The sequence below is a fragment of the Achromobacter sp. 77 genome, from assembly GCF_020541125.1.
Classification (GTDB): domain Bacteria; phylum Pseudomonadota; class Gammaproteobacteria; order Burkholderiales; family Burkholderiaceae_B; genus Achromobacter; species Achromobacter mucicolens.
Window position 1 is genome coordinate 3,560,061 of record NZ_CP059848.1, and the last position, 112,486, is coordinate 3,672,546.

General features: G+C 64.5%; 107 protein-coding genes and 1 pseudogene (2 of these 108 only partly in view). 47 read left to right on the forward strand and 61 right to left on the reverse strand.

Annotated features, from left to right (window positions below; all coding sequences use genetic code 11):
* Window positions 1-607 carry the 5' portion of a phosphoenolpyruvate hydrolase family protein gene (locus tag H4P35_RS16425; protein WP_056324151.1) on the reverse strand. It extends 224 nt beyond the left edge of the window, so 607 of the gene's 831 nt are visible here — the first part of the coding sequence; its start codon is at window positions 605-607; its stop codon lies beyond the left edge, outside the window.
* A gap of 11 nt (window positions 608-618) precedes the next feature.
* The gene (locus H4P35_RS16430) at window positions 619-1,830 is read right to left on the reverse strand and encodes a Tm-1-like ATP-binding domain-containing protein (RefSeq protein ID WP_226846245.1); all 1,212 of its coding nucleotides are present in this window, start codon (window positions 1,828-1,830) and stop codon (window positions 619-621) included.
* Between the two features lie 161 nt (window positions 1,831-1,991).
* On the opposite strand from H4P35_RS16430, the gene H4P35_RS16435 reads away from it, so the two are divergent.
* Both H4P35_RS16435 and H4P35_RS16440 read left to right on the forward strand, forming a co-directional pair.
* A complete protein-coding gene (locus H4P35_RS16435; protein ID WP_226849483.1) occupies window positions 1,992-2,639 on the forward strand; it encodes a TetR/AcrR family transcriptional regulator in 648 nt (215 codons plus the stop codon).
* A gap of 131 nt (window positions 2,640-2,770) precedes the next feature.
* Complete coding sequence (locus tag H4P35_RS16440; RefSeq protein WP_175155822.1) at window positions 2,771-4,432, forward strand: S-layer protein; 1,662 nt, start codon at window positions 2,771-2,773, stop codon at window positions 4,430-4,432.
* 94 nt (window positions 4,433-4,526) lie between these two features.
* On the opposite strand, the gene clpB is transcribed toward H4P35_RS16440, so the two are convergent.
* Window positions 4,527-7,133, reverse strand: a complete 2,607-nt coding sequence (gene clpB, locus H4P35_RS16445; protein ID WP_226846246.1) for an ATP-dependent chaperone ClpB — start codon at window positions 7,131-7,133, stop codon at window positions 4,527-4,529.
* A 138-nt stretch (window positions 7,134-7,271) separates the two neighbouring features.
* Between clpB and H4P35_RS16450 the strand changes: the two genes are divergently transcribed.
* The 7 genes from H4P35_RS16450 to H4P35_RS16480 all read left to right on the forward strand — a co-directional run bounded on the left by H4P35_RS16450 (window position 7,272) and on the right by H4P35_RS16480 (window position 11,759).
* Entirely contained in the window at window positions 7,272-7,718 is a 447-nt protein-coding gene (locus H4P35_RS16450) for a gamma-glutamylcyclotransferase (protein ID WP_226846247.1), read from the forward strand.
* A gap of 97 nt (window positions 7,719-7,815) precedes the next feature.
* On the forward strand, window positions 7,816-8,544 hold the full coding sequence (gene fnr, locus H4P35_RS16455; protein WP_056324138.1) for a fumarate/nitrate reduction transcriptional regulator Fnr: 729 nt from the start codon (window positions 7,816-7,818) through the stop codon (window positions 8,542-8,544).
* A 14-nt stretch (window positions 8,545-8,558) separates the two neighbouring features.
* The gene (locus tag H4P35_RS16460) at window positions 8,559-9,710 is read left to right on the forward strand and encodes a hypothetical protein (RefSeq protein WP_226846248.1); all 1,152 of its coding nucleotides are present in this window, start codon (window positions 8,559-8,561) and stop codon (window positions 9,708-9,710) included.
* 72 nt (window positions 9,711-9,782) lie between these two features.
* Window positions 9,783-10,220 (forward strand): helix-turn-helix transcriptional regulator, encoded by a 438-nt coding sequence (locus tag H4P35_RS16465; RefSeq protein ID WP_226846249.1) that lies wholly within the window; start codon window positions 9,783-9,785, stop codon window positions 10,218-10,220.
* Window positions 10,121-10,570 (forward strand): SRPBCC domain-containing protein, encoded by a 450-nt coding sequence (locus H4P35_RS16470; protein WP_180098401.1) that lies wholly within the window; start codon window positions 10,121-10,123, stop codon window positions 10,568-10,570. The genes H4P35_RS16465 and H4P35_RS16470 overlap by 100 nt, the downstream gene beginning before the upstream one ends.
* 51 nt (window positions 10,571-10,621) lie before the next feature.
* The gene (locus H4P35_RS16475; protein ID WP_226846250.1) at window positions 10,622-11,323 is read left to right on the forward strand and encodes a thioredoxin family protein; all 702 of its coding nucleotides are present in this window, start codon (window positions 10,622-10,624) and stop codon (window positions 11,321-11,323) included.
* Window positions 11,274-11,759, forward strand: a complete 486-nt coding sequence (locus H4P35_RS16480; RefSeq protein ID WP_226846251.1) for a hypothetical protein — start codon at window positions 11,274-11,276, stop codon at window positions 11,757-11,759. Before H4P35_RS16475 ends, H4P35_RS16480 begins: the two co-directional genes overlap by 50 nt.
* Here the strand turns inward: H4P35_RS16480 and H4P35_RS16485 are convergent.
* The 7 genes from H4P35_RS16485 to H4P35_RS16515 form a co-directional block, all read right to left on the reverse strand.
* The gene (locus H4P35_RS16485) at window positions 11,740-12,072 is read right to left on the reverse strand and encodes a 2Fe-2S iron-sulfur cluster-binding protein (RefSeq protein ID WP_217617490.1); all 333 of its coding nucleotides are present in this window, start codon (window positions 12,070-12,072) and stop codon (window positions 11,740-11,742) included. The two genes, H4P35_RS16480 and H4P35_RS16485, sit on opposite strands and share 20 nt — an antisense overlap.
* 24 nt (window positions 12,073-12,096) lie before the next feature.
* Window positions 12,097-12,684, reverse strand: coding sequence for an NUDIX domain-containing protein (locus H4P35_RS16490; RefSeq protein ID WP_062840630.1), 588 nt, complete (start codon window positions 12,682-12,684; stop codon window positions 12,097-12,099).
* A gap of 92 nt (window positions 12,685-12,776) precedes the next feature.
* Window positions 12,777-14,030, reverse strand: coding sequence for an Hsp70 family protein (locus H4P35_RS16495; RefSeq protein WP_226846252.1), 1,254 nt, complete (start codon window positions 14,028-14,030; stop codon window positions 12,777-12,779).
* 76 nt (window positions 14,031-14,106) lie between these two features.
* Window positions 14,107-14,427: a hypothetical protein gene (locus H4P35_RS16500; RefSeq protein WP_056324115.1), complete on the reverse strand. Its 321-nt coding sequence runs from the start codon at window positions 14,425-14,427 to the stop codon at window positions 14,107-14,109.
* Window positions 14,428-14,580: 153 nt separating this feature from the next.
* Window positions 14,581-14,805 carry a DUF3820 family protein gene (locus H4P35_RS16505; protein WP_056324642.1) on the reverse strand — a complete coding sequence of 75 codons (225 nt, stop codon included), beginning with the start codon at window positions 14,803-14,805 and terminating at the stop codon, window positions 14,581-14,583.
* Window positions 14,806-14,810: 5 nt separating this feature from the next.
* On the reverse strand, window positions 14,811-15,359 hold the full coding sequence (locus H4P35_RS16510) for a cysteine hydrolase family protein (protein WP_226846253.1): 549 nt from the start codon (window positions 15,357-15,359) through the stop codon (window positions 14,811-14,813).
* Window positions 15,360-15,368: 9 nt separating this feature from the next.
* Entirely contained in the window at window positions 15,369-15,848 is a 480-nt protein-coding gene (locus H4P35_RS16515; protein ID WP_226846254.1) for an OsmC family protein, read from the reverse strand.
* Between the two features lie 200 nt (window positions 15,849-16,048).
* On the opposite strand from H4P35_RS16515, the gene H4P35_RS16520 reads away from it, so the two are divergent.
* Both H4P35_RS16520 and H4P35_RS16525 read left to right on the forward strand, forming a co-directional pair.
* Window positions 16,049-16,474, forward strand: coding sequence for a copper resistance protein NlpE (locus H4P35_RS16520; protein ID WP_226846255.1), 426 nt, complete (start codon window positions 16,049-16,051; stop codon window positions 16,472-16,474).
* A gap of 81 nt (window positions 16,475-16,555) precedes the next feature.
* Window positions 16,556-17,305: an ABC transporter substrate-binding protein gene (locus tag H4P35_RS16525; RefSeq protein WP_226846256.1), complete on the forward strand. Its 750-nt coding sequence runs from the start codon at window positions 16,556-16,558 to the stop codon at window positions 17,303-17,305.
* A gap of 71 nt (window positions 17,306-17,376) precedes the next feature.
* On the opposite strand, the gene H4P35_RS16530 is transcribed toward H4P35_RS16525, so the two are convergent.
* Both H4P35_RS16530 and fmdA read right to left on the reverse strand, forming a co-directional pair.
* Window positions 17,377-17,709 carry a zinc ribbon domain-containing protein gene (locus H4P35_RS16530; RefSeq protein WP_226846257.1) on the reverse strand — a complete coding sequence of 111 codons (333 nt, stop codon included), beginning with the start codon at window positions 17,707-17,709 and terminating at the stop codon, window positions 17,377-17,379.
* 9 nt (window positions 17,710-17,718) lie between these two features.
* Window positions 17,719-18,948 (reverse strand): formamidase, encoded by a 1,230-nt coding sequence (gene fmdA, locus H4P35_RS16535; protein ID WP_223576108.1) that lies wholly within the window; start codon window positions 18,946-18,948, stop codon window positions 17,719-17,721.
* A gap of 190 nt (window positions 18,949-19,138) precedes the next feature.
* Between fmdA and H4P35_RS16540 the strand changes: the two genes are divergently transcribed.
* The 3 genes from H4P35_RS16540 to H4P35_RS16550 all read left to right on the forward strand — a co-directional run bounded on the left by H4P35_RS16540 (window position 19,139) and on the right by H4P35_RS16550 (window position 21,555).
* A complete protein-coding gene (locus H4P35_RS16540) occupies window positions 19,139-19,303 on the forward strand; it encodes a hypothetical protein (RefSeq protein WP_226846258.1) in 165 nt (54 codons plus the stop codon).
* A gap of 287 nt (window positions 19,304-19,590) precedes the next feature.
* Window positions 19,591-20,355: an SOS response-associated peptidase family protein gene (locus H4P35_RS16545; RefSeq protein ID WP_226846259.1), complete on the forward strand. Its 765-nt coding sequence runs from the start codon at window positions 19,591-19,593 to the stop codon at window positions 20,353-20,355.
* Between the two features lie 126 nt (window positions 20,356-20,481).
* A complete protein-coding gene (locus tag H4P35_RS16550; RefSeq protein WP_226846260.1) occupies window positions 20,482-21,555 on the forward strand; it encodes an acyltransferase in 1,074 nt (357 codons plus the stop codon).
* Window positions 21,556-21,577: 22 nt separating this feature from the next.
* Here H4P35_RS16550 and H4P35_RS16555 read toward each other — a convergent pair whose 3' ends face one another.
* The gene (locus H4P35_RS16555; RefSeq protein ID WP_179689449.1) at window positions 21,578-22,009 is read right to left on the reverse strand and encodes a hypothetical protein; all 432 of its coding nucleotides are present in this window, start codon (window positions 22,007-22,009) and stop codon (window positions 21,578-21,580) included.
* A gap of 470 nt (window positions 22,010-22,479) precedes the next feature.
* Between H4P35_RS16555 and H4P35_RS16560 the strand changes: the two genes are divergently transcribed.
* Window positions 22,480-22,848, forward strand: a complete 369-nt coding sequence (locus tag H4P35_RS16560; protein ID WP_226846261.1) for a hypothetical protein — start codon at window positions 22,480-22,482, stop codon at window positions 22,846-22,848.
* 60 nt (window positions 22,849-22,908) lie between these two features.
* Here H4P35_RS16560 and H4P35_RS16565 read toward each other — a convergent pair whose 3' ends face one another.
* The gene (locus H4P35_RS16565; protein ID WP_226846262.1) at window positions 22,909-24,399 is read right to left on the reverse strand and encodes an aminotransferase class V-fold PLP-dependent enzyme; all 1,491 of its coding nucleotides are present in this window, start codon (window positions 24,397-24,399) and stop codon (window positions 22,909-22,911) included.
* 108 nt (window positions 24,400-24,507) lie between these two features.
* On the opposite strand from H4P35_RS16565, the gene H4P35_RS16570 reads away from it, so the two are divergent.
* Window positions 24,508-24,981, forward strand: coding sequence for an Lrp/AsnC family transcriptional regulator (locus H4P35_RS16570; protein WP_056324093.1), 474 nt, complete (start codon window positions 24,508-24,510; stop codon window positions 24,979-24,981).
* Between the two features lie 233 nt (window positions 24,982-25,214).
* Here the strand turns inward: H4P35_RS16570 and H4P35_RS16575 are convergent.
* Window positions 25,215-26,332, reverse strand: a protein-coding gene (locus H4P35_RS16575) for an IS3 family transposase (RefSeq protein WP_226846263.1) whose coding sequence is annotated in 2 segments (ribosomal slippage) — window positions 25,215-26,071 and window positions 26,071-26,332 — 1,119 coding nt in all. Because the reading frame shifts where the segments join, the coding sequence is not laid out codon by codon here.
* 129 nt (window positions 26,333-26,461) lie between these two features.
* Between H4P35_RS16575 and H4P35_RS16580 the strand changes: the two genes are divergently transcribed.
* The gene (locus H4P35_RS16580) at window positions 26,462-26,998 is read left to right on the forward strand and encodes an ATP-binding cassette domain-containing protein (RefSeq protein ID WP_226846264.1); all 537 of its coding nucleotides are present in this window, start codon (window positions 26,462-26,464) and stop codon (window positions 26,996-26,998) included.
* A gap of 842 nt (window positions 26,999-27,840) precedes the next feature.
* Here the strand turns inward: H4P35_RS16580 and H4P35_RS16585 are convergent.
* The 3 genes from H4P35_RS16585 to H4P35_RS16595 form a co-directional block, all read right to left on the reverse strand.
* A complete protein-coding gene (locus tag H4P35_RS16585; RefSeq protein ID WP_226846265.1) occupies window positions 27,841-28,026 on the reverse strand; it encodes a hypothetical protein in 186 nt (61 codons plus the stop codon).
* A 1,744-nt stretch (window positions 28,027-29,770) separates the two neighbouring features.
* Entirely contained in the window at window positions 29,771-30,169 is a 399-nt protein-coding gene (locus tag H4P35_RS16590) for a hypothetical protein (protein WP_226846266.1), read from the reverse strand.
* A 2-nt stretch (window positions 30,170-30,171) separates the two neighbouring features.
* Window positions 30,172-34,740, reverse strand: a complete 4,569-nt coding sequence (locus tag H4P35_RS16595; protein WP_226846267.1) for a hemagglutinin repeat-containing protein — start codon at window positions 34,738-34,740, stop codon at window positions 30,172-30,174.
* Between the two features lie 166 nt (window positions 34,741-34,906).
* On the opposite strand from H4P35_RS16595, the gene H4P35_RS16600 reads away from it, so the two are divergent.
* A complete protein-coding gene (locus tag H4P35_RS16600; protein ID WP_226846268.1) occupies window positions 34,907-36,157 on the forward strand; it encodes an IS256 family transposase in 1,251 nt (416 codons plus the stop codon).
* A 355-nt stretch (window positions 36,158-36,512) separates the two neighbouring features.
* Here the strand turns inward: H4P35_RS16600 and H4P35_RS16605 are convergent, their stop codons facing one another.
* The 6 genes from H4P35_RS16605 to H4P35_RS16630 form a co-directional block, all read right to left on the reverse strand.
* On the reverse strand, window positions 36,513-37,286 hold the full coding sequence (locus tag H4P35_RS16605; RefSeq protein ID WP_226846269.1) for a hypothetical protein: 774 nt from the start codon (window positions 37,284-37,286) through the stop codon (window positions 36,513-36,515).
* Between the two features lie 269 nt (window positions 37,287-37,555).
* The gene (locus H4P35_RS16610) at window positions 37,556-38,137 is read right to left on the reverse strand and encodes a hypothetical protein (protein ID WP_226846270.1); all 582 of its coding nucleotides are present in this window, start codon (window positions 38,135-38,137) and stop codon (window positions 37,556-37,558) included.
* 69 nt (window positions 38,138-38,206) lie between these two features.
* On the reverse strand, window positions 38,207-38,887 hold the full coding sequence (locus H4P35_RS16615) for a hypothetical protein (RefSeq protein WP_226846271.1): 681 nt from the start codon (window positions 38,885-38,887) through the stop codon (window positions 38,207-38,209).
* 140 nt (window positions 38,888-39,027) lie between these two features.
* Window positions 39,028-39,468: a hypothetical protein gene (locus tag H4P35_RS16620; protein WP_226846272.1), complete on the reverse strand. Its 441-nt coding sequence runs from the start codon at window positions 39,466-39,468 to the stop codon at window positions 39,028-39,030.
* Window positions 39,465-49,796 (reverse strand): hemagglutinin repeat-containing protein, encoded by a 10,332-nt coding sequence (locus H4P35_RS16625; RefSeq protein ID WP_226846273.1) that lies wholly within the window; start codon window positions 49,794-49,796, stop codon window positions 39,465-39,467. Before H4P35_RS16625 ends, H4P35_RS16620 begins: the two co-directional genes overlap by 4 nt.
* A gap of 25 nt (window positions 49,797-49,821) precedes the next feature.
* Complete coding sequence (locus H4P35_RS16630; RefSeq protein ID WP_226846274.1) at window positions 49,822-51,540, reverse strand: ShlB/FhaC/HecB family hemolysin secretion/activation protein; 1,719 nt, start codon at window positions 51,538-51,540, stop codon at window positions 49,822-49,824.
* Between the two features lie 389 nt (window positions 51,541-51,929).
* Here H4P35_RS16630 and H4P35_RS16635 point away from each other — a divergent pair, with 389 nt between their 5' ends.
* From H4P35_RS16635 to H4P35_RS16665, 7 genes are all read left to right on the forward strand, one after another.
* A complete protein-coding gene (locus tag H4P35_RS16635; RefSeq protein WP_056324071.1) occupies window positions 51,930-52,442 on the forward strand; it encodes a winged helix DNA-binding protein in 513 nt (170 codons plus the stop codon).
* Window positions 52,443-52,450: 8 nt separating this feature from the next.
* Window positions 52,451-54,304, forward strand: a complete 1,854-nt coding sequence (locus H4P35_RS16640; protein WP_226846275.1) for a dipeptide ABC transporter ATP-binding protein — start codon at window positions 52,451-52,453, stop codon at window positions 54,302-54,304.
* Window positions 54,305-54,355: 51 nt separating this feature from the next.
* Complete coding sequence (locus H4P35_RS16645; RefSeq protein WP_226846276.1) at window positions 54,356-55,882, forward strand: ABC transporter substrate-binding protein; 1,527 nt, start codon at window positions 54,356-54,358, stop codon at window positions 55,880-55,882.
* Window positions 55,883-56,045: 163 nt separating this feature from the next.
* A complete protein-coding gene (locus H4P35_RS16650; protein ID WP_056324064.1) occupies window positions 56,046-56,969 on the forward strand; it encodes an ABC transporter permease in 924 nt (307 codons plus the stop codon).
* A gap of 5 nt (window positions 56,970-56,974) precedes the next feature.
* Window positions 56,975-57,841: an ABC transporter permease gene (locus H4P35_RS16655; protein ID WP_142054549.1), complete on the forward strand. Its 867-nt coding sequence runs from the start codon at window positions 56,975-56,977 to the stop codon at window positions 57,839-57,841.
* 40 nt (window positions 57,842-57,881) lie between these two features.
* Complete coding sequence (locus H4P35_RS16660; protein WP_226846277.1) at window positions 57,882-59,621, forward strand: peptidase M14; 1,740 nt, start codon at window positions 57,882-57,884, stop codon at window positions 59,619-59,621.
* A 37-nt stretch (window positions 59,622-59,658) separates the two neighbouring features.
* On the forward strand, window positions 59,659-60,096 hold the full coding sequence (locus H4P35_RS16665; protein WP_056324056.1) for an acetyltransferase: 438 nt from the start codon (window positions 59,659-59,661) through the stop codon (window positions 60,094-60,096).
* 10 nt (window positions 60,097-60,106) lie between these two features.
* On the opposite strand, the gene H4P35_RS16670 is transcribed toward H4P35_RS16665, so the two are convergent.
* From H4P35_RS16670 to H4P35_RS16690, 5 genes are all read right to left on the reverse strand, one after another.
* Window positions 60,107-60,289 carry an oxidoreductase-like domain-containing protein gene (locus H4P35_RS16670; protein ID WP_056324053.1) on the reverse strand — a complete coding sequence of 61 codons (183 nt, stop codon included), beginning with the start codon at window positions 60,287-60,289 and terminating at the stop codon, window positions 60,107-60,109.
* Between the two features lie 47 nt (window positions 60,290-60,336).
* Complete coding sequence (locus H4P35_RS16675) at window positions 60,337-60,882, reverse strand: GNAT family N-acetyltransferase (RefSeq protein ID WP_226846278.1); 546 nt, start codon at window positions 60,880-60,882, stop codon at window positions 60,337-60,339.
* A gap of 14 nt (window positions 60,883-60,896) precedes the next feature.
* The gene (locus tag H4P35_RS16680; RefSeq protein ID WP_175155845.1) at window positions 60,897-62,429 is read right to left on the reverse strand and encodes a lytic murein transglycosylase; all 1,533 of its coding nucleotides are present in this window, start codon (window positions 62,427-62,429) and stop codon (window positions 60,897-60,899) included.
* Between the two features lie 94 nt (window positions 62,430-62,523).
* Window positions 62,524-62,889 (reverse strand): hypothetical protein, encoded by a 366-nt coding sequence (locus tag H4P35_RS16685; protein ID WP_062839058.1) that lies wholly within the window; start codon window positions 62,887-62,889, stop codon window positions 62,524-62,526.
* Between the two features lie 39 nt (window positions 62,890-62,928).
* On the reverse strand, window positions 62,929-63,603 hold the full coding sequence (locus H4P35_RS16690; RefSeq protein ID WP_226846279.1) for a hypothetical protein: 675 nt from the start codon (window positions 63,601-63,603) through the stop codon (window positions 62,929-62,931).
* A gap of 257 nt (window positions 63,604-63,860) precedes the next feature.
* Here H4P35_RS16690 and H4P35_RS16695 point away from each other — a divergent pair, with 257 nt between their 5' ends.
* The 5 genes from H4P35_RS16695 to H4P35_RS16715 all read left to right on the forward strand — a co-directional run bounded on the left by H4P35_RS16695 (window position 63,861) and on the right by H4P35_RS16715 (window position 69,220).
* A complete protein-coding gene (locus H4P35_RS16695) occupies window positions 63,861-64,796 on the forward strand; it encodes a LysR family transcriptional regulator (protein ID WP_056324042.1) in 936 nt (311 codons plus the stop codon).
* Window positions 64,797-64,843: 47 nt separating this feature from the next.
* Window positions 64,844-65,794, forward strand: coding sequence for an adenosine deaminase (locus H4P35_RS16700; protein ID WP_226846280.1), 951 nt, complete (start codon window positions 64,844-64,846; stop codon window positions 65,792-65,794).
* Window positions 65,795-65,932: 138 nt separating this feature from the next.
* Window positions 65,933-67,201 (forward strand): carboxylesterase/lipase family protein, encoded by a 1,269-nt coding sequence (locus H4P35_RS16705; protein ID WP_226846281.1) that lies wholly within the window; start codon window positions 65,933-65,935, stop codon window positions 67,199-67,201.
* An 82-nt stretch (window positions 67,202-67,283) separates the two neighbouring features.
* Window positions 67,284-68,231: a tripartite tricarboxylate transporter substrate binding protein gene (locus tag H4P35_RS16710; RefSeq protein WP_226846282.1), complete on the forward strand. Its 948-nt coding sequence runs from the start codon at window positions 67,284-67,286 to the stop codon at window positions 68,229-68,231.
* A 185-nt stretch (window positions 68,232-68,416) separates the two neighbouring features.
* Window positions 68,417-69,220, forward strand: a complete 804-nt coding sequence (locus tag H4P35_RS16715) for an aspartate dehydrogenase (protein WP_056324032.1) — start codon at window positions 68,417-68,419, stop codon at window positions 69,218-69,220.
* Between the two features lie 10 nt (window positions 69,221-69,230).
* Here the strand turns inward: H4P35_RS16715 and H4P35_RS16720 are convergent, their stop codons facing one another.
* Together H4P35_RS16720 and H4P35_RS16725 are read right to left on the reverse strand one after the other, a co-directional pair.
* The gene (locus H4P35_RS16720) at window positions 69,231-71,066 is read right to left on the reverse strand and encodes an ABC transporter ATP-binding protein/permease (RefSeq protein ID WP_226846283.1); all 1,836 of its coding nucleotides are present in this window, start codon (window positions 71,064-71,066) and stop codon (window positions 69,231-69,233) included.
* Window positions 71,067-71,203: 137 nt separating this feature from the next.
* Window positions 71,204-72,091, reverse strand: coding sequence for a LysR family transcriptional regulator (locus H4P35_RS16725; RefSeq protein ID WP_226846284.1), 888 nt, complete (start codon window positions 72,089-72,091; stop codon window positions 71,204-71,206).
* 112 nt (window positions 72,092-72,203) lie between these two features.
* On the opposite strand from H4P35_RS16725, the gene H4P35_RS16730 reads away from it, so the two are divergent.
* The 5 genes from H4P35_RS16730 (at window position 72,204) to H4P35_RS16750 (ending at window position 75,297) form a co-directional block, all read left to right on the forward strand.
* Window positions 72,204-73,061, forward strand: a complete 858-nt coding sequence (locus H4P35_RS16730) for an amidohydrolase (RefSeq protein ID WP_370638928.1) — start codon at window positions 72,204-72,206, stop codon at window positions 73,059-73,061.
* Window positions 73,058-74,047, forward strand: coding sequence for a tripartite tricarboxylate transporter substrate binding protein (locus H4P35_RS16735; protein WP_226846286.1), 990 nt, complete (start codon window positions 73,058-73,060; stop codon window positions 74,045-74,047). Before H4P35_RS16730 ends, H4P35_RS16735 begins: the two co-directional genes overlap by 4 nt.
* A 134-nt stretch (window positions 74,048-74,181) precedes the next feature.
* Window positions 74,182-74,565 carry an RNA-binding S4 domain-containing protein gene (locus H4P35_RS16740; protein WP_062839065.1) on the forward strand — a complete coding sequence of 128 codons (384 nt, stop codon included), beginning with the start codon at window positions 74,182-74,184 and terminating at the stop codon, window positions 74,563-74,565.
* The gene (locus H4P35_RS16745; protein ID WP_226849484.1) at window positions 74,565-74,927 is read left to right on the forward strand and encodes a translation initiation factor Sui1; all 363 of its coding nucleotides are present in this window, start codon (window positions 74,565-74,567) and stop codon (window positions 74,925-74,927) included. The genes H4P35_RS16740 and H4P35_RS16745 overlap by 1 nt, the downstream gene beginning before the upstream one ends.
* 19 nt (window positions 74,928-74,946) lie before the next feature.
* The gene (locus H4P35_RS16750) at window positions 74,947-75,297 is read left to right on the forward strand and encodes a DOPA 4,5-dioxygenase family protein (protein WP_226846287.1); all 351 of its coding nucleotides are present in this window, start codon (window positions 74,947-74,949) and stop codon (window positions 75,295-75,297) included.
* 4 nt (window positions 75,298-75,301) lie between these two features.
* Here H4P35_RS16750 and ppk2 read toward each other — a convergent pair whose 3' ends face one another.
* The gene (ppk2, locus tag H4P35_RS16755; protein WP_226846288.1) at window positions 75,302-76,459 is read right to left on the reverse strand and encodes a polyphosphate kinase 2; all 1,158 of its coding nucleotides are present in this window, start codon (window positions 76,457-76,459) and stop codon (window positions 75,302-75,304) included.
* A gap of 145 nt (window positions 76,460-76,604) precedes the next feature.
* Between ppk2 and H4P35_RS16760 the strand changes: the two genes are divergently transcribed.
* Complete coding sequence (locus tag H4P35_RS16760; RefSeq protein ID WP_226846289.1) at window positions 76,605-77,090, forward strand: hypothetical protein; 486 nt, start codon at window positions 76,605-76,607, stop codon at window positions 77,088-77,090.
* Here the strand turns inward: H4P35_RS16760 and H4P35_RS16765 are convergent.
* Window positions 77,065-78,255 carry a PLP-dependent aspartate aminotransferase family protein gene (locus H4P35_RS16765; protein WP_226846290.1) on the reverse strand — a complete coding sequence of 397 codons (1,191 nt, stop codon included), beginning with the start codon at window positions 78,253-78,255 and terminating at the stop codon, window positions 77,065-77,067. The genes H4P35_RS16760 and H4P35_RS16765 overlap by 26 nt on opposite strands.
* 140 nt (window positions 78,256-78,395) lie before the next feature.
* Between H4P35_RS16765 and H4P35_RS16770 the strand changes: the two genes are divergently transcribed.
* Window positions 78,396-79,418 carry a hypothetical protein gene (locus tag H4P35_RS16770; protein WP_226846291.1) on the forward strand — a complete coding sequence of 341 codons (1,023 nt, stop codon included), beginning with the start codon at window positions 78,396-78,398 and terminating at the stop codon, window positions 79,416-79,418.
* 33 nt (window positions 79,419-79,451) lie between these two features.
* Here H4P35_RS16770 and H4P35_RS16775 read toward each other — a convergent pair whose 3' ends face one another.
* The 9 genes from H4P35_RS16775 to H4P35_RS16815 form a co-directional block, all read right to left on the reverse strand.
* Window positions 79,452-80,108 carry a methionine ABC transporter permease gene (locus H4P35_RS16775; protein WP_226846292.1) on the reverse strand — a complete coding sequence of 219 codons (657 nt, stop codon included), beginning with the start codon at window positions 80,106-80,108 and terminating at the stop codon, window positions 79,452-79,454.
* Window positions 80,089-81,192 (reverse strand): methionine ABC transporter ATP-binding protein, encoded by a 1,104-nt coding sequence (locus H4P35_RS16780; protein ID WP_226846293.1) that lies wholly within the window; start codon window positions 81,190-81,192, stop codon window positions 80,089-80,091. The genes H4P35_RS16775 and H4P35_RS16780 overlap by 20 nt, the downstream gene beginning before the upstream one ends.
* Window positions 81,193-81,198: 6 nt before the next feature.
* Window positions 81,199-81,960 (reverse strand): MetQ/NlpA family ABC transporter substrate-binding protein, encoded by a 762-nt coding sequence (locus H4P35_RS16785; RefSeq protein WP_226849485.1) that lies wholly within the window; start codon window positions 81,958-81,960, stop codon window positions 81,199-81,201.
* Between the two features lie 314 nt (window positions 81,961-82,274).
* The gene (locus H4P35_RS16790) at window positions 82,275-82,700 is read right to left on the reverse strand and encodes a CopD family protein (protein WP_223576143.1); all 426 of its coding nucleotides are present in this window, start codon (window positions 82,698-82,700) and stop codon (window positions 82,275-82,277) included.
* Between the two features lie 105 nt (window positions 82,701-82,805).
* Complete coding sequence (locus H4P35_RS16795; protein ID WP_226846294.1) at window positions 82,806-83,687, reverse strand: DUF2242 domain-containing protein; 882 nt, start codon at window positions 83,685-83,687, stop codon at window positions 82,806-82,808.
* Window positions 83,688-83,951: 264 nt separating this feature from the next.
* The gene (gene blaAMZ, locus H4P35_RS16800) at window positions 83,952-85,142 is read right to left on the reverse strand and encodes an AMZ family class C beta-lactamase (RefSeq protein WP_226846295.1); all 1,191 of its coding nucleotides are present in this window, start codon (window positions 85,140-85,142) and stop codon (window positions 83,952-83,954) included.
* A 154-nt stretch (window positions 85,143-85,296) separates the two neighbouring features.
* Window positions 85,297-86,613 (reverse strand): amidohydrolase family protein, encoded by a 1,317-nt coding sequence (locus H4P35_RS16805; protein ID WP_056323992.1) that lies wholly within the window; start codon window positions 86,611-86,613, stop codon window positions 85,297-85,299.
* A 93-nt stretch (window positions 86,614-86,706) separates the two neighbouring features.
* Entirely contained in the window at window positions 86,707-87,492 is a 786-nt protein-coding gene (locus tag H4P35_RS16810) for an alpha/beta fold hydrolase (protein WP_226846296.1), read from the reverse strand.
* Window positions 87,489-88,367, reverse strand: a complete 879-nt coding sequence (locus H4P35_RS16815; RefSeq protein ID WP_226846297.1) for a fumarylacetoacetate hydrolase family protein — start codon at window positions 88,365-88,367, stop codon at window positions 87,489-87,491. The genes H4P35_RS16810 and H4P35_RS16815 overlap by 4 nt, the downstream gene beginning before the upstream one ends.
* A 264-nt stretch (window positions 88,368-88,631) precedes the next feature.
* Here H4P35_RS16815 and H4P35_RS16820 point away from each other — a divergent pair, with 264 nt between their 5' ends.
* On the forward strand, window positions 88,632-89,486 hold the full coding sequence (locus tag H4P35_RS16820) for a helix-turn-helix domain-containing protein (RefSeq protein ID WP_180098362.1): 855 nt from the start codon (window positions 88,632-88,634) through the stop codon (window positions 89,484-89,486).
* Window positions 89,487-89,512: 26 nt separating this feature from the next.
* Here the strand turns inward: H4P35_RS16820 and H4P35_RS16825 are convergent, their stop codons facing one another.
* Window positions 89,513-89,821: a hypothetical protein gene (locus tag H4P35_RS16825; protein ID WP_226846298.1), complete on the reverse strand. Its 309-nt coding sequence runs from the start codon at window positions 89,819-89,821 to the stop codon at window positions 89,513-89,515.
* Between the two features lie 120 nt (window positions 89,822-89,941).
* Window positions 89,942-90,529 carry a hypothetical protein gene (locus H4P35_RS16830; RefSeq protein ID WP_226846299.1) on the reverse strand — a complete coding sequence of 196 codons (588 nt, stop codon included), beginning with the start codon at window positions 90,527-90,529 and terminating at the stop codon, window positions 89,942-89,944.
* A 110-nt stretch (window positions 90,530-90,639) separates the two neighbouring features.
* Here H4P35_RS16830 and H4P35_RS16835 point away from each other — a divergent pair, with 110 nt between their 5' ends.
* The gene (locus H4P35_RS16835) at window positions 90,640-91,125 is read left to right on the forward strand and encodes a hypothetical protein (protein ID WP_226846300.1); all 486 of its coding nucleotides are present in this window, start codon (window positions 90,640-90,642) and stop codon (window positions 91,123-91,125) included.
* Window positions 91,126-91,129: 4 nt separating this feature from the next.
* On the opposite strand, the gene H4P35_RS16840 is transcribed toward H4P35_RS16835, so the two are convergent.
* Entirely contained in the window at window positions 91,130-92,761 is a 1,632-nt protein-coding gene (locus H4P35_RS16840; protein WP_226846301.1) for a methyl-accepting chemotaxis protein, read from the reverse strand.
* A gap of 271 nt (window positions 92,762-93,032) precedes the next feature.
* Here H4P35_RS16840 and H4P35_RS16845 point away from each other — a divergent pair, with 271 nt between their 5' ends.
* Window positions 93,033-93,485 (forward strand): GNAT family N-acetyltransferase, encoded by a 453-nt coding sequence (locus H4P35_RS16845; RefSeq protein WP_180098357.1) that lies wholly within the window; start codon window positions 93,033-93,035, stop codon window positions 93,483-93,485.
* A gap of 11 nt (window positions 93,486-93,496) precedes the next feature.
* On the opposite strand, the gene H4P35_RS16850 is transcribed toward H4P35_RS16845, so the two are convergent.
* The gene (locus H4P35_RS16850) at window positions 93,497-94,471 is read right to left on the reverse strand and encodes a GlxA family transcriptional regulator (protein ID WP_180098356.1); all 975 of its coding nucleotides are present in this window, start codon (window positions 94,469-94,471) and stop codon (window positions 93,497-93,499) included.
* A 169-nt stretch (window positions 94,472-94,640) separates the two neighbouring features.
* Here H4P35_RS16850 and H4P35_RS16855 point away from each other — a divergent pair, with 169 nt between their 5' ends.
* Both H4P35_RS16855 and H4P35_RS16860 read left to right on the forward strand, forming a co-directional pair.
* Window positions 94,641-94,997 (forward strand): DUF1428 domain-containing protein, encoded by a 357-nt coding sequence (locus H4P35_RS16855; RefSeq protein WP_056323968.1) that lies wholly within the window; start codon window positions 94,641-94,643, stop codon window positions 94,995-94,997.
* A 53-nt stretch (window positions 94,998-95,050) separates the two neighbouring features.
* Window positions 95,051-95,548: a VOC family protein gene (locus H4P35_RS16860; protein WP_175234106.1), complete on the forward strand. Its 498-nt coding sequence runs from the start codon at window positions 95,051-95,053 to the stop codon at window positions 95,546-95,548.
* Between the two features lie 43 nt (window positions 95,549-95,591).
* Here H4P35_RS16860 and H4P35_RS16865 read toward each other — a convergent pair whose 3' ends face one another.
* On the reverse strand, window positions 95,592-96,113 hold the full coding sequence (locus H4P35_RS16865) for a DUF1993 family protein (RefSeq protein ID WP_226846302.1): 522 nt from the start codon (window positions 96,111-96,113) through the stop codon (window positions 95,592-95,594).
* 143 nt (window positions 96,114-96,256) lie between these two features.
* Window positions 96,257-97,387 carry a PHB depolymerase family esterase gene (locus tag H4P35_RS16870; RefSeq protein WP_226846303.1) on the reverse strand — a complete coding sequence of 377 codons (1,131 nt, stop codon included), beginning with the start codon at window positions 97,385-97,387 and terminating at the stop codon, window positions 96,257-96,259.
* A gap of 474 nt (window positions 97,388-97,861) precedes the next feature.
* Here H4P35_RS16870 and H4P35_RS16875 point away from each other — a divergent pair, with 474 nt between their 5' ends.
* Window positions 97,862-98,506 carry a hemolysin III family protein gene (locus H4P35_RS16875; protein ID WP_108697030.1) on the forward strand — a complete coding sequence of 215 codons (645 nt, stop codon included), beginning with the start codon at window positions 97,862-97,864 and terminating at the stop codon, window positions 98,504-98,506.
* Here the strand turns inward: H4P35_RS16875 and H4P35_RS16880 are convergent.
* A complete protein-coding gene (locus H4P35_RS16880; protein ID WP_180098353.1) occupies window positions 98,503-99,300 on the reverse strand; it encodes a helix-turn-helix domain-containing protein in 798 nt (265 codons plus the stop codon). The two genes, H4P35_RS16875 and H4P35_RS16880, sit on opposite strands and share 4 nt — an antisense overlap.
* Before the next feature lie 149 nt (window positions 99,301-99,449).
* Here H4P35_RS16880 and H4P35_RS16885 point away from each other — a divergent pair, with 149 nt between their 5' ends.
* Both H4P35_RS16885 and H4P35_RS16890 read left to right on the forward strand, forming a co-directional pair.
* Window positions 99,450-100,265: a sulfite exporter TauE/SafE family protein gene (locus H4P35_RS16885; RefSeq protein WP_226846304.1), complete on the forward strand. Its 816-nt coding sequence runs from the start codon at window positions 99,450-99,452 to the stop codon at window positions 100,263-100,265.
* A gap of 210 nt (window positions 100,266-100,475) precedes the next feature.
* Window positions 100,476-100,877 (forward strand): DUF4168 domain-containing protein, encoded by a 402-nt coding sequence (locus H4P35_RS16890; protein ID WP_152384903.1) that lies wholly within the window; start codon window positions 100,476-100,478, stop codon window positions 100,875-100,877.
* 119 nt (window positions 100,878-100,996) lie between these two features.
* Here H4P35_RS16890 and H4P35_RS16895 read toward each other — a convergent pair whose 3' ends face one another.
* The 11 genes from H4P35_RS16895 to H4P35_RS16945 form a co-directional block, all read right to left on the reverse strand.
* Complete coding sequence (locus tag H4P35_RS16895; RefSeq protein ID WP_056323950.1) at window positions 100,997-101,758, reverse strand: ABC transporter permease; 762 nt, start codon at window positions 101,756-101,758, stop codon at window positions 100,997-100,999.
* Window positions 101,755-102,678 carry an ABC transporter ATP-binding protein gene (locus tag H4P35_RS16900; protein WP_226846305.1) on the reverse strand — a complete coding sequence of 308 codons (924 nt, stop codon included), beginning with the start codon at window positions 102,676-102,678 and terminating at the stop codon, window positions 101,755-101,757. Before H4P35_RS16900 ends, H4P35_RS16895 begins: the two co-directional genes overlap by 4 nt.
* Window positions 102,679-102,781: 103 nt before the next feature.
* A complete protein-coding gene (locus H4P35_RS16905; protein ID WP_056323947.1) occupies window positions 102,782-103,018 on the reverse strand; it encodes a hypothetical protein in 237 nt (78 codons plus the stop codon).
* Between the two features lie 16 nt (window positions 103,019-103,034).
* Complete coding sequence (locus H4P35_RS16910; RefSeq protein WP_062839085.1) at window positions 103,035-103,307, reverse strand: FixH family protein; 273 nt, start codon at window positions 103,305-103,307, stop codon at window positions 103,035-103,037.
* A gap of 36 nt (window positions 103,308-103,343) precedes the next feature.
* Window positions 103,344-104,834 (reverse strand): cytochrome c oxidase accessory protein CcoG, encoded by a 1,491-nt coding sequence (gene ccoG, locus H4P35_RS16915; protein WP_128828608.1) that lies wholly within the window; start codon window positions 104,832-104,834, stop codon window positions 103,344-103,346.
* A gap of 74 nt (window positions 104,835-104,908) precedes the next feature.
* Complete coding sequence (gene ccoP / locus H4P35_RS16920; RefSeq protein ID WP_226846306.1) at window positions 104,909-105,874, reverse strand: cytochrome-c oxidase, cbb3-type subunit III; 966 nt, start codon at window positions 105,872-105,874, stop codon at window positions 104,909-104,911.
* Window positions 105,871-106,047, reverse strand: a complete 177-nt coding sequence (locus H4P35_RS16925) for a cytochrome oxidase (protein ID WP_056323938.1) — start codon at window positions 106,045-106,047, stop codon at window positions 105,871-105,873. The genes ccoP and H4P35_RS16925 overlap by 4 nt, the downstream gene beginning before the upstream one ends.
* 2 nt (window positions 106,048-106,049) lie before the next feature.
* Window positions 106,050-106,778: a cytochrome-c oxidase, cbb3-type subunit II gene (ccoO, locus tag H4P35_RS16930; RefSeq protein WP_056323935.1), complete on the reverse strand. Its 729-nt coding sequence runs from the start codon at window positions 106,776-106,778 to the stop codon at window positions 106,050-106,052.
* A gap of 10 nt (window positions 106,779-106,788) precedes the next feature.
* Window positions 106,789-108,276 carry a cytochrome-c oxidase, cbb3-type subunit I gene (gene ccoN, locus H4P35_RS16935; RefSeq protein WP_056323933.1) on the reverse strand — a complete coding sequence of 496 codons (1,488 nt, stop codon included), beginning with the start codon at window positions 108,274-108,276 and terminating at the stop codon, window positions 106,789-106,791.
* A gap of 184 nt (window positions 108,277-108,460) precedes the next feature.
* Window positions 108,461-108,622: a cbb3-type cytochrome oxidase assembly protein CcoS gene (gene ccoS, locus H4P35_RS16940; RefSeq protein ID WP_062839088.1), complete on the reverse strand. Its 162-nt coding sequence runs from the start codon at window positions 108,620-108,622 to the stop codon at window positions 108,461-108,463.
* Window positions 108,619-109,596, reverse strand: a complete 978-nt coding sequence (locus H4P35_RS16945; protein WP_226846307.1) for a hypothetical protein — start codon at window positions 109,594-109,596, stop codon at window positions 108,619-108,621. The genes ccoS and H4P35_RS16945 overlap by 4 nt, the downstream gene beginning before the upstream one ends.
* 249 nt (window positions 109,597-109,845) lie before the next feature.
* Between H4P35_RS16945 and bioD the strand changes: the two are divergent.
* Window positions 109,846-110,763: pseudogene (gene bioD, locus H4P35_RS16950) on the forward strand (dethiobiotin synthase); the annotation flags it as partial.
* 28 nt (window positions 110,764-110,791) lie between these two features.
* Here the strand turns inward: bioD and H4P35_RS16955 are convergent.
* Entirely contained in the window at window positions 110,792-111,676 is an 885-nt protein-coding gene (locus tag H4P35_RS16955) for a LysR family transcriptional regulator (RefSeq protein ID WP_226846309.1), read from the reverse strand.
* A gap of 106 nt (window positions 111,677-111,782) precedes the next feature.
* Between H4P35_RS16955 and H4P35_RS16960 the strand changes: the two genes are divergently transcribed.
* Window positions 111,783-112,486, forward strand: partial view of an NAD(P)-dependent alcohol dehydrogenase gene (locus tag H4P35_RS16960; RefSeq protein WP_226846310.1) — the 5' portion only. 361 nt of this gene lie beyond the right edge of the window; 704 of the gene's 1,065 nt are visible here — the first part of the coding sequence; the start codon lies at window positions 111,783-111,785; its stop codon lies beyond the right edge, outside the window.

A 112,486-nucleotide genomic window follows, 5' to 3' on the forward strand; every position in this document is an offset into this window, starting at 1 on the left:
AATCGTCCAGGGTCAGGGCAGTTTCGGCGCCGATGGACCCGCCGGTGGTCAGGCCCATGTGCGCCACGATGATGTCCGCGCCCGCGCGGGCCATGGCCACCGCATCGTCCTCGTTAAAGACATACGGCGTCGTCAGCATTCCCTTCTGATGCGCCAGGCGGATCATGTCCACTTCCAGCGCGTACCCCATGCCCGTCTCTTCAAGATTGGCGCGGAAGTTGCCGTCGATGAGGCCGACGGTGGGAAAGTTCTGCACGCCGGCGAAGCCCTGGCGCTTCAGATCGTCCAGGAAGACATCGAAATCGCAGAAGGGGTCTGTGCCGTTCACGCCGGCCAGCACCGGCGTCTTCTTGACCACCGGCAGCACTTCGCGGCCCATGTCCACGACGATCTCGTTGGCGTTGCCGTAGGCCAGGAGGCCCGCGAGCGAGCCGCGGCCGGCCATGCGGTAGCGGCCCGAGTTGTAGATCACGATAAGGTCGATGCCGCCCGCTTCCTCGCATTTGGCCGACAGCCCGGTGCCCGCGCCCCCGCCCACGATGGGCGTGCGGGCGCGCACCATGGCGCGAAACTTGTCCAGCAGTTCGTGACGGTCAAAACGCGGCATGGCGGCAATCCTTAATGTGCGGCAATTTCAAGAAAGTGGTCGACCGCCGTTTTCGCGAACAGCGGATCGTTGATGTGGCAAGGCACGCGGATCAGCCGGCGGTCTGCCGTCTGCCGCAGATTGGCTTCAAGCGCGGCAAACAGCGCGGCATCGGCTTCGGGGTCCCAGAACGCCTGGCCCGGCGCGTCCAGCGCGGACACGCCGCCCTCGGGGATCAGGAAACGCACCGGCCCGTCGCAGCGGTTCAGCCGGTCGGCAATCCATTCGCCCTGCCGAGCGTTTTCCTCGGCGGTCGTGCGCATCAGCGTGACCTGCGGGTTGTGCGGGTAGAACAGCCGGCCGCGGTAGCGCTCGGGCACCGTGTCCATCGCGCCGAAATTGACCATGTCCAGCGCACCGCACGAGCCGACATACGGCGCGCCCGTGCGCGCCACCGCGCCGAAGCGGTCTTCAGTGCACGCCAGCACGCCGCCGAACAGCAGATCGCAGACCTCGGTGGTGGTCAGGTCCAGCACGCCTGCCAGCAGTCGGCTGTCCAGCAGCTTTTCCATCGACTGGCCGCCCGTGCCCGTGGCATGAAACACCAGGCAGTCGAACTGCGATTCCAGCAGCGGCGTGACCTGTTGCACGCAGGCGGTGGTGACGCCGAACATGGTGATGCCCACGGCGGGCCGGCCGTCGTCGGCGGCCGCATTCGCCGCCTGGCGGAACGCGCCGCCAATAGCCCCGGCCGCATTGGCCAGCACGCGGCGCGAGATGCGGTTCAGGCCCGCCACATCGGTCACGGAATACATCATCGCGATGTCGGACGGTCCCACATAGGGCGCGACATTGCCCGAGGCCATCGTGGACACCATCACTTTGGGCGTGCCGATGGGCAGCGCGCGCATCGCGGGCGTGATGAGCGCGGTGCCGCCCGATCCGCCCAGACCCAGCAGCGCGCCGATCTCGGCGTTGCCGGCGGCATAACGCTCGAACGCCAGCGCCATGGCCGCGATGGCAGAACCCCGGTCGCCGGTGAAGACCGCGCCGGCGCCCTCCGGATGGCTGCGCGCGATCTCCTGCGCCGAGACGTTGGCGGCGCTGGGCGCGCCCGAGGTCGAGACGTCCACCGACACCACGTCCAGGCCTTCGCGCCGGAGCAAATCCACCACGTACTCGGCCTCGTGGCCCTTGGTGTCGTAGGTCGCGGCCACAAACACCCGCTGCTTGGTATGCGTCATGACTCCTCCGCGGGCGGCTACACTCCGTGCGCGCCTCGATATGTGAGGCCAAAGGCCTGTAGAATCCAGAAATGAGACGAAAGAATCATACTGAGACACCTGTCTCACGTCAATCCGACTCCCCCGCCCGCAAAGGGTCCGCGCCCGCAGGCGGCGCCAAGCTGATCGCCCCGGCCAGCCCGCAGGCGGCCGCCAGCGGCGAACCGCCCCACGGGCCGCGCGCCCGGATGCGCAAGACGCTGCTCGAGGCCGCCCAGCAATTGATGGCACAAGGCGTCACGCCGTCCGTCGCCGAACTGGCCGAGCACGCCCGCGTCTCGCGCGCCACCGCCTACCGCTATTTCCCCAGCCAGAGCGCGCTGATCGCGGCCGTGGTCGACGAGAGCCTGGGCCCCATCCTCGCCTGGAGTTCCGACGCGCCCGACGCCGCGGCCCGTGTCGACGAGCTGCTGCGATTCGCCTATCCGCGGCTGGAGGCCCACGAAGCGCCCTTGCGCGCCGCCATCCTGGTGTCGCTGCAACAGCACGCGCAAGCCAGCGCCGGCAAGGCCGACGCCGAGCCCCGGCTGGTGCGCGGCCATCGGGTCGACATCCTGAAGCGCGCCATCGCCCCGCTTGCCGCCGACCTGACGCCGGCACAACAGGAGCGCGTCGCGCAGGCGCTGTCGCTGGTGTACGGCACCGAGGTGTTCCTGGTGCTCAAGGACATCTGGAAACTCGACCTGCCCGGCGTCACCGACGTCGTGCGCTGGACCGCCAACGCCATCATCACCCAGGCCCTGGCCGAAGCCAAAGCCGGCAAAAAATAGACCGGCCCGGACAGCGGACCAGATCCGCGTCCGCGCTCGCCGCTGTCATTCCCACGTCATTCCCCGCCCGCATAGTGGCGCGCTTCGCGGCAGTGCGTGTTGCACGCCGCCATGACGTTGGAGTGTTGTAGATGCAGTTCGAAGTATCCCGCCTGCGGCGAGCCCTCATGCCTTTGTCGCTGGCTTGCGTGACCCTGTTGAGCGCTTGCGGCGGCAGCGATGACGATGACGAAGTCACCCCCGAACCGGCGCCCCCCGTCGTGACGGATCCCACACCGCCCGCCGAGCAGCCCAAGCCGGTCGAGACCGGCGCGTGGTCCACGGGCGACCTGCACGTGCATACGTTCCAGTCGGACGACGCCCAGGTCAGCCTGGAAAGCGCGCTGGATCAGGCGTTCGACCGCTACAAGCTGGATTGGGCCGCGATCTCGAATCACCTGCGCCTGTCCGCGCGCGACCATACGGGCGTGAACCTGCCGGGCGGATCGATCCCGTTCTCGCAAGGCATGGCGCAATACGAGGTGCCCTTCATCAAGCAGGCGCAGGCCGCGGGGCGCTACGCCGGCAAGATCATCTTCTCGTCGTTCGAATGGGACATGCCCACGCACGACCACGTCAACATCGGCATCGGCTACAACGATCCGCAGTCGGCCAAGTCGCTGGAGGCGGTTGCCGAGTTCGAATACCTGTTCACCAACCGCGATCCGAACAAGTTCGACCCGCTGCTGGTCTCGCGCCTGTCCGGCCAGACGCGCGCCTACACCACGCACGCCGACGCGCTGGCCGCGCTGAAGTGGCTGCGCGACAAGCACCCCGACAGCTACATGCTGCTGAACCACCCCTCGCGTTACGCGGGCAAGTACACCATCGCCCAACTGCGCGAGATGAACGACCTGGCGCCGACCGTCTTCTTCGCCATCGAAGGCATGGTCGGCAACCAGATGGAACCGGACCGCGGCGGCTACGCCACCGCGTACACCACGCCCTTCCTGCCCAACCGCACTTTTGGCGGCACGGACTACCTGGTCGCGCACCTGGGCGGCACATGGGACGCGCTGCTGGGCGAAGGCCGGCGCATCTGGAACGTGGCGGATTCGGACTATCACTTCCGCACGGCCTCGGGCCTGTACAGCAGCGGCTACGCGCCCGGCGAATACAGCAAGACGCACGTCTGGAAAGACGGTGACGACATGGCGGCGGTGGTGGCCGGCCTGAAGAGCGGCCGCATGTTCGGCGTCTTCGGCGACCTGATCGACGCGCTGGACTTCCAGGCCAAGGGCTTGGCTGGCGCCGCGCACATGGGCGGCGAGCTGAAGGCGGCCAAGGGTGAAAAAGTGGAAGTCACCATCCGCTTTCGCAGCCCCGACAGCAACAACTACGAGTACCCGATCGAAAGCGGCAATCCGACCTACGTGAAGCCCACCGTGCATCACGTGGACCTCATCGTGGGCGACGTGACCGAACGCGCCCAGGCAGGCACGCCGGAATACGACGCCGACACCAATCCCACCACGCGCGTGCTGGCCCGCTTCACCAAGGCGGACTGGAAGGTGGACGACGAAGGCTACAACGTCATCACCACCACGATCACCGCCGACAAGAGCCAGTACCTGCGCCTGCGCGGCACCAATCTTGGCGTGGACGTGGCCGGCGAAACCGCTGCGGGCGAACCGCTGCCGGACGCCAAGATCGACCTGGCCGACAACGTGGCGCGCTTTAACGCGATCAACGCGCGCAACTACAACGACCTGTGGTTCTATTCGAACCCGGTGTTCGTGACCGTCGCGAACTGATCTGATCAACCCGCCTGCGCCGCCCTATTCGGCGGCGCGGCGCAGGCAAAAAAATGCCCGGCTCGCGCCGGGCATTTTTCTTGGTGCAGCAGGCTTACTGCAAGGTGCGGGTGAAGACGAACTTGCCGTCCTGCCAGTCGACCGGCACCACGTCGCGCGGGCCGAACCTGCCTTCCAGGATCAGGCGCGCCACCGGGTTCTCGATCTGCTGCTGGATCGCGCGCTTCAAGGGGCGCGCGCCAAACACCGGATCGAAGCCGGAGCGGGCCAGTTCCGCCAGCGCCGGTTCGGTCACTTCCAGCCGCATTTCCTGCTTTTCCAGGCGTTCGCCAAGGCGGCGAAGCTGGATGCGGGCGATGGACTCGATGTGCTGCGCTTCCAGGCCATGGAACACCACCACTTCGTCGATGCGGTTCAGGAATTCCGGACGCAGCGTCTGCTTCAGCTCGTCCCACACCACTTCCTTGACCACGTCGTACGGCTGGCCGGCCAGCGTCTGGATATGCTGCGAACCCAGGTTGGACGTCATCACGATGACGGTGTTGCGGAAGTCCACGGTGCGACCCTGCCCGTCGGTCAGGCGGCCGTCGTCCAGCACTTGCAGCAGCACGTTGAACACATCCGGATGCGCCTTTTCGACTTCGTCCAGCAGCACCACGCTATAGGGCTTGCGCCGCACGGCTTCGGTCAGGTAGCCGCCCTCTTCGTAACCCACGTATCCCGGCGGCGCGCCGATCAGCCGCGCCACCGAATGCTTCTCCATGAACTCGCTCATGTCGATGCGGATCATGTGCTCTTCGGAGTCGAACAGGAACTCGGCCAGCGCACGGGTCAGTTCGGTCTTGCCAACGCCGGTCGGCCCCAGGAAGAGGAACGACCCATACGGACGCGCCGGATCGGCCAGCCCCGCACGAGAGCGGCGGATGGCGTCGGACACCAGGCGCACGGCCTCGTCCTGGCCCACCACGCGCTTGTGCAGGAACTCTTCCATGTGCAGCAGCTTTTCGCGTTCGCCCTGCATCATCTTGGACACCGGAATGCCGGTGGCGCGCGAGACGACTTCGGCGATTTCCTCGGCGCCGACGCGGGTGCGCAAGAGGCGCGGACGGGTTTCGTCGCCTTCCGCGTTTTCAGCGGCCTCGGCGGCGCCTACTTCGGCGGCCTTCAGGCGCGCCTCAAGGTCCGGCAGCTTGCCATACTGCAGCTCAGCCAGCTTGTCGAACTGGCCCTTGCGCTGCAATTCCGCCATCTCGGCGCGGACGTTGTCGATCTCTTCCTTGATGGCCTGCGTGCCCTGCACGGCGGCCTTCTCGGCCTTCCAGATTTCCTCGAAGTCGTTGTATTCGCGCTGCAGCTTTTGCAGCTCGTCCTCGATGACGCCCAGGCGGCGCTTGGACGCGTCGTCCGTTTCCTTCTTGACGGCCTCGCGCTCGATCTTGAGCTGGATGATGCGGCGGTCCAGCTTGTCCATCACTTCCGGCTTGGAGTCGATCTCCATGCGGATGCGCGCGCCGGCCTCGTCGATGAGGTCGATGGCCTTGTCGGGCAGGAAGCGGTCGGTGATGTAGCGATGCGACAGCTCGGCGGCCGCCACGATCGCGGGGTCGGTGATCTCGACGCCGTGGTGGATTTCATAGCGTTCCTGCAGACCGCGCAGGATGGCGATGGTGGACTCCACGTCGGGCTCGTCGACCAGCACCTTCTGGAAGCGCCGCTCCAGCGCCGCATCCTTTTCGATGTACTTGCGGTATTCGTCGAGCGTGGTCGCGCCAATGCAGTGCAGTTCGCCCCGCGCCAGCGCCGGCTTGAGCATGTTGCCCGCGTCCATCGCGCCTTCGGCCTTGCCCGCGCCCACCATGGTGTGCAGTTCGTCGATGAAGACGATGTTGCGGCCGTCGTCCTGGCCCAGCTCTTTCAGCACGGCCTTCAGGCGTTCTTCGAACTCGCCGCGGAACTTGGCGCCCGCCAGCAGCGCAGCCAGGTCCAGCGACAACACGCGCTTGCCGCGCAGGGTCTCGGGCACCTCGTCGTTGACGATGCGCTGCGCCAGGCCTTCGACGATGGCGGTCTTGCCGACGCCGGGTTCGCCGATCAGCACGGGGTTGTTCTTGGTGCGGCGCTGCAGGATCTGGATGGTGCGGCGGATTTCGTCGTCGCGGCCGATGACCGGGTCGAGCTTGCCCTGGCGGGCGCGCTCGGTCAGATCAAGCGTGTATTTGGACAGGGCTTCGCGGTTGGCCTCGCCTTCCGCGCCGGAGACGTTTTCGCCGCCGCGCACGGCGTCGATCGCGGCTTCCAGGGCCTTTTTCTGCAGGCCCGCCTCGCGCAGGATGCGGCCGGCCTCACCCTTGTCGTCGGCCAGCGCAAGCAGGAACAGTTCGCTGGCGATGTAGGTGTCGCCGCGGCGGGCGGCTTCCTTGTCGGTGCGCGTCAGCACGCCTTGCAGGTCGCGGCCCACCTGGACGTTGTCATCGCCCTGCACTTGCGGCAGGGACTTGAGCGCCGTCTCCAGGGCGGGGCCCAGACGGTTTACCGCAACGCCCGCCCGCGCCAGCAGGCTGCCGGCGCCGCTGTCGGAATCCGACAACAGGGCGGACAGCACGTGGACGGGTTCGATATAGGGGTGATCGTTGCGGGAGGCCAGACTTTGCGCGTCGGCCAGCGCTTGTTGGAACTTGGTCGTAAGTTTGTCGAATCGCATAATGGTCGTATTGGCTTGTGGGGAGCCTGACCGATACGTGCCGGCTGGCTCGATAACCTGAATATGTGGCCGGATGAGACAATTTCAACACCCGGCGCCCCTCATGGTCGTTTTCGACGTGCAGCAGCAAACTTAGCGATGAGCATATACGTTTTTGTGTACGGAACCCTACGGGCAGGCGAAATCAACGACCTCGCCCGGGCCGCCGCACGGCGCGGCCTGCCCCCGGCCAGCCATGTCGGCGCCGCCAGCGTGCCCGGCATGCTGGTCGATTTTGGCGACTGGCCCGGACTCATCCCCGTGGACGACGGCAGGCGGGTCCGCGGCGACGTCTTCCGCGTCGGCACGGCTCTGCTCGCCCTGATGGACGAGATCGAGGAATACGAGCCCGGCAAGCCTTGCTGCTTCGTGCGCAGGACGGTCTGCGCCCGCCTTGAAGGCCCCGGCGAACCCCTATTGCTGCACTGCGAGTACTACCCGATCGATCCCGCGTGGCGGGCCACGGCGGTCGATATCGCCGGGGACGACTGGATCGTCCACCGGGTTTCCCGGACAACGCCGGACGACCGGAAGGGCCCCTCGTAAGACGTCCGTAGTAACAACGGACTACAATAGACGCCTGTCTCGTGCTTCACACCCGTTCCGGCGCCCGCCGCGCAATGGGCACTCTAAAGGTCATCGTATGCAAAAACGGGTCCCCATTGCCCCTGATGCCGCCCACTGTTCCACGTGCATGCTGGGCCATGTCTGCGTCCCCGTGGGCATGGCAGCCGCTGAAGTCGAAAAGCTGGACGAGCTGGTGAAAGAACGCGTCCGCGTCGAAAAAGGCAAGACGCTCTACTCGCTGGATCATCCGCTGGACGCCGTGTACGGCGTGCGCTTCGGCAGCCTCAAGACGCAACTTGAAGACGCCACCGGCCAGATCCAGATCACCGGCTTTCACCTGCCCGGCGAGATCGTCGGCATGGACGGCATGCTGGACGGCAAGCACGTGTCGGCCGCCGTGGCGCTCGAAGACTCCGAGGTCTGCGTCATCCGCCTGAACGAAGTCGATCGCGTGGCCTCGCACCTGCCCTCGCTGCAGCAGCAGTTCCGCCGCCTCATGAGCCGCGAAATCACGCGTTCGCACCAGATGCTCGCGTCGCTGGGCTCCATGCGTTCGGAACAGCGCCTGGCCGCTTTCCTCCTGAACCTGTCGCAGCGTTATGCCTCGCTGGGCTATTCCTCGACCGAGTTCGTGCTGCGCATGAGCCGCGAAGAAATCGGCAATTACCTGGGCCTGACGCTGGAAACGGTGAGCCGGCTGTTCTCGCGTTTTGCGCGCGACGGTCTCATCAAGATCAACCAGCGCGAAGTCCGCATCCTGGACCTGCCGGCGCTCAAGCAACTGCTGGGACACGAGAGCTGCTGAGCAGTCGCCGCGCCATGCGTCGGGCGCCTGCCCTCCTGCCTGCCGCGCTAGCGGTGGCCGCCGTGCTGGCATTTGCCAACGCGCACGCCCAGACACCGCTGCCGGACCCTTACGACTACGACGAAGCCACGCCCGCGCCCAAGCGCGCGGCGCCGCTGCGCTGGCAGACCGTTGAACTGGGTCGGCCCGGCCACCGGTACAAGATGCCGGTCTACGCCAACCGCGACCTGACCAAGGACGACCTGCGCGGCATCAAGCAGGTGCTCATCGTCATCCACGGCGTCAAGCGCGACGCCGACCAATACTTCGAAACCGCCGCGGCGCTGGTCGCCGCCGACCCGGCGCGCGCCGGCGACACGCTGGTGCTCGCTCCCCGGTTTTCCGGCTCCATCGACTCCGGGTTTGCCGGCATGGCCGCCTGGCGCAAGGCCAGCTGGGAAGACGGCCAGGAAAGTATTCAGGCCGCAGGCCGCCCCGCCCCCGTCGCCTCGTTCCAGGTCCTGGATGATTTGCTGCGCAGCCTGAACGACCGCAAACGGCTGCCGTCGCTGACCGGGCTGGTGCTGGCCGGCCATTCCGCCGGCGCGCAACTGGTGCACCGGTACGCGGTGCTGAACAATCTGGATGGCGCACTGCGCCGCGACGGCCTTACGCTGCGCTACGTGATTGCCAATCCGTCGTCCTACCTGTACCTGACCAACGAACGGCCCCGCGCCGACGGCAAGGGCTATGCGCCGTACGAGCGCGGCATCTGCCCGACCTACAACCAGTACAAGTACGGCACCGACAAGCTGCCCGCCTACGCCCGCGAAACCGACGACGCCACGCTATTCGTGCGCTACGCCGCGCGCGATGTGGTCTACCTGCTGGGCGGCGCCGACAACAACCCCGAACACCGCCTGCTGGACAAGGCCTGCGGCGCCGAAGCCCAGGGTGCCACCCGGCTGGCGCGCGGCACGGGCTATGTCCAGTACGAACACATACTGGCCGCGCGCGGCGGCAAGCCCGTCACCCTGCGCCACACCGCCTTCGAAGTCGGCGGCGTCGGCCACGACGGCAAGCGCATGTTCGGGTCGATCTGTGGCGTTCGGGCGCTGCTGGGCAGCGACGCCCAGGCTAGCCGCACCGCCGCGGCCTGCGACATCATCAAGCCTCGCGCCAGATAACCGCTCCCCCTAGGGAAATTCCGCAGCCTCCCGCCTTGACAGGCGTTCGTGGCAGGCCTAAAACTTAACCTTATGGTTAAGTTAAATGATGACGCGCTCGATGCCATCTTTTCCGCGCTGGCCGATGGCACGCGGCGCCGGGTGCTGGCCGACCTGGAAAACGGCACGGCCTCGGTCAGCACGCTGGCCCAGCCGCATGCCATGTCCCTGCCCGCTTTCATGAAACACCTGCGGGTGCTGGAAGACGCCGGACTCATCGCGCGCGCCAAGGACGGCCGGGTCGTGAGCTGCACGCTGTCGGCCAAGCCCCTGGGCGCCGCCGCCGGCTGGCTGGCGCGCTACGAGAAGTTCTGGACGGGCCAACTGGATTCGCTGGCGCGATACCTGTATCACGAAGAGGAAATCCATCCATGGAAAACCGACTCTCCCCCATCGAGTTGCGGCTCCAGCGACGCTTTGACGCCCCCGTCGAACGTGTCTGGCGAGCCTGGACGGACCCGCAAGCGCTGATGCGCTGGTTCGGCCCGGCAGGCACGCAGCGCGTGCTGCTGGCCGAAACCGACGTGCGCGCGGGTGGCGCCTATCAAGTGGGCTTCGTCACCGCCGACGGCACGGAGCACCACGCCAGCGGCCGCTATCAGGAAGTCGCGCCGCATCGCCGCCTGGTGTTCACCTGGGCGTGGCGCGACACCCCGCAGGAAGTCTCGTTGATCACCCTGGAATTCACGGCGGCGGGCGCCGGCACCGAACTTGCCTTCCTGCAGACGCCCTTCGTCGACGAAGCGACGCGCGACGGCCACGAAGACGGCTGGTCGGGCGCCCTGGACCGGCTGGCAAATCACCTGGCCGGCGCGGCCTGACGCTGAACCCGAGCCCGGGCCAACGCGCCCGGCACGAAGAGGAGACGCAAGATGCAAACCGATCATCCCGTCGTATCCCGCAACGAATGGCATATAGCGCGCGAGGCGCTCTTGCGGCGCGAAAAGGAACTGACCCGCGCCACCGACGCCGTGACCCGCGACCGCATGGCCTTGCCGTGGGTGCAGGTGGACAAGCCCTACCTGTTCGAAGGCGCGCAGGGAGCGCAGCGCCTGCAAACGCTCTTTCACGGCAGGCGCCAGCTCATCGTCTATCACTTCATGTTTGGTCCGGACTGGGAGGAAGGCTGCGTGGGTTGCTCGCTGCTGGCCGACCACCTGGACAGCGCGCTCATGCATCTGCGGCACCATGACGTGTCGGTGGTGGCCGTCTCGCGCGCGCCGTTTGCCCGGCTGGCCGCGTTCAAGGTCCGCATGGGCTGGGCATTTGACTGGTATTCCTCGGCGGACGGCGACTTCAACTTCGATTTCGGCGCGTCCGTGCCGCAGGCGGATGGCGCGGTCGAGGAACGTCCTGGAGCCAGCGCCTTCTTTCGTGATCCCGACGGCGAGATCTTCCACACCTACTCGGCCTTCGAACGCGGCGTGGAGCGGCTGGCGGGCGCGTACAACTATCTGGACATCGCGCCGCTGGGCCGCAACGAAAACGGCCCATATTTCGACGTACGCGACTGGGTGCGCCACCATGACCAATACGGCGACGCCCCCCGCCACGCCTGCCACGGCCAGCGCTAAGCCGCCGGCCACGGCCGGCATGGCGGGTCTCTGGCTGGCCTGCCTGGCGGCCATGGGCGCCGGAATGGTCGTGGACACATGGCGCACGCCCGCCGCGTTGCTGGCCAGCGAATGCGGTGCGCCGGGCACCCTGGCGCAACTGGCCTGGCGGCACGCGGCGCTGATGCCCGCCAGTTCCGCCGCGATGGCGCTGGCAGCGCTGCTGCCTTGGTCCCGGCTTCCCTGGTCCCGGCGTCCGGGGGCAAAAACGCCGCTGGCAAGCCGCCTGCTATGCCTGATCCTGATGGCGATCGGAATGGTGCTGGGCGCGCGCCTGGGCGTTCAAACGGCGCAGGCGCTGGGAACCGCGCCTTTTTGGGGAATGGTGTTGGGCATGACCGCCTGCATGGCCGCCGCGCTGCTGCCGGTGGCCGCGCTCAGCGCCTGGCGCCGGTAAGCGGACGGACCGCGGGCGGCTGCGCCTCGATTGGCGCCGCGCCAGGCGCCTGGATCTCCAGCGCGGACGTCGCCTGCGCCACGCACGGCAGGATCCAGCCCTCTTCCTTTTCGTCCCGCGACAGACCGGGCCATTCGATGCCATACACGACGGATCCCTCGACCAGCAGGCACATGCAGGCACGGCACGTGCCATTGCGGCACGAACTGGGCAGCTTGATGCCCGCCGCCTGCGCGGCCAGCAGCACGGACGTGCCGGCGGGCGCCTCAAAGCGCAGGCCTGCCGGCTGGACAAGAACGGGGTACGAGGACATGGGCGGTGGGACGGCAGCCGCCGTTCAGGCGGCGTTGTCCTGCCAGTCCAGCTTCCAGGCACCGGACAGCACGTTCTGCATCCACAGCACGCAGGTCAAGGTCTTGGCGTCCGTGACCTCGCCCTGGCTGCAGGCCGCTATCAGGTCTTCGGGGCGCGTGCTGATCACGTCCAGGAATTCATCCTGGTCGAGCTGGCGTTCCCCCGCCTGCAGGCCGCGTGCAAAGAAGATGTGAATGATCTCGGTGGAATAGGCGATCGCCAGATGCAAGGCGCCCGCATGGGCCCATTGGGCGGCCGTATAACCGGTTTCCTCGAGCAGTTCGCGCTTGGCGCACACCAGCGGGTCCTCGCCCGGATCCAGCTTGCCCGCCGGAAACTCCGTCATCACGCGCCCGATGGGATAACGGAACTGGCGCTCCAGCAGCACCCGGCCGTCGTCCAGCAGTGGAATCACCACCACCGCGCCCGGGTGCACCACGTATTCACGGATGCCGGTGTGGCCGTTGGGCAGACTGACGGTGTCGCGGCGGATCTTCAGGAAGCTGCCGTCGTACGGCGCCTCGCTCGCGAGCAGCGTTTCGACGAGATGGGTATCGGCGGGTCGGGTCATGAGGACATCTGGATCATGGACAGGAAGGGGCGGATGGCCGTGCGAGGCACGCCTGGCAGCTTACCATCGCCCCGCCGGCCGCCGCCCGCCGGTCAGCCGAACTTGCGCGCCGCGTCCAGCGCGAGGCCCGCCCCGATGCTGCCAAACAAATCGCCTTCCACGCTGCGCGCCTCGGGCACCAGCCGGGACACGCTTTCACGCAGGCGCGGCACGCGGCTGGAGCCCCCGGTGAAGAACACGGTGTCCACGTCCGCCGTGGACACGCCTGCATCGCGCAGCAGCTGGCCCACGGTGGTCTCGACCTTGTCGATCAACCGCCCCACGCATGCGTCGAACGACGGGCGCGTCACCTCGACGCCCAGGTCCGGCGCGATGCGCGACAGGTCGATACGCGTGGCGGGCGCATCCGACAGCGCGATCTTGGCTTCCTCGACCTGCACCGCCACCCAGTGGCCCGCACGCTCCTTGACCAGGTTCAGCAGCAGGTCGATCTTCTGGCGGTCGCCGGCCTCGGCGCGGATGTAGGCAAAGTGCTCGGCCGCCTTGCGCGTGTAGGCCTGGTTGATGGTGTGCCAGCAGGCCAGATTGCCGTACTGCGTCGACGGCACGTCCTTGCCGCTGCGCAGCTGGCTGCCCAGGCCCAGCAGCGGCATCACATGCGCCAGGCTCAATTGCTTGTCGAAATCGACCCCACCGATATGCACACCGCCATAGGCCAGGATATCGTCGCGGCGGTCGGGCTTGGCTGCACGGTCCGGCCCCAGCCGGATCAGCGAAAAGTCCGACGTACCGCCGCCAATGTCGATCACCAGCACCAGCTCTTCACGGCTGATCTGCGACTCGTAGTCGAACGCCGCCGCCAGCGGCTCGAACTGAAACTCGATGTCGGTAAAGCCCACGCTGCGCGCGATCTCTTCCAGCGTGTCCTGCGCCGTCTGGTCGGCGGCGGGATGGTCGTCCACGAAGAACACGGGACGGCCCAGCACGGCGCGGGTAAAGCCGCGCCCGGCGGCCGTTTCGGCGCGCGCCTTCAATTCGGCGATAAAGCGCGTCAACAGCACACGGAACGGGATGGAGCGGCCCTGCACTTCGGTCGAGCCGTCGATGAGCGAGCTGCCCAGCAGGCTCTTCATCGAGCGCATCAGGCGCCCGTCATAGCCGGCCAGGTAGTCGGAGATGGCCGCCCGGCCATAGCTGACCTCGGCATCCTCGTCATGAAAGAAGATGGCCGACGGCAAGGTGGTCTTGCCGTCTTCCAGCGTCAGGAGCGCATGTTGGTCGGGACGGCTCCAGCCGACGGTGGAATTGGAGGTGCCGAAGTCGACGCCGCAGGCGGTGGAAATCATGGGAATTCAGGCGCTTAGAGCAAAACGGCGCACAAGTGTACCCGCTCTGGCTCCGGCCCTGGATTCCCACCCGCTTCTATTGCTGCTGGCGGCGTTGCTCCAGTTCGCGCAGGCACTGCTCCAGGCCGGCCTGCATCTGCGTGCGCGACGTGGCGGCACGGTCGGACACCGTGCGGCAGCGCTGGAATTCGGCCTGGCTTTGCGGCGTATCGCGGATCACCACCGGCGGCGTCTCGGGCGTGACCGTCATGCGCAGCGTCGACGGCGGCGACAGGCTGCCCTGGCTGGACGGAAACTGCATTTCCTGCGTCGTGCCGGGCACGGCGTTCTGGGCTTGGGCGGCGCCCGCCGCGCACAGGGCAGCAAGCAGGAAGGCAGAGACGTGGTGTTTGTTCATGGAAACCTCTTCGATAAGTCAGCGCCCGGTCCGATGGCCGGCTGCGACCCTATCGTATTACGCGACGTGGCGCCCGCGTCGTGCCAAGACGCTACACGGAAGCCGCCAGTTGTTTCCTCGCATTTCCGGTCAGCCCCGCTTGCCGGATTGCCCTCAAGATGGGCGCCGCGATTGGCGCAACGGGTCCAGCAGCGACGACAGCCCGTTATGGTCCAGTTCGTGCATCAGCGCCAACAGGCGCCCCAGCTCTCCAGGCGGAAAGCCCTTGCGCGCGAACCACGCCAGATAAGGCCCCGGCAGATCGGCAATCAGCCGCCCCTTGTATTTGCCGAAGGGCATGTCGCGCGTGACCAGCAGCGACAGCAGCGCCGGATCCATCACGTTCATCGCGGCCCGCCGCCGGCAAAGAGTTCGGCGGACAGCACCGCGGCGATCTTCACGCCAAAGCTCGAAATGTCCGGCAGCGTCGCGTTGTGGTGCGCCCGGATCTGCGCGCCATCCGCGTGCGGCTTGTCGTGCGTGGTGTGCGCATCGGCCGCCAGCGTAACGGGCAATCCCAGCCCCGCCGCGCGCCGCACGGTGGTGTCCACGCAGAACTCCGTGGCGTAGCCGCACACGACCAGTTGCGTCACGCCCCGGTCCGCCAGCACCTGCGCCAGATCCGTGCGCAGAAACGAATCCGGCGTCGTCTTGCGGATGCGGATATCTTGCGCGGAAGTCGCCAGGCGCGTGTCCAGATCCCATCCCGGCGCGCCATGCGCAAGGTCCGAGCCAGGGCTTTCATGTTGAACATAGATGACCGGCACGCCGGCCGCGCGGGCGCGTCCGGCCAGCGCGTTGATGCGCGACAGCACCTGCGCGGCCTCGAACGGCGGCGGCGAGGTTTCGAACAACGCGCGCTGCACGTCGATCACGATAAGAGCGGTATTCATGGATTGTCGTCAGGAAGCAGACTGGATCACGATGCGTGGCTCGCACCGTACCGGAAAATTCACGGAATTGGCAATGAAGCAGAAATGGTGCGCGCGCTCGTGCAGCGCTTGCGCCAAGGCAGCGTCGCCGCCCGCCGCGATCGTGACCTGGGGTTTGAGCGTGACCGAGGCAAACGCGCCGCCGCGCTTCGGGTCTTCCACCATGACGCCTTCGGCCTCGTCCCGGTAGGCCTGCACGGTCACGCCTTCGACCGCGCACAAGTGCAGATACCAGAGCATGTGGCAGGCCGACAGCGAGGCCACCAGCATGTCCTCGGGATTCCAGCGCGCGGGGTAGCCGCGAAAGGCCGGGTCCGACGATCCCGGCACGTCAGGCTTGCCTGCGGCCCGGATCAGGTGGTCTCGAGAATAGGCCGCGTAGCCGGCCGTGCCGGCGCCGGTGTTGCCGGTCCATTCGACCGAAACTTTGTAATGGTGTTCGCCTTTCATGCCTGTCGCCCTATCGCCGCGCCGGCAGCCCGATGCCGCCTCCCGCGCAAGGAACGCCGAGCTTAGCGCACGCCTGCTTGTCCCAGTTGGCCAATTTGGCGGCGTTCGGGTCTTACATCCCGTTTCAGCATCGGACAGTTACTGTCCGTATCGTGAAAACGCGTCTGGCCCTCAGTCAGGCCGTCACACAGGAGCTCGCCATGATGAAAACCACCCTGACCTGCACCCTGAGTCTTGCGCTGCTTGCGGGCTGCGCCCCGCCCAAGCCGATCACCGCCCGCTCCGTGCCGGTGGACAACCACACCGCCCGCAATTCCCTGGATTGGCCGGGCAGCTATGAGGGCGTCCTGCCCTGCGCCGATTGCCCCGGTATCCGCACGCGCCTGACGCTGATGAAGGACGGCCGCTACGAAAAGCTGACCCAGTACCTGGACCGCCAGCCCCAACCCGAAGTCGTGTCGGGCACCTTCAGCTGGGAGTCCGACGGCAGCACGATCCGTCTGGACGCCGCGGGCGACAGCCAGCGTTACTTCGTCGGCGAGAACCAGGTAACGATGCTGTACCGCGACGGCACCCGTCCCACCGGCCCGCTCGCGGGTCATTACGTGCTGCGCCGCGCGCAATAAGGCATCGCGCCGCTGCGGGCTTTGGGGCTATCCTCTGGCATCGATCGCGCCCGGCGGCGCGTCCCCTCCCGCAAGGAAGCCATGAAGACCGATCACGAACTGCTGTCTGCCTTCGCCCCAACGGGCGTGCTGCGCGCGTCCATCAACCTGGGCAATCCCATTCTCGCCAACGCCGACCCCGCCACTGGCCAACCCGGCGGCGTGTCGGTGGATCTGGCGACCGAACTTGCGCGCCGGCTGGGCGTGACACTGGAACTCGTCGTCTTCAAATCGGCGGGCGAATCCGTCAGTGCGGTGGCCGCCGAACAGGCCGATGTCGGCTTTTTCGCGATCGACCCGCTGCGTGGCGAGCAGATCGCCTTCACGGCGCCGTATGTCGTCATCGAAGGCGCGTACCTCGTCCGCCAGGACTCGCCGATTGCCGCCATGGACGAAGTCGACCGCCCGGGCCAGCGCGTCGTCGTCGGCAAGGGCAGCGCCTATGACCTGTACCTGACGCGCGAACTCAAGCAGGCCGAGATCTTTCGCGCCCCCACCTCGCCCGCCGTCGTCGACACCTTCTTGAAGGAAAACATGGAAGTCGCCGCGGGCGTCAAACAGCAACTGGAAGCCGACGCGCAACGCCTGGGCGGCTTGCGCCTTCTGGACGGCCATTTCATGCTGATCCGCCAGGCCATGGGCGTACCCAAGCGCCGCGGCGACAAGGCCAGCGCCTACCTCTCGGCCTTCGTCGAAGCCATGAAGAAATCGGGCTTCGTCGCCGAGGCGCTGGCGCGCCACAAAATCCAGGGCGCCGCCGTGGCGCCGCTGGAACCGGCAGTGCAGTCGTAGACGTAGTCTTAGGCGCGGGAACGCCGCACGGCCGGGCGTCTTCAATCAGCGGCCCGGCCGGCAGCGATGGACTAATGGCTGATCATCCAGGGCCTCGCGCCCGCGAATGACTTGGCGCCATCGCCGGTCGTGCGCGTCCGGCCCCGCGAACGCCCGCCGCTGCAGCACCCGCAGTTCATGCCGTGCCCCGCCCGCGTGCTGCGCGGCTCATTGGCGCTGCGTTCATTGGCCGCGTGCGCCCGGTTCATCGCCGAGGACAGCGCAGACACCGCCGGCGCACCCGCCACGATGCGGCCCGACAGCGCCCCGCACTGCGGGCATGCGGCCGGATCCCGCCACTGCGCCAAGGGCCGCAACACGGCAAACTCGCCGCAATCCGCGCAGGCATAGTCATACATCGGCATCGTCGTCTCCTACAAATCGCGCGACAGCGGCATGTCGACGTCGCCCTTGATGTGCTTGACCGGTCCGCTGGCCGACGGCTGGATGTCGAAATCGAAAATCTCCGTCGGCAACCAGAGCGTCGCGCACGAATTGGGAATGTCGACCACGCCGCTGATGTGCCCCTGCACCGGCGCGCAACCCAGCAGCGAATAGGCCTGCGCCCCCGAATAGCCGAACTTCTTCAGGTATTCGATGGCGTTCAGGCACGCCTGCCGGTAGGCCACGTTCACGTCCAGGTAATGCTGCTTGCCAGCCTCATCGACCGAAATGCCTTCAAAAATCAGGAAGTCCTTGTAGGCCGGCGTTATCGGACTGGGCTTGAAGATCGGATTGCGGATCGCATACTTGTCCATGCCGCCCTTGATCAGCGACACGCGCATGTGCACCCAGCCGGCCATTTCGATCGCGCCGCAGAACGTGATCTCGCCGTCGCCCTGCGAAAAATGCAGATCGCCCACCGACAACCCGCCGCCCTTCACATACACAGGAAAAAACACCCGCGCCCCGCGCGACAGGTCCTTGATGTCGCAATTGCCGCCATGCTCGCGCGGTGGAACCGTGCGCGCGCCCTCGCCCGCCGCGCGATCGCGGTCCGCGCCCTGCAACGCGCCCATGTGCGCGGTCTTGGGCGCAGGCGGATTGGCCAACGGCGGCACGCGATTCGGATTGGTATCGATCAACGCCTGCTCACGCCGGTTCCATTCGTCCAGCAGCTTGCGGTCCGGCAGGCACCCGATCAGTCCCGGATGAATCAGACCCGCGAAGCTCACGCCCGGTATATGCCGCGACGACGTGAACATGCCGTGAAAATCCCAAATGGATTTCTGCGCATGCGGAAAATGATCCGTCAGAAACCCGCCGCCATTGTTGCGGCTGAAAAACCCATTGAACCCCCACAGGCTGTCGGGCTTGGCGCCGATATCCAGCAGGTCGACCACCAGCAGGTCCCCCGGCTCCGCGCCCTCCACGCCCACGGGCCCGGACAGAAAGTGCACGGTGGACAGATCCACATCCCGCACATCGTCGGCGCTGTCATCATTCTTGATCGCGCCGCCCGTCCAGTCATAGGTTTCCAGGATGAAATCGTCCCCGGGCTTTACCCACACCGCCATCGGAATATCCGGATGCCAGCGGTTATGGATCTGCTTGTTGTCGTAGGGGGACTGTTCCAGATCGACACTGATAAGCGTGTTGGTCATTCTCTTTCATCTCCGTCGTAAAGCGTTGATAAAACAGAAGGGTTGGCCGCTGGCTGTCTAAAATGAAGCCGCAACTTAGGGTTCGTAAGCCATTGATCTGTAAAGGACGGTAGGACAGTTTTAGACAGCGGTAAACTGGCTTTTTGAACAGTTGCCGTATCCCACGGCAGGCTATTGGAAGCGCATAATCATGACGCCGAAGTACGCGGTTGATACCCAGGTATTCAATTGGATTCGGGATTTCGGGTTTGAGCTTTCCGCTTACCTACCCGCACAATTCTTCATTTCGGCCGTGCAAGCGGCAGAACTGCAAGCGGCCAAAGACGCCGCACTCCTCAATCTCGTCGAGGTTTGAGTTGACGACACTCATCCCGCCGAGAGCTTCGTTTTTGGCGCGAAGGGACTGGGGTTTGGGCAGTGGAAGTGGTCAGACGGTGTGACATACGAACGAATACTGGAGGCATTGAACTCGGCCAATCGAAAGGCGGATAACGTCGAAGATGCCTTAATTGGAGAGCACGCGATCAAGAATGGCTTGATCCCTCTCACCGGGGACAAAATCCTAGCGGAGACGATGAGTAGCTTAGGAGCACAGGTCCGCTTTGTTGAACATCCGTCCAAGAGTGAACGCGGAGCGACTCCATGTGCAGCCACTACCAGACCCTGAAAGACGCCGAGCTGCTGCTGAAAAAGTTCGGAGTAACCCGGCCGGGCATCCTGGGCAGGTACGACATGTGGCCGCGCTACCAGGGCATCTTCGTCCGCCGCCCGCCCGAGCATGACGCCGGCGACGAGGCCGTGCCCAGCATCGAAGCCGTGACGGGCCGCTGGGGCATGATCTCAGGATCCACCCGAACGGACGCGCTGGCCGGCGCGGAAAAGCTGTCAACCTTCAACGCTCGCGACGACCGCGTCGCCAACGCTTTCACCTTCCGCAATGCCTGGCGTCGGGCTCAGCACTGCGTCATCCCGGCCGATGCGATCTTCCAACCAGACTGGCGTTCCGGCAAAGCAGTGGCCACCCGGTTCACCCGGGCAGACGGCGCGCCGCTGGGCATCGCCGGGCTTTGGGATCGCTACCGGGACGCCGCCGGTCAGTGGCACAAGAGCTTCACGATGCTCAGCGGCTTTGCCACCTTGCCCAGACCCTGCAGCACCTTGAACCCACCGGACAGCGCCTGGAACGTGTCAACGATGTCCTGCGTGTTCTGCCGGATCGTCTCGATTGACGACGTGTTCCGCGCCGTGGCCTCCGCGCTGCTCGCCATGTCCTGCTCCATCTGCACGACTCGCGCGTGCAGCGACTTTATGAAGGCGTCCGACAGATGTTCCTCAGCCATGGAATTTCCTTTGAAGCGACATCATCCCGTCCCCTATAGACGTAAAAAAACCCGCCGTGGCGGGTAAAATTCGAGGTTATGCACTGGCGCCGCCCTGAAGCGCCGCGCTCGGCCGCTCAAGTGACACTGCGGCTTCCCGATCAATTATCAGACGCACCAAAAAGTGCGGCGACACATCGCCCCAGAATGAGAAATGATTAAATCCGAGCGCTTCCCAGGAGCTGACGGAATACGCGGGTTGGCTTGCGTCGTCGTTTTGCTCACGCATGCGTTCGCTATGTTCTTCATGACCACCGCGGGCCTTTACCTCGCTGGTACGGGAAAAATTGGCGTTTGGCTGTTCTTCGTCCTCAGCGCATTCCTCCTGACTCACAAGTTTCAGACATCCGGTTTTTCAGCTTCCGTACTGGCCTCGTATGCTCTCGGCCGGGTGCTGCGAATTCTGCCGCTGTTCGCCATCGCTGTTGGCGTGTACTTCGTGCTGGGCACGGCCGGCATAGATTCCGCGCGAGACGTGTGGCTCGCTCTGACGTTTCAGAAAGGCTACGCGCATCTCTGGACCATCCCCGTCGAGTTCACCTTCTACGCATGGCTCCCCCTTGTTGCAGCCCTGCTCATAGCGGCGCGCAAGCACAGCATCCGAACCGTGACGGGTGCCGCCGTCGCTCTGATAGCGATCCAGCAAGCGCTGTGGCCCCACTGGCGCACAGAAATCAACGCCGTCGGGACACAGTGGTATCTGTCGAGCTTCACGATCGGCTGCTACCTTGCCACCATCATCAACGACGTGCGCGGCCGCATTTCCGATCGGACCTCGAATGTCATCTGCGCTCTGGTCACTGCAGGGTTGGTGATGGGAAGCCCCGGCGCACGCCACGCACTTTTCGGCGTTCCCTACGACACGGCGCTGGCTGACAAATTCGTATATATCAGCGCCGCCTGGGGATTGTTCATTGTCGCGACGATCGACCTTAAGGGCGTCTTCGGCCGCTTGGTCGATTCGGCGTTCATGCGCAAGATGGGCGCCTGGAGCTATTCCGTCTACCTGTTCCACTGGCTGGTGTTCATGCACCTGCAGACGAGATTCCAGGGCAGCCCGCTCGCCATGATCGCTGCCGTGGTCATCTCAATCTTCGTTGGTGCGGCTGCCTATCGTTACTTGGAAATGCCGCTTGAACGCTTCCGCCACCGACTGCAAGCGCGGTTCCTCGCGCGCGGCGAACAGCCCCAGGGAATCGGTGCCCTAAAGCGCACGCCGCGCGCGTAGCCCCTCGTGTAGCCGCCTGGAGTCAGGCAAGAATCTCCGCACCAGCCCGGAACAAGTCGTCGAGCTGCTCGCTCGTCCAACCCAACGCCTCGGCACCCGCATTCAACGCCGGGCTGGTGCGGGAAAACTCGGCAGCTGTTTCAAATGCGAGCCGATGCAGAGGATGGGTGTTCGGGTCAGCGGCCCACGCTTCCACGTCGTGCAGCAAACCCGCTTGCATTAACGCTGCCAATGCTTGGAAGCGAGAAATGATTCGCGGTGCGGTCGAAGCCGAAGGTGGATCAATCAAGACGGGTTGCCCATTCTCGTCCGCGGTTATCAACTTCCCGGACTCTTGTCCGGACAGAAGTTCGATGTACCTTTCTTCGCTGATCCCAACCGCATTTGCCGGGATGTCGGCGCCGTGGATGTCTTCTCGGTAGAACCCAACGGGACTCGCAGAGAAATAAATCATGTTCAATACCCCAAAGCAATCCAGCGAACCGTGCCGTTCTGTCCGACGCCGGAAGGGTTATGCAAGTAAATTTCGCACTGTGACTTGCTCACCGATCGGTAAGCAGTGCACATCGCGGCAGCATCCGTGTCCGTAACACCGGTAAAGTTCGCAGTGGGAAACGCGATGGGAAATGTCACGATCACAGATCCGTTGACCGCGTTGGCGTTGCCCCATTGCATAATCAAAGCGTTGATAAAACAGAAGGGTTGACCGCTGGCTGCTTACATGGAAGCGATAAGCGCACACCCGGGCTTCGTGAGCCAATGATCTGGAAACGACGGTAGGACAGTTTGAGACATCGGCAAGCTGGCTTTTTGCACAGTCCACGACGCATGTGCCGCAAGTGGCTGGGGCAGCGGACCAGGAATGCCGATCAAGCAACAGTTATGATGCAAGCCAATCATCGCGCTACATCAAGGTTTTCCAGCATGGCCGTACCGCATCACCCGTTCCTCGCCACCGTTCTACTCATCACCGCGTGCGCCAGCGCACCCGCCTTTGCCGACGACGGCTGCATCGCGCGTGTCGATGCGGAGCTGGCCCGCATCAAACAGGCGCAAGACGTGCAACGCACGCGCGAGGCCGCCAATAATCTGGAATTGAACCGGGAGCTTTGCCAGGGCCGGCTGGACCTGCTGGACGCGCGCTTTGCGCTCAGCGACGACTTTGAAGCATGCCGCCGCGACGGCGTGCAGTTTTCGGATCGGGTCACGCGCACGCTGACGGGCGCGTCCGACGATCTCACGGATATGAAGGCGTCGTGGATCCGGACCTGTGGCCTGCACATGAAGAATTGAACGCGGACCTGCGATTGCGGCCGTTCAAGCGCCGCAACCGCAGTCATCCGCTAGCGCACGTCAAGCCGCCTTCTTTTGGGCGTCGTGCGGAAAGAAAATGGCGCGGCTGGGATCAAAGCCATAAAGGTGCGCGTATTCCGTGGCGTCGGCCGCCAGCGCCAACACCGATTCCAGAATGAAATCCGCCTTCGCGTCCGACAGCAACGCACTGAAGTTCAAGCGCACAAAGCCGGGTTTTTCGATTTCCCGGCCATCCAGAATGGCCTGACGCATCTGCAAAGACTGCGCGTCATCGATTTCCAGCAGACGATGCACGTACGGACCCGCGCACGCACATCCGCCACGAGCCTGAATGCCAAAACGGTCGCTCAGCATCCGCGTCACCAACTGCTGATGCACGAACCCGCCCTTGCCGTCGCGCACCCGGAAAGAAAAGATCGGCAGGCGATGCGCCGTCAGCGACCCCAACAGTTCCAGGCGCTCGGCGCCCTTCCACGCCGTCAGCGCCCGCTGCACGAAATGCGCGTGGCGCTGCTGCATGAAATCCGCGCCCAATGCTTCCTTGACCAGCACCACCAACGCGGCGCGGATGTCCCCCACCACGTTCGGCGTACCCGCTTCCTCACGCGACTCCAGGCTGCCGCTGTAATCATGGCCCACCGGGGACACGAACTTCACCGTGCCGCCACCCGGCCACGTCGGCGTCGTATCCAGCACCGCATCGCGGCGCACAATCAGGACGCCCGAGGCACCCGGGCCACCAATGAACTTGTGCGGCGAAAACACGATGGCGTCGATCTGCGCATCAGGCGCCGGCGACATGCGGATCGGCAGGTACGGCGCGCCGCCTGCATAGTCCCATAGCATTTTCGCGCCGGCTGCCTTCACCCGCCGCGTGATGCCTTCGACGTCCGCGACGATACCCGTCACATTCGACGCCGCCGACAGCGCGCACACGACCAGCGCGCCCGCCGGCGCGTCCAGTGCTTGCGCCAGTTGCGCCAGATCCGGCCCGCCTTCGGGGCTTTCTTCCAGTTCGACGATGTCAGCGCCGCATTCGCGCCACGGCAGGATGTTCGAATGATGCTCGTAGGGTCCGATAATGACCCGGACCTTCCGGCCAGCCGCCACCGCCGCCTTCACGCCAAACAGATTCACCAGCCGGTTGATGCCGGCCGTAGCGCCCGAGCCCGAGAAAATCACCGCGTGTTCGTCGCCCGCCCCGCAACCGCGGCCAATCGCCGCACGCGCCTCGCGCCGCAGACGCGTAATGAAGCCGCCGCAGAACGAGGCTTCCGTGTGCGAATTGGCGTAATAAGGAAGCACCTGTTCCAGCACAAAGCGCTCGACCTGCATCAGCGCACGGCCCGACGCCACGTAATCGGCGTAGACGAGCGGCTTGGAACCAAAAGGTCCATCAATGCTGGCGTCCTTTCCGATAAGCCCGTCGGCAAGCGCGGCGGCTATATCGGAAGTCTTCAAGCTGTCCTGAAACTGCTGCAAAGGCGAAGCCGGGGCGCCTGCGGGCGCACCGGCGAGGGTCGTATTCATGAGGCGATAGATCCGAAAAGTTCGGAAATATCATACGATGGATGCCCAGATGAAACATCACCGTTTTTTTGCTGTTTTTTCGCACAAACGGGTCATATGATCGAATCTATGGAAAAAATAGACAAGCTTGATCTAAGCATCATCAACTGCCTGCAAAAAGACGGTTCCTTGTCGCAGCGCGAACTAGCCGATCGGGTCGGCCTGTCCCAGAACGCATGCTGGCGCAGGCTTCAACGCTTGAACGCATGCGGCATCATCCGCGGCACGCGCGCAGAGGTCAGCCTTGTCGCCCTGGGCCTGGATCTGACCGTCTTTGTCATGATCCGCACCAGCCACCATGCCAAGGCCTGGGCTGACGGATTCCGCCAGCACGTCGAACGACTACCCGAAGTCACCGAGTTCTATCGCATCGGCGGCGATTGGGACTACCTGATCAAAGTCGTCTGCCGCGGCATGGCAGGGTACGACCGCTTCTATCAGAAGCTGATCACGGATTTTGAGCTCTCCACGGTGACGGGGTTCTTCAGCATGGAAGCCATTATCGAAAACCGACCGCCTGATTTGCGGCTGCTGGAGGATTGAGGGGAATCGGGCGGCGTCGCTGATGACCGCATGTTTTTACCGGCTGCTTGCGCCCTGACGGTCATGTGTTTCAATACCGGCTACCTATGCCCTACCATTCACAGGTTTAAATGCCAGCCGCCCTTTCAAAACGGCCCGGCGTTTCGCTTGCCAGTTGCCGGTGTAAAAACGGCAATGCGTCTACGGTGCCGCCAGTCCGTTAAAATGCTTCGCACCGTGCGTAAGCACCCCTGTCAAGTAGACACTGGCTGATAGACGATCGGAGCAAGGGTTAACCGAGGCATGAATTGCACCGGCGGTAGGCCACCCAGCGATTCGTGTGGGCGGTATTCGTTGTAATCGACCAGCCATCGGTCGGTAATTGCTTGAACCTGCTCGAGGTTGGCGAACAGATGTGCATTAAGAACTTCGGTGCGATAAGTGCGATTGAACCGCTCGATAAAGGCGTTTTGATTCGGCTTTCCCGGTTGGATATAGCGGATCGAAATGCCTTGGGCTGCGGCCCACTCGGTAAAGGCGTCGGAGATCATCTCCGGGCCGTTGTCCAGGCGTATTGCGTCGGGAAGCCCATAGCAATCGATCAAGCGGCTCAATACGCGAATCAGGCGCGCCGAAGGAATGGACACGCCTATCTCGATGGCTAGGCATTCCCGATTGGCTTCGTCGATCACGTTCAGCGTTCTGAATCGTCGGCCGCAATAGAGCGCGTCATGCATGAAGTCCAGCGCCCAACAGCGGTTGGGCTCCGTGGCCAGGTCCAGCGGCTGCCGAGGCCGTTCCGGTAGCCGCTTCTTGCAGCGCCGAGGCAAGTTCAAGCCCATGTCGCAGTACACCCGATGAACGCGCTTCTTATTCCAGCAACGGCCGTCGAGCCGCAGTCGGGAAAAGCATTTCCAAAATCCCCAGCGGCCATGCCGGCTAACAATGGCATTGAGCGCATCAATGACTGACGCATCTCGTTCAGATGCGGGCATTGGCCTCTTGTAGTACGCCGCCCGCGATAGGCCGGCAATCTGACAAGCGCGCGTGATTGAAAGCTTGGCTTGCACCAACTGTTCCACCACCTCGCGCCTGGCCGACGGCGTCAGGATTTTCGGTTTAGGACGTCCTTGATCGCCGCATTCTCCAGCGCCAAGTCAGCAAACATGCGCTTGAGCTTGGCGTTCTCAGCCTCCAGCTCGCGCAGTCGTTGCAACTCGGACACTTGAACACCCGAGTACTTGCTCTTCCACAGGTAGTACGTAGCGTTGCTGATGCCGTGTTTGCGGCATAGTTCGGCGACCGGCATGCCGGCTTCGCCCTCCTTCAACACGGCAACGATCTGGCTCTCTGTAAATCTGCTTTTCTTCAAGGGAGTCTCCGACTCATGGAGGCTCCGAAATTCTACCGGCTGGTGCCTACCTGAAAGGGGAGCTTACGCCGCGTTCTGCATCTGGAGCATGCGAGACCGCCGTATCCAGCGGACGCTTGCGCGCTGACGATGACACTGTCGGGCCCTTTCCGCTTGGCAATTCGCGGGCCGAATGGCTGCGGCAAAAGCGCGTTGCTACCGATGCTGGCGGGGGAGTTGATTCCGCACGAAGGCCTCTGCGACGTACGCGTGCCGACAGCGATGCTAGATCAGCGGGCGTCCGTCATTCCGGAAGATAAGTCCCTGCTGGAGACGCTTCATGCGCTGGGCGCCACGTTATCGGAAGGTGACCTTCGCAGCCGGTTGGCGTTGCTGGGCCTGGGATCCGAGCAGGTCAATGCGCCCGCAGGGACCTTGAGCGGCGGGGAGCGCCTCAAGGCTGCCCTGGCATGTGCATTGTGGCGGAAAGCGCCCGCGCAGTTGCTACTGCTGGATGAGCCGACGAATCATTTGGATATTGAGTCGGCGGAGGCGATGGAGAAGGCGCTGCGAGGGTATCCCGGTGCGATGGTCGTGGTGTCGCATGATGAGGCGTTTTTGGAGGGGATTGCGCCTACGCATGAAATGTTTTGGGAGTTCCAAGGCTGGCGGATCACTGCGGCATAACACATTGGCCGATGACGTATACGTTAGAGATCTAATCAAATTCAATAGAAGATCGAGTACTCACGGGGACCCAATGTCGAGCGCTTGGTTGACCATTTACGGACACGGCTACTTATCCTTAAACGGCTTAACAACGACGCTTCCAGCCAAACCCGCGTATCCCCCAATCGCGGCAATGCAGAGACCGACAATCCCAAGCCAAAACGAGATTTCAGATCCTAAATATGCGACCCCCCAACCAACTCCTACAAGGAGAAACTGAATTGACGAACGAATATTTCCGTCCTTGATGATAATTCTCTTGATCGCATTATTTGAATGGGACGCCAAGATTAATTCCTTTAACGAACTCGCCAATTTCAGTTGATACGGGGCTGCCCGCGTACAGGCCGGACTGCTCGATAACGCTGTCGCAGTTGGGCTTGGACGTGCCGATACTAGCGCCGAGACAAGCGCTGCCAGTCATGGAGCCAAAGCCGAAACTGCCTCCCGCATTGACCTTGCTTTGCCTGGCGTTGTGGCAGTCCGTGCGTGGTGGCTTGCCACGCTCAATTGTGGCCGAAGTCGGCTCGGCTACCCGGGAAGCACTACGGCAGCACGAGCATGTAGCAACGCTGGGTAATCCTCTAGAGAATGATTTAGATTACGTTACCTAACAATTATCGCTACCTCCAAAGGGCTTTGTCCCCACGGCCGCCGCTTTAGACGCATACATCCCGACCGCGCCGACCACCATCCCAATGAATGCGAACAAATAGATATCAAGCCACAAACCAATCCCACACATCCCCATTCCAAAAATCGACAGCAACATACGAGTCGGCCGAGTGAAATTTCCATCCTTAATCAACGATTCGCTCACCTAAACTGCCCAATAGATTTGTCTGCACACCACTACCTTTAGCAAACTTACCTAGTTCGTTAACAACCGGATGTGTGATGACCCAATCATCCGCCACACCGGCGCAAATGGGTGCGAGGAACTTTTCGCACTGGTTTGGATACTCTTCAGTCAACAGCTTTAACATGGTTCGCGCCAACTTCTTCGCAATGCTTACTGCAATGATCTGCGCCTTGGACGGCCCCCGATCGGAAAATTAGCGCAGCGATATCGGGTATATTAGGTCGGCGTAGGCCCGATATTTACGCCAAGAAAAAAAGATCATTTTTATTTTTCGCTCTCATCTTTTCGTTTATCCAACCATTTCGGAGGATACGGTGGATCCTCAAAGGGACGAATCTTAAGAAGATAAGCCTGCGCGGAATATCCACCAAAAGCCGCAATTCCCAGCCCGACGATATATAACCACTCCGTATGCCATCGATACAGATCAGCCAAAACCAGCGCCCCCCCAAAACAACAAAAAAAACAATATATCTATAACGCATGTGTCCATCGCGGACGGCATGCCGTTCAAACAATTTCTGAAGTTCATGCCTCATTTCGCGTACCTTGATTTTAGGTATTCTCCGAGTTCGTTGAGCAGAAAGGTTCCGCCTGGCGCGGCTTTTCCCGCCGTTTGAACACCAATATCTATTAACCCCGAAATTCCGTAGGCATGCGAATTAGGCCTCATAATTTGCTCTAGTCCTCCAAACGCCCAGCCCGCAACGACTGTCTCGCTGCCCACTAGGCGGACAGCTGGGGACGCGGTACCAGAATAATAGCTTGCAGACTCTATGCCGGCGCCTATTCGTCCCATTCCGCTCGCTAGATACGCCAGGACGTCCATTCTCATTCCGCATATCGAGAAAGTCGGCTGCCGTAATGTTTCTTTGAAGCCCAGCGGCACAATCGCCTGTTACGCAATATCGAGCCATCGGGGAATGCTGCAAAAACTGAAGCCCAACGCGATCCATTGGATCGACGCGTTCCGGCGTCAGAGCGTACGAAAGCCCGGTCGGAATTGTCCCACCGCTAGCGTGGGAAACAATAAGGCCCTGAAGCTGCCGGTCCAACTCCGGCGAACCAAACTCCCTGAGGATTGGCTGTCCGCTCTGCGTTCTGCCGACCTCGATAAAGTTCGCTCCTCTGTCGCTTATGCCTTCGTAGCCGACGACCACAGCAGGTCCACCCGCGTAGGACTCGCCATTAGGCATGGCAACATCCATTTCTCGCATCTGTGCCTGCATCTGTTCAACCGTATAGCTCAGACCCTGGGCCCGTGCCTCAGCTGCAATCCTTGTGGCGAGCTCCTTCTCGTCGGGATGAAGCTGTTTGCTCTACGAACCCCCAGTGTCCAGGACGAAATTCGGGCCAGCCTTCCAAAAAATCCTCGATAAGTCCCGAGAAAGTGTCGGCATCCGATCGAACGGCGCGCGGTAGGCGTAAAACGCCGTTTCGTAACCATGCCAGCGCTCGCTTTCCGCAGCCTGGCAAGTCCTGACATTCAAGCGACATGGCGGATCTAGTGGCTCCCACTGCGGCTCAGGTCCGGACGGCCGGGTCACGCCGAAGACTTCCCAGATCCGCGCATCGTCGACGTAGGGATGCTTTTTCGGATCGGCAATCGGCTCGAATCTATGCGCAGCGTCCGCAGATGGAAAAAAATGTACGCGATTTTCAGCCGAATCGAGAAACTTTAACGAAATTCCGCACGCTACCACGCACCTCAGCCTTTCGTGTTTGGAGCGAATCAACCCACGAGCGCAATAGTTCGCCGTTTAAAAGAATGAAACTTAAATTTTGCGATTTTCCCGGAATTTACCATTTTGTTGAACTGTCCGTCTGAATCCACCCGGACTAATTCGGGGTTAGGTTGTCTGGCGGCACTAGGATGCTACTAGCTTCCCATCCTCGCCAATCCAAATCAATCCGGGCAGCTCGTAAAAATAGTAAGTCAGTTCCAGATCGTTCATACCAGTAGCCTTAACAGGCCACCTACTACGTACAAATTCCATAATTTCCGAAATCGGAGCCTTCCAATGAGCCTTTGGATCTTCAATAGTTAATTTCGGATTAGGATTTTCCGAAGAGATATAACAATCAGCGGCAGGCACGATAAACATAACTCTGCCATCATTAAGCATCCTTTCAAGAAGCAGAAAAAAAATTTCTTTCTGCTCTTCAAATGTCGCTTCTGAATTCCATCCGCACACAGCCCCAAAGAGACCAGACACCCATTGCCCAAAAGCTGCCCGAGTGATTTCGTTTTCATGCTCAATATTCATAATTACCTCAGAAATTTTATTTCCGGCCTATACCCCTTCCCCACAGCCGCGCCCGGAATGTCGATAGTCCACGCATTACCGCCCTGCACCGTGGACGAGGCAAAGTCACGCAGATTAAAATTTCCGAGCGGCGTTGTTACCACATAAATTTTTCCCTTACCCGGAATATCTCGAGCAATAGGCAATTCCGCAGCACCTGAAAGGTCTAGAAAGTATCTTTGAATTTGGGCGTCAGTCGCTCCAGAGAAGACTGCAGCATTCCCGGATTTCGGAAGCTCCGTAAAAGTCGCCGCTCCTATTCGGATAGTACCTAAAGTATTCTCGTTGAATAGATCCTTCGTTTGCTGCAAGGCGGAAATCTCGCCACTGGCGCCCTCGTTGAAAATTAACCCTGGCCCCTGCTCGTCAGGCAGCGGCGAAGTCGTCGTAGTTCCGCCCGTCGGCCCATTATTCTCCTGCCCCGGCACACCGCCCACGTTGGGTATTTGTCCCGACTGACCCGGCAACTGTGTCTCCGGAATCTTGCCGATGCCGTCACTTGGCGGAAGCCCGACCGGTGGAATTGGTTCGCCCGGCCGTCCCGGCAAACCCTCCGGCACATCACCTGCGATGAATTTCGTCACCGCAAGCAATAGCGCTTGGTTGTCCTGCAGCCCCGGCGTCTTGGCCATTAGTTCGGCCGCCAGAAGGTTGATCGTCAAATATTGTGCTGGACTGAGCACCGTTTCACGGCAAGTTGGCGAACGGAAACAAGCACTCAAGCCCGCCATCCCTCCCCGCTTTAACAGAGTCCCCACACCGTTGTTCTCTGTCTCCAACCTTGCACTGCTAACCACCGTGGCAACGTCCGCCCCCAATCCGACAGACACTCCCGCCAACAGCACGGAAACCAAGTTGTTACGAGCCTCTTTGTCCTCACGAGACAACGCTGACCCGGCTTTTCCGCTGGCTGCGTCCAGAAGCGCGTTCAACACCGATGCCGCACCAGCCCCCAAGGCGGATGCCCCACAGCCATCACCGCGTGCGGCACCGGCCGCGCAGCCCACCACCGTATGCAGTGCCGCGCGAGCGGCCTGCGCCTCAGCGCCATCTCCCAACATATCGGCGTAGAGTTTTACCTGCTGAGTCGTTAGTCCCTGCAGGTAATTCACTGCGCTGGCTCGAGCGAATTCGGAAGCGCCGCCTGTAACGTTGCCTGCCGCACCACCCAGGATCGCTGTGGCGATCAATCGATATTCGCCAGTTGGCCCCCACTTCGCTGCGTCGTCCAGCGCATCGGCTAGTCCGGCGATGCGTACAGGATCACCGCCGCCCAATTTCTTTAACTCGTTGGCCAGTTCGCTTTCCAACGCATCCGCTTCCTTCGCCCGATTCGTCAAAAACTGCCCCATCTGCCGCTGGGCTTCCGACGCAATCTCAAACCCCGCCTCGATCTTCTCCTTGTCAAAGATCGGCTTGAGCGCATTCAGCGTGTCCGACGTGTCCCGGTTCAACGCTGCGATTGTTTCGGCAGCCGTCTCACCGGTCAGCGCCAGTTGCCCCGCTTCATCACGAATGACGATCGTGCCGCCGCTGATGCCGCTTTGCGTCGTAGAACTGCTGTTGCCGCTTGCCGCGACCACGATCGGGGTGCCCATTCCAAAGCCGCTACTACCCGTCGAAACGGACGTACCCGCATCTTTGGACGCGCCTCCTGCGACTTGGCCGCCCTTGGTGGTACCCAAGTCCGAGTCGCCTGACTTCCCGCCAAACCCAAACCCGCCCCCGATGGACACCTGACTGCCGCTGTAGCGCGCCGTGTTCTTGAGATCTTCAGTGACCAGTGTTCCCGTGGTCAGCTTGTTAAGGCCGTCGGCGACCGCCTTGTCGCTGCTGGCAATGACGCTGCCGATGAGCGTGGTGTTGTTCTTGACGTCGATCAGGAAGCCGCCATCGCCCGCCCACAAGCCGGTTTGCTCAGTCACGGTCTTGAAGTTGCTGTTGATCTTGCCCGTGCTGGCGTTGGCCGAGATGCTGCTGGACCCTACGCAATATGGTGGGATGCACAGGCTTATGCCAAAACCCGCACTCTTGTTCTTCGAGTCGTACTTGCTGCTGTCTTGCAAGCGTTCCAGCAAGAGATTGCCGCCAACCGACGCGATGATCTGATCCGCCTTCGCGGCCGCACCCTTTAGCGTGGTGTCGCCGCCGGACTGGATCGCCAAGACATTGCCGGCGGTCACGTTGGTGTTGGTCCAGCTTTCGTCCTTGCCGTTGGCGTTGCCTCGACCCACCGAAGCGCCAAGTTCAAGCGTGAAGCCGTTTTGCTGCCCGCCGGAGGAGTACCCGATACCGATACTGGCGCTGCTGCTCTTGCTGGTGCTCTTTTGCTCGAAGACGTTGCGCGCGGCCTCCAGCACGATGTCGCCTTCGGCTTTGAGCACCGCGTTGTTGCCAGCCGACAGCGTGGAGCCGGTGACCGTGATGTTCGAGTCCTTGCCCGCGCCTTGCGCAACGACGGTCAGATCCTTGCCTGCGGCAACGGTCGACCCAAAGGCGCTGGAGGCGTTGCGGTCGGTTGTGCTGCTGCTCTTGCTGCTGCCTAGGCTGAGCTTGATGCTGACGCCGCCAGCTTGCTGGACCGCATTGGCGTCCTTCACATTGGCCGCTTGCTGGACGGCATCGTACGCGTTGACGGCTGCCAATGCAGTCGTCGCGCCCGCCAGCCCCTTCATCACGGAGTTGTCCGTTTTACCCGCAGCGTCAGCCATGCGCACGCCAGTCTGCACGGCATCGGCGATTGGAGTGCTGGCGGTAAGGGTCAGCCCAGACTGCTTGATCTCGTGAAATTCCCTTTCCTGCGTGGTGTCAAATGCCGCTCCGATGTTCACCTCTTTTCCGATCAAGGTGATATCGCCCTTGCGTGCAATGACGTCGCTGCCCATGATGTTGAGCGACTTGGCGGCGTTGATCAGGACATCGCCTTCAACGCTGCCAACGGTGCTGGCGTTGTGGAATACCTTTTTGCTGTCGAGCGAGTCCGTCTGTTTTCTGGAACCGTAGCTAAGACCACCCAGGGCGCCAAAGCCGGACTTCTTGACCATCTTGTAGTCGTAGCTGTCCTGGGCGTTCTGACCGGCTAGGATGTTGACGTCGCGCTCGGCGGACAGCACCAAATCCATTTGCGCGCCGACGTTCGAGCCCGATACGTTCAGGTCGCGCCCTGCCATCAGGACAGCGGTGTCGCCAGTGAAGGTAGTGGCCAGGGACTGCTCCCAGTCAACTGCCTTTTTGATGTGCGTCGTCTTCGACGACATGAACCCTTTTTTCGTGTAGTGACTTTCGTCATACGCCGAGCCGGTCTGCACGCCAGCCATCAGATTGATGTCGCGGCCCGCCCCCACGGCCAGCTGTTCGCCCGCCGTCACGTCCGCGGCACGCGCATTGACGTCCTGCCCGGCAATCAGCGTAAGGTTGCCATCCGCCGCAATCGACGAACCGACTTCCGAGCTGGTGCTCAGGTCGTGACGGTTCTTCTTGTTGCGGACCAGCGATTCACCGTGGCTTTCCTGCAGTGTGGCCAGGTTGATGTCGCGACCCGCTTGCAGGCGCGCGTCTTCCGTGGCGGTGACTTGCGAAGCCGTCAGGTTGATGTCGCGGCCGGCTTGCATGCTGAGGTTGCCGGCGTCGACGCGGGACACGCCCGAGATGTACGAACCCCACGTGGCGCCGTTGTTCTCCGAGGCGGAGGTGGACGTCAGCGCGATGTCTCGGCCTGCCGACAGGGCGACGTTGTCGCCCTTGATGAGCGAGACCAGGTTGATCAGGTCTTCGCGCGCGGCGAGGTCGAAGATGGCGCCCTGGATCCGGCCGCCGGCCTGGTTGACGATGTTGGCGGCGGTCATGACGGTGGCGTCGCGGGCGCCGATGGTGCCGCTGTTGTTGATGTCGCCGCCAGCGGTGAGCTTGACGTCGCGACCGGCCATGAGCGTGCCGTCGCCCTTCAGATCGCCTTCACGCACCAGCAGGTAGACCTGCGGGACCAGCACAGTCTCGGTCGTGCCGTCAGGCAGCGTGATGGTCTGCTCGACCAGCCAGACGAGGTCGGTGGTGAGCTGGCGTTGCTGCGCTTCCGTGAGCGCGGCGCCGAGTTTGATGCCGTTGTTCAGGGCGAAATGCGCGCCGTTGGCGAGCAGTTGCTTGTACTGGCTGTCGTTGTCGCCAAAGCCGTCCAGGAAGCGCTGGCCGGTGGTGGCCAGGATTTGGTCGGAGACGAGCTTCTGTTCATAGAAGCCGTCGCCCAGGCGACGGGGTTCGCCGGACGGCGTGAGGAATTTTGCGTCGGCGGGAATCAGGGCGTTAAGACCTCCGGGGGTGTTGCCCAAGCCCGTCTTGATGGCGCCGGATGCGCCCGCGTTGCCGACGGGAGCGCCGGGCTGTTGCAGGAGGCCGAACAGGTAGTCGCTGGAAACGGACTCGTGGTTGCCGATGAAGCGCGGGTCGGTGGCGACGACATAAGGGGCATCAGGTGTGCCGTTGACGGCGAAGAGCTGGCTGTCGGGAATCGTGGCCGGGTTGGAGACGGTGCGCACGACGTTGCCGCCGGGCAGACCGAGGCTGGCGATCAGGACGAGGCAGGCCGTCCGGCGGGATAGAGAGACGGCTAGAACGGCTCAACCCCTAGCAGATGCGTCCAGCTGAAAAGGGAGTGTCATAAATTTTGTGTTTGGGGCCTAACATGTTGCTCAAGGAGCATGTATGGCTACCAAGAAAAAGACACCGCTGAGGGAACTGCCGGCGATTCCCGCAGAGTTGGTTGATCAATTCGTCAAAGGCCCTATGACCGCCGAGGCGGTGCAGGACCTGTCGATGGCGTTCAAGAAGGCGCTGATCGAACGGGCCCTGGGAGCGGAATTGGGCCACCACCTGGGCTATCCGGCGGGCGGCGAGCGCCCCGAGCAGGCCACCAATCAACGCAACGGCAAGAGTTCCAAGACAGTCCTGACCGATGACGGGCCGCTGCGGGTGGAGATCCCACGCGACCGCGATGGCAGCTTCGCCCCGATCCTGATCCCCAAGCACGAGCGCCGCTTTACCGGGTTCGACGACAAGATCATCGCCATGTACGCCCGCGGCATGACGGTGCGCGAGATCCAAGGGTTTCTGCTCGAGCAGTACGGCACGGAAGTCTCGCCGGAGTTCGTCAGCTCGGTGACCGACGCGGTGATGGACGAGGTCACGGCCTGGCAAACGCGGCCTCTGGAGACGATGTATCCGGTGGTGTTCTTCGACGCGCTGCGGGTCAAGATCCGCGAGGACGGCGTGGTGCGCAACAAGGCCGTTTACTTGGCGCTGGCGGTGTTGCCAGACGGCACGCGCGACATCCTGGGCCTGTGGATCGAGCAGACCGAAGGCGCCAAGTTCTGGATGAAGGTGTTCAACGAGCTCAAGACCCGCGGCACGCAGGACATCCTGATCGCTGTCACTGACGGTCTGAAAGGCATGGAGCAGGCGCTGAACGCGGTGTTCCCGGCCACGACGCTGCAGACTTGCATCGTGCACCTGATCCGCTCCAGCCTGGAATACGCCAGCTGGAAGGAGCGCCGGACGGTGGCTGCGGCGCTAAGGCCGATCTACACGGCGGCGACCGTGGAGGCAGCGCTGGCCGCGCTCGTGCAGTTCGAGCAAGGCCCTTGGGGCCAACGCTACGCGCCGATCGTTGATGCATGGCGCCGGGCCTGGGACCGTGTGATCCCGTTCTTTACGTTCCCACCGGCGATCCGCAAGGTGATTTACACCACCAATGCGATCGAGAGCATTAATGCCCAACTGCGCCGCGCGGTGAAAACGCGAGGTCACTTCCCAAGCGACGAAGCCGCCACCAAGCTACTGTGGCTGGTCTTGCGCAACATCACCGGAGCCTGGGGCAGCGCCACGCACGACTGGAAGGCCGCTATGAACCAGTTCGCCGTGATTTATGCAGAACGCTTCACCGACCCGTATCGCTGAGATAGCATCCATAAGCCTGATAGAAACAACTATCAGGCTTCTAACGCCTCAAACACAAAAATACTGACACTCCCGCTGAAAAACTTCCCTATCCCGCCCAACACAAACCCACACATTTAATCCCGCCTGTGCGCCAAACACTTAGTCGAAAGAAACATCGAGCCCGGCAATCACAAAGACCAGCCGATAAAAAGATCTTGTGACTGGTCGACGCTCAAGAAACCTCCAGCCCCCCCTGCAGGTACGAAAGTCTTAACGCGGCAAGAGCCAAGCTTTACGCACCTTGTGAACTTTCAAAAACTTTCCGATGCGACGACCCACACACTTTGGTCATTCAACGAGACAGTTGTTTTCTCTACTCAGGAAATTGAAAAGTTGGAATCTTGTAGACGTGATCTGCAGAATTACCAGATTTAAAGAATATATTGTCATCCAAATGATTCTTTACGCGGTCTCGCACAGCATCAACCTCGGCATAGCGCTCGTGCATATCAAATAGAGATTCGGTAAGCTGAATATATACCGTTTCCGGACCCAGTTGCTCAACTCGGTACGCCGGCGCTGACATTAGCTTTTCCAGACCGAAAAGTTTCACGTATGCCGGACCAAATATTTGAGCCCAGAGAATGTCCGGAAGCGTCCTAGACAAGGTATGCGTGAAGACAAAAATATTGCCGGTGGACGGCGCGAACCCGTTTTCGAATCCGACCATTTTGTACTCGGTCGCAACGCTATCGCAAAATGCATACTCCACGCCAAACCGAACCGCTAGGTGCTTAAGATAGCGAGTTAACGCGTCCACGCACTTTTGCGTTTCAACGTTCACGTACATAGCATGATTGGCAGACTGAGGCCCACGCAATGGGTATGTTCTTTTTTTAAAGCGCCCCCATCCTTTCGGAGTTGATTTGCGTTTCCACATTATAGAATTTTCTGTGTCTCCTATGAGGGTGCGCACCTCCGACATTGTTAGTTGAAGATTAATTGGCTCTACGAACCCCCAGCGTCCAGGACGAAATTCGGGCAAGCCTTCCAAAAAATCCTCGATAAGTCCAGAGAAAGCGTCGGCATCCGCGAAGGAAGGCGTCAACAAAGCCGAACAATCAACATCTATAAAACGACTTTTCATTTTAGATTTCTTGAGCTTGCGAGCCCATGTTCGAACGCCCCCGCTAGCATCTTCCACCAATTCAAGCGCACCAGGCCGCAATGAGGAACCCAAATACTGCGGAACTGGCCCGTAAATAAATCCGGGGGCGACAAAAACGCATTTCTCGCCGACCCTTCCCGCCCGCCAAAAGCCACTCCCGACCCGTTTCGGGTGGCACCTTCGATTGTGTTTACCTAGAAATGGTGCGCCCTAGATGCCTTCTCCATGTGATACGAAAAGTAGTGACGTCACGAGTTTCCTCCCATCGGCAAACGTGTCCTATTTACCGTCACGTTTTCGCACGCTTTAAATTTCGTGACGGCGACAGGCTTGGTGCGGACCACGCCATCTGCAACCACAAGCTCCCGTAGAACTGCATTCGGATGCTGGTAGAGCGTCTCGTAATCTTTTCCCGCCTCGAGAACCGCAGTGATGCCATCGCTGAACTCACGGGTGTGCATGGACACGCCGATTGCATTGGGACCGCTCCACCCGCCGCCATAGGCATAGATATCGATGGGTATTCCAGCCATGACGACATACTCCGAATAGTACTTTTCGTCGATATCGGGCATGGGCATGCCGATGACGGTATTGGTGAAGCCTCGAACAATTGGATCATTGGCCTTGAAACTGTACGGCTTTGAGTTTTCTTGACACGTACGATTAAGAATGACAGTGGTTGCTACTCCAAAGTAAACTCGAAGCCGGGCATTGGCCGCGGGGTCGTATTCTTTTGGCAAGTACGGACTTTTCGGAGCACAACCAGCCACAAGACCGGACAGAACAATCATCGCCAACTTTGTTTTAACTGCCGACTGACACTTCATACGCCGCCTTTCATCGCAAACATTAGTAGAATCGGGTTCGCAAAAGACCATCCGCACTTGCGGTGTGTCTCACTTCCCGTACGCATCCCTTGGCGCCGCAAAGCGCAACGCCCCAATCTTTTCGCATTGATACGGGTACTCTGCAGTACACCGCTGTAACATGGTTCGGGCCAACTTGTTCGCAATGCTCGCTGCAATGTTTTGCGCTGCCTTAGAAGGACCTCGATTGGAAAATTCGCGAAGCGATATCGGGTACGTGTCTTCGGCAAGGCCCCGATACTCTCCGGTCTCTGCGTCGTACAGTCGAAAGTTGACGCCAACGCTGGGCTCGTACTGTTGATATCCGGCAAATCCGTTGGGTTCCCCAACGGCCACAACATACTTTGCGCCGATGGTCGCAGCGTTTTCTCTCAGTGTGCTCGGCCTGGCCGATTTCGGGTCCGACTTGCGGATCCTGATTGTCGCTGCAATTCCCCCCGCATCCATTGCGATTGGGAGTTCATTGTTCAACGCTATGCATACCGCCTCGCCTGCATAAGCAACTGAATAGGCTGTTTTTGCGCCCAAAATACCAACCTGATCGATTTTCTCTTTGAAATCGCAATCAGATATATAGATCAGAACCGGGCTGATTTTCTCCTCTGGCGGCGGATTAGCGGTTAAAGCTGCAGGTGGCGAGCCCATAATGAATGAGCAGCCAGAGAAGGCGAATAGAGAAATCACTGCAAAAGACTTCGAAGTATCAACCATTGCAACCGCAGCATCCTCCACAACACTATCAATCAGAACACCCCACCATTAGCCCTACGTGTTCCCCATCATATTTCGATAAATTTGGCGTTAAATATATCCGAAGAGGGCTTTAACTTCGGTAAATTAGGGAGGTTCATTCACTTCTTCGGATCAAAACGCGGCGTGCCTTTTCGGGCAGACTGCCGGGTTTCTAATTCCAACAATTCAAACAATTTCTTCAAGCTGCCGGGCATCCCCCACACCTTAACCGAAATGCCATGAACGGAGAGCCGCAATAACGGCGAACCAATCTGGTATGGATGCACTTTTATATATTTAAACTCAAACTCATTTAGTGTAAAAAAACACCACACAAGTCGGTCATCATATACAGTCAATCTTGTAAGGATCTCTGTGGAATAAAGCACCCCTTTCCTGCACACAGTCGTAACGCGGACACTCAGGCGTTCAGACCGCCCTTTTTCCACCTTTCTCCTGCGACCAGGCACAAACCACAAAATCGAAAGCGCCAGAACCAATAGCCCGAAACCTATCAAAATTGCATATTCTTGACCGACCTCGAAACGATATGCCTTCACTTTTCTCCTCCGCCAGATCTATAGGTCGGATCAACCGTAACATTTATCGGTAGCACTTTTCCCACACCAACTCCCACCCCCACTCCATTCACATATCTAGAGGGCACGTACCATGACTTTTCGTCCCATGCCATGGGGTTACTTGGCGTCACCTGCATGGAAAATGCCCCTGCACCAAAATTGAATACAATCGGGCCGGAGTACTGAGGGTCCCCATAAATTCCCGCGCTAAGCCCAATATCAAAAACACCACCCACCATATAGTCTGGCTTCAAGTCAAAAGATCCTTTGTTCCAGGATGCGGCGTATCCTGCACCCACTCCAGGAGAAGCCGGCAAGTGAAACGCTCCCTGAAATATGAAATTTGGATTATTTCTATAGTCCGAGCGTGGAATTCCGGCCGAGAAATCTCCCGTGTTCCATCCTGGAGAGAATGACCCAAGTGAATCATACTTTTGGGGAAACACAACCAGCTGACCCGGGGGCGGAGCTGACCAACTATATGGAGATGAATCATTTCCGGTGTTAGCCAAGATCAACTGTCGCAAAGTATCATTTGGATTTGACATGGCGCCCGAGCTCTGTACAAGCCAATATCTGCCGCCCCCGTCTCCCTGGAGTGACATCCCAGTACTGTCAAACAAATTTGCTGATGACGTCGTGTGATCCAGAGGTACTACCATTCCACTACTTGCAGACTCTCCGTATGACGAATTGTTAGCTGCACGCAATGCGGATTCAATTTGATCCGCGGAGATATCCGACCCATCAGCATTTGTTGTTCCTTTCATTCTCGCATCTGCTGCAACCCGTTGTGCCAAGCTTTTCTCTTCAGGATGAAGTTGCCGATTAAACATATCCGCGACGGCCGCTCCGCCCGCCCCGCTACGCCCACCGACGGCGGCGCCGGCAGCGCTTGCGATGACATTCAATAGCACGTTTGTGACCTGATCCTTCATCGCCCCCGACAAACCAGCGACGGCGAGTTCAACTTGTTCGCGCATCAAGCTGGTGGCTATATCGCCTGCAACCGTCCCTGCCACTGCTCCTGCAACATTCCCGCCCCCCAACGCGGCGCCAATTCCTGCAACCGCGGCATGGAGCGCAATCGCGCCAGGTTTTCCCTCCCCCCAAAGATCCGGGTCATCCTTCTTCAGATCCTTCAGCACATCCCCCGCAATCTGCATCCCCAACTGACCAAAAACCTGCTGAAATTCAAGTTGCTCTCGCACCTTGTCCTTGTCGAAGATCTGCCCGATGCTGCCATTCGCGCCCGCGGTGTCTCGGCTCAGACCCGCCGTGCTATCGCGGCCCGTCTCCTTATCTGAACGAACGTCAATCGTGCCGGGCGCAACGGCGGCGTAGGTGGTGCCCGAATCGCTGCCGCCCGTTTGGCCAAAGCTCAACCCCGACGGACCGAATCCATTGGCACCGCCTTTGTTTGCGATGTCGAAAGCGCCGGACATTCCCAGGTTCACGCCAGCCGTCGTGGACTTGTATGTCGCCTTGTTCTTAACATTGGTAACGCCGACCGTCTCGGTGGACAGCTTGTTCTTGGCTGCCTCCGCATCGCTGGCGATTACCGCCCCGTCCAGTTGCGTGTGCTTGCCCACGTAGATATCAAAGCCGCCGCTGCCCGCGTACAGGCCTGACTGCTCGATAACGCTGTCGTAGTTGGACTTGGTCTTGCCGATACTGGCGCCAATGTATGCGCTACCCGTCATCGAGCCGAAGCTGAAGCTGCCCCCCGCATTGACCTGGCTTTGCTTGGCGTTGTAGCGGTCTGTGTCCTGCTGGCTTACTATCGTCAGGTTGCGGCCAATGTCCGCGCGGATGCTGTCTGCGCGGGCTTGGGCACCCATCAGGGTGGTGTCCCGACCTGAGATCAGGGTCAAATTGTCGCGAGCGCTGATCTGCGACTCCTGGTACGTCGTGCCGTTGCCGTTGGCGTTACCCTTTCCGGCGTAGCCGCTGGCGAAGATGTTGATACCGCCGCCGCTGCCGCTGTCCGACACGCCGATGCCAATGCCGACCTTCCAGCCGCTGTTTTTGTTGGTTGAGGTTTCTGTCGAAGTTTGCGCTTGGCTAAGAAGGTGCAGGTCGTTAGTCGCCGCCAGCAGAACGTTCTTGCCGGTGACATCGCTTCCTATGATCGACAGATTGCCGGAACCAGCGACACCCTTCTCTCCCAACGCGACGATAGAGACATTGCCGCCGGACATGATGGACGACCCAAATGCGGTTTCCTGGCTGCGTTTCGTCTCGCTGACGGATTTGCTGGAGCCCACGCTGATTTGGATCTGCGCGCTTGCGGCTTCCTTCTGCGCGGTGGTGGCCTCCGCGCCCTTCGCAGCGTCCATCATCCTGTCGGCCTGTACTGCCTGGTACGCTGCCTGCCCAACCTTGACCGCAGCAAGACGCCCACTCTTGGCTTCTCCAGCCTGTTGGAGCGTGCCATGGATTTGTTGGGCCGCACCCAGCATGCCGCCCGCCACGCCGATAGTGATTCCCGATTGCTTGAACTCGTGATACTCGTGCTGGCGAGCTTCGCCCACGCCTGCAACGATGGCCACGTTCCTGCCGGCGATTGAGATATCGCCATCCTGCGCCAGCACGCTGCTGGCGAACACACCGACGTCGCGTCCCGCATCGATGGTCACGTTGCCGCCGACGCTTCCTACGGTACTCGCGGAGAAACCGCCGCTCTCTCCCTTCATCCAATCGGTCCTGGCTTGCTTGCTGTAGCCAATGTTGAAGCCACCGCCACCGCCAAGGCCCGATTTCGTGACCTTTTCGTATTGATAGTCCTTGTATGACTCCGCGGCTGCGGCGATCGTGATGTCCCGATTTGCCGCGAGCAATACGTCGTTATCTCCGACGACGTTGGACCCTTGGACGGTCAGGTCCCGGCCGGCCATCAACGCAACCGTGTCACCCATGAAGTTGGAGGCCTGAGCGAGCTCAAATTCACTGGCCGTTTTGGTATGCGTCGTCTTCGACGACATGAACCCTTTGGTCTTGTAGTGGGTCTCGTCGTACGCCGAGCCGGTCTGCACGCCCGCCATCAGGTTGATATCTCGTCCGGCACCCACGGCCAGCTGTTCGCCCGCCGTCACGTCCGCTGCACGCGCATTGACGTCCTGCCCGGCAATCAGCGTAAGGTTGCCATCCGCCGCAATGGACGAACCGACTTCCGAGCTGGTGCTCAGGTCGTGACGGTTCTTCTTGTTGCGGACCAGCGATTCACCGTGGCTTTCCTGCAGTGTGGCCAGGTTGATGTCGCGACCCGCCTGCAGGCGCGCGTCTTCCGTGGCGGTGACTTGCGAAGCCGTCAGGTTGATGTCGCGGCCGGCTTGCATGCTGAGGTTGCCGGCGTCGACGCGGGACACGCCCGAGATGTACGAACCCCAGGTGGCGCCGTTGTTCTCCGAGGCGGAGGTGGACGTAAGCGCGATGTCGCGGCCTGCGGACAGGGCGACGTTGTCGCCCTTGATGAGCGAGACAAGGTTGATCAGGTCTTCGCGCGCGGCGAGGTCGACGATGGCGCCCTGGATCAGGCCGCCGGCCTGGTTGACGATGTTGGCGGCGGTCATGACAGTGGCGTCGCGCGCGCCGATGGTGCCGCTGTTGGTGATGTCGCCGTCGGCGGCGAGTTTGACGTCGCGACCGGCCATGAGCGTGCCGTCGCCCTTCAGGTCGCCTTCGCGCACTAGCAGGTAGACCTGCGGGACCAGCACAGTCTCGGTGGTGCCGTCGGGCAGCGTGATGGTCTGCTCGACCAGCCAGACCAGGTCGGTGGTGAGCTGGCGCTGCTGGGCGTCGGTGAGCGCGGCCCCGAGTTTGATGCCGTTGTTCAGGGCGAATTGCGCGCCGTTGGCGAGCAGTTGCTTGTACTGGCTGTCGTTGTCGCCAAAGCCGTCCAGGAAGCGCTGGCCGGTGGTGGCCAGGATTTGGTCGGAGACGAGTTTCTGTTCGTAGAAGCCGTCGCCCAGGCGACGGGGTTCGCCGGACGGCGTGAGGAATTTTGCGTCGGCGGGAATCAGGGCGTTAAGACCTCCGGGGGTGTTGCCCAAGCCCGTCTTGATGGCGCCGGATGCGCCCGCGTTGCCGACGGGAGCGCCGGGCTGTTGCAGGAGGCCGAACAGGTAGTCGCTGGAAACGGACTCGTGGTTGCCGATGAAGCGCGGGTCGGTGGCGACGACATAAGGGGCATCAGGTGTGCCGTTGACGGCGAAGAGCTGGCTGTCGGGAATCGTGGCCGGGTTGGAGACGGTGCGCACGACGTTGCCGCCGGGCAGACCAAGGCTGGCAACCAGTACGGGACCGGTTGCGGAGGCGCCGTTGGCGCCAGGCGCCGCGCCGCTGAGTGAGACCGACAGGTTGCCGCCGGAGGTACCGACGGGCAGCTCGATGGGTTCGGCGGCGAGGGTGCGGTTGTAGTCCTCAATGTGTTCCTTGCGCTTTCTGCCGCTCGGCTGGGACAAGATGGCGCGGCCAACGCGCGTCACCACGCGCTCGCCTCCCGCTCCAATATTGTTGATGGCCGGCCCGCTTACCGACAGCGTGCCGCCAGCCGCGATCTGGCTCTTATCGTTCGTGACGGTCCCGACGAGCGTCATGGCGCCGCCAGACAGAATCTTTCCAGGATCCGATGAGATGGTGCGGGTTTCGGTGACGGTTTCCTGGACGTCGTAGATCGTGAGGGTGTACCTCATGCGATTCTGGAAATCCAGATTGAACGCCGCTATGCGCGCATCCAGCTCATCGAACGGCACCTTGTAAGCGTAATGCGCTTCTTCGTAGGCCTGCCGGCGCACTTTTTCCGCCGCATGGCAAGCGCCGTCGTTCGCGCGGCATGGAGGATCTCGCGGTACCCACTGCGGCTCCGGGCCGACCGGCGGCGTCACACCGAAGACGGCCCAGACTCGCTCATCGGTACCGTACGGGTGCGTAACCGGCGGGTACACCCAGTTGTCCCCAAACCGAGTTTCGGGCGTACAAACTTCGATGTCATTCGTGATTGAACAAAGAATTCTGCGCGGGACCTCCACCCGTGCGATGGGACCCTCATCATCCGTAATGCCCGTGTACCAAGGCGCGTAATCGAAGGGAGGACCATATCGAGAGGCGGGATAGTTGTCGGACGGAAGCAAGAACCCGTGCTGGGAGTCGTTTTCAAGAAGGTCGATGCCCTTTTCGCACCTTGGGCGGTCTTTGACGCAGAACCAGTTGGATTCCATGTCGTACATTTCGGTGGAGCCGGCCGGCGTCACGTACACCTTCGGCACGGTCAACACCGGCACAACTTCGCTGGCGTAGTTCGTATTGATGTTCTGCAGCGACACCGCGGAAATCACCGCGTTGCCCGCAGCCTCAATCGTCGCCGACGCATTGACGAGCGACGCAGCCTGCCCGATCGCCTTGCGATTCGCGTCCAGCGCGCTCCCGATGCGCATATCCCCGGCCGCGTAGATCAGCCCATGTTCGCGATTCACGAGCGAACCCACGCCGATATCCAGATCGCCGCGGGACGCAATGACCGCGCCGCCGCCGGGCCCTGCTCCATTGACGATTTCTCCCGCTCGGATGGCGAGGGTGTTGCCGTAGATGCGGCCGAAGTTTTCGACGCGGCCTGCGTTGATGTGGGTCGCGCCGCCGTCGATGAGGCCCGAGTTCGTGAGGCCGTTGGTGACGTTGATGGTGTTGTTGCGTCCGGCCAGCAGCTCGCCGCTGGCCTGGTTGTTGAGCGCGTTGGCCGTGATGGTCAGGTCACGGCCGGCGCTGACGGTGGCGCTGTTGTCCATGTTGCCGCCGACCGACATCGTCAGGTCGCGGCCGGCGGCGAGGTCGCCGGTCTGGTTTAGCGATCCGGTGTACGTGAAGGACAGGTCCTGAGCGGATTGCAGCAGGCCCAGGCCTTGCAGCGCCTGGATCGTAACCGCGAGGCGTTCGCCGGCCAGCAACTTGCCCTGGTGGTTCTTCAGCATTGCGGCCTTGATGGTCGCGTAGCGCTCAGCGGCGATGTTGCCGCCGGTGTTGTCCAGCTCGCCGGTATCCAGCGTCAGGTCCTGGCCCGCGCTGATGGCGCCGGACTGGTTGTTGATGCCGCCAGCGACGATGGTGGCCGTTTTGGCCAGCACGCCTTTGGGCGGCGATCCGGATGCGGTCAGCGTGGCGCGGTTGTCCAGGCTGGCGGCGTTCAGGGTCAGGGTGTCGTCGGCCTGAATCAGGCCGCCCTGGTTGTCGACGGCGCCGGTCGCAACCAAGGTGAGATTCGCGCCCGCCAGCGTGCCACCGGCATTGCCGATACGCGAGGCATCGATGCGTGCGTCGTTCGCGGCGGCGATCAGGCCTGCAGTGTTATCCAGTTCGCCGCTCAATTTGACGACGGCCTCGCCGGCAGACGTGATCTTGCCGTCTTGATTGCGCAAGTTGGCGGCGGCGATGTCGACGCTGCCGCCGTGCAGGACGGCGTTGCGCGTGGTGATGTCGCCAGAGGTCGTGAGCCCGAGCTTGCCGACGGCTGAGACGTTGCCGCCGGACATATCCATACCGCCTGCGGCCAGGGTCATGTCCTTGCCGGCCGCGCTGATGCCTGGATGCGTGATGAACGCAGCGGTCAAGTTGACGCTGCCGGGCAGGCTGAGCGTGCCGTGCTCGCCGACACCAGCGATGAAGCGGCCGCTGTTGTTGAGCGCGCTTTCTGCCGTGGCGGTGACGTCGCCACCCGCGAGCACCGAGCCCGTGTTGGTCAGGCCGGTGTCTGACACCAGGGAAGCGGCTCCTGCCGCAGACACAATGCCTGCGTTCTTCAAGAGGCTGCCGGACTGGAGGTCGATGTCCGCGGCGGATTGGATGCGGCCGTCGGCCGTGGTTGAGAGCGCGCCCTGGGCAACGATGGTGACGTTGCCGGCCTGAGTGGCCGCGACGCCGCCCAGCGTGGCGTCGCCGCCCGCGCGCAGCGTCATGCCTTGTCCGGCGGCAGCCGAACCCATGACGTTCAGCGCGCCGCCCGCGGTGGCGGTCAGCGCTGCGCCCGCTTGCAGGCTGGACGCCGAACCCGTGTCGAGATTGCCGTGTTGCGTCTCCAGCGTCAGGTCGCCTTCCAACGCGGCCACGGTGCCGTTGAGGGTCATGCCGCTGCCCGCGCTGAGGGTTTGGGTGATGCCAGCGAGCATGCTGCCGGCGGCAAGCAATGTGCTTTGTGCAGTGGACGTGAGCGTGCCGGCGGCTTGCGCCAGGCCTGCCGCACCGACCGCGACGTTGCGGCCGGTCAGGGTCAGGTTCGCATCGCTGGCGGCGGTGCCGTCCACGCGCGCATCGCGCGCAGCCGACAGCATCATGTCGCCCACGGACGCCAACGCTCCGGCGGCGCTGACGTCGCGTTGGGCTTGCGCCGTGAGGGTGCCCGCGGCCTGCAGCTGCGCGCCCTGCCTGGCGATCACATCGCGGCCGGTAACCAGCAAATTGCCCGCGCCCGCCTCGCCCAGCGCGGCCGCCGTGCCGCCCAGGCGTGCATCGCCGGACGCCGCGAGCGTCAGGCCTCCGCCCGCGACGATGACGCCGTCGGACTCCAGGTCCGCGCCCGATTGCGCGGTGAGGTTCTGCGCGGCCTGCATGCGGCCGGTGGCGCCGACGCGCAATTGCCCGCCCGCGTCGGCGGTCAGGTTGCCGGCAAGCGCCGCCACGGTGCCGTCGACGCCCAGATTACGCTGTGCCGTCAGGCTCGCGGGCGTGCCCGCCGTGACGAGGCCGGTCACAAAGAGATCCCGGGCAGCCTGGGCTTGCAGCAGGCCTGCCTGACCCGCGGCAGGCTCCGCGGTGCCTGCGGTGCCGGCGACGCGCAGATCCTGGCCTGCGCCTAGGAAAAGTTTGGCGTTGCCTTGCGCCAGCCCGCTCTGGCCCACCGTCAGGTCCGTGCCCGCTTCGGCGCGCAGGGTGCCGTTGGCGACCGTCTTGCCGTTCAGTTCGGCGCGGGAATCTGCGGAAAGATAAATGTCAGCTTCACCGGAGACCGCGCCATTTGCGAGCAGGTTGCCGCCAGCCTGAGCAGTCAATTGCTGGGCGGCCTGCAGGGTGCTGGCCGACCCGAGCGTCATGTCGCCGCCGCTGGCGGCTTGAAGCGTGCCAGCGTCAGCCAGTAGCGTGCCGTCCACTTGCAGACTGCCTTGCGTAGTGATCTGCGCGGATTGACCCGCGATGAGGGCGCCCGCCAGCGACGCGTCGCCTGCCATGGCCGTCACCGAGCCGTCCGCTTGCTGGCGTGAGGCGGAAGATGTCGCGAGAGTTTCGCCCGCCTGCACCTGCAGATCGCCAGTCGCGAGCGTTGCGCCATCAAGCGTCATGTCGCGCGCCGCCTGCATCGACAGGTCTTTCAGCGACGTGACCTTGCCCAGGCTTTGCAGGCTGCCGCCAGCCGTCAGACCAACGGGACCGGCCGCCGCCAACTGTGCATTCGCGCCGAGAGCGACGTCGCCGTCGGTCAAGACGGTCATGCTGCCGGACGCGGCCGTGATCGTGCCGTCGACCGCCAGCGTCTGGCCCGCCGTCAGCGCAGTGTTGCCGTTGGCGCGGAGCGTGCCAGCCAGCGTCATGCCGGCGCCCGCCTTGGCGGCAATCTCGCCTTCGGCGTCCCATTGCGCGGGTGCGTCCATGCGCAGATCGCGCGCCGCGTCGATGCCGATGCGGCCGGTGGCGGACCCCTTGCCCGTCACCCGTGCGTCGCGCCCGGCCATCAGCGACAAGTCGCCGCGCGCGCCGACAAGTCCGCCCAGGTTCAGGTCCGCGCTCGCACGTATCTGGGCGGGTCCCCCTGATTGAATCTGAGCGGTCGCCCCCGTCGTCAGGTCGCCGCCAGCCTGCGCATGCAACGCGCCAGCTGCGGTGACTTGGCCAGGCAGCACCATGTCGCGGCCCGCCTTGAGCGCTACCGCGCCTGCTGCGGTGACCAGACCGCTGGAATTCGTGCCGACTTGCGCCGCGCCGGTGGCGGTGCCCGCCGCGCCGCCGTTGCCCGCGTTCGAACCGCCCGCCGCCGACCCGGAGCCGGACCCCGACCCGGAACTCGAACCGGAACTCGAACCACCGGAGCCCGCGTTCCCCGTGCCTGCGCCACCGCCCGGCGGCGTCCCTCCCGGCGCGATGTCGCCGCCGATCCGCACATTCCGCGCGGATTCAACCCGCACGTCTTGCCCGCCCATCAGCAGCGAGCCGCCCAACGACAGATCCTGCCCGGCCGCGACACGGAGCGCTCCCTGCGTCTGCACCGCGGCCTGCGCGGCGACGCTTACGTTGCCTGCCGCGTTCACATCGATCGAACCGCCCGCGCCCACCGCCCCCGAAATCGCGGCATTGCGGCCGGCGGCCAGCGCCACGTTGCCCGCGGCTTGCGCGGCGCCGTCCACCGCCACGTCGCGTCCCGATGCCAGCCGCAGATCCCGCGCCGCCTGCACGGCGGCGCTGGGCGCGATACGAACGTCGCCCGATGCGCTGACTTCCAGGTCGCCGGTCAAGGCAACCAGGTTGCCGCCCACGTTCACACCGACGCCCGCCTCGGTGCCGATCAGCCGGATGCTGTTGGCGTACATGCCGCCCAGCGCCGCGGTGTCCAGCGCCACGACGGGCGCCGGGCCCTCGCCTGGGCCAGCGGTCGCGTTGCCGGTGGCGTAGTCCACGCGCGCCGCACCCGCCGTGACGTTGAGCCGGTCGGCCCAGACGCCGGCGTTGATTTCCAGCGTCCGCGCGATGAGGTCGACCTGGCTGGCGGCGGTGCCGTTCAGCCCCTGGCCCTCGACGCGCAGCTTGCCGCCAGCCACTTCCAGCGCGATGTTGCCGTCAGGCCCCACCTGCGGACGGCCCGTGGTCAGCGTGGCGCGATCGGCGTTCAGAAAGCCGCAACCGTTGCAGGTGATGCCTGCCGGATTGGCGACGATGACGTTGGCGCGGTTGCCCGCGACTTCAAGCGTGCCCATCAGTTGCGACGGGTTGGGCGCGGTGACCTGGTTCAGGATGGTGGTGGCGCGCTGGTTGCCCAACATGACATTGCCGGCCACCTGGCCGGCCAGTTGCGTCTGGCTGGCGCCGCCGCTGTTGTTCAGCACCACGCCGGACGGTCCCACGTTGAACTGCGTGTAGCGGTTGTTGGACACGCCGCCCGCCGACGGCGGCGCGATGTTGACGACCGGCACGCCGTTGGTGACGCCCACAATCGGCTTTTGCCCGGCCACGTTCTTGTCGACGGAGATCGGCAGCGTCTGCGCCAGCACGGGCGTCCAGACCTGCGTGAAGACGATGGACCAGACAATCAACGAACGGAGCTTGGACATCATGCGCACCTGACGGGGAACAGCGGATTTAGAACTCGAGCATTACGGCCATCGCGAAGACGGTGGACGCGGTTTTGAGTGATTCGGGTTTCTTGAGCGGCCAGCCGGCCGAGAGGTCGTAGCTGGCGCTGACATGGGGAATGGACAGACGGCCGCGCAGGCCTGCGACCGCGCCGACCAGCGTCCGCCCGGACAGGTACTCGGCGGACGGGCCGCCCACCCGCCCGACGTCCAAGCCGGTATAGAGCTGCTGGCCGGCAAGGCCGGTCAGTTCGTCCAGGTTGAACGACAGATCGTTGCGCAACGTCCAGCCGTCTTCGGCGGCGAGCGTCATCTGGCCATCGAAGCCGCGCACGGCGTAGCGGTTGCCGATCGTGAAGTAGTCAGCCGGCACAATGGCCGTCTTGGCGTGCTGGATCTGCCAGTTGGCCTGATAGGCAAGCGTTTGCCCGGCAACCTGGAACGGCAGATAAGCGCCCGCGTTCGCGGTAAGAATCGTGCTGCGCCCGTTCCAGTCCGGGTCGCCGTAGATGTAGCCGGGCTCGTCCGAGAACTGAGGCAGCGTGCCGCGCACGCCGCCGCCGATGTCCAGCACGGCCCGGCCGACGTAATGGCGATGCCCGTAGCCGATCTCGTAGCCCGTGACGTCGCGGCGCTGGACGTCGATGGCAACGTCGTTCAGGGTGCTGTCGGTGCGCTTGCGCAGCACGGTGAGTGACAGGTTGCCCTTGTAGGACGTGCCCCGATACGGCACGACCGATACGCCTGCCTGGATCTGTTTGGTGGTGCCGCCGTAGACGATGGGTTCTTCGAAGCCGGCGACCGTCTGGCGGTATGTGGATTTGCTGGCACCCGCGAAGACGGTCCAGTAGCCGAACGGCACGTTGTAGTTGATGGAAGCGGCGCGCGTGTGGGAGTCGGCGTCGCGCCAGTGCGCATTGCTGTTCCACGAGACCGACAGTTGATCGTAAAGGAACAGCGGGGAATCCAGGGTCAGGCCGGCATTGAGTTGATACTTGCCCACCGTATCCATGCCGCCGTTGTCGCCACCCAGGTAGCCATGCCAGCGCTTGCCGGTGCCTGGCTTGATGAGAATGTCCGAGTCGCCCAGTTCGGGACCGGGCGCGATATCGATGGCGGCGTCGGCCTGGCTGCCCAGCCGCCGGATGTTCTCAAGCGCCTGGTCCAGATCACGCTGATTCAGTTCGCCGCCCGGGCCGGTCGGCAACGCCGTGCGCCACCAACCGATGCCGTCCTGGCTTTGGACGGCGGAAATTCGGCCTGGCAGATAACGCAGCGTCAGCGACCCGTCTGCAAGCGACTGCTCGGGCACGACGACACGCGCGGTGACCAGGCCGTCGTCGATCAGCAAGCCGATCAGGTGTTCTTGAAGCGCCCGCAACCCGCCGCCGCCCACGCATTCGCCCAGCACGATGGCCGTGGCGCGCGCCAGGAGATCCGGCGGTTCGGCCCCCTCCCAGATCACTTCCCGCAAGACGAAGCACGGGGTTTCGGGGGGAAGGGTCAACCCGCCCGGCTGGACCGCGGAGGGCGCTGACAGCACGTCGGGACGCTCTGCCGCCCGCGCGCGTTGAGCGTCGATTTCCTGCTCCTGCCGGCGCTGGATTTCAGTGGTGCGCTGTGCGGCCTCAGGGGCGGGTTGCGCCCACGCCGAACTGATGCCCGCTCCAGCGCAAAGCGCCGCCCAAATCAACCATGCTCCGTGAAAGTGCTGCGATCCGCTCATACGTCTGGACGCCTTCGGCCAACCGCCGTGCGTCGTCTCCTGTTGATCGATTGGGGCTGAATTTTGCCGTGCAATACCGTTTATTACAATATATATCTATTGTTTCTTTATTTAATTCTTCGCCTTTACCCCGTTTTGTCGGGCGTATCGCACTGATTGCCGTCTTTTATTGATATTTCTTAAAGACGGAACTCGGGTCCGTAACAAATCGACTTCGAACCGGCGCGCCGACATCTACATCAGCCGCCTTTGTAAAACGCTGGCGAAACGGCAGAAATCAGAGAACTCTGAAATATCGGGCCGGGTTAACCCGAATGCCCGCATATCTACGAATCGTCAATAATTCGCCAACGTTTTGTCGTTGATCCGTCCCTTTGCCTGCCTTGCCCATGTCTGTATCCGTTCGGGACGCCATCGTTTCGTCTTCCCACCTTGCGTCTTCCGCGCCTGAGCTGTCCGAGGTCGAATTCGGCCTGATCATTGCGTCGCATGCGTTCAACCGCTGGATGGTGCGCTGCATGGCGTGTGCGGGGCTGCCCGAACTGACGTCGCTGGATATCCTGGTGCTCAACCACGTATTCCATCGGGGCCGGGGCAAGAAACTGGCCGACATCTGCTTCACGCTCAATGTCGAAGACACCCACCTGGTGAATTACTCGCTCAAGAAGCTAGAGCGCCTGGGCGTTGTCCAAAGCGCCAAGACGGGCAAGGAAGTGATCTACACCACCACCGACGCCGGCGCGGCCGCCATCCAGCGCTACGCCGAAGTGCGCGAGCAGTGCCTCGTCAAACCGTTCATCGACTCCCCCGCCGCCGACAACGCCAGTCATCAACTGGCCAATACCTTGCGTGCCCTTTCGGGCCTGTACGACCAGGCCGCCCGCGCGGCCACCTCGCTGTGAGAACCACGTTGTCTAGCATTCCTGTTTCCGCCCCTGCCCCGCTGCTGTCCGTGCGCGGCGTATCGGTCGATTTCAATACCGACACCGGCGGGTTTCGCGCCGTCGACAACCTGGATTTCGACGTGCGGCCCGGCCGCACGCTGGCGATCGTGGGCGAGTCCGGTTCGGGCAAGTCAGTGACGTCGATGGCGATCATGCGCCTGACTGACTACAGCGGCGGCCGCATTTCGACCGGCCAGATCCTGTTCCGTGGCAGCGATGATCGCGAGGTCGACCTGACCCAAGCCAGCGACGAACAGATGCGCGCGATTCGCGGCAACGACATCGCAATGATCTTCCAGGAGCCGATGACGTCGCTCAATCCCGTGTTCACCATCGGCGACCAGATCGTCGAAGCGATCATGCTGCACCAGCAGCTGTCGCGTTCGGCGGCGCGCCAGTCGGCGCGCAAGCTGCTGGAAAAGGTGCGCCTGCCCGATGCCGAACAGCTGCTGGACCGCTATCCGCATCAGTTGTCGGGCGGCATGCGCCAGCGCGTGATGATCGCGATGGCGCTGTCGTGCCAGCCGCGCCTGTTGATCGCCGACGAGCCGACGACGGCGCTTGACGTCACGATCCAGGCGCAGATTCTGAACACCATCCGCGAACTGCAGCGCGACCTGGGCACCGCGGTGATCTTCATTACCCACGACATGGGCGTGGTGGCCGAGATGGCGGACGACGTGGTCGTCATGCTGCGCGGCAAGAAGGTCGAGCAAGGCACGGTGCAGGAAATCTTCAACGCGCCCAAGCAACCTTACACGCGCGCGCTGCTGGCCGCCGTGCCGCGCCTGGGCAGTCTGACAGGCCGCGACCTGCCGCTGCGCACGCCGCAGACCGTGCTGGAAGGCGACACGCTGCGCGAGGTGGGCGAGACCCGCGAACAGGACACCGCACGCTACGACGAACCGGTGCTACGCGTGGACAAGCTGACCACGCGCTTTGACGTGGGCCACAACCTGTTCGGCCGCGTCACGCACCGGGTGCATGCGGTCGAGCAGGTCAGTTTTGACGTCTATCCCGGCGAGACGCTGGCGCTGGTGGGCGAATCGGGCAGCGGCAAGTCCACCATTGGCAAGACCTTGCAGCAGCTGGTGGCGCCCACGTCCGGCGCGGTGCGCTACAACGGGCAGGACATTTTCTCGATGGACAGCGCGGGACGCCAGCGCCTGCGCCAGGAGATCCAGTACATCTTCCAGGATCCGTATGCGTCGCTGGACCCGCGCAAGACCGTGGCCTTCAGCATCGCCGAGCCGATCCGCACGCATAGCCTGCTGAGCGGCGAAGACGCCATCGCGCGGCGCGTGGGCGAGCTGCTGGAACAGGTGGGCCTGAAGCCCGAGCACGCCACGCGTTATCCGCACGAGTTCTCGGGCGGCCAGCGCCAGCGGGTGTGCATCGCGCGCGCGCTGGCCAGCAATCCCAAACTGATCATCGCGGACGAGTCCGTGTCGGCGTTGGACGTGTCGATTCAGGCGCAGATCCTGAACCTGCTGATGGATCTGCAAAAGGATCGCGGACTGTCGTACCTGTTCATCACGCACGACATGGCGGTGGTGGAAAAGGTGAGCCACCGCGTCGCGGTGCTGTACCTGGGCCAGATCGTCGAACTGGGCACGCGCCGCCAGATCTTCGAATCGCCCCAGCACGCCTACACGCGCAAGCTGCTTGCGGCGGTGCCGGTGGCCGAGCCCGGCCGCCACATCGACACTTCCTTGATCGAGGGCGAGATCCCCAGCCCGGTGCGCCGCGTGGGCGATGAGCCCGCGATCGTTCCTCTCTTCGAGTTTGCGCCCGGCCATCAGGTCGCCCGCGCCGCCTGAAACCCCTTTTATCCGTCGGTCCGACCCGATTTCCCGTCCCTGGAGGCGACCATGCAATTCCTTCGCACCACCCTCTCCGCCACCGCGCTGACGCTGGCCCTTGCCGCCGCGCTGCCCGTGTCGACGGCGCACGCCGCCGGCACGCTCAATGTGGCCATCAACCAGGATCCGGGAAGCTGGGATCCGATCGACACGTTCGTGACGTTCTGGGGTTCGGTCGGCAGCAACCTGTACGACGGCCTGACCATGCGCGGCGCCGACCTGAAGCTGCAGCCGGGCCTTGCCACCAGCTGGGAATACCTGGACGACAACAAGCGGCTGCGCTTCAAGCTGCGCGAAGGCGTCAAGTTCCATAACGGCGAGCCTTTCAATGCCGAGGCCGTCAAGTTCACGTTCGACCGTCTGCTGGGCGCGGAAGGCGCCAAGGGCCCGCAGAAGTCGAACTACGACTCGATCGGCGAGGTCAAGGTGGTGGACCCGTACACGGTCGACTTCATCCTGAAGCAGCCGGACCCCGTGCTGTTGACGAAGCTGGCGGGCTACGGCGCGATGATCGTGCCGCCCAAGTACATCACCGAAAAGGGCGAGGACAACTTCAATACGCATCCGGTCGGCACCGGTCCGTTCAAGTTCGACAGCTACCAGCCCAAGGTCAACGTGACGCTGGCGCGTAACGACGAATACTGGGGCGGCAAGCCCAAGCTGGACAAGGTGGTGTATCGCTTCATCGGCGAACCCGGCACGCAGGTCGCCGAATTGCAGGCCGGCCGCATCGACATCGCCACGCTGATCCCGCTGGGCCTGATCGAAACGGTGAAGAAGTCGGGCAACGCCGACGTGATCTCCACGGGCGGCCCGGTGGCCTTCGCGCTGCGCTACAACACCAAGAACGGCATCACGCAGCACCGCGACGTGCGCCGTGCGCTGATCATGGCGGTCGATCGCGACGCCATCGTCAAGCAGCTCCTGCTGGGCCAGGCCAAGACCATCGCCAGCTTCCAGGGGCCGCAGTCGTTCGGCTACAACCCCGAGCAAAAGCCCCTGCCCTTCAATCCTGCCGAAGCCAAGAAGCTGCTGGCGGCCGCCGGCGTGAAGCCGGGCGCCACGGTGCAGATCGACGTGCGCGGCAGCGACTCTAACTTCCGCGAAGTGGCGCAGGCCGTGTCCGGCTACCTGCAAGGCGTGGGCGTGCGCGCCACCATCAAGCCGTATGAAACCGGCGTGCTGCTCAACGACATCATTCCCGGCGGCAAGACCGGCGAGATGTGGCAGAACCAGTGGGGCGGCTGGACGTACGACTACGACAACACGGCGTACCTGATGTACCACTCGGGTCAGAAGTGGAATCCGTACGACAACGATCCCAAGCTGAACGCGATGCTGGAAGCGCAGCGCACGGTCTACGACGTGAAAAAGCGCGAAGCGATGCTGCACGAGATCGCCGCGTACGTGGCCGACCAGGCGCTGGAACTGCCGCTGTACAGCCTGAACACGATCGTGGGCGTGAACAAGCGCGTGAAGAACCTGGAAGTCCCGGGCGACATCCGCTTCCGTTTCCTGGATACGGCCGTAGAGTAAGTCCCCCCCGAGCGCTTCGCGCCTCCCCCAGGGGCATGCCTGCGGACCGGCAGAGCCGGATCCGCGGCATCCCGCTTGGGGTGTGCCTCGTTGAGGCATCGGTGCGAATCGATGCTGCGTTAACACCCTTTTCCCGCCACGGCGCAAGCCGGTGCGGTGCCTTATGACCGGATTTCTCATCAAACGCGTGTTGCAGGCGGTCTTTGTGATCGTGGCCGTGACGCTGCTTGTCTCTTATGCCGTGCGCCTGACCGGCGACCCTGCGCTGATGCTCAGCCAAGGGTCCGGCAGCGTGACCGAACAGGATCTGGCCAACATCCGGCAGGCGCTCGGATTGAACCGGCCGTTCCACGAGCAGTACCTGTCGTACATGCAAGGCCTGCTGCACGGCGATTTCGGGCGCAGCTTCATGGGCGGCACCTCTGTCGCCAAGCTGATCGGCGACGCCCTGCCGGCCACGCTGATGCTGGCCTTCACGTCGCTCATCGTGTCCATCCTGATTTCGCTGCCGCTGGGCATCCAGGCGGCCATCAAGCGCGGCAAGCCCACGGATCAGGCCATCCGCATCCTGTCGCTGGTGGGGTTGTCGTTTCCCAACTTCTGGCTGGCGCTGATGCTGGTGCTGCTGCTGTCGATCACTTTCCCGCTGCTGCCGCCATCCGGCTGGAGCGGTCCGGCCAGCCTGGTGCTGCCGTCGCTGACGATGGCGATCATCCTCAGCGCCACCAATATCCGCCTGGTGCGCACGACGATGCTGGAAACGCTGTCCGCGCAATACATCATGGTGGCGCGCAGCAAGGGGCTGAAAGAGCGTGTCGTGCTGTACAAGCACGCGCTGCGCAATTGCGCCATTCCGCTGATCACATATCTGGGCCTGCAGTTCGGCGGCCTGATCGGCGGCATCGTGGTGATCGAGATGGTCTTCAACTGGCCCGGGCTGGGCACGCTGGCATTCGACGCCATTTCCGGCCGCGACTATCCGGTGCTACAAGGCACGGTCACCGTGCTGGCCACCGTCATCGTCCTGGTCAACCTGATCGTCGACATCGCCTACGGCATCGTCGATCCCCGTATCCGCACGCGTTGAGCATCATGCAGACAACCACTTCCCCCGCCGCCCCGAAGGCCATGAAGCCGCGCAGCCGCTATCGCTCGCTGGAATTCGTGCTGGGCGCGCTTCTGACCGGCGTCATGGTCCTGCTGGTGCTGGCGTCCGGCTGGCTGTTTCCGGACGGCGGCGAATCCATGGACCTGGCCGCGCGCCTGATGGCGCCCTTCGCGTCGGCCGCCCACCCGTTCGGCACGGACCCGCTGGGCCGCGACGTGCTGGCGCGCGTGATCGTCGGCGGCAAGATCTCGTTGCTGGTGGGCTTTGCCTCGGTGCTGGGCGGCGCGCTGCTGGGCATCATCATGGGTCTCATTGCCGGCTACTACCGCGGCTTCTGGGACATGATCGTCATGCGCTTTGCCGACGTGCAACTGGCGCTGCCCTTCATCCTGGTCGCCATCACCTTCATCGCCATCCTGGGCGGCGGCCTGTTCAACGTCATCTTTTTCATGATCGTGTCGCAATGGGTGCAGTACGCTCGTCTGGTGCGTGCGCAGGTGCTGGCGCTGCGCGAGCGTGAATTCGTGCTGGCTGCGCGCGCCTTCGGCGTGCGCGACCTGGCCATGATCCGCCACCACATCGTGCCCAACCTGCTGGGTCCGCTGGTGATCCTGATGACCCTGAACGTGGCCAACAACATCCTGCTGGAAAGCAGCCTGACCTTCCTGGGTCTGGGCGTCGATCCCATGATCCCGAGCTGGGGCGGTATGCTTGCCGATGGCCGCACGTACATGCAGACGGCCTGGTGGGTCAGCGTCTTTCCTGGCCTGGCCATCATGCTGACGGTGCTGGGCCTGAACCTGCTGGGCGACTGGCTGCGCGACCGCCTGGATCCGACCGGCAAGGTCTGATGAATCGATCCGCACCCTGGGCGCGGAAGGAATATTGAGTATGTCGTTGCTGGACAAGAGTTTCGATCGCACGCTGGACGCCTGGACGCACGCCTACATGGCGCCGGGCTGGCGCGGCGCGGTCGTGGAAGGCTGGTTGTTCGAGAGCGCCCAAGCCCGCCGCGCCGCGCAAGACCGGCTGCAACAGGCCGGCGTGACGGCGCGATTTCGCAGCGCCTACAAGCCGCTGCTGCACTATTTCCTTGAAGAGGTCGAGCACGACGGGCTGGTCTCGGCCGAGATCCGCTACCCCTTGCACGAGCACGCGCAGGCCAAGCGCTTCACGCTCGAAGCCTACCCCCTCGTCGCGCTGCTGAAGGACGTCCGCGTGACGATGCTGCCCGGCGCAAACGACCTGCACTACGACGTCACCCTGGGCTATGCCGACGGCCGCACGCTCGACGCCCGCGTCTTCGCGCCCAATCAGCTGGGGCACGCGCCGGACGGCACGCCAGAGCTGTCGCCCACCGGCTGGCTGCGGGTGCGCGACGCGAGCGGCGCGGTGCAAACCGATGCCGCGCAGGCCACCGAATACCAATTGCTCTTTCGCAGCATCATGGACACGGTGCGCACCCACACCTGGGGCGCGCACGAGCCGTATTTCGACCGGCTGGAGATCCGCGTCGACCTGCCCGGCATCGACTTCGCGCTGCCGGTCGACGAGGAAATCGTCAGCACCTTCGAGGCGCTGCACGAAGACATCTATTTCTCGCTGCTCGAGCACTTCCAGCAGCACTCCGGCCGCCCTTCCGGCGACCGGGGCCTGCAACCCGGCCAGATCATTCCCGACATCCGCCGCCACGATGGCGCGCCGCGCGTGCAGATCTCGGTGGAACCTTTCGCACCCGTCGCGCCCGTGACGCCGGCGGCGCCTGCCGGTCCGCTGGCGCAGGTGCGCGAGCCGCTGTCGCCCGCGCAGATCGCCGGGTGCATGGCGGCCTTTGGCGGCGACACCTTCCAGGCCGTGTCCCGGCAGGGCCGTCCGGTGCTGGGCACCTATGTGCGCGGCCCGGGTCCAGCCGTCTTCATTTCGGGCGCGCAGCACGCCAACGAAACCTCCGGCGTGGTGGGCGCCCTGCGCGCCGCGCAGACGCTGGCCGCGCGCGGCGATGCGCATTTTGCGCTGATCGCCTCGGAAAATCCCGATGGCTACGCGCTGTTCAACCGGCTGCGCGAGCAGCATCCGCGCCACATGCTGCACGCCTCGCGCTACAGCGCGCTGGGCGACGATATCGCCTACCGCGAGCGCGCGCCGTTCTTCGAACGCGAAGGCCGCCATCAGGCGCATGCGATCAGCGGCGCGCAGCTGCACATCAACCTGCACGGCTATCCCGCGCACGAATGGACGCGCCCGCTGTCGGGGTACCTGCCGCGTCACTTTGAGCTGTGGACCATCCCCAAGGGGTTCTTCCTGGTGCTGCGCCATCATCCGGGCTGGGGCGAGCGCGCCCGGCATCTGATCGAAGGCGTCACCGCGCGGCTTGCCCGCAACGTGCCAGGGCTGGTGGAATTCAACGCGCGGCAACTGGAACTCTTTCACGCACACGCGCTGGAAAAGGGATTCGACGTGCTCAACGGCATTCCCGTGCAGGTCACGGAAACCGATCGTGAAGAATTGCCAATGGCGCTCATCTCGGAGTTTCCGGATGAAACGGTCTACGGAGACCGATTCGTTTTCGCGCATACTGTGCAGATGGAAACCGTCCTGGCGGCCACCGATCTGTATCGCGCGGGACTATAGACGCCTGGATCCCGCCGCTTGAACCCGCAATAACAAAATGAACATCCGAGAACGCAACCACGGCGACGATCTGGCCCTGGTGGACATCTGGCTCCGTTCGGTGCGCGCCACCCACACTTTCCTGACGGAAAAGGAAATCCAGGCCATGTACCCGAAGGTGCTGAACACGTACCTGCCGTCGGTAAGGGTCTGGGTCTGTGAGGACGATGCCGGCGAAGTCGCCGGCTTCATGGGCCTGACCGGCAACAAGGTCGAAATGCTGTTCGTGGATGCCAACAAGCGCGGCAAGGGGGCCGGCCGCCGGCTCCTTAACTTTGCACGCTCGCTGCATGGCACGCTACTGGTCGACGTGAACGAGCAGAATCCGCAGGCGCACGGCTTCTACAAGCACTACGGATTTCAAGACGTGGGACGCTCGGCCCACGACGACGCCGGCCGCCCTTTTCCCATCATTCACATGAAGCTGGCCGGATAAGGCAACGCGTTCAGGCGCCGCCCGCTTCGTGCCGGGCGCGCCACGCTTTCAAGGCCTCGCGATAGCGGTCCATGGCTTCGTCATAGAGGTCATAGACGCAAGGAATGCAACCGCTGTTGCAGCATTCGCCGGGCTCGGGGCGTTCAGGCGGAACGGGCGGCGGATCGTCGTCCGGGGATTTCTTCTTGCTCATGGCGCCATGTTAGCGCCGCGCGTCATGCGCCGGCACGGCGCGGGCGTTCACACGCCTTCGCGCTTGCGCCAATCCGCGCGGCGGATTTCGTAGCAGACCTTGGGCTCCGGCGCATCGCCCGTCATGCCGACGTAACGCAGCCCCGTCTTTTCCATGACGCGCTGCGACGCCAGGTTTGAGCGCAGCGCCACGGCGCCCAGCACGTCCACCGGCAGCAGGCGAAACCCCAGCCCGATCAACGCGCGGGAAATCTCCGCTGCAAAGCCCTTGCCCCAACAGTCAGGATGCAGCGCATAGGCAAGCTCCACGCCGGCCCGGCCGGGCGACGCCGTCGCCTTCAGCCCGGCACGGCCAGCGGGCAGGCCCGTCTCGCGGTCCTGCAGCACATACATGCCGTAGCCGTGCTCGGTCCAGTGGACGATGTTCTGCGCCACGTAGCTTCGGCTGGCCGCCGCGTCGCGCGTTCCGCCCATCGATTGCATCAGATCGGCATTGGCGTGCATCTCGATCATGAACGGCAGATGCGCCTGCGACATGCGGCGCGCGTAAAGACGCAGGGTCTGGAAATCGTCGGGAAATTCGGTGGACGGCATGGCAGGCTCGATCATTATTCCGGATAAGCCCGCATGGCGGCCGGTTGATCGGCCTTGAGCGCATCCAGGATGCGCTTGCCCACGCGGCCGTCCTGCGGCAGGTTCAGGCGCGCCTGCTCCTCGCGCACAGCGTCGCGGGTCTTTCCGCCCGGGATGCCGTCGGCCACGCCGATGTCATGACCGCGTCCGTACAGTTGCTTCTGCAGTTCCTTGATCTGCGCACGCGACAGGCCAGGATCGTCAGTCGGCCACGCCGTGACGAGCGCCGGACCGCCTTGCAGGCGGTTCAGCAGCAGCGACACCGCCAGGCCGTAACGGCGCGACTGGTTGTAGTGCAGGATGGCGTCAAAATTCACGGTGGCCAGGAACACCGGGCCGCGTGCCCCGGTCGGCGCGAAAAGGTACGCCTGCTGGTCATTGCCCGACGGCAGCTTCAGCACCGAGCCGTCGCCCTGCTTGACGCCGGCCTGCGCCCACTGCGCGATCGTGCGGCGATCCTGCGACCCCACGTACTCGGCGTCGGGCTCGGCGGGAATCGCGGCGGCCAGCTCTGCCGGCACGCGCACTTCCACGACGGCGGGCAGACCATGCGTCCATTGCGCGCGGCGCTTGCGCAGGTGGTTGGCGGTGGAAGCCAGCGCGTCGGGCAGCGAGTTGTAGAGGTCGATGCGGCCGTCGCCATCGCCGTCGGCAGCCAGTTCGTAGAACGACGTGGGGATGAATTGCGTCATGCCGAACGCGCCGCTCCAGGACCCGACAAACTTGTCGGCGGGCACGACGCCGTCGCGCAAGAGGCGCACGGACGCGTAGGCGTTCTTTTCCCAGAGCGTCTTGTTTTCGGTGCAGGCGCGCGTCAGCCAGGCATTGAGCACGTCGGTCTTGCCGACCTGGCGGCCATAGTTGGTTTCGATGCCGAAGATGGCGACCAGCGTCGCGGGATCGACCTGATACTGCTGGCTGATGGCGCCCAGCTGCGCGCCGTACTTGCCGAGCACGGCCTTGCCGTCCTGCACGCGCTCGTCGTCGACCGTCTTGGCGATGTAATCCCACCAGCTTTCGCGGCCCTCGGGCTGGCCCTTGGCCGACGCAACGGTCGTGGGCAGCAGCGTGGCGTTGGCCGTGTACTTGTTCCAGTCGGCAACGGTCAGGCCGTTGGCCGTGGCGCCCTTGCGCAGCTTGTCGATGCAGGCCTTGGTGTCGAGTTCGGTGGGGACGATGACCGTCGGTGCGGCGGGCGCGGCGGCCGGGGCGGCGGAGGCAGCGGGCGCGGCGGCGGGCGCAGCGGAAGCAGCAGGTGCTGCCGCCGGCGCAGTAGCGGGCGCAGTAGCCGGCGCGGCATGGGCAGCCGGCGCGGGCGTGTCGTCAAAGCTGCGCTTGGGTTTGAGCGCGGGTTGCGGCTGTTCGGGCGCGGGCGTCTGGATGCGCGATCCGGTGGCAGATCCGGGCGACTGCGCCTGCGCGGCGCCGGCGGCAGCGGCGGTCAGGGCCGCGGCCAGCAGCACGCGCGAAAAGCTGTCGATTCGAGGACGGGAGAAACTCTGGCGCATGGCTTTCCTGAAAAATCGAGGTCAGCCGGGATCGTACCGCGACCAGCGGCCGAAATCGAACGCGGTCCCTGCCCTGCCAGCGGACACCGGCCGATCATTGCGGGGCGGGCGGCGCCTCACGCAACTGCGCCAGGCGTTGCGCGGCCATTTCATACCCTTGAGCCGCGGCGGCCTCGTACCAGCGCAGCGCCTCTTTCATGTCGAAGTGTTCCATGACGAGGCCCTGCAGATATTGCGCGCCCGGATCGCCACGCTGGGCAGCAGCCAGCATCGCCCGGTCGGCCATGCCGTCCTGGCGCGGCGATTCGCCATAGATGTGGGCGTTGCCGCCCTCGATGGTGCCACCCAGTTCGCGCATCGACGGCGGGGTCTGATCGAAGAGCTGACGCCAGAACAGCGCCACGAGCACAACGAACAGCGCGAAGAAAAAGGTCCAGGTGACGATCCGTTTAGCGGTCATGTTTCTCTCAGATAATGGGCAGGCTTGCGCCCGCGGACTTCAGGGATGATCGGTGGCGGGCGCAAACCAGTATTGGAACAAATCGCCGTCATTGGTGTACCAGGGCAGTAGCATGCCGATGCTGTCGGACTCTCGCGCCACCGTCAGCAGCAGCCCGCCCGCGTCCTTGCGCAGGATGGCCACGTGACGCCGCACGCCCATGGACTCATGCTGGCGCCAGTCATGGCGCACGCTGACCCACAGCCGGCCTTGCGTGCATCCGGCAGCCCGCCAGATGGCATTGCCGGGATGCGGGGGTTCGCCCTCGGCTGCCGTGTCGGCGCCTTCCTCTTGCAGGACAAGCTGCGACACCTGACGCGCACCGTGCTCATCGCGCGCCTCTATCTGCCACCCGAGAGCATCCGGGACGAACGAGACGGTTGCGCGGGGCGACGATTTCCATGCGGGCAAACGGGCATCGCGCATGCCCGGCAGATCCAACGGATACGTCAGAAAGCCGCGCAGGTCCTCCAGCAGGAACGCATCGGCACCGCCGGCGCGCCGTTCACCCTGCGCGCGATAGACGCCGGCCAGGTCGGGGCATTGCGCTGGATCCGACGGCAGCACGACCGGCGTGCCTTGCTTGAAGGGCGGCCATTTGACGGCCACGTCGTCGACGCGTGACACGCTGCAACCGGCCAGCGCCGCGGTCAGTAGCGTGACCGCGGCAATCATCGCCGTGCGCCTGCCGCCGCAGGGGCGGCTGCCGTTGCCGGCGCATAGCCCTACGCACTGGCCGCCGCGTATTTTCAACATCAATTCCGCTTCTCCCGTTGCAAGCCGAAGCTGTTGCAGGCCCCCGCACGCGCAGCGGGCCGCCATTCGCCGCCCCCGCGCCGCCAGGCGTCGAACTATATCCCGAATCCTCGCGCGCGTTGCCAAGCGGCCAGCGCGGGAGAATAATCGGCAAATCGCTTCCGCTTCCCCGCGCCATGACACCGTTCCGAGGCAAACTCCGCATCCGGCACCTGGAAATCGTGCTGACCGTCTCAGAATTGGGCAACCTGTCCAAGGCGGCGGCCCAATTGCACAGCACGCAATCGGGCCTGTCGCGCGCCATTGCGGAGATCGAGGAACTGGTGGGCGCGCGGCTCTTCGAGCGCACCGCAAAGGGCACCACCTGCACGCCGCTGGGCGACGCCATGTGCCGCCACGCGCGCCAGCTGCTGACGGGCTTTCGCAAGGCCGAGGTCGACCTGGCCGCCGTTTCGCGCGGCGAGGAAGGCAGCCTGACGGTGGGCTGCTTTTCGATGTTTGCGGGCTGGCCGGTGGCGCAGGCTGCGCGCGACTACCGCGAGGCGCACCCGCGCATCACGCTCACCATCGAGATCGGCACGCACGAACGGCTGATCGAGGACCTGGACGCCGGCGCGCTGGACGTGCTGATCAGCCGTTTCTCCAGCACCGTCAATCCGCAGATCTACCGTTCGACCACCTTGCTCGAGGACGCCGTGGTGCTGGCCTGCGCGCCGCATCATCCGCTGACCCGTCTGCCGGGGGCCACGCTGGCCGATTATGTCGCGTATCCGTGGATCACTGCGCTGCCTGGCAGCCGCATCCGCGGCGAGCTGGAATTGTCCCTGCGCCAGGCCGGTTTGGCGATTCCGGATATGATCGGCGTCCTGTCGCTGGAATTCGGCCGCGAACTGCTGCTGGACGGTCAGTATCTGTGGATGCTGCCCGGCAGCGTTGCGGCCGTCCGGCAGGCGCGCGGCGAACTCACCGTGCTGCCCGCCCGCCCCGCCTTGCGCAAGTCTCCGCTTGCCGCCATCTGGCGCCGCGACCGTCCCAGCACCCGTCAGGCGCGCGCCTTCGCGGCCCAGCTCGAACGCACCATTCTGGCCGATGGCATTGCGCTGGCCGCCTGAGCCGCGCGCGCCCCCCGAACACGCCCCTTTTTCATACCGGAGCACCCATGTACGAATGGCTCAACGCATTGCCCAAGGCGGAATTGCACCTGCATCTGGAGGGCACGCTTGAACCCGAGCTGCTGTTCAAGCTGGCGCAACGCAACGGCGTGGCGCTGCCCTGGCCCGACATCGACGCCCTGCGTGGCGCCTACGACTACAACAACCTCCAGGAATTCCTGGATCTCTATTACCGCGGCGCGGACGTGCTGCGCACCGAGCAGGACTTCTACGACCTGACCTGGGCGTACCTGCTCAAATGCCGCGAGCAGAACGTGGTGCACACGGAACCCTTCTTCGATCCGCAGACGCACACCGACCGCGGCGTGCCTTTCGAGACGGTGTTGAACGGCATCAGCCAGGCGCTGGCCGACGGCGAGAAGCAGCTGGGCGTGACCAGCGGCCTGATCCTGAGCTTCCTGCGCCACCTGCCCGAAGAACAGGCCATGCGCACGCTGGAGCAGGCGCTGCCCTACCGCGATGCGTTCATCGCCGTGGGTCTGGACAGCAGCGAGCAAGGCTTTCCGCCGCGCCTCTTTCAACGCGTGTTCGACCGCGCGCGCGCCGAAGGCCTGCCCGCCGTGGCGCATGCCGGCGAGGAAGGCCCGCCCGAATACATCTGGGAAGCGCTGGATCTGCTCAAGGTCCTGCGCATCGACCACGGCGTGCGCGCGGCCGAGGATCCCGAACTGATCGCCCGCCTGATCGACGAGCAGATTCCGTTGACCGTCTGTCCGCTGTCCAACACCCGGCTGCGCGTGTTCGGCCACATGCGCGAGCACAACATCCTGTCGCTGCTTGATGCCGGCGTGAAGGTCACCGTCAACTCCGACGATCCGGCCTACTTCGGCGGCTATGTCAACGAGAACTTCCACGCGCTCTACGAGCACCTGGGCATGACGCGCGAGCAGGCGCAAGCCCTGGCGGACAACAGCCTGGACGCGCGCATCACCCGGTAGCGCCTTCCAGCCATGCGGGTTGCGCATGGCTCTGTTCGAAACCGGCATGCCCGGCGCGGCACTTTCCTCCCTACCATAGTCCGGCGGCAGCAACGTTTGCCGCCGCTGGACGATGAACAACGAGACAAGGGGCAGGATATGAGTGAACGCGTGAAGGCGGCGCTGCGCAGCGGCACGCTTGCCGGCGTGCGCGACGGCGGCGTGTGCCGCTTCGGCGCCATTCCCTATGCGCAGGCGCCTGTGGGCGAACTGCGATTTGCGCCGCCGCAGCCGGCCAGCTGGCGGGGTGAACTCGACGCCACGGGACTGGGCGCCGTGGCGCCGCAATTGCCCTCGCGCCTGCGCGGCGCCATGGGCGACTTCGATGCCGAGCAATCCGAAGACTGCCTGCACCTGACGGTGTGGACCCCGGCCGCGGACGGCAAGCGCCGTCCCGTCGTGGTCTGGCTGCACGGCGGCGCCTGGCAAAGCGGCGGCGGCGCGCTGGACTGGTACGACGGCTCGCGCCTGGCGCAACGGGGCGACGTGGTCGTCGTGGCCGTCAACTACCGGTTGGCCGCGCTTGGCTGGCTGTACGTGCCGGGGCATACGGCCAATGCCGGGCTGCTGGACCAGGAGATGGCGATCGGCTGGGTGCTGGCCAATATCGAAGACCTGGGCGGCGACCCCGAGCGCGTCACGGTGATGGGGCAATCGGCGGGCGCCTCGTCGATCTGCGCCATGCTGACGCGCCAGCCGCGCTTCTCGCGCGCCATCCTGCAGAGCGCCGCGCTGGGCCGCGGCTTTCGCAGTGCGGCGCAGGGCGAAGCCTTGGGACAGGTCTATCTGCGCGCGGCCGGGGCCGAATCGCTTTCCGCGGCCCGGAAATTGCCGGTGTCCGCGCTGCTGGCTGCCCAACAAGCACCCGAGGTGGCGCAGGCATTGCAGGCCGAAGGCAGCAGCCGCAGCCTGTTTTCACCGGTGCTCGATGGCCAGGTGCTGCCGCTGGACATTGCCCCCGCGCTGATGACCGCCGCGGGCCGCGCAGACGTGCTGGTCTGCTACACGCGCGACGAGATGGCCGCCTTTCCAGACCACGGCACCGACGCTGCCAGCCAGCAGATGGGCGACGCCGTGTTCGGCGCGCCATCGCGGCAGTGGGCCGGGCACGCCGCCGCGCAAGGCCGCGACGCCTGGCTGGCGCGCTTTGACGTCGCACCGACGGATCGCTTTGGCGCGTGCCATTGCATCGAGCTGCCTTTCGTGTTCGACACCCTGCAAGCCTTTACCGGGGCGCCCATGCTGGCCGGTCTGCCTGCCGCGCATGCAGAGCAGCTTGCGCGCCAGACGCAGACCGCCTGGCTGGCCTTCATCCGGTGCGATGCGCCGGCCTGGCCGCAAGCGCCGCACATGCAGATCCTGGCCTGAGCCCGCCACGCCACCCGCCATGCCGCATCTGGCGCCGGGCTTGCCCCCGCGCCTTGCACACCAACAACACAAGGGGAATTCCATGTTCAAGCAATGCCTTCTTGCGATGGCGCTCGCGCTGCCGCTTGCCGCCACCGCCGCCTATCCCGAAAAACCGGTCAAGATCATCGTTTCCAATCCGCCGGGCGGTCCGGTCGACGTCATGCTGCGCGTCCTGGCGAGCAAGCTGGGCGCGGCCTGGGGCCAGCCCGTCGTCGTGGAGAACAAGCCGGGCGCCTCGGGCATCATCAGCACCGGCGCGCTGGTCAAGTCCGCTCCCGACGGCTACACGTTGGGCATGGTGGTCGCTTCTTCGGTGACCATCGTGCCGTTTGCCGTCGATAGCCTGCCGTTCGACACGCAAAAGGACCTGCAGCCCATTTCGCTGGTGGCGCGCACGCCGTTCATCTTCATCGTGCCCAAAGACAGCCCGCTCAAAACCTGGGAAGACTTCGTGCGCGAAAGCCGGGCGCGCAACCTGAGCGTGGGATCGTTCTCGATCGGCACCGCATTCCACCTGGTCTGGGAACAGACCGCGCGGCGCGCGGGCATCAAGGCGCTGTACGTTCCCTCGTCATCGTCCGGCAAGACCCAGAACGACCTGATCGGCGGACAGCTGGACGTGGGCCTGGACGCACCGTCCAGTTCGAAGGGGCTGATCGACAGCGGACGGTTGCGGGCATTGGCGATCACCAGCCCGCAACGCTTCGGCGGTCTGCCGGACACGCCCACACTGAAGGAGTCCGGCCTGGACTACGCGCCGCAGCCGTGGATCGGCCTGATGGGGCCGGCAGGCATTCCGAAGGACCGTGTCGCGCAGATCCAGAAGGCGGTCAGCGACATCCTGAAGGATCCCGCCATGCAGGCCCAGATGCAGACCCTGGGCATGATCCCCATCGGCAGCACGCCCGACGAACTGGCCGCGACAATCCAGGCCGACCGCGCCGAGATGGGTCCGCTCATCAAGGAGCTGGGGATCAAGCTGCAATAGCGCGGGCAAAGCCGCGGCGGCTTGCGTGGGGCGCGGGGCCGGCGTGGTTACGCGGCCTTGCGGGCATCCCGCATTGACGCGTCGCCAGCCGGTGGCTACAGTGGCCGGCAGCCTTGCGGCGCGCTGCCGGCCGCATTCCCGAACCACCCGCAGTCCTGCCGCGGGTCCAACTTTTTCGGATACCCATGAACAGCTACCGCGTCGGCATCGCCGGCTTCGGCGCCATCGGCCAGGCCGTGGCGCAATCCCTCGATGCCGGCCTGCCCGGCCTGACGCTCGCCGCCGTCGCCGTGCGCGATCCCAGCGCCCCGCCCGCCTTCTCGTGGAAAGACGGCGCGCCCGCCTTCACCACCATCGACGGCCTTGCCGACCATTGCGACGTGGTCGTGGAATGCGCGCCCGCGGCCGTGTTCCGCAACATCGCCGAACCGGTATTGCGCGCCGGCAAGAAGATGGTGGTGCTCAGTTCGGGCGCCCTGCTGCGCCACGAAGACCTCATCGACATCGCGCGCCAGCACGGCGGCCAGGTCATCGTGCCGTCGGGCGCCATTCTGGGGCTGGACGCCATCACCGCCGCTGCCGAAGGCGTCATCCATTCCGTCACGATGATCACCCGCAAGCCGGTGCGCGGCCTGCTGGGCGCGCCCTACCTGACCGACAACAACATCGACATCGAAGGCATCACCGAGCCTCGCCTCATCTTCCGCGGCTCGCCGCGCGAGGCCGCCGTGGGCTTTCCGGCCAACCTCAACGTGGCTGTCAGCGTGTCGCTGGCGGGCATCGGCCCGGATCGCACCACGCTGGAAATCTGGGCCGATCCCTCGCTCGATCGCAACCTGCACCGCGTCGAGGTCGTGTCCGACTCCGCATCGTTCTCGATGGAAATCCAGAACATCCCGTCGGCCAATCCCAAGACCGGACGCATCACCGCGCAAAGCGTGATCGCCGCACTGCGCAAGCTCACCGGACCGCTGCGCGTCGGCACCTGAGGCCCCTCCTTTAAGCCGCCGCCCGCCGCAACGCGTCGCCGTGGCGCGACGCCGGCATGGGCCCGACCTGCCAGCGGCCCGTTCCGTCCAGGTCCAGCCGTTGGGTATGGAACGCATCCAACGTGCTGCGATGGCCCACGCTGACCAGCATGCTGTCCGGCAACGCCTCGCGCAGCAGGCTGTACAGCATGTGCTCCAGCCCTTCGTCCGTGGCCGACGTGGCCTCGTCCAGAAACACCAGCGCGGGCCGGTTGTACAGCACGCGGGCGAACGCAATGCGCTGCTGCTCGCCCAACGACAGCACGCGTGACCAGTCGTGCACCTCATCGAGCCGGCCGGCCATATGCCCCAGGTTGACCTGCCGCAACGCATCGGCCAGCCGCGCGTCGTCGGCCGGTTGCGCCAGCCCCGGATACGCCACCGCGCCGCGCAGGTCGCCCAGCGGCAGATACGGACGCTGCGACAGGAACAGCGCTGACGCGCCCTGCGGCCGCCGCACCACGCCGTGGGCATACGGCCATAGTCCGGCCAGGGCGCGCAGCAAGGTGGTCTTGCCGCTGCCCGACGGCCCCTTGATCAGCAGGGCTTGTCCGGGGTGCAGGCGCAGATTCAGGTTGTCCAGCAGACAGGCGCCATCCGGGCGCGACACATCCAGGCCCTCGATCTCCAGGCCATCGGGCAGCGTCTGGGTCTGCACCTGCGGCAGCGCACGCGCGGCCTCGTTGGCATCCAGGAATCCATTCAGACGATCCAGCGTCGCGCGGTACTGGGCGAACGTGTCGTAGGAACTGCGAAAGAACGACAGCGATTCCTGCACCTGCCCGAAAGCCTGCGAGGTCTGCATGACATCGCCCAGCTTGATTGCCCCGCTGAAAAAGCGCGGCGCCTGCAGGATGAACGGAAACACCACGGCGATCTGGCTGACCGACAGGTTGAAGCCATCGAACTTCAGGCCCCGGTATACGCGCGCCCACAGGTTGGCGATGTAGGACGTGAAGCGCGTCCACAACGTCGCCCGCTCCACTTCCTCGCCCTGATAGAACGCAACGTTCTCGGCGTTCTCGCGCAGTCGAACCAGCGCATAACGGAAGTTGGCCGTCAGGCGCTCGGACAGGAAGTTCAGCTTGATGAGCGGGCGGCCGATCTTGAACGCCAGCCACGTCGCGACGATGACGTACAGATAAACCACGAACACCATGGCGCGCGGAATCTCCACGCCGCTCAGCGTCAGCGGACCCGACAACCCCCAAAGGATTGCCGTAAAAGCCACCAACGACACGATCGCGCTGATCGCGCCGATCGCCAGCGTGCGCGACCCCGTCACGAATTGCGCGATGTCCTGTTCGATGCGTTGGTCGGGGTTGTCGACGGGTTCAGCCAGGAAGTGGCCGCGGTAGTAGGCGCCCGCGCCCAGCCAGTCGCGCGTCAGCCGTTCGTTCAACCACACGCGCCAATGAATGTCGAAGGCCTGGCCCACGTAGCTGTCGGCCAGGCTGCGCACCACATGCACGGTGGCCAGCACCGCGAAAATCCCCAGGAAGTGCCAGAACACCGACTGGTCCAGCGCCTGCAAGGCACTGTAGAAGCCGTTGTACCAGAACGAAAACAGCACGGTCATGCGCACCGCGAACATCGCCAGGAACAGCAGCAAGGCCAGGGTGAGCATCGGGCGCCAACTGCGCCGGGGCGTCAGGTACGGCCAGGCCAGCCGCCAGAACTTCCGGCCCCAGACCGTGGTGCGCGTCAGGATCAGGGTGACCACCGCCAGCGCCACGGCGGAAATGCCGAACGCGCGCGCAAGCCACAGGGCGCTTTCTGCAAGTTGCTGCTGCCAATTCAGATCCATGAGCCCGGAACCTCGCAATGACGTTCCTGGTTAGACGTCCGGATCCGGCGCAGTTCCGGCAAAACTGTCGCTTTAAGCCTGGCTTAAGCCACTTCCAAGGACATTGAAGGCACGTTGAAAGTCGAGACGCGATTTCATCAAGTTGGACCGAGGTCCAGGTTGGCGAACAGGTCCGCCAGCGTGGGCACGCTGCGCGCGGGCCATATCGCGCTCAGGTCGAAACTGGGCAGGCGCTCGCCGTCGCGCACCTCGCAAAAGCGCACGCCGCGAAAATCCATGGACCGTATCCAGCTGGGCAGCAAGGCCACGCCGCAGCCGCCCGCTACGCACGACAGCACCGTCAACGTGCGGCTGGCCTCCTGGTTGACGTGCGCGTCGTGTCCCCCTTTGCGCATGGCATCCAGGATGTCCGCATAAAATGCCGGCAACTGTGACTGCGGGTACATCACCAGGCCGGCCTGTGCGATCTGCGCCATCGACACCTGACCGTCGGGCGGCACCTCGAACTCGTCGGGCACGGCGGCCACCAGCCGGTCCCGTAGCAACTGGCGCTCGCGCATGCGGCCGCCCACGGCCACGGGTGTATGCATCAGGCCGATATCGATCTCGCCCGTCTGCAAGGCCTCGGCCTGTTCGGCGTTGCTCATTTCACGCAGGATGATGCGCACGCCCGGCGCCTGCTGGCGCATCTGGCGCAGCGCGCGCGGCAACGTGTCAAAGAGCGCGGAGGACACCAGACCGACCGTCAGTTGCCCAGCGCTCCCCCGCCCGATCTCGCGCGCACGGCGCGCCGCGGCGTCGATGCGCGCCACGCTGGCGCGTACGTCTTCCAGGATGGCCTGCGCGGCGGGGGTAGGCGTCGTGCCCTGACGCGACCGATCGAACAGCCGCACGCCCAGGTCTTTTTCCATGCGCGTCAGCGCCTGGCTCAACGCAGGCTGAGCAATGCCCAGCCAGTCCGAGGCGCGGCTGACGCTGCCGTGGTCCACCACCGCCAGGAAGTACCGAAGGTGCCGGGTTTCCATATTGATCCAATATATATAAAGCGCTTTTCCACAATGGAAAACTATACCTCGACTTCCTAGAATCCCGACTTACAGAACATTACATACTGGCCATGTCGTTCCCGCGAACGCCGTGCCGAATCAGGAGACTGCTTTGCCCTCGCCGCTTCCAGGCGCCGCCGTCGACACCCACGCCCACGTGTTCCACCAAGGTCTCGCCCTGGCCGACACGCGCCGCCACACGCCGGACTACGATGCCACGCTGGCCGAGTATCTGGACTTGCTGGACGCGCACGGCATGAGCCACGGCGTGCTGGTGCAGCCCAGCTTCCTGGGCACGGACAACAGCCATCTGGTTCAAGCGCTGCGCGCGGCGCCCGCCCGGCTGCGCGGCGTGGCCGTGGTGGCGCAGGACATCGCTGAAACCGAATTGCAGGACCTGGCTGCCGCTGGCGTGGTCGGCATCCGGCTGAACCTTGTCGGACTGGACAGCCCCGCATTGCAGACGCCCGCCTGGCAGTCGTTGCTTGCCCGCGTGAATGCGCTGGGGTGGCATGTGGAAATCCATCTGCAGGCCGCGCGCCTGGACGGCGTGATGCCGGCGTTGCTGGCCGCGGACTGCCGGATCGTGGTGGATCATTTTGGCCGCCCGGATCCCGCGCTCGGCGTTTCGGACCCCGGTTTCCAATATCTGCTGCGCCAGGCGGACAGCGGCCGCGTGTGGGTGAAGCTGGCCGCGCCCTACCGCAACTGGGGCGCTGCCGCCTGCGCGGCCTCCGGTCGGTTGGCCACGCAGCAACTGCTGGACGCCTATACCCCCGAACGCCTGATGTGGGGCAGCGACTGGCCCCATACCGAACATCGCCACCTGGCGTCCTATGCCGCGGCCACGCAGTGGCTGGACGCCTGGATCGACGACCCCGCGCAACGGCGCGCCGTGCTTGCCGACACGCCGTTGCAGCTATTCCAATTCAAAGGAGACGCTCCATGACCCCTCTCATCAAACGCCTGGCGCAACGTAGCGCGCTGTTTGCCGCCGCCGGCCTGCTGGCTGGCGCCGCCGGCGTCGCACACGCCGCCTACCCCGAGCGCGCGGTCACGCTGGTGGTGACCTATCCGCCCGGCGGCACCGTGGACGTGGTCGCCCGCCTGATCGGCCCGAAGCTTGCGGCCGAGCTGGGCCAGCCCGTCGTCATCGAAAACCGCGGCGGCGCGGGCGGCATGATCGGCGGCGCCGTCGTCGCCAAGGCCAATCCCGACGGCTACACGCTGATGCTGGACGCCTCCAATCACGCGCAGAATCCCGCGCTGCACAGCAAGATGCAGTTCGACACGCTATCGGCCTTCGCGCCGGTGTCGCTGCTGCTGCGCGTGCCCAACGTGCTGGTCGTGACCCCGTCGTACGAAGTGAAGTCGGTCGCCGACCTCATCAAACTCGGCCAGCCCGATGCCAAGGAGCCGGTGTACTTTGCCTCGGCCGGTCCCGGTTCGGCCCAGCACCTGGCGGGTGAACTGTTCAACCTGCTGGCCAAGACCCAGTTGCAGCACGTCGCGTACAAGGGCGGCGGCCCGGCCATGATCGACGTGATGTCGGGCCAGGTGCCCGTCATGTTCGCCAGCATGGGTTCTGCCTGGCAGCACGTGAAGAACGGCAAGCTGCGCGCCGTCGCCGTTGGCGGACTGGAGCGTTCGAAGACCGCGCCCGCCCTGCCCACCATCGCCGAATCAGGCGTGCCGGGCTACGAAACCTACGAATGGAACGCCGTGTTCGCCCCGGCCGGCACGCCGCCCGCCATCGTGGAACAGGTGTCGCAGGCGCTGGCCAAGGTGCTGAAGGATCCCGCGATCGCCGAACAGCTTGCCGGCATCGGCGCCGAACCCATCGGCTCCACGCCTGCCGAACTGGACACGTTCCGCCGCGCCGAGATCGAAAAGTGGCAGCGCGTCGTCAAGGAAGCGGGCCTGAAACTGGATTGAGTACTGCCGGGCCTGATGGGCCCGGACACCGCGTAGCCGGTTTGCGGCGCTCATGCTGGGCGCCGTTTTTTTTTGTGCCGCGCGGGCGAGGCTATCATGACGCCTTGGACAGCTTTACCGCAGGAACCCGCTGGATGGACAAGATCCGACTCGACAAATGGCTGTGGGCCGCGCGCTTCTACAAGACGCGAAGCCTGGCCTCGCAGGAAATCGGCAAGGGCCGCGTGTTTGTGAACGGACAGCCCGCCAAACCCGCGCGCGAGGTCGGCGCCGGCGACGTCGTCGCTGTCCGCAAGGAAGACCCCGCGCTGCAGGTGCGCGTCGTGGCCGTGAGCGGCGTGCGAGGCCCCGCGCCGGTGGCGCGCCTGCTGTATGAAGAAACGCCCGAGAGCGTGGCCGCCCGCGAGCGCGCCGCCGAAATGCGGCGTCTTGCGCCGGAACCGGCGCTGGGCATCGACGCGGGACGCCCCACCAAGCGCGATCGGCGTCTCATTGACCAGATGCGGGGCAAGTCTTGATGAAGCGCGGCGGCTCGGGCGGCCTGGTCTATTCCACCGAGTCCGGGCGCATGTGCCCGCAATGCCGCCAGCCTGTGGCGCAATGCCAATGCCAGGCGGCCAGCCGCGCGGCCCCGGCGGGCGATGGCGGGGCGCGGGTATCCCGCGAGACCAAGGGCCGCGGCGGCAAGAGCGTGACGCTGGTGCGCGGACTGGCGCTGGCGCCCGACGCCCTGGCCGCGTTGGGCAAGCAACTGCGGACCGCGTGCGGTTCGGGCGGCACCGTCAAGGACGGCGTGATCGAGGTGCAGGGCGACCACTGCGACCGCATCATCGACGCGCTCACGAAACAAGGCCACCGCGCCAAGCGCGCGGGCGGCTGAACCGTATCAGGACAGAACAATGGAAATTCCCGTGACGGACGTCGCGAGCTGGCACGCTCATGTGTACTTCGACGCGGCAAGCCGCGATGCCGCGTTCGCCCTGCGCGAACGGATCGTCGCGACGTTTGACGGCCAGATGGAAATGGGACGCTTCCATGAGCGCCCCGTGGGCCCGCATCCGCAATGGAGCTACCAGATCGCCTTCGGTCCGCAGCATCTGGCCGAGATATCCACCTGGCTGACACTGAACCACGGCGCGCTGGATGTGTTCATGCATCCGAACACCGGCAATTCGCTGCGCGACCACCGCGACTGCGCCGTATGGATCGGGCGCAGCCACGTGTTGAACCTGGCTGCGCTGGGCGGCTGATCCCCTACAGCGCGCGACCCACGATCAGCGAATCGATCGCCGTCTGCGCGTCGTCGCTCTTGCCGTCGTAGGGCAGGCGGCTCAGCACATAGCGCATGGCGTTCAGGCGTGCGCGCTTCTTGCAGTCGGACTTGACCACGATCCACGGCGCATCGGCGGTATCGGTGTGGGCGAACATGGCTTCCTTGGCGCGCGTGTAATCGTCCCACTTGTCCAGCGACGCCAGGTCCACCGGGCTCAGCTTCCACTGCTTGAGCGGATGCACCTTGCGCTGCTGGAAACGGCGGCGCTGTTCTTCCTGGCTGACCGAAAACCACAACTTGATCAGCGTGATGCCGCTGCTGACGAGGTGGCGCTCGAAATCGGGCGTCTGGCGCAGAAACGCCAGGTACTCGTCCTGCGAGCAGAATCCCATCACGCGCTCGACGCCGGCGCGGTTGTACCAGGACCGATCGAACATGACGATCTCGCCCGCAGTGGGCAGGTGCTGCACGTAGCGCTGGAAGTACCACTGGCCCTTCTCGGTGTCGGACGGCTTTTCCAGGGCGACCACGCGCGCGCCGCGCGGATTCAGGTGTTCCATCATGCGCTTGATGGTGCCGCCCTTGCCTGCCGCGTCGCGCCCTTCGAACAGGATCACGACGCGCTGGCCGGTCGCCTTGACCCACGCCTGCAGCTTCAGCAGTTCGACCTGCAGCTTGTACTTCTGCTTTTCGTAATTGCGGCGCAGCATGCGGTGGCGGTAGGGATAGACGCCCTCGCGCCAATCTCCGGCCAGTTCTTCGTCGGGATTGCGGCGCGCCCCCGGTGACTGCCGGTTGGCATCGAGCAGCGCGCGATGCACGGCCTGCGCGTCATCGGCCGACAGCGCATCGATGACGGTGCGCAGGGCCGCGCGCGCCTCGCCCGGTTCGCCCACCTGGTAGCGGCCGGCGATATCGGCCAGCACCGCCGCGGTCTCCTGCCGCGCCGCATCCTGCCGCGCGGTCACGCGCTTGCTCAGTTCGACGGCGGGCTCGATGGCGGGCTCGGGGGCAGATGCGGCCGCCGGGCGGGCATTCGCCGTGCGCTTGGCCGCGCCCCTGGCCACGGCGGGGCGCTTGACCGGCGCCTCCGGGGCGGCTTCGTCTTGATCGGGAGCCTGCGATATCTTGTCGGTCATTCGTCCTGTCCTTGCTGCGCCAAAAACTTCAACCCTAGCTTGCGTCAGGGTGCGCGAAATTGATCGGGATCAAAGTTTGTAACATTTTTACACTACCCCGGCCCCTTTACACTTCACCCCCCTGTTCCCTCCGATCGCGACACCCATGTGGTCATTCATCAAGCGATGGTTCGCCGGCCCCCCGGCAGCCGAAGACCCCTTGCAGGAAATCGTGCGCTTTGATGACGCCGGGCTGACGCGCTCGGGTGAACTGGCGCGCGCGATGGGCCTGCAGGAATTCTGGCCCTGGCGCGACATTCATGAATTCGGGTTCGTTTTCACGCAGGCGATTTATCCGGACCCGTGGTTCGGCGACTACATGGAAAGCCTGTGGTTCGTCCGCGTGCCCACCGACGGCGGCGGGCTGATGCGGATGGACTTCGACGCGCGCGTGCTGGACATCAATCAGTTGCCCCCCGCCCTGCTCCGCAACCTGCCCGGCCTGGACATGGACGTGTTGCGCGCGGGCCTGGCGACCGCCGAGCGGGGCCTGCGCCACTTCGAGGGCGAAGGCGAGTGGGTGGCCTGGCGGCGCACGGACGCCGCCTCTGCCGACCTGCCCGCCGCTACACGCGATCCAGACCCTGCTTGAGGTCCGCCAGAATGTCCTCGGGCGTTTCCAGCCCCACGGACAGCCGCAGCAATCCTTCGGACAAACCGTAGCGCTCGCGGTCCTCGGCCGAATAGCTGGCGTGGGTCATCGACGCCGGATGCTGGATCAGGGTCTCGGGATCGCCCAGGCTGACCGCAATGCGCGCCAGCTTCAGGCTGTTCAAGAGCGTCTTGCCGGCGGACAACCCGCCCTTCAGCTCGAAGGCCACCAGTCCGCCACCCGCCGCCTGCTGGCGCGCCGCGATGTCCGCGCCCGCCGTGCCGGACAGGCCCGGATAGAACACGTCGGCCACTGCCGGGTGCTCGCGCAGCAGCTTGGCCACCTTCAACGCGGATTCGCTGTGCCGCTGCACGCGCAGCTCCAGCGTCTTGATCCCGCGCAGCACCAGAAAGGCCGTGAACGGCGACAGCGTCGCGCCCGTGAAGTAGCGCAACCCCTGCAACCGGATGGCGTCGATATGCGGCTTGCGGCCCAGCACCGCGCCCGCCAGCAGGTCGCCGTGCCCGCCCAGATACTTGGTGGCCGAATGCAGCACAATGTCCGCGCCGTGCTCGAGCGGCCGCTGCAGCACCGGCGTGGCGAACGTGTTGTCAACGATCGTCAGCAGCCCCTTGCCGCGCGCGATCGCGGAGATGGCCGCAATGTCCACCAGCCGCAGGTTGGGATTGGCGGGCGTCTCGAAGTACACGGCCCGGGTCTTGGGCCCGACGGCGGCGGCCACCGTCTGGGGCTTGGTGAAGTCCGCGAACACGGCCCGCACGCCAAAGCGGGCCAGCCCCTGCGTGAACAGCGTGAAGGCCGTGCCGTAGACAATCTGGTCGACCACGATCTCGTCGCCGCTTTGCAACAGCGAAAACAGGGTGGCCGAGATGGCCGCCATGCCCGAGGCCGTCACCACGCCGGCCTCGGCGCCTTCCAGCGACGCCAGGCGTTCCTCCAGCAGTGCCTGCGTGGGATTGCGCGTGCGGCCGTAGACATAGCCTTGGGCTTCGCCAAGCCGGATCCGGTCAAAGGCCTCGATGCTGTCCTGCGTGTAGGTGGACGTCAGGTACAGCGGTGGCGACAGCGCGCCCTGTTCGTCCAGCGGGTCGTAGCCCAGGTGGATGGCGCGCGTCGCAAAACCGTGTTGCGGGTGGTCGGTCATGTCATTCACTCCTGTCATCGGTGGATGCAGACGCGCATCGCGCCTGCCCTGAAATCGGTTCGCGCCGCCGGCCCGCGGCATTGACGGGGCCCAAGCGAGTCTTTACAGTCAAACGCCGTATCCCCGTTTTCACGCGCCACATGAACGACCCGCAAGCGCCCGCCACGGCTGCCGGCCCGGCCGCTCTGGCCACGGCTCCGCCCGAACCCGGCTGGCTCCTGAAGGCCGCCACCTGTCTGGTCTATTCCGCGATGCTGGCGTGGACGGTCTACAGCAGCCGTCCGGAAACGATGCTGGAGGTTGCGCAACTGGCCTTCGGTGGCGCCATGCTCCTGGGCGCCCTGCTGCTCGTCGTCCTGGGCGTCTTTTCCCTCTGGAAACGCTTTCGCACGCCGCGCAACCGCGTGCGCATCATGCTGGGCGCGGGGGTGTTCCTGCTGGCCGCCGTGGCCGTGCCGCTTGCCGAACGCAGCCACGACAACCGCCAGCGCGACATCGCCAACACCGAAATCCGCAAGGCCATCGACGCGCTGCGCATGCAGGCCGGCGGCGGCTCCGGCGTGCCCGAAGACGTGCCGGCCATCGACCCCTCGCCCAAGGCCACGGGTCCGTACGGCGAAATGGAACGGGCCATGAAAACCGTGGCCGGCGAACGGCTTGCGCAGCATCGCGCCTACCTGCAGGAACTCAAGGAAATCGGCCTGCCCCGGCTCTTTGACGCCGGCCGGCTGGCGCGCGACTCGGGCCTGATCGAAAGCCGCCTGATTCTGGAACAGGCCGAAAAGCTGGTGCCTGCCTACCGCCAGCAAAGCCTGGACGTGCTGGACGAAATGCCCGCGCTGGTGCGCTCGCTGACCATCTCCGAACCTGAAAAGGCAAAGATCCTGCAGGCGCTGACGGACTCGCGGGCGGCAAGCAACGAGAAACTGCGGCGCGTCTGGGACCTGGAAACGCAGATCCTGCACGAGTTCGGGCTGATGATCACGCTGCTCGATGACAACCGCCAGTTCTGGTACGCGGACCGCAACGAATTGAAGTTCGGCCGCAACGCCGACCTGACGCGCTTTCACCAGCACCAGGACACCGTCAACCGGCTGGCCCGCGAGCAGGAACGGCTGGCGACGCAATCCCTGGCGGCCATGCCGCAGGTGCCGCTGCGCTGAACCGGATAAGCGTTCCATCACGCCACGCATGCGCTAGCGTTTGTGGTCGGCGCGGCGCGACAGCCACTCGCCGGTGAACTGCACGATCGACACCAGCGCGATCAGGATCACGATCACCTCGAACATCACCCGCGTCTCGTAGCGTTCGTAGCCGTAGCGGATCGCCAGATCCCCCAACCCGCCCGCACCCACGGCGCCCGCCATGGCAGACGCGTTGATCAGGGCGATCACGCTGACCGTCATGCCGCCGATGATGCCCGGCAAGGCTTCGGGCAGCAGCACATGGCGCACGATGTGCCACCGGCGGCAGCCCATGGCGCGCGCCGCCTCGACCAGGCCGTGGTCCACGTCGTTCAGGCTGACCTGCGCAATGCGCGCAAAGAACGGAATCAGGTTCGCCGACAGCGGCACGATGGCCGCCCACGTGCCCAGCGTCGTGCCTACCAGGAAGCGCGTGAAGGGCAGCATCGCGACCAGCAGGATGATGAAGGGGATGGCGCGGAAGGTATTCACCGTGACCGACAACGCCTTGTTCAAACGCGGACGCGGGTACAGACTGCCCGGCGCGGTGACGGTCAGCACCACCGCCAGCGCCAGGCCGGCGCCTATGGCGATGGCCGCCGAAATGCTGACCATCGTCAGCGTCTGCAGAAATGCCTGCAGGTATTTATCAAGCATCGGTAGCGACATAGCCAAGTACCTTGATCTGATCGGCCACCAGCGCGGCGCGCGCGGCCTCTTCCTGTAATGCGCCCGCGGGCACCGACACCAGCAGGCTGCCTTGCGCGTGGCCACGCAGCCGGTCCAGTCCGCCGTGCAGCAGCGTCGCGCCTGGCCCCATCGCAGCCAGCGCCTGCAGCGACACGCCGTCGGGCCTGCCCTGGCCGGTAAAGCGCAACCGCAGCACCGCAACGCCAGGACGCCCGTGCAGATCGGGCACCAGCCGTGCCGCCAGGTCCGCCGGCAGATCGTGCTGCAACGGCCGCAGCAGCGCGCGCGTGGCATCCGCCTGGGGGTTGCCGAACACGCGCCACACCTCGCCCAGCTCGACCTCGCGGCCGCCATCCAGCACCAGCACGTTGTGGCAGACCTCGCGGATCACGGCCATGTCATGCGTGATCAGCACGACGGTCAGGCCCAGCTTGCGGTTGATGTCCAAAAGGAGCGCCAGGATGGATTGCGTGGTCTCGGGGTCGAGCGCGGACGTCGCCTCGTCGCACAGCAAGACTTCGGGCTCGTGGACCAGCGCGCGCGCAATGCCCACGCGCTGCTTCTGTCCGCCGGACAGCTTTGACGGGTAAACATCGGCCTTGTCCCGCAGGCCTACCATCTCAAGCAGCGCCTCCACCCGCGCCCGCGCGGCAGCCGGCTTCACGCCCGCCACGCGCAGCGGCAGCGCGACGTTTTCGGCCACCGTCTTGGCCGACAGCAGATTGAAGTGCTGGAAGATCATGCCGATGCGGCGGCGCAGGTCCACGAGCGCATCCTCGTCCAGCCTGCCCACGTCCACCCCGTCCACAAACACGCGGCCCGCGCTGGGCCGCTCCAGCATGTTGATCGAACGCAGCAGCGTGGACTTGCCCGCCCCGCTGCGGCCGATGATGCCGAACACCTCGCCGCGCACAATCGAAAACGACACGTCCGACAGCGCCGCAACCGGGCCCGCGGGGCCCTGATACTGCTTCTGCAGGCCCTCGAACACGATGTGCGCGTCGCGCGCCGGCGCTTGCGTGGCGCGCATGGCGTCCTGGGGCAGGGAAAGTTCGCGTTGCATGATCACCTAGAAGACCGGGATCACCGACCCTTCGAACTTCGTCAGGATGAACTGGCGCACTGCTTCGGAGTGATACGCCTTGACCAGCTCGGGCACCCACGGCGCGTCCTTGTCCTGTTCGCGCACCACAATGATGTTCACGTAGGGGTTGTTGTCCTTCTTCTCGACCGCGATGCCGTCGCGCGTGGCGATCAGCCCGGCCTGGTACGCAAAGCTGTTGACGATGGCGGCGGTGTCCACGTCCGGCAGCGATCGCGCCAGCACCACCGATGCGCTTTCCACGAAATCGAACTTCTTGGGATTGGACGTCACGTCGGCCAGCGTGGCTGTCCCGGTCGCCGGATCAAAGCCGTCCTTCAGCGTGATGAGACCCTGGTCGCGCAGGATGACCAGCGCGCGCGTCTGATTGCTGGGATCGTTGGGAATGCCCACCTTCGCGCCGTCCGGCAAGTCCTTGAGCGACTTGTACTTCTTGCTGTAGAACGCGATGGGCGAGATCAGCGTGTTGGCCACCGGCACCAGCTTGTAGCCGCGCTGCTTGATCTGGTCGTTCAGGAAGGGAATGTGCTGGAAGGCGTTTGCCTCGAGATCGCCGTTATTCAGCGCCTCGTTCGGGCTGGCGGTGCCGGTGATGACGACGGGCTCGACGGCCAGGCCATTTTTCTTGGCCACCTGCGCCACCACTTCCCAGATCTGCTCGTCCACGCCCCCGCGCACGCCCACTTTGAGCGGCTTGGGGTCGGCCGAGAAGGCGGGGCCGTGAAACATGGCGGCGGACGCCAGCACCGCACCCAGCAAGCGCTTGAAGATCGGCGCCCATGCGAAACGCACGGGCTGCGCGCTGCCGGAAACGGACGCGTCCGCCGCGGCCTCGGCCGCAAAAGTACGAATAGTCATGATGGAATCGCCTCTGAACCCGTGCAGTGATGAGAGGAGACGATTCTAGGGACGGGGCTTGAGCGCGCGAACGACTTGTTCGTTGAGTCGTTATTACGCGGTTGATTCGATATGGCGCGTTGTCATATCGCAGTCCAGGCATGGCGCCCCCGCCATGCGCCGGACCGGCGGTCAGATGTGCCCGTTCAGAACGGTTTGACCACGACCAGCGTCACGATGGCCGCTGCCGCCAGCACGATGAACGGCGCCTGCAGGTCGATCAGGGGCGGCCGCTTGCCACTGCCGCCGGCCATGCGCCGCAGCGAGGCGCTCTGCATGCCGAGCAAACCGGACAGGCTGATCGCGAAGGCGACCTTGATCCAGATCCAGTTCATCGCAAACCAGCCGAACGTCATGGCCAGGTGCAGTCCGATCAACCAGGTGATGACCATGGCCGGCGTGGTGACGAACAGCGTCCAGCGGCGCAGGACGTGGAGCATCCGGCGTTCCTTGGGCGCGTCGTCGCCGTGCTCGGGCTGCGACGTCAGGAGAAAAAGCGACACGAAGAGCGAGCCCACCAGCCACGCCACGGCGGCCGCCACATGGGCCATTTTCAGGAGTTGGTATGTCATGGGCGGCATTATCGCCGCTCGCGGCCAGCGCGATGCGGCGCGCGGGCCTGCAGTGTTTGCGTTACGGCAAACGCGCCGGCGGTGGATGCGCCGGCGGCAACGGCGTCAATTGCCGGTTTGCGAAGCCGGTGCGGGAGCAGTCGCCCCTTCGGCGGACGAGCCCGTGGCGGCAGGTGCGGCCGCAGGCGATTGTGCGGCGGGCGATCCCGCGGCGGGCGATCCCGCGGCGGGCTCCCCCGAGGCGGGCGTCTTTGCCGCCGGCGTAGGCGTGGCGGGCGCTGTAGCGGGCGCCGGCTTGTCGCCGCCAGCCGCGGCCGGGTTCAGCGTGTCGGCCGGCGCATCCGGCGCCACGACCGGATCGGCCGGCGCCTGGGCCGGGGCTGTGGCGGGAGAAGCCGCCGGCTTTGACGCGGCTCCCTTCGGCCGCGCGGACGGCTCGCGCGGCGCGGCGGCCGCCTTGGCGTCGGGCAGGTACCGCTCCAACAGCTGGAAGAACCCGTCATAGAACTTGGGGCGCGTCACCGTCTGGCTTGCCGTCTTGACCAGCGAGTCGTCGCTGCCGCCAAACGGCATCGAGACCTGGCCCAGCACGCTGACCCCCACGCTGGCCGAGTTGCCCGTGCGCTTGATCGAATAGCGGTCCTGCACGGCATTGGCGAACACGGTGGCGCCTTCGTGCGCGCTGCCGTCGGGCGCGCACTCCACGTTGAAACTGATCTGCGTATGCTGCCCGTCCTCGCCCTCGAAGTTCTTGTGGCCGGTGACGCGCGACGGTTCGTACTTGTCGATGTTGTACCCCTGGCTGAGCAAGGCGCGCCGGCCCGCGTCGCAGGCGGCGCTGCTGGCCGCCGGCACGCTGCGCGAGTAGGTGTCGCTTTGCGCGAAGTCCTCTCGCTCGTAGACGGGCTTGGGGGAAGAACATCCGGCCAGGACGGCCGTCAGGGTGGCGAACAGGGGAAAAACGATACGGCGGGTGGCGCGTGGCATGAGAGGTCCGGCGTGGAGCAACGACGTGCATTATCCGATAAGAAACCCGGCCGTTTATTGGGGACGGAATTGATCGGAGATATGTTGAAACAGGTTCGCATTCCGCCGTTTCCAGGCCAATGGCCGTGTCCCTATATGCGAGGCCGCCTCTGGGAATATCAGGCGTCGTAATTCGTATCGAATTCGATCCGCGGTTCATGACCTGCATGCAACAGGTTTGCCGCGCCAGCGACAGCGACTACGGCAGCAACGACGACAGCGCCATCAACGCGCGCCGGCGGGCGCCAAGGGCTGCTTGTCCACCGCCCCCAGGATTTCCGCCGCCAGACGCACGCGCGCGTCGTTCGGGTAATTGCGGTTGGCCAGAATGACGATGCCGAGCTTGCGCGCGGGCACAAACGCCACGTAGGCCCCAAAGCCGTTGGTGGACCCCGTCTTGTTGATCCAGGTCTGGGCCTGCGGCGCCAGCGGCGGCTGCAGCGCCTGAGCCGGATGGCTCTGGCTGTTCAGCGTGCCGGCGTTGGCCGTCAGCAGCGAATCCAGCGGCACGGGATACGGGAACTGCTCCCACACCATGTCCTGGGTCATTGCGCCCACCTGGTAATAGCCCACGTGGGTGTCCGCAATGGCGCGGCGGATGTCCTTGTCCAGCACGTCCATGTCCATGCTGGCCTCGACGAAGCGCAGCAGGTCGCGCGCGCTGGTTTTCACGCCATAGGCCTCGGCTGCCAGCACGCCTGGATTCACGCGCACCGGCGCGCCCTGCTTGTTGTAGCCCTGCGCGTAGCGCGACGCCTTGGCGGCGGGCACGTCGATGAACGTGCTGGACAGCCCCAGCTTCGGAAAAAGGTCCTTTTCCATCGCCTGGGCAAACGGCTGCTTCAGGCTTGCAGCCGCCACGACACCCAGCATGCCGATGCTGGGATTGGCGTACGAGCGATACGTGCCGGGCGCATGCTCCGGCTTCCAGGCCTTCAGGTATTGCATCAATTGCGCGTTGTCGCGGACCTCGTCAGGCACCTGCAACGGAAAACCGCCCGTCGTGTGCGTCGCCAGGTTCAACAAGGTCAGCTTGGCAAATTCAGTGCCGGCCAACTCGGGCAAAAATCGCGCCGGACTGTCGGTCAACTGCAACAAGCCCTTGGCCTGCGCATACGCGGCAAGCGTCACGGTGAAGGTCTTGCTGATCGAGCCCACTTCAAAGATCGTGTCCCGATTGACGGCGCGCCGCGTCTGCAATGATTCGACGCCATAAGTGTAGAAACGCTGGCGGCCTTGGTGCGTCACGGCGATCACCATGCCCGCGATGTCGTGTTGGCGGATAACCGCGCGGGCCGCCTCGTTCACGACGCTGTCGATGTAGGGCAGCTCGGAGCGCGCGACAGCCGAACTGGGCAGAGCGCCAAGAAAGCCAGCCGCAAGGAGGCTGGCGCAGAAATATCTACGGGTGAACATGCAGCGTTCTCAGGAAGGGGACGGACCGACCGGCGGGACCGGCGGCGCGGCGATGCCGAATCGTACCGCGCCGCGCCTGCCATCAGGCGCCCTTCCCCTGCTGCGGCCGACGGGCAGGTCCGCCGACCGGGACGCCAGCCATCGGCGCCCCGCGTCAGGCCAAGGCCGGCTCGGCACGCGACGGCTGGATCGCATCCCTGTGCACTGTGCCGTCCTGCGCCGCGGCGCACGTATCCTTGCACACCTTACCGTCCTTCATCACCAGGACGATCCGGTCCGGATCCACCAGCAGCGACAGGTCGTCCAACGGGTTGCCGTCCACCATGACGACGTCGGCCATGTAGCCGGGACGCAACATGCCCAGCTCGTCGGGCCGCTGCATGATCTGCCCGCCCAGTCGCGTGGCCGCCACCAAGGCCTCGACCGGCGTCATGCCGATGTAGTCGACGAAGTATTGAAGGTCGTTGGCGTTCGTGCCATGCGGCATCCACGCAAAGCCGTAGTCACCGCCCGGCAGGATGCGTATGCCGCGCTTGTGCATCTTGCGCAGGCTTTCCGAGGCAATCTCCAGCTCGCGCTTGTAGCCCATGCTTTCCGCGATCGCGGGGGTGATCCCGTAATCGGACGCGTGGTAGGCCGTGCGCACCAGCCAGCCGATGCCGGGCGCGACAAAGTGCCTGTCCTTGTTGGCTTCCAGCATGTCCAGCGCTTCGTCGTCCGCGAAGCTGGCGTGATAGACCATCTCGATGCCATGTCGCACGCATTGCTTGACCGACTCGCTGGACCGGGCGTGCGCCGCGATCCGCTTGCCGTAACGCTTGGCCTCGGACGCCAGCATCGCGATTTCATCTTCCGCGAAGGGCGACATCTCGGCCGGCAGGCCCGCGATGTATTCGCCCGACAGATTGATCTTCAGGTGGTCGACGCCGTACTTGATGAACGTGCGGACCGAACGGCGGATTTCCTCCGGGCCGCTGCAGACGCTGCCAAAGCTCAGCTCTTCGAAATGCATATGCGGCAGCGTGTTGTCGCCCAGCGCGCCGATGGTCGTGATCTCCTGGCTGCCGGCAAGATAGCGGGGCCCCGGGCACTCTCCGGCCTCGATTGCATTGCGCAGCACCACGTCCAGCCGCGGCTTGGCCGCCGCGGCGCCGATGGCGGAGGTCCAGCCCATTTCCAGGTAGCGCTTGGCCACGCGCACACACCACAAGATATGTTCCTCGGGCGGCATGAACTGGATGGCGGCCAACGTGGGCTGGTCGTTCCAAGAGAAATGCGTGTGCGCCTCGGTCATGCCTGGCATCAGGAAACGACCCTTGCCGTCGACCATGCGCGCGCCGTCCCGATTGACCCGGCCGGGCAGGCGCGCCACCTCGGCGATGCGCCCGCCATCGATCAGCAACTCGCCGTCAAAGACGTCATCGCCGCTTCCATCAAAGATGACAACGTTGGTAATCGCAATTCTGGACATGAGTGGTCTCCTCCCGGACCGCGCGGGGCCGGAATTTTTTATGAAAAGTATTGATGCGGGTTGGGGGCCGCGGATCTGCCCGGCAGGCGGGTGTTAGCCCGGCTGATCCGCATGAAACGCCTGGAACGCGGCGATGCAGGCGCCGGGCTGCTCGAACGTCGTCCAATGGCCGCAGCCTTGCACGACGGTGCAGCGGCTGCCGGGGATTCGCGCGGCCATGGCCTCTACGCGCGCGGGCGGCGCGACGCCGTCCTCGTCGCCCGTCACCAGCAGCACCGGCACGCCCAGCCGTTCCAGATCCGCGGCGCGCGCGTCGGCCAGCGCTTCGCAGCTTTGGGCATACCCTTCCGGCGGCTGCCGCATCACGCTCTCCCTGACCAGCGCCAGCACCGCGGGCTGTTCCGCCTTGGTCCGGCTGCTGGTGGCGCCCTTGACGATGGCGTCGGCAATTTCCTGCAGGGCCGGTGCGCCCTGGCGCGCCAGCGCCGCCCGCGCCCGGATGCCCGGCCGGCCCGCTTCGGGGGGCTCGGCAAGCGGGCCGAACAGCGCCAGCGAGCGGACCTGTGCGGGGGCTTTAAGCGCAAGATGCTGCGCGACGATGGTCCCCAGCGAATGCGCCGCCACATGCAAGGGGCCGCAATCCAGCTCCTCAAGCATGCGCGCCAGCGCGTCTACGTAGCCCGCGATCGACAGGGTGTCGTCCGGCAGTGGCGATCGGGCGCTGCCCGGCAGATCCGGACGGATGACACGAAAGCCCGTCAGCGCGCCCATCAGCGGCGTCCAGGTATTGGAAGAGCCGCCCAGGCCGTGGATGCACAGCAGCGCGGGGCCGTCGCCGTCGATTTCCACCGACAGGCCCTTGATGTTTTGTGTCGTCATGCCGGCGCTCCCACGAATTCGTTCTCGATGCTTCCCAACCCCTCGACCTCCACCCGCACCACGTCGCCCGCAGCCAGGTACCGGGGCGGCGTCATGCCCATGCCGACCCCTGCCGGCGTCCCGGTGGCGATCACGTCCCCCGGATAAAGCGTGATGCCGCGCGAGATCGTCTCGATCAACGCCGGGATGTCGAAGATCATGTTCTCGGTGGGCCCGTCCTGCCGCAACTCCCCATTCACCCAGCAACGCACACGCGTCCTCGTTCCATCGAACGCATCGGCCGTGACGATCCACGGCCCCATCGGACAGAACGTATCGAACGACTTGCCCATGTCCCATTGCTGATGCCGCATCTGCACGTCCCGGGCGGTGACGTCGTTGATGACGGTGTAGCCAAAGACATGATCCAGGGCCTCGCCGCGCGCGATGTTCTTGCCCGTCTTGCCGATGACCACGCCCAGCTCGGCCTCGTAATCGATCTGCGCCGACACGCCAACCGGCAGCAGGACTTGCGCCCGCGGTCCCACCACGCATTCCGGCACTTTGGTGAAGACGATGGGCCAGGCCGCCGGGTTGGCGTCGTTGTCCTTGAAGACGGACGCCGACAACTCCTTGGCATGCGCGTGATAGTTGCGCCCGACGCACCACAGGTTGCGCCGGGGCCGGGGCAGCGGCGCCCGCAAGACGACGTCCGACAGGCGCAGCGGCGCCAGCGTGGCGGGCAGCGGTCGGCCAGTCGCGAGGTGATCAATCACGGCCTGCGCGCCGAGCTGCCTGCCCGCGTCGTCCAGCGCCAGAGGCGCGACCGTCACGCCGTCCTCCGACACCAGCCCGACGCCGGGCTCTCCATTCATCAAGAAACTTGCAATGCGCACCGCGGTCTCCTTCGTGCTTCTGAAAGTCGGCGAGCGGCTGGATGCGTCGCCATCAGTCACGACTGTAGGAGCGCGGCTGGCACTGCGCTTATCGATCGGTGCGGGAACTTATCGCAGAGTCAGATCGCGTGCTAGGTGTATACACCTAGAGCCCGGCAATGCCTGAAATCGCGCCCATAAAATTCCCGCAAATGGCCTCGGTGGACAGGGGCACCGGCGAGAGTCAGCGCGCTCATCGCCCGATCAGAAATTGGGAGACAACGCATGCAGGAAACTTACGCCTTGCACGAGGGCGCATTCGGCCGCGCGGTCGTGCTGGAGCTGCGCGGGGACCTCATCGCGCATGCGCACGCAGAAATGCAACTGGCCCTTTGGCTGGGTGGCGCCCGGGCCGAAGCGCACGTCGGCTCGAAACTGGTGCGCTACAGCGAACAGCTTGCGCTGGGCACGAACACCTATGAATCCCATGATGCCCGCCTGCTCGACCGGTCGGGCCCGGCCGTATTCCTTGTCCTGTACATTGCCAAGCCCTGGCTGGACGAGCGCCGCGCCGCCACCGGCAGGCCATTCCATTTCACCGCGCCAGGCGTGCCCCTCGATCCGGCGGTGCGCCAGACCTGTTGGAGCCTGCTCGACAAGATCGTCGCGCCGCAGGACCACCCGCGCGCCGACATCGACGCCGAAGTCGAGGCGCTGCTGCATGCTGCAATCGAATCATCTTCCCAGGCGGGCCGCCCGTCCGGCCCCGCGCCCCGACCGCAGACGCTGGACCGGCGGCTTCGCACCGCGATCCTGTACATGCGCGACAACGTGCATGAACCGGTTGCCGTGGAAGACATCGCCAGCAAGGTGGGACTATCGCGCGGCCATTTCTTCGCGTTATTCCGGGACCAGCTCAACACCACGCCGCAGGTCTTCTGGAGCGCGGTGCGTGTGGAAGAAGCCGTGCGCAGACTTGTCCAGCAGGAACAGCCGCTGACCTCGGTGGCGATGGACCTGGGCTTTTCCACGCCGGGCAACTTTTCGCGCTTCTTTCGCGATCACATGGGGGTTTCGCCGTCGCGCTTTCGGCGAGCGGCGACGGGTTCCGCGCCGCATCTATTGACTGGAATTCCCTGAAGGAGAAAGTCGCGCAGGTGATGGCGCTACGACTGGCCGCACTCCCAGCGCGGCACCACGTCGAATGGCTTGTCCGCCAGGGGCGCCAACAACGTCAATGCCGCGGCCGCGCTCGCTGCATCGATCCACGCCGTCGACCCGTCCGTCGGCACCGGCGGCGCCCCGGCCATCAGCCGGTCCAATTCCGCCTGCATGGCCTGAGGCAGATATGCCTTCAGGATTCCGATGTTCGCCCTGACGCAGGCCACGGCCTCGGCCGGCGTGAACCCCTCTTCGACCAGATGGCCGATGTCCGACGGGCGGCGAGCGTGTTGCCCTTCAAATCCGCGCGCCATGCCGCGATGTCGCCATAGCTGGTGTGTCCGGCGTCGATCAGTTGACGCAGCATCGCAGGCAGCGCAATGCCGCAGTCTTCGGCCAGTTCGGCAAGAGCCGCCATTCGTTGATTCCTTTCGTTAAAACTCGAGCACATCCAGAAAGCCCTCGGCCTCGTCCGCGTCCCCAAGGACGGCGGTCAGCGCCTGCAAGGCACGCGCCCGGTGCTCGGGCTTGATCTCCCAGTCATCGTTGCGCAGGTCTTCGTCGGCCTCCAGGCAGACAAGACCCACCGCGGCAGCGGCGGCGGCGAACGTCGGCAGGTCGGGGGCCACCATCCCCGCATCCCAGACGCCCGCGCCGTGCCGGGCATGGAGGATCTGGCCGGTACCGGTATCCAGGATGAAGGGGTCCGCGTTCTGGTCGGCGATCATCAGCCAGTTGTCCCGCCAATCGTCGACCCGTTTTCCGCTCACGGCATCCCAGCGATAGCCGGCCTGCCGGTCCCACAGCTTACGCAAGGGTGCAAAGCTGATATTGGTTTCGGACAGCGTGATGCCGACCGGCCCCACGTTCTGGTGACGGGTGGCGCCCCACGGACCCACCTGTTCGTAAAAGTCGGCCACCCCCTGCGGCAGCGCAAGGCTGCCTTGCCACTGTTCGCGCGGCTGCGGGCGCAGTTCGCCAAACCGGGCGAACTGCGCCCGGATGTGTTCGAAGGAATTCATGTGAGTGCGTGTCCTGGCAAGCGCCGGCGGCTTGGAGATGAATCGTGCGGCGCCAAGACCGCATTTTGCTACATTTGAACGCCCTGCCTTATTGCGTCCACGGACAGACCATGCGCCCACCGTTTGCTGTTTCCGCACGCCCCGCCCCCACCCCGGGCCTTCTTCGTTGGCGGATCCTGACGCCACTGGCCGTCCTGGCCGCGCTTTTTGCCGGCTCGGCCGCCCACGCGCAGCAATGGTTCGAGGTGCCGCCGCGGCCAGATCACCCGAACGTGTCCATTCGGATCGGTGGCCTGCCGGAAACGCGGCAGGCCTCGGGGACCGCCAAGGGGAAGATGGAAATGCGCTACACCGCCGCCCAGACGATCCCGGGCGGGGACAAGCAACGCGCAAGCTATGACCGGGCGGTCACGGACGTGCTGTTCGATTGCCGGCGGGCGCAGGTCGGTTTCCTGCCGTCCACCACCTACTACCTGCGCGACAGCCTGGTGGCCGCCATCAAGGACGAGACCTTGGACGAAAGCCAGGTGCAGTTCGTGCGCTTTGCGCCAGGCAGCCCGCAAATGAAGGCATTGCAGGCCGCCTGCGGCAAGTAGCGGACTACGCCAGCATCAGCGCCCCGCGCGCTTGCCCCGGCGCCGGCGCCGGATCCTGGCCGCGCCGCGCGCTGTCCTCGGCCAGCCGGAACACGCCCACCGCCCGCACCAGCTCGCGCGCCTGATCCTGCATCGACCCCGCGGCGGCCGCGGCTTCCTCGACCAGCGCCGCATTCTGTTGCGTGACTTCGTCCATCTGCGCCACGGCCCGGTTCACCTGATCGATACCGCTGGCCTGTTCGTGGGAGGCCGCGGCGATCTCGCCCATGATGTCCGTGACGTGCTGCACCGCCGTGACCATCTCCTGCATGGTTGCGCCCGCGCTTTCGGCCTGCCGGGCGCCCGAGCCGACCTTGCCGACGGAATCCTCGATCAAGGCCTTGACCTCGCGCGCCGCCTGCGCGCTGCGCTGGGCCAGCGAGCGCACCTCGCCCGCCACGACGGCAAAACCCTTGCCCTGCTCGCCCGCGCGGGCCGCTTCGACCGCCGCGTTCAGCGCCAGGATGTTCGTCTGGAAAGCGATGCCGTCGATCACGGACACAATATCGGAAATCTTGTGCGAACTGGCCGAGATGTCCTGCATGGTGCCCACCACCGCGGACACCGCCGCGCCGCCGCGCAGCGCAATCTCCGATGCGCTGGCCGCAAGCTGGTTGGCCTGGCGCGCGTTGTCGGCGTTCTGCTTCACGGTGGAGGCCAGCTCTTCCATGGACGCCGCGGTTTCCTCCAGCGATGCGGCCTGCTCTTCGGTGCGGCTGGACAGGTCCGTATTGCCAGCGGCGATCTGGCCCGACGCGCTGGAGATGGTCTCCGATCCTTGGCGGATCGCGCGGACCGCGCCCGCAAGCCTGTCCTGCATGTCTTGCAGGGCTTGAAGCAGCCGTCCGGTCTCGTCCCGGGACGCGGCTTCGATACGCTGGCCCAGGTCGCCGCTTGCCACCGTCTCGGCAGCCTTGACCGCCCGGGCGAGCGGACGCGTGATCGAGCGGCTGACCCGCCAGGCCAGCAGGGCCCCCACCGCCAGCGCCAGCGCCGACAGGCCCGCGTTCAGGCGCTCGGCCTCGTCGATGACCGCCTGGCTTGCGGTTCCCGCTTCGTCCATCTCGGCCGCCTGCTGCCGCGAAAGCGCAATGATGTGATCCTGCAGGCTGTCCAGGATGGGCAGCGTCTCCTGCAAGAGCCGCTGGCGGGCGCCCTCGCGGTCGCCGCTTTTGAGCACGGCGCCAACCGACTGGAATGACTTTACGTAACGGCCGCGCGCTTCTTCCAGCGTGCGCAGCCGCGCGGCGGCGTCCGCGGTCTTCATCAACGGCCGCATCGTGGCCAGGGCCTCATCGATGCGCTTGCGGTTGGCCTCGATCTGCTCGAACAGCCGCTGCGTTGCGGCCGGATCCGCGTTGACGATCAGTTCCAGATTGGCGCGCGCGTTGGCGCGCGTTGTCACGTCGACCACCGATATCGCGTTGGCCTTCGCCCAGGTCTCCTGAGTGATCATGCGGTTGATGCCGCCTATGCGCGTCAACTCGTAGTGCGACAGGCCAGCCAGGGCCAGCAGCAGGGCCAGCACAGCGCCAAAGCCCAGGCTCAGCCGGGCGCCAATGGAGAGATTGCCGAAATGGATGCGAAGCGTCTTCATGAGGGTCTCTTGCAGGGGTGTCGATCTTCAGCCATTGCCATGCAATCAGGTGCAGCGTTAACACACGGAAATTTCATGGAACATCGAACAGGGGGAAAACCCCAGTCTAGGTTTGATGTCACATTTCGCAAATATTTATCCGTTTAATAATTTGCGATTGAACAAAGACAACGCACTTATGCTGCGCAGCAGCAACGTTATTGACATCAACTTGACGTACTACAGTATTCAGGCGCTTTATACGGCGCATGCAGGCTTTGGGGAGCTTCCGATGAAACCCTTGGAAAACAGCGTGACCGTCTCGCTGGCGACGACGGCCAATGACGCGCTGGTGCAGGCCTTCGCGCGCCTGTTGCCTCAGTTGTCCGCAAACGCGGCGCCGCTATCAAAGGCGGATCTGGACGAAATCATCCACGCGCCGGGCAATCACGTATTCATCGCCAGGATGGCTCCCGATCAGCGCATCGTGGGCACCCTCACCCTTGTGCACTTTCGCGTACCCACCGGCATCCGCGCGTGGATCGAGGACGTGGTGGTGGACGAAGAGGCGCGCGGCTTGAAGGTCGGCATGGCGCTGACGCGTGCGGCCATCGCAAAGAGCCGCGAGTTAAAGGCCCGCACCTTGGACCTGACGTCCAGCCCAGGGCGCATGTCCGCGCACCATCTGTACGAGTCGGCCGGCTTTGCGATGCGCGACACGCGCGTCTACCGGTATCAGGGCTGAACGCCCCGGCGCTATTGATAGCGCTCGCGGTATCCGACGGGCGACATGCCGCAGTACTTGTTGAAGATGTCGCGAAAAGCCTTGGTGTCGTTGTAGCCGACTTCGTACATCACCTCGGCGACGCTCTTGCGCGACGTTTCCAGACGCTGCTTGGCGGCTTCGACCCTCACACGCTGCACGTATTCGACGATGCTGTTGCCCGTGGCCTGGCGGAACCGCCGCTCCAGCGTACGGCGGCCAAGCGCGTGGCGGCCCGCCAATTCCTCGACGGTGATCTTTTCGCGGTAGCGGCCTTCGATGTATTCCTGCACCGCCCGCACGATGTCGTCCGCGTGCGACTTCTGTCCCATGAAGACGGAAAACGGCAGCTGGCTTTGCCGGCTCCAGTCCAGCTGGAAATACTTGGCGCACCAGATGGCGGTGTCGCGATCCGTGTATTTCTCGATCAGGTGCAGCACGAGGTGCGCGGCCGAAAATGCGCCCCCGCTCGTGTACACCCCGTTTTCCGCCATGACGACGCGATCGCTGGTCCACTGCACCGTGGGAAAGAGGCTGGCGTAAAGGTTTTGCGCCACCCAATGCACGACCGCCTGCTGTCCGTCCAGGACGCCGCCCGCGGCCAGCAGCGCCGCGCCCATGCACAGGCTGGCTACCTCGCCGCCCTCGCGGTGGTGGCGCGACAGCCATTCGATCAGTTCGCGGTTGGACAGCACCGCGTCCGACACCGATCCCAGCAGCGGCGGCGCGATGCAGATATCGATATCGGTGGCGTCGGCCAGCACCATGTCGGCCTGTACCTTGATGCGTCCATCGTCCAGGCTGACCTCGCGCGTGAGGGCCAGCGTGCGCACATGAAAACGCGGCGCGCGGCCATGCGCGCGCAGATATTCGTTGGCCACCATGAACCCGTGGCGCGCGGTTTCCAGGGACGCAATATTGGCCCCCTTGGGCAGCAGGAACGCGACGTTTTTCATGTTGCCAAGCATACGCCTGCACGCTGACGCAATCCACCCGCAAGATTGTCGCAATCGCCTATCTGAAACCCGCGCGGATCCCGATACAGTGGCTCCTGCCGACCCAGAAATCCGGACGGCGGCCGGGATGGATTGCGGACGCCCGGCCAAACCAGAACAACACGGACGTGAGGAGTGATCGATGGACAAGTACATAGATGGTTTCCTGCTGTGCGTACCCAAGGCCAACCTGGAGACCTACAAGAAAATGGCCACGCACGCCGAAGGCATCTGGCGCGAGCACGGCGCGCTGGATTACCGCGAAGGCGTGGCCGACGATATCGACGGGGAAGGGTTCGCGTCCTTCAGCGCGGCCGCTGGCGCGCGCGAGGGCGAGGTCGTCGTCTTCGCCTGGATCCTGTATCCCAGCAAGGAAGCGCGCAACAGCATCAACGCCAAGGTGATGTCCGACCCGCGCCTGGCGGACATGTGCTGCGAGGGCGTATTCGACGTCAAGCGCATGTGCTGGGGCGGTTTCGCCACATTGGTCGGCAACTAGTCAACGCGGCCGCGCACTTTTGCGCCGCCGTTCAACCTCCCTGGAGACCCACCATGGCCACCCAAGCAGCCAAGCCCATTCCCGACGGCATGCACACGCTGACGCCGCACATCATCTGCGAAGGCGCGTCCGACGCCCTCGCCTTCTACAAGAAGGCCTTCAATGCCGAGGAACTGATGCGCCTTCCCGGCCCCAACGGCAAGATCATGCATGCAGCCATCCGCATCGGCGATTCGGTGCTCATGCTGATGGATGATTTTCCGGAATGGGGCAGCCTGGGACCGAAGGCGCTCAAGGGCACCCCTGCCGTGCTGCACCTGTACGTGACCGACGCGGATGCCGCGATCGAGCAGGCGGTCGCAGCAGGCGCGCAGGTCACGATGCCCGCCGCCGATATGTTCTGGGGCGACCGCTACGGCCAGGTGGTCGACCCGTTCGGCCACCGCTGGTCCATCGCCACGCACATCCAGGACCTCACGCCCGACGAAATCCTGCAGAACATGGCGAAGATGGGCCCGATGGACGGTTGCGGCGATCCACCGAAGCAGTAATTGCAAGGCAGACGCGGCTCGCGACGGGCCGCGTCCCACGCCATCAGTGGGCCAGTTGCGGATACGGCCCCAGGAAGTCCAGCTTGCCGATCGGCACGCCTGCCTGGCGCAGGATGCCGTACGCGGTGGTCACGTGGAAATAGAAGTTGGGCAGCGCGAAGCTCAGCAGATATTCATCGCCCTGGAACTCGGGCTTGAAGTCGCCAAAGCTCAACGTGATCCGGCGCGCTTCGGCGCCGTCAATCTGCTCGGGCTTCACACTTTGCAGATACGCGATCGTGTCCGCCACGCGCTGCTGCAATTGCTCAAGGGTGCTTTCGGTGTCGGCGAATTTTGGGGCTTCGCCTTGCGACAATCGCTGCGCCGCGAACTTCGAGGCATCGCTGGCGCGCTGCACCTGACCCGACAGCGGATACATATCGGGCGCGAGCCGCGCGTTCACGAGATCGGCAGGGTCGATGCCGGCGGCCTGCGCATGCGCGGCGGCCTTTTCGAGCAGCGCGGCCAGCACGTTCAGGCCGCGAATGAAGACAGGCACGGACGCCTGGTACATGGACAAGGGCATGGCGGAGATTTCCGTAAGGGTGTGAGTGTGCATCCGCGATGTTACGCCGCGCCCGCCCCGCAAGCCGCCGGTAGCCGCGACATCACCGTTCCTTGCGCCTGAACAATCCCGCCAGTCCGCAATTGCCCAGCGATCCCGCGCGCTCACTGCGCCCCGGCAATCGCCCCCGTGCGCCGCTGCCCCTGAAAGAACCGCCACACCAGCGCCGAGGCATCCGGGCCACTGCGCGCGTGATAACGGATGGACGGATCGCCCCCGCTCCAGGCATGTTCCAGCCGCGTGATTTCACACAGGCGCAACACGGTCTTGCGGCCCCGCAGCACGTCCACCCGGCGGTAGGCCTTTTCGGTGCCCAGGCCCAGCACGCGTTCGACCGGCAGCGCGTGCGGATCGGCGGCATTCAGCGTGCGGAATTGTTCGAAGAGCTGCTTGGCGTTGCGGGGCGCCACGGCGGGATCGAGCTGGCCATGCAGAATCAGCGCCGGCATCCCCAGTTCGAAGACGGCGGGATCCGAGACCGACTCCAGCAGCGGGGCAAGCGGCTTGATGCTGCCGCGCCGCATGGTGCCCAGGCCGTGGCCCGCGTTGTGCGCGTCGCCCACGACCGGTCCCGAATGCATGGCCACGGCGGCGATCAGGCGCGGATGCCGCAACGCAACCAGCGCCGCCATGCCCGCGCCCGCCGACAGGCCCGCCACATAGATGCGTTCGGGATCGACGCCGTGGCGCGCCACTTCGGATCGGATCAGCGCCGCGATCAGGTCGGCCTCGGCGCCGCCATGGTCGTCGTCGGGCTGAAACCAGCGCCAGCAGCGCTGCACCTGACGCGCCAGCGATTGCTGCGGATACAACACCATGAAGCCGCCGGCATCGGCCCACTGGTTCATGCGCGACCCGCGCGCGAAAGCCACTGAGGTCTGCCGGCAGCCGTGCAGCATCACGACCAGCGGCATTCCCGCGGGCGGGGCGGTGGCCGGGGTGTAGCGCGAAAAGGCCAGCCTGCGACCCGTCTTGTCAGAGAATTGGCGCAAGGCTTCCCAGCGCCCGGCGCCCAGCGGCGCCGTCTCGCCCGCTGCCGCCCTGCCCGCGCCCGCGGCGCCAGCGGGCCGCGCCGTTTTCGCTGCGCGTCCGGTCGTGACGCCGGCAGCCTTCTTGCGGGCCGGGGCCGCGCGCTTGCGGGCGGGTTTTGGGGCCGCCAGGCGCATCGCCGCGCGTTGGAGCCGGGTGATCTTCTTTGCCGCTTTGAAAAACAGACTGCTGAAACTGCGCGCCATTGAGTGGGCCTGTTCGGAAGTTCCTGTTTGCCGCGCCATCCGGAGGAGCCGAGGGCGTCAGCGCCAGACGGCGGTCGCCGCGGCTATGCCGCTTCGCAAGACAGATGCCTGGCGCGTGATGAGAACTTTCCAACCGTGACGCCGAGTGCCGGATTCATGGGTGCTTCCCCTAAGAGTGTCGATCATGGCCGCGCCACGCGCGGCCGACGTGCAAGCCCAAAGTGAAGAACGCGCGCCGCCTCTGCCGGGCAGTTCGTTCGCGTCAAATTCGCGCGTTAAATGTATCACAGGGTAACTAACCGCCTTGCCTGCGCGGCTTGTCCTGTTCGCCCCACTCGCCGGGATCGCCTCCCTGGGTCTCAACCTTGCACCAGATCAAATCTTTCCGGTATCGGCCGGCCGAACTGAACCCTTGCGCTTGAGCGCCCGAACCAAAAGGCCTAAGGTGGGCAACTTGTCACAAACAGGTCCCCCATGTTTCCCAACGACCGACCCCAGACCCTGGGCGAAGAAATCGCCAACAGCATCAGCCACGGACTTGGCGCCGCGGGCGCGCTGGCTGGCGCACCGCTCCTGATCGCCGCCGCAGTGCGCCAGGGCGATGCGGCCTTCATTGCCGGCGCCGCCGTATTCGCGGCGTCGATGTGCCTGCTGTATCTCGCGTCCACCATCTATCACGCGCTGCCGCGGTGCCGCGCCAAGCAGATCTTCAACGTACTGGACCATTCGGCCATCTACCTGCTGATCGCCGGCACCTACACGCCGTTCGCGCTGGGCGCGCTGCGCGGACCGTGGGGCTGGACCCTCTTTGGACTCGTCTGGGGCCTGGCGCTGCTGGGCGTGGGCCTGAAGGCGAGCAAGCGGCTCAACCGGCCCGCGCTGTCCACCGGCCTGTACCTGGCAATGGGCTGGATCGTCGTCATCGCGGTCAAACCGCTGCTTGAGCTGGTGCCGTCGGGGGGGCTGTGGTGGCTCGTGGCGGGCGGCCTGGCGTACACCGGCGGCGTGGTGTTTTTCGTCTTCGACAACCGCTGGCGCTACAGCCATTTCATCTGGCATCTGTTCGTGCTGGCCGGCACCGTCTGCCACTTCTTTGCCGTGTTCTGGTACGCCGCCTAACGCCGCATCGGCGCCCGGCCAGCCGCAGGCGCCTGCCGCAAATACGCCGTCGGCGGATGGCCCAGCACGCGACGGAACATCGTTGAAAACGCCGCAGGGCTTTGATACCCGAAATCCAGCGCAATCGCCGTGACGGGGTCCCCCTCGGCCAGGCGCGCCAGCGCCAGCACCACACAAGCGCGCTGCCGCCAGGCCAGATACGACATGCCCGTATGCTGCCGGAAAACCCGGCTGAACGTGCGCAGGCTTACGTGCAGCCGGTCGGCCCATGCCTGCGGCGGCATCCGCGCATCCGGCGCGGCAATGAAGGCGCGGCATAGCGGCGCCAGGCGCCTGTCGCGCGGCAACGGAATATGCAGGGGCAGAACCGCCGCGCGCTCGATCTCGTGCAGCAGCAAGGCAGCCAGTGCCCCATCCCGGCCGCGCGGATCATAGGCGGCGGGCATGTCCACCGCCTCCAGCAACAACTCGCGCATCAGCGCGGACACTTCAATCACCTCGCAGACCGTGCGGTCCGCGCGCGCCGCGCCCGGCTCGATGTACGCGCTTCGCGTGCTGACGCCCAGCATGCGGACCTGATGCGTCACACCCGCCGGAATCCAGACGGCGCGTTGCGGCGGCACCACCCAATTGCCGTCGCGCGTCACGACGTGCATGACGCCCGTCGCCCCGTACAGCAACTGCGCGCGCCGATGCGCATGCGCCGGCAGCAGACCGCCGGGCGGATAGTCGTTGCCGATGGCCACCACCGGGCGGTCCAGGTTGTCGTAGCGGTCGATATGGGTATTGCGCATGGGGCTCCGCCGGGATCGAGGCGCCAGCTTGGATGCGACGCGTCCACGGCGCAAGGCGTTGGCCGAAACGAAGACATCATTGTCCCACCCTCGAAAGCGGGCCAACCGCCGGCGTCCTATCGTGGCGCTTTTTCTGATTGGGCAACGACATGATCTATCTGGTGTTGGCGCTGTTTGGCGGTCTGAGCGGGGTCACGACGGTGCTGTTCGGCTTTGGCGGGGGTTTCGTGGTCGTGCCGGCCCTGTATGGGGTGTTGACGTCGCTGCATGGCGCGGACGACGCGATGCGCCAGTCGGCGATGCAAATCGCGGTGGCCACTTCCACGGGCGTGATGATCGTCAACTCGGTCTCGGCCACGCGCAAGCATTGGCGCGCCGGCAACCTTATCGGTGAATACGTCTGGCCGCTGGCGGGTTATATCGCGGCGGGCGCACTGCTGGGCGCGCTTGCCGCCATGCACGCCGGCGGCGACTTCGTGCGCCATGCATTCATCGTCTATCTGGCGGCGACTGTCCTGGATTGCGTGCTGCGCCAGGGCTTCATGTCTGGGCGCGACGGCGTGGGGCCGCGCGGGCTGGACCGCGTCACCGCGATGGGCGGCGGCGTCGTCATCGGAATGATTGCCGCGTTTCTAGGGGTGGGAGGCAGCGTCATGACCGTGCCGCTGCTGCGCCGGCGGGGCCTGCCCATGGCCAAGGCCGCCGCCATGGCCAATCCGCTATCGCTGCCTGTCGCGCTGGCGGGCACGCTGGCCTACCTGGCCGCCGCGCGCGACCTGCCCCACGCGCTGGCGCCATGGATTGTGGGGTATGTGGACATATTGGCCTTCGCGGTGCTTGCGATGGGGTCGCTGGCCGGGATTCACCTTGCCGCCCCGCTGATCCCGCGCATCCCCGACCGTGTGCACGCCCGCGTCTACGTGCTGCTGCTGATTCTCGTCTTGTTGAGCATGATCGCGCTCTAACCCTGGATTTTCGGCAAACCTAAGGAAACATCGCGGCCAGCAGCGACTACGAAACCGCGCAAAACGTTTCGGGCGCGGCCCGGGGGCGCCCCCCGCACAGGCTCGGTCGTCTCGTGGCCTGCCGAAACAGGAAAACACATCGCGAAACTTGTCCCCTGGCCGCCCGGATCGTCATCATGGTCGGACTATCAACCGGAACAAGGAGTTTTCATGCAGCGTTCCACTTTTGCATTCCTATCCGCCGCCGTGCTGACGACGGCGCTGTCCGGTGCACCCGCCCTGGCTCAACAAAGCGCGCAGGCCCCGGCGCAGACGCAGGCCCAGCCCGGCATGGCTCCCGCCATCCAGAAACCGACGGATCAACAATTGCAGAAGTTCGCCTCGGCTTCGCAGAAGATTTCGGGCGTCGTTGACGAATACCGTCCCAAGGTCGACGCCGCCAAGACCGATGACGCCAAGCAGAAGGTCGTTCAGGAGGCGGACGCCAAGATGGTCAAACTTGTCCGCGCCGATGGGCTGTCGGTCGAGGAATTCAACGGTATTGGCCAAGCCGTGCAGCAAGATCCCCAGCTTCGCGACCGTCTGATGAAGATGGCGCCGGCGCAGCGCTGACCTGCAACGGCATCCCAAACGGACACCACATCGGATTCCGCTCGCGTACGACGCGGCTAATTCGATGACTCGGCGCCGCGCTCCCTGCTGGGGCCGCGGCGCCTTGTTCATTGGGCCTGTCAGGTCTTCAGGCGATAACCCGTCTTGAAGATCCAACGCACGCCGATCAGGCACGCCACCAGGAAGACCAATGTCATGCCCACGCTGATTTCGATACTGACGTCCGACACCCCGAAGAACGCCCAGCGGAAACCGCTGACCAGGTAGACCACGGGATTGAACAGCGTGACGGTCTGCCAGAACGGCGGCAGCATGTTGATGGAATAGAACGTGCCGCCCAGGAACGTCAGGGGCGTGATGATCATCAGCGGAATGATCTGCAGCTTTTCAAAGCCGTCGGCCCAGATGCCGATGATGAAGCCGAACAGGCTGAACGTCACCGCAGTCAACACCAGGAAGGACAGCATCCAGAACGGGTGCGCGACGTCGAAGGTCACGAACAGCCGCGCGGTGGCCAGCATGATGAGGCCCAGGATGATGGACTTGCTGGCAGCCGCTCCCACGTAGCCCATCAGGATCTCCACGTAGGAGATCGGCGCCGAATGGATCTCGTAGATCGTGCCGGAAAAGCGTGGCATGTAGATGCCGAACGAGGCGTTGGCGACGCTTTGCGTCAGCAGCGACAGCATGATCATGCCGGGCACGATGAACGCGCCGTAGCTCACGCCGTCGATTTCGACCATGTGCGATCCGATGGCCGAGCCGAACACGACAAAATAAAGCGAGGTCGAAATCACCGGCGACAGCACGCTTTGCATCAGCGTGCGCCAGGCGCGGGCCATTTCGAAAAGGTAGATGGCGCGTATGGCGTAGAAGTTCATGATTGACCGTGCACCAGGCTGACAAAGATGTCCTCGAGCGAGCTTTCCGAGGTATTCAGGTCCGCAAATTCGATCTGCAGGCGGCTCAGGTCCTGCAGCAGACGCGAGATGTCGCCGCCCCGTTCGTTGTCATAGGTATAGACCAGCTTGTAGCCATCGGCGGACAGCTCAAGCTGGTAGGCGTCCAGCGCCGTGGGGATGCCCGGCAGCGGCGCCTTCAACGTCAGCGCAAGCTGGCGCTTGCCCAGCTTGGCCATGAGCGCGTTCTTTTCCTCGACCAGGATGATCTCGCCCTTGCGGATGACGCCGATGCGGTCCGCCATTTCCTGGGCTTCTTCGATGTAGTGCGTGGTCAGGATGATGGTGACGCCGCTTTCGCGCAGCCGACGCACCATTTCCCACATGCCGCGCCGCAATTCGACGTCGACGCCCGCGGTGGGCTCGTCCAGGAACAGGATGGCCGGTTCGTGCGACAGCGCCTTGGCGATCATGACTCGCCGCTTCATGCCGCCGGACAGCGCCATGATGCGGCTGTCTTTCTTGTCCCACAGCGACAGCTCGCGCAGGACCTTTTCGATATAGGCGGGATCCGCCGGCTTGCCGAACAGCCCGCGGCTGAAGGTGACGGTGTTCCACACGCTTTCAAAGGCGTCGGTGGAAATTTCCTGCGGCACCAATCCGATCTTGGACCGCGCGGCGCGAAAATCCGTCACGATATCGTGACCGTCGGCCAGCACCCTGCCCTGGGTGGGATTCACGATGCCGCAGATGATGCTGATCAGCGTGGTCTTGCCCGCGCCGTTCGGCCCGAGCAACGCAAAAATCTCGCCGCGCTGGATGTCCAGGTTGACGTTCTTGAGCGCCTGGAATCCGGACGCATATTGCTTGGATAAGCCTTGTACTGAAATGACTGGCTGCACGCGAGCCCCCAACTTGACCATAGCCGGAGGATTTTACCCGCCGCGCAGACCCTGCTTGTTCAGCGTGGCGGAACGGTGTGTTTGATTTTTGGAAACACTGGCCTTAGAAGTCTTCGTCCTCTTCCACCTTTGGCATCAGGTAGGCCGTCAACGCGCTGGAAAAGCCGGCCATCACCCACAAGACGAAAAACGATACGGTGTAAAAGCCCATGCGGCCCGTGGGAACGTATCCAAAAATGGTCACGTCCAGCGGGTCGATCAGGGCGAAGATCAGCGCGCTTCCCGCTGCGGCGGCCAAAAACGATGGCCACAGGATCCACATCAGCGATCGCAATCCCATGCGTGCACTCCCCCGATCAAGGTTTGGCGGCTGCCGGGCTGGCAGCCGCCGGCGACTGCGTCCCGGCCGCGGCAGGCGCGGTCTGTTCGATGACCAGCCCCCGCTTGACCACGCCCTCCTGGATGGGCTGGCTGGCAAACTGGGTCATCGCAAAGTAGATCGTGATGAAGCAGCCTATCATGGCGGCAAACGGACCCGCCATCAGGATCCACGGCCAGGGCTCGCGGTACCAGGGCTTGACGGGATGCGCCGGGTCGGCGGATTCGAGGGTGATGTGTGCAGCGTTCATGAAATGTCCTTGTAGTGCCCAGGGCGAGTGTCAGCCCTACTCGGGCACGTAGAAACTGGCGGCTTCATCGGTTTCGACCTGGCGGTTCTCGCCGTCCTGCCCCTTGGCCCGCAGCGTGATGGCATGCGCGCCGGGCGTGGCCCCCGCCGGGGCGCGGATGACCATCGGCACCAGCTTGTTGGCGGCCGGCTCGACCTCGACCACGTCCGATCCCTGCTGCCCCGCCATCACCGCCAGGTCGGGCATGCCTTCGGCCGTCAGGCGCAGGCGCATTGGCGCGTCCGAGGTGTTGATGATCTGCAGGCGGTAAACGTTTTCGATCATGCCGCCCGCCACCTCGCGGCCCAGCACGCCGCGGTCTCGGATGACGTCGACGCGCAACGGGTTGCGGACCACCAGCGAGGCCACGAAGGCCACCGCCAGAATCAGGATCAACGTGCCGTAGATCAGCACGCGAGGCCGCAGCAGATGCGACCGCGCGCTCTTGGTGGACAGGCCGTCCAGCATGGCGCGCTCGGACGTGTAGCGGATAAGACCGGGTTCGTACTGCATCTTGTCCATCACCTGCTCACAGGCGTCGATGCACGCGCCGCAGCCGATGCACATGTATTGCAGGCCGTCACGGATGTCGATGCCCGTCGGACAGACCTGCACGCAGAGACTGCAGTCGACACAGTCGCCCAGCCCTTGCGCCTTGTGGTCGACCTTGCGCGAGCGGCCGCCGCGCGGGTCGCCCCGGCGCTTGTCGTACGTGACGACGAACGTGTCCGGATCGACCATCACGCTCTGGAAGCGAGCGTAAGGGCACATGTACTTGCACACCGATTCGCGCATGAAGCCGGCATTGCCCCAGGTGGCAAAGCCGTAAAACAGCATCCAGAACCATTGCCACGGCCCGAGCTGGAGCGCGAACAGTTCGTGGCCGAGTTCGCGGATGGGCGCGAAGTAGCCGATGAACGTGGATCCCGTCCACCACGCCAGCGCGATCCACAGGAAGTGCTTGGTGAATTTCAGGCGGAACTTGCGCCAGGTCCAGGGCGATTCGTCCAGGCGGATGCGCGCAATGCGGTCGCCTTCGACCTTGCGCTCGATCCACATGAAGATTTCGGTGTAGACGGTTTGCGGACAGGCGTAGCCGCAGAACAGGCGCCCGGCCACCGCCGTGAAAAGAAACAGCGCCAATGCCGAGATGACCAGCAGCACGGCAAGATAGACGACGTCCTGCGGCCAGAGCACCAGTCCGAACAAATAGAACTTGCGCGCGCCCAGGTCGAACAGCACGGCCTGTCGCCCGTTCCATTGCAGCCAGGGCAAACCGTAGAAGATGATCTGCGTGATGAAGACGAACGCGATGCGCCAGCGGGCAAATATGCCGCTGACGGACCGCGGGTAGATCTTGCTTCGCACCCCCGCCAGCGTCTGTTCCAGGGTTTCCTGGCCAGGACGCGGCGGCCGCGTATGCGGCCGCCAAGGCGGCGGGTCACCGCCAGGCGAACTGCTGACGCTTGCGGTTGACCCATCTTCCATTTGCTGCTCCGTGCTGGTTAGTGCTTAGTGATATGGAAGGCCGCTGCGCGGCCGTCCATTTACGTGCTGCCGGCTCACTGCTTGGCCGCGCCGGACTCGGCGGGCGATGCGGCGGCCTGCTTCTGCGCGTCGGGCTTGTTCGACAGACCCCAGACCCAGGCAGTCAGGATCTTGATCTGCTCGGGGCTCAGGATGTGTTCGTGTGCCGGCATGCGGTTGTCGCGGCCTTCAAGAATGGTCTTGACGATGCTGGCTTCCGAGCTGCCGTAGAGCCAGACGTCGTCGGTCAGGTTCGGCGCGCCGACGAGCTGGTTGCCCTTGCCATCGACACCGTGACAGGCGACGCAGAAGTTGGCGAACTCGCGCTTGCCGCGGAACACGCGGACCGGATCGGCGGTCAGGCCCGACAGCGAACGCACGTACTGCGCGATGTCGCCGGCCATCTTGGGATCGATCGAGTCCTTCCAGGGCGGCATGATGCCGTGGCGGCCTTGCTTGATGGTTTGCATGATGGCTTCGGGCGAGCCGCCGTGCAGCCAGTCGCCGTCGGTCAGGTTGGGGAAGCTGGGCGCGCCCTTGGCGTCGGAACCGTGGCACTGCGCGCAGGTGTTCAGGAAAAGGCGCTGGCCGATTTCGCGGGCGCCCGGATCCTGTGCGATCTGCGGCACGGTCATGGTTTCGAAGCGCGCGTAGATGGGACGCACGGTCTCGGCCATCTTGGCCTGCTGCTGCGCCACTTCCTCGGTGCTGCTGTATCCCAGCTTGCCCTTGTACTCGCCCAGGCCCGGCATCAGGAACAGGTAACCCAGCGCAAAGGCGCAGGCCAGCAGATACATCCACGTCCACCAGGTGGGGACCGGGTTGTTGAGCTCGGTCAGGTCGCCGTCCCAGACGTGGCCGGTGTCCTCGACCTGGCCACTGGCCGGCTTGGCGCTGAGCCAGCGGCGTTGCGTGTACAGCAGCCACACGCACCACACCACCCCGCCCACGGCGACGATCGAGATGAAATACCCCCAGAAGCCATTGACGAAATCGCTCATGACCGATTCGCTCCATCTTGTTGTGCCTGCCCGAATTCATCGGGCAGTGCGAACGGCAGCATGGCCGATTCGCGGTTGGCGCTCTGGCGGCCGCGCGAGCAGGCCCACCAGACGATGCCGAAAAAGGTCGCCATCGAGATGGCGGTGACGATTGCGCTGATATAGCCGACCATGATCAGCCTCCCGAGGCCGCTTGAGCGGCCGGCTGCGCCGAGGACTGCTGGGACTTCTTGGCTTCTTCGGCCTTCTTGGCTTCTTCAGCCTGCTTGGCCAGCTGCGCCTTGCGAACGCCTACGCCCAACCCTTGCAGGTAGGCCACCAGCGCGTCTTCTTCGGTCTTGCCTTCGATGGCCTTCGGCGCGGCGGCGATTTCCTCGTCGGTGTAGGGCACGCCCAGGGCGCGCAGGGCACGCATGCGCTGGTCGACGTTCTGGCCGGTGATGACCGTCTTTTCAAGCCACGGATAGGCGGGCATGTTGGATTCCGGCACCACCTTGCGCGGATCGCGCAGGTGGATGCGGTGCCAGTCGTCGGAGTAACGCTCGCCCACGCGGGCCAGGTCGGGGCCGGTACGCTTGGAGCCCCACAGGAACGGGTGGTCGAAGACCGATTCAGCTGCCACGGAGTACGACCCGTAGCGCTGGACCTCGGCGGCGAGCACGCGGACCTGCTGCGAGTGGCAGCCGACGCAGCCTTCGCGGATGTAGACGTCGCGGCCCATCAGCCGCAGCGGGCTGTAGGGTTCGACGCCCGCCACGGGCTGGGTGGTGCTGTGCTGGAAGAACAGCGGGATGATCTGGACCAGCCCTGCGAAGGAGACCACCAGGATGCTGGCGATGATCATCCAGCCGATGTTCTTCTCGAGGGTCTGGTGAGAAAAGAAGCCGTGATTCTTGTTGGCCATGATGTCCTCGTCAAACAGTGGCCGGCACGGCGGTCGCGGGGACCGTCGGACGGGCGGCATGGGGATCGTCTTGCGGAATGGCGGGATTGACCGCCGTGGCGCCGCTCACCGTCTTCCATACGTTCCAGGCCATGACGAACACACCGCACAAGAACAGGGTTCCACCCAGCAAACGGATCAGGTAGTACGGAACGCGCGTCTTCAGTTCTTCGACGAAGCTGTAGACCAGGGTGCCGTCCGGCGCCGTGTCGCGCCACATCAGACCTTGCTGCACGCCGGCGATCCACATGGCGGCGATGTACAGCACCACGCCGATGGTCGCGATCCAGAAGTGCAGTTCGATGGCCTTGACGCTGTACATCTTTTCGCGGCCGTACAGGCGCGGGATCAGGTAGTAGAGCGAGCCGAACGAAATCATGGCGACCCAGCCCAGCGCGCCGGAGTGCACGTGGCCGATGGTCCAGTCCGTGTAGTGCGACAGCGCGTTCACGGTGCGGATCGACATCATCGAGCCTTCGAACGTGGACATGCCGTAGAACGACAGCGCGGTGACCATGAACTTCAGGATCGGATCGGTGCGCAGCTTGTACCAGGCACCCTGCAGGGTCATGATGCCGTTGATCATGCCGCCCCAGGAAGGTGCCAGCAGGATCAGCGAGAAGGTCATGCCCAGCGACTGGGTCCAGTCGGGCAGCGACGTGTACAGCAGGTGGTGCGGGCCCGCCCACATGTACGTGAAGGCCAGCGCCCAGAAGTGGACGATGGACAGGCGATACGAGTAGATGGGACGGCCGGCCTGCTTGGGCACGAAGTAATACATCATGCCCAGGAAGCTGGTGGTCAGGAAGAAGCCCACGGCGTTATGGCCGTACCACCACTGCACCATGGCGTCCTGCACGCCCGCGTAGGCGGAGTAGGACTTCCACATCGACACCGGCATTTCAATGTTGTTGAAGATGTGCAGGATGGCGATGGTGAGGATGTACGAGCCGAAGAACCAGTTGGCCACGTAGATGTGCTTGGACCGGCGCTTGATGATGGTGCCGAAGAACACGATGGCGTAGGCGACCCAGACCAGCGTGATCAGGATGTCGATGGGCCATTCGAGTTCGGCGTATTCCTTGCTGCTGGTAAAACCCATGGGCAAGGTGATCGCGGCCGCGACGATGACGACCTGCCAGCCCCAGAACGTGAAGGCGGCGAGTTTGTCGCAGAACAGGCGCGCCTGACAGGTGCGCTGCACGACGTAGTAGGACGTCGCGAAAAGAGCGCTGCCGCCGAAGGCGAAGATCACGGCGTTGGTGTGCAGCGGGCGCAGGCGGCCGTAGCTGAGCCATGCGGTGTCGAAATTCAACTGAGGCCAAATTAGCTGCGCGGCAAGAAACACACCGACAGCCATGCCGACAATGCCCCAGACCACGGTCATGATGGCGAACTGCCTCACGACCTTGTAGTTGAAGGTATCGGACTTGCTTGCGATTGCGGGGCAATCGTTCATCACCCATCCCCTAAAGTAACAAGAACTTCCAGGCTTCGATGATGGGACTAGTCACAGGAGTCGGCGTTGATTTGGATCAACCGGGTTGCGACGCCTTGGACATCGCTGCATAACCGCAACGCTCTTAGGGGTATCTGGGCGTGAAAAGACCTGGCCGGCGGCTGCGGCAAGGGGCGCGCAACCGTCAGCGGCGGCCGGCGGCGCCGCTGTCGTCGTCGCGCAGGATGGCCGTGCCGGCGTTGTCGGTGTCGTCGTACTGGCCATTGAAAACGGCCCACCACAACGACACGCCGATGGCGAGCACGAACAGCAGCGAGAGCGGCAGCAGAAGGTACAGGATGGTCATGATGCCGTCCCCAGCGCGCTGCCGGCTGCTGGGGCGCCCGACCAGTCGCGGCGGCACAGGCGCCACGAGTTGTAGGCCACCGCCAGCGACGACAACAGCATGGTGATGGCAGCCAGCCAGGGCGTGACCCAGCCAACCAGCGCCAGCGGCGTCATCAGCAGGTGCCAGACGAGCGAGCCGTAAAGGTTCTGCCGCGCCTTGCGCCGCGCCTCGGCAAGCAGCGCGTCCAGCGCGGACTCGGGCATGTCGGGGTGCGCCGCCAGCGCGCTGTGCGCGGACGCCATGGCGGTGGGCACCGCCATGGACATGGCGCAGGGGCAGCTCATGACCAGCAGCGCCACCATGACGGGAATGCTGTGGGCGGGATCGATGTAGGCCCAGCCGGCAGCGGCGGCCAGCGCCAGCGCAACCTGCGCCATGACGAACCGGGACGCCACGCGGTCGGCGCGCGCCCCCAATTGCAGGCGCTGGTCTTCGACGCGGGCATGGCGGCGGCCGGCGGCACCCGCGCCGCCGAAGGATTGGCGGGCGCACAGTTCGAGGTAGCGCGCGGTGAGCAGGAACGCCACGAACATCGTGACCGAGTCGAAATAGACTTCGCCGCGGCCGGTGTAGGTGGCGTGCACGCTGGGGATGAAGGCGGCGACGATGCCAAGCGCCACCGGCACGTCCATGCCGGCGCGCCCCTGCCGCAGGTTGGCGCCGGCATGGCGCCAGATGGGCCATGCCGAATACAGGACAACGGGCACGGTCAGCGCGAAGCTGGCCCAGTTCATGAGAACGATGGCCCAATCCAGGGTTTCGAGCGCGTCGGCGGGCATGGATTCGTGGCGCAGATAGCCGGGCCACGCGAACATCATGACCTGCATCATCGCCAGCCACGCGAGCGACAGCCGCACCAGCGCGTGGCGGCGTTGCTGGCGGTCGGCGTCGGGCAGGCTGGGCGGGACGGCGAAAATGGATTTGGCACGCATGATGGCGATGGTAATCAGGCCCGCCCCTGGCCGCCTTGATCTGAATCAAGGCGGTCGTGGCGATTTGCCGCCGCACCGGCCGCCCCCTGTCCGTCCCCCCCTGTCCGTCCCCCCCTGTCCGTCCCCCCCTGTCCGTCCCCCTGTCCGTCCCCCTGTCCGTCCCCCTGTCCGACCCCCTGTCCTTCCCCCTGTCCTTCCCCCTGTCCTTCCCCCTGTCCTTCCCCCTGTCCGCCCCCCCTGTCCGCCCCCCATCCGCCCGCCCACGCCATCCGTCCGGCCATGGCCGATATGGCCGGTGGCGTGCGCGGCGAACGCCTGATACAAGATCATCCTGACGGCCTGCATTTTCTGCGCGGCCTGAAGGGCATCGGCGCGACCACCCCCGCACCTGGCCGCCCGCCGCTGGGCGCGGCGCAACTGCGCCGGGTGCTGGCCGCGTTTGACGAACAAGGCGCCACGGTGACGTATCACCTGGCGTTCGGTATGTGGAGAAAGACCATGCAGCGGCCTAATGGCGTTTTTGTGACGGGCACCGATACCGGCATCGGCAAAACCCTGGTGTCGGCCATCCTGGCCCGTGCCTGGAATGCCGATTACTGGAAGCCGGTGCAGACGGGCGTGGCCGAAGAGCCCGGCGACACCGACACCGTCGCCCACTTGGCGCGGTTGCCGCCCGAGCGCCTGCACCTGCCTGCCTACGTGCTGCAGGCGCCGCTGTCGCCGTGGGCGGCCGCCACGCTGGAGGACACGATTGTCGACGCCACCACCATCGTGCCGCCCGCAACGCGGGCACCGCTGATTGTGGAAGGCGCGGGCGGCCTGTATGTGCCGATCGACGACACGCACATGATGATCGACCTGATCGCGCGCCTGGACATGCCGGTGGTGCTGGCGGCGCGCAGCGGACTGGGCACCATCAACCACACCTTGCTGAGCCTGAAGGCGTTGCAGCGGCGCGGCATCCCCGTGCTGGGCGTGGTCATGAGCGGCCCGCCGTCCGCGGGCAACAAGGAAGCCATCGAGCGCTTTGGCGGCGTGCGCGTGCTGGCGGAGATCCCGCCGCTGCCGCGCGTGGACGCCGCGGCCGTCGATGCATTGGCCCAGGGCATCGCGCCGCTGGCCGAATGCCTGGCGGCGCTGTATGACGCCGAAACCGAAGCGGACTAGCCCAGACGCCAGCCCGGCGGGCCCGGCATCACTGCCGGGCCATGTCGATAAACGCCCGCAGCGCCGATGAGACGCGGCGCTGCCGGGGGTAATACAGCATGAAACCCGGAACCACGGGACACCAATCCTCCAGCAACCGCACCAGCCTGCCCGATGCAAGCAGGTCCGCCACGTAGCTTTCGGGAACGTAGCCAATACCGATGCCATCGCAGGCCGCGCGCACTTCGGCATGCACGTCGCTCAGCGCAATGCGGCCCGGCACGTCGATTTCCACCTTTTCGCCGTCCTTCTCGAACTCCCATTTGAAATAGCGGCCGCTGGGAAACCGGTAGCGCACGCAGTCGTGCCGCAGCAGGTCGGCCGGCGTCCGGGGCGCCTCGCGCCCCTGCAGATAGCCGGGCGATACCACCACCACCGCGCGCAGCGGCGGGCCGATGGGAACCGCGACCATGTCCTCGGGCACGGCTTCAAGCAAACGCACGCCCGCGTCGAAGCCGGATTTCACGATGTCCACAAAACTGTCGTCTTCCCCTATTTCCAGGCGGATGTCCGGATAAGCAGCCAGAAAACGGGCCGCCATGGGCATCAGCAACAGGTACGAGGCGGCGCGCGACGTGTTGATGCGCAGCGTGCCGGCAGCGGAACCGCGAAAGTGGTTCATTTCGTCCAGTGCGTCGCCCAGGCCATGCAGCACCGGCTGCAGGCGCTCGGCCAGGCGGTGGCCGGCTTCGGTCAGGGCCACGCTGCGCGTGGTGCGGTTGAACAGGTTCACGCGAAGCCGCTCTTCCAGGTTGCGGATGGCGTAGCTGACCGCCGAGGTCGACAGACTGAGCTCTTCGCCCGCCTTGCGGAAGCTGCCCAGACGGGCAACCGCCGAGAACGCGGCAAGATGGGATAAGTTGTCGAGCGACATGATTATGCAAATTTATTCAATAAATCATGCCGAAATTCTAGCTTGAAGTGGGTTGTCGGCGGGCTTATTGTGAACGCCTGCTCAATAAACATCCCAAGAGGCCGTCATGATCCAAGCCCGAGGCTACGCCGCGCACAGCGCCGACACTCCGCTGGTTCCCTTCAGCTTCACCCGCCGTGAACCGGGCGACGATGACGTGCTGATCGACATCCTGTACAGCGGCATCTGCCACTCCGACCTGCACCAGGCGCGCGGCGACTGGGGCAATTCCATGTACCCGATGGTGCCCGGCCACGAAATCATTGGCCGCGTCGCGCAAGTGGGCAAGAACGTGACGCGATTCAAGGTCGGCGACTACGCCGGCGTGGGCTGCATGGTGGACTCGTGCCGCCATTGCAAGGCGTGCCGTCTGAACCTCGAACAATATTGCGAAGAGAACGCCACGCTCACCTACAACGACAGGGAGCGCGGCAGCGACCAGCTGACGTTCGGCGGCTACTCCGATCGCATCGTGGTGACCGAGCACTTCGTCGTGAAGGTGTCCGACAAGCTCGACCTCAAGGCCGTCGCGCCGCTGCTGTGCGCCGGCATCACCACTTATTCTCCGCTGCGCCACTGGAAGGTGGGGCCGGGCAAGAAGGTCGGCGTCATCGGGCTGGGTGGCCTGGGCCACATGGGCGTGAAGTTTGCGCATGCAATGGGCGCGCATGTGGTGATGATCACGACTTCGGCCGACAAGGCCCGCGATGCCAAGCGCCTGGGCGCGGACGAGGTGCTGGTCTCGCGCGATGCCGACGCCATGGCGGCGCA

Bases quoted from the DNA above. Each gene is read 5' to 3' on its own strand.
- H4P35_RS16430 (WP_226846245.1), bottom strand. From the start codon at position 1,830: ATGACGCATACCAAGCAGCGGGTGTTTGTGGCCGCGACCTACGACACC.
- H4P35_RS16440 (WP_175155822.1), top strand. From the start codon at position 2,771: ATGCAGTTCGAAGTATCCCGCCTGCGGCGAGCCCTCATGCCTTTGTCG.
- clpB (WP_226846246.1), bottom strand. From the start codon at position 7,133: ATGCGATTCGACAAACTTACGACCAAGTTCCAACAAGCGCTGGCCGAC.
- H4P35_RS16450 (WP_226846247.1), top strand. From the start codon at position 7,272: ATGAGCATATACGTTTTTGTGTACGGAACCCTACGGGCAGGCGAAATC.
- fnr (WP_056324138.1), top strand. From the start codon at position 7,816: ATGCAAAAACGGGTCCCCATTGCCCCTGATGCCGCCCACTGTTCCACG.
- H4P35_RS16460 (WP_226846248.1), top strand. From the start codon at position 8,559: ATGCGTCGGGCGCCTGCCCTCCTGCCTGCCGCGCTAGCGGTGGCCGCC.
- H4P35_RS16465 (WP_226846249.1), top strand. From the start codon at position 9,783: ATGGTTAAGTTAAATGATGACGCGCTCGATGCCATCTTTTCCGCGCTG.
- H4P35_RS16470 (WP_180098401.1), top strand. From the start codon at position 10,121: ATGGAAAACCGACTCTCCCCCATCGAGTTGCGGCTCCAGCGACGCTTT.
- H4P35_RS16475 (WP_226846250.1), top strand. From the start codon at position 10,622: ATGCAAACCGATCATCCCGTCGTATCCCGCAACGAATGGCATATAGCG.
- H4P35_RS16480 (WP_226846251.1), top strand. From the start codon at position 11,274: ATGACCAATACGGCGACGCCCCCCGCCACGCCTGCCACGGCCAGCGCT.
- H4P35_RS16485 (WP_217617490.1), bottom strand. From the start codon at position 12,072: ATGTCCTCGTACCCCGTTCTTGTCCAGCCGGCAGGCCTGCGCTTTGAG.
- H4P35_RS16490 (WP_062840630.1), bottom strand. From the start codon at position 12,684: ATGACCCGACCCGCCGATACCCATCTCGTCGAAACGCTGCTCGCGAGC.
- H4P35_RS16495 (WP_226846252.1), bottom strand. From the start codon at position 14,030: ATGATTTCCACCGCCTGCGGCGTCGACTTCGGCACCTCCAATTCCACC.
- H4P35_RS16500 (WP_056324115.1), bottom strand. From the start codon at position 14,427: ATGAACAAACACCACGTCTCTGCCTTCCTGCTTGCTGCCCTGTGCGCG.
- H4P35_RS16505 (WP_056324642.1), bottom strand. From the start codon at position 14,805: ATGGATCCGGCGCTGCTGTCGCTGCTGGTCACGCGCGACATGCCCTTC.
- H4P35_RS16510 (WP_226846253.1), bottom strand. From the start codon at position 15,359: ATGAATACCGCTCTTATCGTGATCGACGTGCAGCGCGCGTTGTTCGAA.
- H4P35_RS16515 (WP_226846254.1), bottom strand. From the start codon at position 15,848: ATGAAAGGCGAACACCATTACAAAGTTTCGGTCGAATGGACCGGCAAC.
- H4P35_RS16520 (WP_226846255.1), top strand. From the start codon at position 16,049: ATGATGAAAACCACCCTGACCTGCACCCTGAGTCTTGCGCTGCTTGCG.
- H4P35_RS16525 (WP_226846256.1), top strand. From the start codon at position 16,556: ATGAAGACCGATCACGAACTGCTGTCTGCCTTCGCCCCAACGGGCGTG.
- H4P35_RS16530 (WP_226846257.1), bottom strand. From the start codon at position 17,709: ATGCCGATGTATGACTATGCCTGCGCGGATTGCGGCGAGTTTGCCGTG.
- fmdA (WP_223576108.1), bottom strand. From the start codon at position 18,948: ATGACCAACACGCTTATCAGTGTCGATCTGGAACAGTCCCCCTACGAC.
- H4P35_RS16540 (WP_226846258.1), top strand. From the start codon at position 19,139: ATGACGCCGAAGTACGCGGTTGATACCCAGGTATTCAATTGGATTCGG.
- H4P35_RS16545 (WP_226846259.1), top strand. From the start codon at position 19,591: ATGTGCAGCCACTACCAGACCCTGAAAGACGCCGAGCTGCTGCTGAAA.
- H4P35_RS16550 (WP_226846260.1), top strand. From the start codon at position 20,482: ATGATTAAATCCGAGCGCTTCCCAGGAGCTGACGGAATACGCGGGTTG.
- H4P35_RS16555 (WP_179689449.1), bottom strand. From the start codon at position 22,009: ATGATTTATTTCTCTGCGAGTCCCGTTGGGTTCTACCGAGAAGACATC.
- H4P35_RS16560 (WP_226846261.1), top strand. From the start codon at position 22,480: ATGGCCGTACCGCATCACCCGTTCCTCGCCACCGTTCTACTCATCACC.
- H4P35_RS16565 (WP_226846262.1), bottom strand. From the start codon at position 24,399: ATGAATACGACCCTCGCCGGTGCGCCCGCAGGCGCCCCGGCTTCGCCT.
- H4P35_RS16570 (WP_056324093.1), top strand. From the start codon at position 24,508: ATGGAAAAAATAGACAAGCTTGATCTAAGCATCATCAACTGCCTGCAA.
- H4P35_RS16580 (WP_226846264.1), top strand. From the start codon at position 26,462: ATGACACTGTCGGGCCCTTTCCGCTTGGCAATTCGCGGGCCGAATGGC.
- H4P35_RS16585 (WP_226846265.1), bottom strand. From the start codon at position 28,026: ATGTTAAAGCTGTTGACTGAAGAGTATCCAAACCAGTGCGAAAAGTTC.
- H4P35_RS16590 (WP_226846266.1), bottom strand. From the start codon at position 30,169: ATGAATATTGAGCATGAAAACGAAATCACTCGGGCAGCTTTTGGGCAA.
- H4P35_RS16600 (WP_226846268.1), top strand. From the start codon at position 34,907: ATGGCTACCAAGAAAAAGACACCGCTGAGGGAACTGCCGGCGATTCCC.
- H4P35_RS16605 (WP_226846269.1), bottom strand. From the start codon at position 37,286: ATGAAAAGTCGTTTTATAGATGTTGATTGTTCGGCTTTGTTGACGCCT.
- H4P35_RS16610 (WP_226846270.1), bottom strand. From the start codon at position 38,137: ATGAAGTGTCAGTCGGCAGTTAAAACAAAGTTGGCGATGATTGTTCTG.
- H4P35_RS16615 (WP_226846271.1), bottom strand. From the start codon at position 38,887: ATGGTTGATACTTCGAAGTCTTTTGCAGTGATTTCTCTATTCGCCTTC.
- H4P35_RS16625 (WP_226846273.1), bottom strand. From the start codon at position 49,796: ATGATGTCCAAGCTCCGTTCGTTGATTGTCTGGTCCATCGTCTTCACG.
- H4P35_RS16630 (WP_226846274.1), bottom strand. From the start codon at position 51,540: ATGAGCGGATCGCAGCACTTTCACGGAGCATGGTTGATTTGGGCGGCG.
- H4P35_RS16635 (WP_056324071.1), top strand. From the start codon at position 51,930: ATGTCTGTATCCGTTCGGGACGCCATCGTTTCGTCTTCCCACCTTGCG.
- H4P35_RS16645 (WP_226846276.1), top strand. From the start codon at position 54,356: ATGCAATTCCTTCGCACCACCCTCTCCGCCACCGCGCTGACGCTGGCC.
- H4P35_RS16650 (WP_056324064.1), top strand. From the start codon at position 56,046: ATGACCGGATTTCTCATCAAACGCGTGTTGCAGGCGGTCTTTGTGATC.
- H4P35_RS16655 (WP_142054549.1), top strand. From the start codon at position 56,975: ATGCAGACAACCACTTCCCCCGCCGCCCCGAAGGCCATGAAGCCGCGC.
- H4P35_RS16660 (WP_226846277.1), top strand. From the start codon at position 57,882: ATGTCGTTGCTGGACAAGAGTTTCGATCGCACGCTGGACGCCTGGACG.
- H4P35_RS16665 (WP_056324056.1), top strand. From the start codon at position 59,659: ATGAACATCCGAGAACGCAACCACGGCGACGATCTGGCCCTGGTGGAC.
- H4P35_RS16670 (WP_056324053.1), bottom strand. From the start codon at position 60,289: ATGAGCAAGAAGAAATCCCCGGACGACGATCCGCCGCCCGTTCCGCCT.
- H4P35_RS16675 (WP_226846278.1), bottom strand. From the start codon at position 60,882: ATGCCGTCCACCGAATTTCCCGACGATTTCCAGACCCTGCGTCTTTAC.
- H4P35_RS16680 (WP_175155845.1), bottom strand. From the start codon at position 62,429: ATGCGCCAGAGTTTCTCCCGTCCTCGAATCGACAGCTTTTCGCGCGTG.
- H4P35_RS16685 (WP_062839058.1), bottom strand. From the start codon at position 62,889: ATGACCGCTAAACGGATCGTCACCTGGACCTTTTTCTTCGCGCTGTTC.
- H4P35_RS16690 (WP_226846279.1), bottom strand. From the start codon at position 63,603: ATGATTGCCGCGGTCACGCTACTGACCGCGGCGCTGGCCGGTTGCAGC.
- H4P35_RS16695 (WP_056324042.1), top strand. From the start codon at position 63,861: ATGACACCGTTCCGAGGCAAACTCCGCATCCGGCACCTGGAAATCGTG.
- H4P35_RS16700 (WP_226846280.1), top strand. From the start codon at position 64,844: ATGTACGAATGGCTCAACGCATTGCCCAAGGCGGAATTGCACCTGCAT.
- H4P35_RS16705 (WP_226846281.1), top strand. From the start codon at position 65,933: ATGAGTGAACGCGTGAAGGCGGCGCTGCGCAGCGGCACGCTTGCCGGC.
- H4P35_RS16710 (WP_226846282.1), top strand. From the start codon at position 67,284: ATGTTCAAGCAATGCCTTCTTGCGATGGCGCTCGCGCTGCCGCTTGCC.
- H4P35_RS16715 (WP_056324032.1), top strand. From the start codon at position 68,417: ATGAACAGCTACCGCGTCGGCATCGCCGGCTTCGGCGCCATCGGCCAG.
- H4P35_RS16720 (WP_226846283.1), bottom strand. From the start codon at position 71,066: ATGGATCTGAATTGGCAGCAGCAACTTGCAGAAAGCGCCCTGTGGCTT.
- H4P35_RS16725 (WP_226846284.1), bottom strand. From the start codon at position 72,091: ATGGAAACCCGGCACCTTCGGTACTTCCTGGCGGTGGTGGACCACGGC.
- H4P35_RS16735 (WP_226846286.1), top strand. From the start codon at position 73,058: ATGACCCCTCTCATCAAACGCCTGGCGCAACGTAGCGCGCTGTTTGCC.
- H4P35_RS16740 (WP_062839065.1), top strand. From the start codon at position 74,182: ATGGACAAGATCCGACTCGACAAATGGCTGTGGGCCGCGCGCTTCTAC.
- H4P35_RS16745 (WP_226849484.1), top strand. From the start codon at position 74,565: ATGAAGCGCGGCGGCTCGGGCGGCCTGGTCTATTCCACCGAGTCCGGG.
- H4P35_RS16750 (WP_226846287.1), top strand. From the start codon at position 74,947: ATGGAAATTCCCGTGACGGACGTCGCGAGCTGGCACGCTCATGTGTAC.
- ppk2 (WP_226846288.1), bottom strand. From the start codon at position 76,459: ATGACCGACAAGATATCGCAGGCTCCCGATCAAGACGAAGCCGCCCCG.
- H4P35_RS16760 (WP_226846289.1), top strand. From the start codon at position 76,605: ATGTGGTCATTCATCAAGCGATGGTTCGCCGGCCCCCCGGCAGCCGAA.
- H4P35_RS16765 (WP_226846290.1), bottom strand. From the start codon at position 78,255: ATGACCGACCACCCGCAACACGGTTTTGCGACGCGCGCCATCCACCTG.
- H4P35_RS16770 (WP_226846291.1), top strand. From the start codon at position 78,396: ATGAACGACCCGCAAGCGCCCGCCACGGCTGCCGGCCCGGCCGCTCTG.
- H4P35_RS16775 (WP_226846292.1), bottom strand. From the start codon at position 80,108: ATGTCGCTACCGATGCTTGATAAATACCTGCAGGCATTTCTGCAGACG.
- H4P35_RS16780 (WP_226846293.1), bottom strand. From the start codon at position 81,192: ATGCAACGCGAACTTTCCCTGCCCCAGGACGCCATGCGCGCCACGCAA.
- H4P35_RS16785 (WP_226849485.1), bottom strand. From the start codon at position 81,960: ATGTTTCACGGCCCCGCCTTCTCGGCCGACCCCAAGCCGCTCAAAGTG.
- H4P35_RS16790 (WP_223576143.1), bottom strand. From the start codon at position 82,700: ATGACATACCAACTCCTGAAAATGGCCCATGTGGCGGCCGCCGTGGCG.
- H4P35_RS16795 (WP_226846294.1), bottom strand. From the start codon at position 83,687: ATGCCACGCGCCACCCGCCGTATCGTTTTTCCCCTGTTCGCCACCCTG.
- blaAMZ (WP_226846295.1), bottom strand. From the start codon at position 85,142: ATGTTCACCCGTAGATATTTCTGCGCCAGCCTCCTTGCGGCTGGCTTT.
- H4P35_RS16805 (WP_056323992.1), bottom strand. From the start codon at position 86,613: ATGTCCAGAATTGCGATTACCAACGTTGTCATCTTTGATGGAAGCGGC.
- H4P35_RS16810 (WP_226846296.1), bottom strand. From the start codon at position 87,492: ATGACGACACAAAACATCAAGGGCCTGTCGGTGGAAATCGACGGCGAC.
- H4P35_RS16820 (WP_180098362.1), top strand. From the start codon at position 88,632: ATGCAGGAAACTTACGCCTTGCACGAGGGCGCATTCGGCCGCGCGGTC.
- H4P35_RS16825 (WP_226846298.1), bottom strand. From the start codon at position 89,821: ATGGCGCGCGGATTTGAAGGGCAACACGCTCGCCGCCCGTCGGACATC.
- H4P35_RS16830 (WP_226846299.1), bottom strand. From the start codon at position 90,529: ATGAATTCCTTCGAACACATCCGGGCGCAGTTCGCCCGGTTTGGCGAA.
- H4P35_RS16835 (WP_226846300.1), top strand. From the start codon at position 90,640: ATGCGCCCACCGTTTGCTGTTTCCGCACGCCCCGCCCCCACCCCGGGC.
- H4P35_RS16840 (WP_226846301.1), bottom strand. From the start codon at position 92,761: ATGAAGACGCTTCGCATCCATTTCGGCAATCTCTCCATTGGCGCCCGG.
- H4P35_RS16845 (WP_180098357.1), top strand. From the start codon at position 93,033: ATGAAACCCTTGGAAAACAGCGTGACCGTCTCGCTGGCGACGACGGCC.
- H4P35_RS16850 (WP_180098356.1), bottom strand. From the start codon at position 94,471: ATGCTTGGCAACATGAAAAACGTCGCGTTCCTGCTGCCCAAGGGGGCC.
- H4P35_RS16855 (WP_056323968.1), top strand. From the start codon at position 94,641: ATGGACAAGTACATAGATGGTTTCCTGCTGTGCGTACCCAAGGCCAAC.
- H4P35_RS16860 (WP_175234106.1), top strand. From the start codon at position 95,051: ATGGCCACCCAAGCAGCCAAGCCCATTCCCGACGGCATGCACACGCTG.
- H4P35_RS16865 (WP_226846302.1), bottom strand. From the start codon at position 96,113: ATGCCCTTGTCCATGTACCAGGCGTCCGTGCCTGTCTTCATTCGCGGC.
- H4P35_RS16870 (WP_226846303.1), bottom strand. From the start codon at position 97,387: ATGGCGCGCAGTTTCAGCAGTCTGTTTTTCAAAGCGGCAAAGAAGATC.
- H4P35_RS16875 (WP_108697030.1), top strand. From the start codon at position 97,862: ATGTTTCCCAACGACCGACCCCAGACCCTGGGCGAAGAAATCGCCAAC.
- H4P35_RS16880 (WP_180098353.1), bottom strand. From the start codon at position 99,300: ATGCGCAATACCCATATCGACCGCTACGACAACCTGGACCGCCCGGTG.
- H4P35_RS16885 (WP_226846304.1), top strand. From the start codon at position 99,450: ATGATCTATCTGGTGTTGGCGCTGTTTGGCGGTCTGAGCGGGGTCACG.
- H4P35_RS16890 (WP_152384903.1), top strand. From the start codon at position 100,476: ATGCAGCGTTCCACTTTTGCATTCCTATCCGCCGCCGTGCTGACGACG.
- H4P35_RS16895 (WP_056323950.1), bottom strand. From the start codon at position 101,758: ATGAACTTCTACGCCATACGCGCCATCTACCTTTTCGAAATGGCCCGC.
- H4P35_RS16905 (WP_056323947.1), bottom strand. From the start codon at position 103,018: ATGGGATTGCGATCGCTGATGTGGATCCTGTGGCCATCGTTTTTGGCC.
- H4P35_RS16910 (WP_062839085.1), bottom strand. From the start codon at position 103,307: ATGAACGCTGCACACATCACCCTCGAATCCGCCGACCCGGCGCATCCC.
- ccoG (WP_128828608.1), bottom strand. From the start codon at position 104,834: ATGGAAGATGGGTCAACCGCAAGCGTCAGCAGTTCGCCTGGCGGTGAC.
- ccoP (WP_226846306.1), bottom strand. From the start codon at position 105,874: ATGAGCGATTTCGTCAATGGCTTCTGGGGGTATTTCATCTCGATCGTC.
- H4P35_RS16925 (WP_056323938.1), bottom strand. From the start codon at position 106,047: ATGGTCGGCTATATCAGCGCAATCGTCACCGCCATCTCGATGGCGACC.
- ccoO (WP_056323935.1), bottom strand. From the start codon at position 106,778: ATGGCCAACAAGAATCACGGCTTCTTTTCTCACCAGACCCTCGAGAAG.
- ccoN (WP_056323933.1), bottom strand. From the start codon at position 108,276: ATGAACGATTGCCCCGCAATCGCAAGCAAGTCCGATACCTTCAACTAC.
- ccoS (WP_062839088.1), bottom strand. From the start codon at position 108,622: ATGACCATCCTGTACCTTCTGCTGCCGCTCTCGCTGCTGTTCGTGCTC.
- H4P35_RS16945 (WP_226846307.1), bottom strand. From the start codon at position 109,596: ATGCGTGCCAAATCCATTTTCGCCGTCCCGCCCAGCCTGCCCGACGCC.
- H4P35_RS16955 (WP_226846309.1), bottom strand. From the start codon at position 111,676: ATGTCGCTCGACAACTTATCCCATCTTGCCGCGTTCTCGGCGGTTGCC.